Genomic DNA, 115,343 nt, shown 5'->3' with positions numbered 1-115,343 from the left:
CGAAGTAAGACTCCAGGGAAGAGAACGTGCGGTGGTATAAAAAGTGATCAAAAAAGCTGAAATGGCTGCAAGTAAAAATATAGACCTGAGGTTTCCATACCAAGATCTCAGGAAAAATCGAAGAGCGATCATACGAGAATAAATTATATTATTTACCCCTAAGTTAATTAAATTCGTACAAATTAGGTGTAACGCTTTTTTTACACACACAGTTTAACGAAATTCATTTTCCTGTTCGCCGACACAAAACTCACTTTAAACACATTTTAATCAACATTTTCAAGAAGTTCAACGGAGAATATGATGGATTCGTAGAAATTGCAGACACTTTGCTTCTCTTAATAGGAGATAGCTCATATATTCGTCATTCGATCGAATTAATAATTAACTGAATCAAGTCTCCTATGATCTAAAGCCATAAGCTGTAGCAAAGCATGCTATTACAGCTTATTTTTTTGATGACCGTGGTGAGCAAAATAAAGCTAAAATTGCAAATTGTAAAACACATGAAAAAATACCCATTTGATAGTCGAGGTGTCACACAATGGCTCGCTGAACTATACAGTGCTACGATCACGTACCAAATGATGGAACAAGAACATATCCTTCTTTCTCTTCGGAGCTGGCTGATATCCAAGTTTGATCTCAGTAAAGATCAAATAACCTACATCGCTACGTTATCGGAGGATTTTAAAAGCAATCTTGCGCGCGAGATCGTCTTTGCGATCAACAATCACTCGCCGATCACTTTGGATAAACAGACTGACGAAAACCGTACAGGTCTATTGGACGGTGATTCGGTCAAGGTAACCGAATACGAATCGAAAAAGAAACAAGCAGATGTCTCGCATGTCCCATCCATAACGGATGTAGGTAAGCAGTTCAACCGCCATGCGGATGGACAATTGATGATTCGGATTTATTATAAACGTCTATAATACCCCCTCTACTCCAATCCATGCCATGGGCCAATACCTTTCCCATGGCATTTGTTATTTCTTAAACCGATCATTTCAAATACTCCCTTCTTCCTAGCAGAAAGTAATCATCAAACGATTGCTAAAAATCTGTATGAACAAGATTATAATGTGGTCAAAAAGTCTGGATACACATATTCGATCTTTTTTTCTGGATTTTCTGCACAAACGGTTAACAATTTATCCGTAAATTCTTTCATTTTAGTAAAACCTCTATCCTTCATTACTGCAACTGTTGCTGTAAATGCTTTTTGAAAATCAGCTTCTTTATAGTGATGTTTGCAATACAACAAGTACACAGCATAGGTCATATATTCATCAAAGATATATCTTGGTGACGTATAGGCATCTATCCCCTCTACGGTTTCATCAACCCAGTATGTACGGTCTTTAAATGCTTCATCAATTTGGGCTTTATGCTCTTTTGTAGGTTTAGCGACATAATTATGATCAATTTCTGTAAACATCACCCTGGTATTAAACAATTCGTTTTCAATTGGACTCATGTACGAGTTGCTGGATAACGGTGGCAAACTCATATAAATCAATCGAAAATTGTTATTGTTGAATTCAGACGTATAATTCAGTCCATTGATGAGCGGCGAACAGTAGATCGTATAAGCATTGATACGCGTATCAAAATTCTGTTCCAGCCATTTCCATTGTTTTCCAACATGGGCTTCTTTTTCGTATTGAGCGATGATCTCAGCATAATACTTTTTGTGTTTTTTGTAAAACGAGCGAAAGTTGGACTTTTTCGCAAAATCTTCCAGTTCCTGCTTATATTGTGTGATTGGATTTTCAACAACTTTCACCCCGTTTACCCCTCCCGCAGGGAAAATATAGACATCACTTTTCACAAGTTTGTCGCCTTTGAAATAGTAAGAAATACCATTGCCCGTTAAAAATACATTATTGATCAGGGTTTGTACCAATAAGGAATCAAAGGTGTGAATAATGGGCTCATTTTCATAAACCTTGAACTGTTTCAGTACAGCTTGATAATAGGGTCCTTCTTGCTGCATCATATCCTCATTTTCCAAGCCCGTTTTGGTAATGGCGATCATAATCTGAAGCAGCTCTTTCACTTCGTTGACCTCTACTTTATATTTGCCTTGATTCTCTTTTTTAAACTTTTCTGTAAAATTTACTTTCTCCTGTGCTTGCGCAAAGAAAGAGATAAATAGAAGTACTAAGGTTAACTTTTTCACTGGTATTGATTTATAGGTTTTATTAATATGATATTCTTCTGGATGCAAATATAAAAATAACACGTTAATTCCTGTTTAAAGCGACTTTATTTTTTTAAACTTATCTTAAACAGAGCACAGGGACAGAAAATCAGTACGAGCAAAATTGATAAACCCGATCAAACATGCTGCATGAATTGCTGTTGAGCAGCGTATTATAAATAGGCTTATCCGATGACAGATAAGCCTATTTATTGGATTATTTACGCTTAATATTTCCCAATAGCCTACTCGTCACAAAACTGACCACCGTACCTACGGCAGCCATCAATACCGTCTGCGCGAGATCGCCAAAAGAGAATGAAGCCCAGATCGAGCAGAGCGTACCGCCCATCGCCCCCAATCGCATATCATTCCATTTCATCGGGCACCTCCTTTTCTTTCTGCTGCACAATAGACTCATCCGGCGGAGGCTCCATCTTTCCTTTTTTGTCTGGATCATCCAGCACCGTCTCCACTATACCAAGACCCAGCGCGATATATTTGATGATATGCAGTGCCTTGCCCGGCAATTTGACAGGTGCTAGCAGGATCACCTGCAAGACCTGACCGATTTTAATGATTATTTTTTTCATTTGTATAAAAGTTAAAAGGTTAGATGGTTAGAAAATCACACTGCTTCACTATGTTACTGATTACTTCGTTACTCCATCACTCGATCACTGCGGCACTAGTTACTTTGTTACTCCGTCACTACTTAACTTCGTCACTTCCATAACAACCTCCCCGTTCATCATAAGCTCCACCAGTAAGGGATACAACTTTTTGTAAGCCATGACGGACTGCAGCAAGCGATAGTCTCCTTTTTCAAAGACATACTTTGTGCCCACGAGCAGGCAGCCCGCAGTTTGCTTATGCGTATTTCCGATGTGGATGTAGACATAACTAAAACCAGGGATATCCTGGATCTCGATCATACCCCGATGCATCTGAGGATAACGGTCATAGTAATTACCATTCATACCCCCATCTCGGTTGAAGCCCAATGTATAGGTACCCAAAGGGATACAGGTACTCCCCGGGATCTTCTGCTCACGGGGGATATCCTCCAGACCATAGCAGATAAACAAGTGGTTCAGATAGATTTCAGACAGGGTACTGTCCTTCCCCTGTTTGATACGGATAACTTGTAGCAGCATACGATTTTTGTTTAGAATTGCATTAAAAACTACCCAGATACAGACTGTTGGAGACCATCCGTTTATCCCGATCGTGCAGCATCAGGTACAGGTGTACGGGTCTATCCTGTAAGACAGAAGGCAACTGCAGCTTCATATAGGCATCTTTTCTGATCACCTGCTGCTCATTGACCGCCGCATTTCCGGCCTCGATATCATAGACACACAGGATCACTTGATCGTCCCAGTGGCTATAGTCTGCGATAAATTGATTTGGTAATGCCCACTTCACCGTCATACAATCGCCCACACGTTCGGCTTGAGGGGACAGCAACGGAGCTAGGGTTCCTTCACTTATTTTTGCTTTGGCCGGATCGATCTTCATATCCGGATACTCTCCGGTGACCGCATTGCGTAAATGATGCGACATGGCCCTGCCGAGCGCTGTTTTTCCTTTTTTACGGGTCGCAAAGCCAATCTGGATCAACAGATTGAGGGGATTGAGGAAATAGCGGACCAACTTAAATCCAAGCTGGGTCGATTTGGCCTTGTTGGGCTCCTGCTTTGTTTTTTCTTTATTGGATATTATTAACATATTTGATTTATTGATCACATCGAAAGCAGGAGAAGCCCGACGCTTCTCCCGATTCGACATGCTGTACAACAGTTTACAGTAAGTCCACTTCTCCCAGGTAGGTACTTCTGGATACCTTGGTCCCTTTACGGTCGGCAAAGAAGATCCATACATGCCCCTTTGACCCCAGCAGATGTGGTGGTACCGTAATATCGATGGTCCCATTGGCACGTGTGGCCGGCGTAGGGGTCGTCATAAATTCATCTGCCTTGGGCTGATAAAGTAAGATAATGACCTGATCATCTGCCTTGGAATCATATAGACTGTTGAGCGAAAAATCCCAGTCGACCGACAGTACCCCAAGCGATGCCGATACGGCCATCGCACCGCCACCGATATAGGATCCTGAACTGATCATGATCTTACTGTAGTCCAGTTCAAAATTTGGATAAGAGCCCACCACTGCCTGACTGATATTCTGCTGCAGGGCCGCATTGGTCGGCGTCATCCGATTGGCATTGACCTGACCAAAACCCAGGCGCAGAATTGGGGCTATAGGCATCAAGAATTTTGACATCACATAAAATCGTGCCTGCACGATAAGCTGCTCTTCTGTAGCTCCTTTTGTCCGCTTTTTGGGCAGCCCTTTGATGTAGTCGATACCCTTCCAGCTTGAACCTATCACACTGCCGGCTTTACCTCGAAAACTCCCATTGGCACCTTGTCTAATTGTTCCCATTTTGTTGATTTTTTTAAAGATTTGACCATACGTAAAGGCTTCATGCATACCGGTATATTCTGCTTTACGATGACAAACATAGCACCTGGACATAGGGCTTGTCAAGAGCCAAAATGATCTTGTCGGTGTATGTCGGTGTACCGGTAACATATTGTCGGTGTTTGTCGGTTTAGTATTAAACAGGTTCTAAAAATCCTGATGCTCAGACCGAGAAAAACAACACCTCTTCCTAGCCAAGAGGCTACCAGCTACGCACCTCGTTTTAACCAAAGGCCTCTATACACCGTCTTTGCACCGCTCCTATACCGTCCCTGTACCGGGAAAAGGACGGTCCAGGGACTTTGCAGGGACGGTGCACCTATGGGATACCTTAAAACAAGGTTAAAAGCAGGTACGAACAAGGTTAAAAGCAAGTACCGATCTCAGCTTGATCTGCCTAAGGCAATTGCGCGGGCTGATAGCCCCGATAAGCGATAAAAAACTCGAGGACAGCCTGCTTTGAAAATTGATTCTTCTTCTTATGCTTAGCGATCGGACTGATCAGGCCCTGCTGTACTTTACGTTCAAAAGTGCGTTTGGAAATGGCAACAAAATCCGCAGCCTCCTGCGTGCTCATGGTGCCGACGAGCTTGCTCCCTTCGTCCTGCTGCCGTCCTTCAAGCAGCCTGAGCATCCGATCCACTTTGGTATGCAGATCGGAGTCTGATGAGGTGGATTGTGTTGTAAAATGATAGGATACTGCTTGAGCCATAGAGGTTGCATTGGATCCAAAGCAGTGGCCTGACTCCTGAGTGGAAGCCGTGTTTTGATAAAAAAACATATGTAGGTAAGATAAGGGCGACCTACCGCCGAGATCCTGACTGATATAGCACCATGAAGGCCTATTGATCAGCTCAATCGGTCTAGTTTATAATTGGAAATATAGGACTTTAATTCAACGGTACACAGGTATTCCAACCTCTATAACGCAGTTCAAATCTCGATTTCAAAAACTCCTCTATATATTTATTCTTCACTTTACTTCCTAAAGTACACATCTTTAATACTTCACTCTTCGTTAGGTTTGTACTTAATGCTTGCATCGTCTGGCTCTGAATCTTGACAAATTGGCCATTTTTATAATCCATAAAACAGACATGCATCATATTGATATAATGATCTTTATTAACTTTCACCAACCAGATTAAGAGACCAAGATTTTTCAATGTCTCTAAAATTTTAGGCGAGTCAATCCGGGTTCCATCAGTCAAGATCACAACAGCATGCTTTGTGTGCGACTCAATAGCAAAAATATGGAATAATACCACAGCTGCCAGCTCATTAAAAGAGGGCATAAGTTTGGTCGGACTCTTTGCATACAAACTGGCGTACAGATTTTCGAGCAATACCTCATCAGGCAGATCATCGCGCTCACTTTGCCATTCCTCGATCGCCTCCTTAACGATGTCTTTCATCGGAAGATGACTTACTATCTGCTCATCTTTATCTTGCTGCACTTGATGATCAGTTACAAACTCGATTAGTGCCTTCTTGACCAGGCTCATTTGTTCTTCATTTCGATCTTCCCACTTATGGTCCAGTACAGATGTCAGCTTATCTTCGACCACTTGAGAAAATTTTTCAATAACAGTATCCAGCTGAGCATCCCGCTGTTCCTCGATGGGACGATCAATAACGTCAACAGCATAAGTTTTTTGCTCTTCACCTGCTGTTGCAGGGTATTCATGCTGAAAATAAGTAATAAACAAATTGCGCTTTGGATCTGTGTCCAACCAGATCGAGAAAGCGATCATCATCACCAGATACAACAAAAACCGGGATTTAGCATGCTCCCACAAGATCGCGTACATCTGCTCCCCATCATACCACATATATTTAAATACGATCAAAATGCATAGCCCAAGTCCTGTTGGCAGCACATAAAACAAAATCCGAGCACTTCTTTTCTTCCAGAGGATATTTTGTTTATCATGGTCATAAGTGAACAGCAGCTGGATAACAAGCGAAATAGCCGTTATAAAAACAACCACAAACATCGTAAGCAAAAAAAGAGATGCAAATCTATAAGAGAAAACCGATAAGTCTGTCCAGGTATAATTATAGGTAATCTTATTATACAGTAAGGGTAACAAAACAAACATCAGATAATAAAAATAATATGCCCTAAAATGTCCAGATAAGGCATTTATATTTAAAAAGCGATTTTCAAATAGGTGGATCATTCGTATATAAAAAAGTAATAATTAATTAGGTTAAAATGCAAATTAACAATATTTCATTATAAAACAAAACTGCAGATTGGTCTAAAAACTCAAAAAACAAGCTTTAAAGAGGTATTTTGCCGGTACTTTTAAAGTTTAAAGGTACTTTCTAGATACCCTTAAACTAGAAAAATCAGTTTAACGACTCTTCTTATTATGCCTTAGCCTATTAATGGCCACCATCTCTTTTCTCAAAAAGATAGATTTGCCAAATTTGGAATTCACCAATAAACAGTAAATCATGAACACGTTAAACTTTGACCAAGAGGGTGTCAATAGTATGCAAGCCATTGTCCTTGGGCGGTCACCTGAACTATTAGAGATTGAACTGACCGAAATCCGAAACGATTTTGATAGCTGGGTCAATAAGTTTTTTAGCTTCACGACCACTCAACTCGTTCAGCTGCAATCCATGGATCTCATCTTTAAGCAAGAGTTAGCTTACGCCATCGCCAACAGTTATGCTGCGGGCGTCATGGTCGTTTTTAGTAAAGACGACAAAGAGGATGACGAAGTGCCCGACAAGAAAAGTATCGTTGTGCATGGACTGGATAAGTGGCAAGCCCCATTAGCAAGCTCTTCAGCAAATAGGATCGTGACGCCATTAATGATCCGCATCCACTACAGTTGATCCATTAAAATCCACAAATCTCCTTGAGGGCTGGCAGCGAGATCCCCAGCCCCTTGTGTATTTCAAATACTCCTATATATAACCTCTAAGTAAACCTCGAGTCTTTTATAAACCTAAATAAAACTCAATGAAAAGAACCACGCCAAAATTTAGCTTAAATAAAACAGCTGTCTATAGAAATCAAGCTGATTACTCCAACTTACTAAACATACGACCTTAAATTATGGAAAGAATGCAAGATTTTTTCAGTAAATACCATCAGCTCAGCGCATCAGCAAAAACTTATATCAAAGAACATGGAAAGCTCCATTTTTATAAAAAAGGAAGTTACTACAAGATCGCTGGTATTCCGATGTCGACCTGGTGCTTTATAATTGATGGTGTAGTCGCCAAAGAAGTGCTCGAAGCAGACACATTCATTCGCATCGAACGCATCAATGGGAAGAACGAATATTTTACGGGTAGCAATCACCCCTATAGTGATCGGGCAACATCCGTCGCTATCAAATTTTTGCAACCCACTATATTATATGAGATCAGCAACAGCCATTTCAAACACGCACTCAAACAGTACCCTGAGCTGAGTACGATATTCCATATCCTGAAACAGCATAAGGTCAATAGACTGCAGGACATAGTACATATCCTAAAACTTCCCCCCTTACATCGCGTACATGAGCTTTCTCTCAAGATGCCTCATCTTATGCCTTTACTTACCATCAAAGAACGTCGCTCCTTTTTAAACATTTCCTGTGATCGTGATTATTATAAATCTTTACGCTATCATCTTGGAAAGAGCTAAGATATATCGCATTGCTATTATCAGAGCGTACCGAAGGATTATATTTTTACGAAAAGCAAGTATCAAAAAATAATAAGAGCTGTCGAAGATCAAAATCAATATGGTCTGACAAATATGAAAAAAATGCAATCTATAGCATTGCTATATGAAGCTGAGGAAGAAGGGATCTAATTTTACAGTAAGCACCTTAAATAAGATCATGTTTGCTGGATAAACGAATAAACTATGACCATGAAAAACATAAATATAAACAACTTAGGTATCAAAGTATACCGTCGCAAATTTGCGACATTCCCCGGTGGCCGGGGCAGGAAATAAAGTCCACTTTAATAATAAAAGCCTCCGACGTATGGAAGCTTTTATGTGGCCATCAATGAAAACATATGATGTTCGATTATAAACATAAGTAATATAAACATTTTTTTACAATTAAAATCATCTATTATGGCCTGGTTCCAATTAGTTGCCAATGGGGATGCTACAGATCCTAACGATTACAATGCTGTAGGTGGACCTTCATGTCTAGGTTCTAATCATATTTGTGCTATTCAGACAAGTCCTGACGCAAGTAATAAACCGATCATTACAACTCCACTGAGAAATGAAATGATTACTGCGTTAAACACAAACTCCAGTAGTACAAATGTTCAATTGAGAACAAATCCGTAAATAAGGTCACAAGCCTTATGGTAGAGGGCGCTCCAAAGGCGCTCTTTTTTAACAAAATTTAATTTTAATAATCTTAAAACAAATAACTATGCCGTGGTTTCAATTAATTGCTAATGGGGATGCTACAGATCCTAACGATTACAATGCTGTAGGTGGTCCATCATGTTCAGGTATCAATCATATTTGTGCTATTCAAACTAGTGCTGATCCGAGTAATAAGCCCGCAATAACACAATCACTCAAGGATGAGATGATTAAAGCATTAAACTGTGGTAGCAGTTCTACAAATGTTCAATTGAGAACAAATCCGTAAATAAGGCTACAAGCCTTATGCTAGAGGGCGCTCCAAAGACGCCCTTTTTTAACAAAATTTATTTTTAATAATTTTAAAACAAATAATTATGGCCTGGTTTGATTTGGTTCCGGAAAGTGATCCGAGAGATACAAATGACAATAATGCACCACAATATACAGTCTTAATCAAGTCTGTGCGATCGAAAAAAAAAGTGCATACTCAAATAATAATCCATGATTACAGCAGTAAGAAACGAAAGAATTACAGCAGTAAGAAACGAAAGAATTACTGCACTCAGAATAAAAAACAATGGTGAATTTACAACCAATCCATAAATGTCACCCAGAAGAACATAAAAGGCGTCCGTAGACGCCTTTTATGAATTCTCTCCTATCTAAACTTTTGAGGTCAGGTGGACATTTTTAATTTTTGTTTAATTCTCTTATTACCATCACATCAATAACCCTTTTTGCCAATACAGCTTCCAAGCCATAATAAAGTATTTGTTGATTGAGTTTTTCTAATGAAGAAAAATCAGGGACATCAATGATTTCGGTAAATCCAGATTCATCTAAGGTTGGTGGATACATTTTAGTATAATCCATTAGAAAGGCCAGATTTTCCATTCCTTCAACCCGACGGTTACTCTCCGGTTTTGCAATACCTACTCTCGATTTCGTCGTTTTCCTGATCACGATAACTTCTTTTTCCTTTTTCTCGATCGTTACGCTAACGCCTAAAAATGAAACCAGATCTTGCATCACCAATTTAGCCATCTCCTTCTTGGAAACGGTATCCTGACTAAAACGCTGATAGCAGATCGCATTTTTCGTGTCCCATATTCTTGGACCTATGGAATTCGGTTTATACTGATAGTCATTCTGATCTTTTACATACCACTCCATCCTTCCCGGTATCCAAAGATAGTACGACGGACTGATCATAGCATGTAACCGTGTGAATGCATCCAAAATTCCTGTATTGATCATACTGGTCACAAACATACCCGTTACCGAATCTTGCTCGATCGGTAGCCCACCTTTAAACTCCAACCCATCCTGATAACCGGTGATCAATACTTTTCCTTTTAAATTTAAGTTTTCCTGATCTGGAATCACGTCTTTCGTACTAAAGTCATCTTTCACCGGAATATCCAATCTGTCTTCAGCGATCAGTTTCTCAATATACTCCGGTTTGATATAATCAAAATACGTGATGGCTTTGACTTTACCTTTATAAATAAAGACTGTATGCGGTACCCCTTGATGAGGAAAATAACTTTTGAGCAAAGAATCTGCAATAATTGTAGGTAAATAGGCCTGATACTCCTTCAGGTATTTATTACCTTTAAAAAATTGATCAATGACTTCCTTAGACTGCCAGGTCACCGTAATGATCTGCGCTTTGTCCCCTACTGTTTTCTGTACTTCTTTGACATGAGGCATCAACTCAATACAGGTACTGCAGTAGGTATCCCAAAAATCAAGGATTAACACCTTTTCCTTATAATCATCCAGATCTATGGTACTGGATGGGAAATTCAAAATATCCATAACCGGCAGATCGGGAACTGACGATCCTATAGTCAATCTTTTGGTGAGATCAACTTTTTTGTTTTGTTGAGCATATAAGGGCATAATGCCAAGTAATATGTATATAATAATGTAGCTTTTCATCTGTAATAAGTTTTTTTAATGTTGAAGTCTTCAAGTCTAGTAGATCCATATGGCACCCGATCTAAACTTGGCGATTCCTTATATTATCTTTTATTCTGTGCTATGGTTGGATTTAGTTGAATCACCAACTGCGGGATCAATGCCGCAAATTTTAAACTCCCCGGCACCAACTGATAGGTCTGTTCATCAACACCTCGCGTCAATGTATGCTGGGTAGCGACATCTTGATTGAGCCGTTTGATATCTGCCCATCTTCTTCCCCGGAAAACCAGCTCTTTCCTTCTTTCTTTTAAAATTTCTTCTAATAAAATGTCATTTCCCCAATTTACTTCTTGATAATCCTCTGGAGCAAAGCGATGCTTGCGAAGCAAATTAATGCCTGCTAAAGCGATGGCCGACTTACCGATTCGTGCCGCCGCTTCTGAACGGATCAGCAGCATTTCACTGGTCGTCAGCCCGATGAAAGTACCGATATAGCTTTGATCATAATTGGTTTTGTAGCCATAGGTTCCGGGATCAAAGTAATTGTATTGAAAGTAAATGGACATCCGTAGATCATTTGGTTCGTAGAGATCGATCAGATCCGGATTTATCCGATTGTAGAACGGACCTATCGATCCGGAATTACCGGTCAATGCTGTAAAATAGATCTCCTGATTATTTTTAGGAATAGCCATTTCATCATATGGGTCAAGGATATTGTAGTCAATCAATGTCGGTTGCATATTCCATGCAGAGTCAGCATATAGATAAGCATTTTCATAATCGCGCATATCCAGATATAAACGACTCAATCCTGCCTGCGCCGCTCCTTTCGTAGGTCTACTTTTAGCTATCGATGTTGGCTCTAACAGACTGATCGCCTGTTTATAATCCTGTACAACATGATCATAAGTAGCCGCTAAACTTGCTCTACCTTGTGCAGGAACGACATCAGGTGTTAACTTGAGTGGCAATCCCAATTCGTTCGATGCTGTAACGGGGTCATAAGGTAATGTATAAAGTTCCAACAATTGCTGATAGGCAAATGCTCTAAAGAAATGCGCATTGCCCAATATCTGCTTGCCTTGCTCCGAAGATTTATCCTGCTCGGAGAGCTTATCGTATATTGCTAAGATCTGATTGGACACATATATGGTTTTATAAGGTCCCTGCCAGTTTCTACTCCCGGTAACAGGTTCGTCCGTCCAGATATAGCCCATTCGTTCATCCATATCGACTATTGTCTGCCAATCTTCGGTATGAATATAGAATTCTTCACCCATCACGATAGACATCACGGCAAACGACGTATTCATCGCTGTAAAATCATTCAAAAGCAATTCGCAATCCGCGAGCGTACTCGGAATTTCCATATTTTGATCAGGCTTTAGTTCCAAAAACTTAGAACAAGAGGTCAGGCTTATGGATAATAAAAAAATAATATAATATTTCATAATAATCGATCTAAAAGTTAAAACTGATACCTAGAGAACCTGCAAAAGGATCGGGCGGATTATTACCGAATTCAGGATCCAACCCCCACATATTTTCACGCCATAGGGTCATGATATTGGCAGCATAAGCATAGATCCTCAAATCTTTTAAGTATCTATTTTTAAGACTATATCCAACCTGTAAATCGCGCAGTTTAATCTGCCCTGCCGGTTCTACCAGTGCTGAGGAATAATTGTAAAAATCAGACTCGTTCTTATTGACAGGATAAGTAAAAACAGGCACATCGGTTTTCAGTTCATCCCCCGGATTCTGCCAGCGAAGCGCATAATCACTGTGTCCTACTCCACCTGTGACCAGATTGGAGTAATGAATAGATTTGCGGACAAACTTATGCCCCAATTGATAACTGATATTAAATGAAAAGTCTATATTTTTATAACGAAACGTATTGCGTAGCGAACCGAAGTAAAGCGGTAAAGCAGAACCTGCTATATCCATGTCTGTCAACGGGGTACTGTTCACAATATTCGTGTAATCTGTTGACAGTTCACCATCCATATACCCCCTCGGTTTTCCAGTCAGAGGATCAAGTCCTGCCCACTTATAGGTCACCACACCTGTCAAATCTGAACCAACGATAGGTGTATTGCGGGCGGAATATGCACCTGTGCGATAAACCTTACCAAATGGGGCATCAAGATAGGACTTCGTCACTTTTGTTCGGCTATAGGCAAATACCAGATCGGTATTCCATTCAAAGTTGGTGCTCTGTATATTTTTTGAATTCAAGGAAATATCCACTCCCTTTCCCTTCAGATCTGCACTGTTCTGTAACAGCACGCCAAATCCGGTTGTCGGATCTACCTGTGCTTCTAGGATCAGATCCTTTGGTGTTTTGATATAGTATTCTACCGCTCCACCAAACCTGCCTCCTTTTGTGCGAAAATCCATACCAACATTGAACATGCCGACAGATTCCCATCTGAGATAAGGATTTTCAGGACTTCACATGCTGGCATAAGGGAGTCCGGTTAGGAAATTTGTTTGATTGGATTTTTGCATGATGGCATAGGCAGAAGTGGTATTGTTGACATTACCATTTTTACCGTAAGTAGCCCTGAATTTCAAGTATTCAAAGGGACCGTCTTTCATAAATCCCTCTTCCGATGCGATCCATGCACCTCCCATAGACCAAAATGGCTGTCCCTTATCATTGGTATTCACACCAAAAAGATTGGAAGCATCCTTGCGAGCACTGGCATTGATGATGTATCTTTTTTTATAGGTATAACCTACATTGGCAAAAAAAGAAGTAAAGCGATTGGTAAATTCCGCAAACTTGCTGTAGTCGGAGATTCTACCTACTCCAACACGGCCATTCAGGTAAGGAAGATCATTAACCAGATCTACGGGTTGAAAAGCATGCGTTTTTGAATCATAACCAAAAAATTGCGATGTATATTGCACCTCCTTCTGCTGTCTAATCTCGACACCTGCCAGTAGGTTGAGACTATGATCTATGCCCCATGTACCTTGATAGTCGATCTGGAAACGACCCTGATGCGCATTATTTCGTTGATTAAAAACAAGCAATCGCCCTCCTAGTGGATAGTTCCATTTCACGGTATGGTCATCCCAGACTGCAAAATAATTGTTTGCTGAACGCTGCTCAATACTTCCTTGATCGCGCTGTTCGCTAGTTTTCCCATCAGCAGCCCTAAAATTATATAATAAAGAAAGATTAAGACCTTTCATTACCGTATATTTAGTCTGCAAGCCGAGCATAGTTTCCCGATTATCCGTTTTTATAGACGATTCGTATAGTTCGGCCAGTGGTCTATAGCTCCAATCTAATAACCGCCCCTGTGCCACGGTATCCCGAAATTCGCGATTCATAGCAGTTGCTTCCACGATCAAAGGATTTCCAAATTCGTCGGCCATTTCCATATAAGGGAAATTTCCAGAACCTTTCCCTAATTGGTTGTACAGAACAGGATCCAGAGATTCTCCGGTGTTGTAACTGGAAAACTGGGTACTGAGATTGAATTCCAAACGTTGTGTTGGTTTAAAATTAGATTGACTTCTAAATGTAAATCGGTCTGCTGACGATGTGACCACACCTTTAAGCTGCTTATCATACCCTATAGAAAAAATACTCGATAGCTTTGCAGATCCTGCCGACAGCTGTACATTGTACTGTTGTTTAACCGCTTTTCTATAAATGTATTTCAGAAAATCATCTCGCATGTCGATACCGCGAAGTCTATCTATACTGCTATTCAGCTGTTGTTCCGAGATTTTGCCATCCCGCTTATCTTTTAGTAACTGCACCACTGGCGTTACTGCATAAGTGAAATCAGACATACGGCTATTGTAATATCCTTTTTCATACAGAGACAACTCAACGTCAATATAGTCTGAGGTATTCATCTGCGGAAAATAATACAGATCGGGTTTGTTCTCAAAAGTCAGGTTTCCATTAAACGAAACTTTAAGGCTTTCATTTAGCTTGCCTTTCTTGGTCGTAATGACGACCACCCCGTTCCCTGACTGTGCTCCCCAGATCGAAGAAGCCGAAGCATCTTTTAAGATGGATATATTTTCGATATCATTGGGGTTGATATTATTAAAATTACCATGATATGGAAATCCGTCTACGACGATCAATGGCCAGACATTGGAGCGGAGAGAACTCTGTCCGCGGACATTGAAATTGGGGAATACTCCCCTATTTTCATCGTATGTTTTCGTGGAAGAAATACTCGGTACCACATCTTCCAGACGGCTGATAAAATCAAGTGATACTTTACGATTTAGTAATCTGTTGTCCACAAATTCAAAACTACCTGCCGACCGTTCTTTAGGGATATTTTGATAGCCTGTATTGACGATATTGACCACTTCTACTTCATCCAATTGATTTTCCGAAGGAATCATGGCCACATTGAGTGTTATGCCTACCGCATAATCAACTTCAGCCGTTTTATAGCCGACATGGGTAAACTTGACTTTCCCTTTTCTAGCCGTTATGGTCAACCGAAATGTACCATCATCTTTAGTCGATACCTTTTTGTATTCGGCATCCACAAGCACGGAAACACCCTGTAGCGCTTTGCCATCCATGGAGGACACCACACGTCCTAATAATTCGTGCTGCCCGTTCACCCCGCTGTCCTTGCGGGGTGTCTGAGCTGATAAACATAAACTATAAAACACTGCAATAACCATGATGCATGGTATCGCAATTACTTTAAGTGCCTTTAATAAGCAGAAGATCAGATTAAAGGCATGTAACATTGGAGCAATTAAATAGCATAGTACTACTTGGTTCCAAGATGCTTTTAGAGCTGAAACCGTAAGTTGATGATCCTCTTGTTGAGAAGAACCCTTCCTGAGGTTTCCTATTTTTAGTATAGAACTTTTCAATGTGTTTATTTTTTGGTCAGTTTTAGATGGAAGACCAAAAAATAACGCTCGACTTAGGACAGTACTTTTCCTTCGGGATAGTGCATAGCTCTCCCTATTGCAAGTTTTCTGCATTTTTTTAAGTTTACATTGAAGGTAAAGCAAGTGCTAGAACTTACGCCATAAGCTCCCTGCTCAACCATTCAATAGTTAAAAAATAAGATTTGAAAAATGCAATTATACTGTTATCATCAAGGTTATATTTGGTCTTCGTGATTTCATTTTGAATGGATAGTCAGCATAGTGACTTTGCGCAACAGATCTAATCTGCCGGTTTGATGATGTTTTTGGTGGTTTGTTTTTTGTTCATAGCTCTAATTTGTTAGAGCCTCAAGGTCAAAAATCAATTAGGCCGAGGCTACTGAAAGTTCGAGCTCCCGGTGGTAATCGGGGGTAGTAAAACTACCAGACACAATCAGTAAGACCTCGGCCCAATAATTAATATCATTGTTCCGAGGTGTCTACTTACTACTCGTGTCCTAATCAATTACCACATTGCTCGAACGAGATCATACAAGTAAACACCTTCTATTTTTCCTAATGGAATAGAAAAGTGAAAATACAGTTTATTTACGTTTTAATCATACACAATTAAATTTCTATAGTTATTACTATAGACAAATATAGTAATAACTATAGAAATTGCAAAAATTATTTTTTGCTATGTCTAAGAAATCACAATATGAACTTGAAATTATAAAAAACAGTATCCAGATTAGAAACAACTTTAACAAACCACAATCGTATATTGCAATGTTGTTAGAAGTGACAGAAGGTTATATTGGTCACTTAGAAAACCCTAATAGACCTGAAATGTATACGCACGATCAAATAAATGCCATTGCTCTTGATCTCGGAATATCACCTCGTAAATTTTATCCAGACATTGCAACAGACCAGCCCCTACCTAAGAAAAATTTACAAGCAGAATTAGAAAGAATTAAACAGATTAAATTCGGTGTGGATAGTTTAATTAGTTCTAATTTTTTCGACACAAAAAAATCTATTAAAGATATCATTGAAAGACTAAATCAACAAGAATTATACTTAAGAATTAATCTCACAAATAAAGATTTAACAGATATTCTACGCCCTATTGTCAAACAAAATTCTTTAAAAAGCATGCGAATCGGTACTAAAAACTATTACCTTTCAATCAAATAATGGAATTACCCAAATTATAATAAGAATTCGAGTATTAAGATCCGATAGCTAAATATTATTACTTTATAAGTAGACTAATCTGACAACCTATTAAAAGTAAACTGTTATATCTTAAGAGTGATTTTCACGTCCAATCTGATGGAAAGTATTTCACCCATGTTATGAAAAATACCAAGACCAAAGGTACATTAAGTTCAGAGCAGGCACTGATGAAATTAATGTACCCGATCATAAAAGATATATCAGAAAAGTGGACGATGCCAATGCAAAATTGGGGCTTGACCATATCACAACTTTATATTAAATTTGGAAGGCTAAAGCTAGATAGAATCTTTTAAAGAGAGACTAATGACATAGTTGGTGGTACACTCCCACCAATTGAGAAAATATTCTCTGGAAGTTGCGTATTTTTATTATATATTATCTTGTGGATGAAATTGCATCAACTTTCCATCTGGTGCAATCTTGAGCGAATAATAATTTCCATTATAATAGTAACCTTTATCTTTTTGAATTTGAAATCCCAAATTCTGATCTAGACGTTTTTCAATTACCTCCTTATTACTGTCCAAAACAATGGAAATAATTCTTCTTATATCTTTTAAGGAGTATTGAAAACCTGTCCCCTGTCCCTTTGAAGATTCATTAATTAAAAAATTTTTATAATGTCTAAGATATATATGAATAAATCGTTCAAAATCCCAATAAATATGGTGCCTCCATCCCCACAAAGTTAATGTCTCTGCTTCAAAACCATATACTAATCTCATCAATTCAATCCAGGCCTGTTCATTCTCGACCTTAAGTTTATCTATATGTTTTTGAGCAATACCCAAATGATTACAAATAAATTTAGTTCGTTCTATTCTTCGATTTGCTAGTGATCGATTCAGTAAAAACCTAATAGTACTTCCTTTATCATCATATTCAGCGATAGATTTAAGTGCTGTAATAATAACATCATCATAAAATTGATTAGTTGCAGGATTAGTCAAAATATTTTTCCTCTCTACCTCAGTTATTTGATCATGTTCCAATAATAATTTCAGCCCATAATATTGTCTTTTCTCTTCAAGAATCAATGGAATACCTATTTTAATTCGATTTTTAAATAACATCAGTTGCATCCGTTCTGCATCAAACATTATAGAACTAAAATTAACATTTATAGTATTTGGAATAACTTTGATATCAGTGTTGTCATATTGGTTCCTAATTGGCTTTAAATCAAGTGTGCTTACCCAATGAATATCTTTTACATAAAAACCGTCACTCTTCAACAATTGATTGATGATATCATCCTTTAAAGCACCATCTAGAAAAATCAGACCATCATCATATCCAATCTGATCGGAGTTAATTTCAGTTTTCAAATCAGCTCTTTCAGAAGGAGTATAAATAATATATCCATATACAGTTGCCCCATATTTTTTATATGCATTTGAACCAAATTTAAAGTCAAATATTGCATAACGATCATATTGACCAACTAAGATGAAGATAGTTTGTAAAGAATATTTTAGATCGTTTTCCATAATTAGCCTAATGTAAGATTTATACGGTGATAACAGTCCAATTTTCAATTGCTCGGATTGCACTTAAAGCATTGGCTCCAATAACAGCTGTTCCTGAAATGGGATCAAAATATCGTTTGACTTCTCTCCCCTCAATGGTATTGGTAATGGTAACGATAATGATCTATGATGAATACTATTTTAAAAGCCCGAAAATAAAGGATCGCTTTGATTAAAAAATACGGGAAGCCGTATTTATATACAGATTAATTGCAATAATTTTGATGTAACCTTAAAGGTTTTATAGATCATCTTATGAAATACAGTATTCTTTATTTATTTCCTCTAGTAGCAATGTTATACACTAATTGTACCACCTCAGGACCTGAGGTAAATACAAGCTCATCAATAGATAATATTAAAAATGACCAAATAAAACTTCTTGGATATGAAATTTTGCCACCAACAATTTCTACAAGTTCAAATAGGACTCTATACAGGGCGAATATTATTTTAAAAGGCGACGATGGTTTAAATGAAGAAAGGAATAGGCAACTTCTACTCCATATATACGATTCAATAAGAAATACCAGCTATCGTCCCAATGCTATCAATCTATTTTTGTTTCAGACCTTAGAACATAGCGAGAGTGGTATGGGACAATGGATTGCCCGGATTTCGAAAGCTAAAATTGAAAACGGGCCTACTATATCCGTACAGAATTTTAAAACTAACATCGAAAACGACCTTGCACAAGACGAAGGCAAATCATTTTCTCTTAATGATAGAAAGATGATATTCAAAAAAATTATCGAGGCTGAAGATAAATCAATGCAATTGGCAGACAAAAAGTATCCGAGAACGAGTACTATTAATTTTGACAGGAATGACGATTATCAAAAAAAATTAGTAAAAAAACTCAAATTCACAATCCAAAAAAAATATAATATTGATGAGAAAATATTAAAAGCAATAGCTCTCGAAGGGTTAGAATATAATTGGCCGATGCCTCCTATGTTGTAGCAGTAGTATAAGGCATATTCCAATAACTATATTTACTATTAAAGCATCTTATTTAAAGTATAGTACTTTAAATAAGATGTTTTCATTAACTTAGTTCAGTTTTACTAATTAAAACCTATTTAAGATTCTTCCAATCTATGAAAAGTAAATTATCTGATGTATTAAAAAAGCTATTTTTTAGTTCTCTAGCAGGTATAGCAGCAAATAGTACAGTGCAAGCAGAAGCTGTAATTGATGCAACTACTGCAAAATATAAAGAAAATGAATTTTCTTTAGTTAAAGAGAAAGATTTAAGCCCAAAGTTGTTATTAAAATTAAATAGCAATTCTGGATGGTCGCTTATATCTCATCGCAGCCATAGATCACATTCGTCACACAGATCACATTATTCGGGATCTACGAGCAGTAGTTCAAGTTACTCGGGATCGACAAGCTCAAGTTCTAAAGCCTCATCCTCAAATAGCTCTAACAGTGGTTCTTCAACGACACGTCCTGTGGGATTTAGTAGTAGTGGATCATCGAATAGTTCAAGTAGCTCAAAAGAATCTTCCACATCTCGTAATACAAATTCATCCAGTAAAAATATAGCAGGACTAAGTGCTACTGTTTTAAGATTGGGTGATCGTAATCTAAAGCGAGACATGAGCGGTAGCGATGTCACAGAGCTTATTAATATTTTGATAAAAAAGGGATATTTGAGGCTTGAAAATGGGCTAACACAGGTATATGGAACATATACATATGATGAAACGATTGAGGCTACAGTAAAAAAATACCAAAAAGACAATAATTTGAATGGAAGTGGTAATTGTGATGCATCAACTGCTTACCACTTACTAAATAAATAGAATGAAGGTAGAATTTAATGACAATAATAAGATCGTTTTAAAGATCCAAAGTACTTTTTATAGTATATCAGTTCTACATAAGTGTTTTTACTGGTATTTGGGTAAGTTTGATGTCGATATCGAAAAGAGAAACGAAGATTTTATAATTAAGATGTCAAATATTCCTGATGATCTAGATAAAAATAATCTAATATCTAGTATAAAAAAAGATCTTATAGATTTTAACACAAGGGAAATAATAGCTCTTGAAACTAAGGATATAAGGACTTTATTGATTGCAAAAGCATTTGCAAACGATGATGAATATAACGAATCTCCTCCAGGAAGTTTAGATGATCCTATTGGATTTAATCCATTTGATTTTAAAAAATAAGATATGGATGCAGGAACAATTAAAGAATTTCGGAAATTTAAACCGATCGATAAATATAGCAGAGGTGCGAATACTTACTTCCTTCTTCCATTTCGTTTTCATCAGATCAATAATGAAAAGGAAGTATTGGTAAATGAGGTTGGAGATTTTTTAATTGTACCAATAGGAACATCTGTTAGGATTGTAAATCGTCAGATTCAGGAGAAGGAAGAGATCTATCCTGATCTTATTGCTAATTTTTTTATTTCAGAAAAACCAATTCCTGATTTAATAGACATTTTAGCAACGCGGTACCGAACCAAAAAGTCTTTTCTAGATGAGTTCACCGCTTTGCACATATTTGTGGTATCCTTACGTTGCAATCATTCTTGCCATTATTGTCAAGTATCACGAGTTTCTGAAAATAAACAGGATTTTGATATATCAATCACAGATTTAAAAGCTGGTATTGAACATATGTTCAGAACACCTTCTTCGTCAATCACGATGGAGTTTCAAGGTGGTGAGCCTTTATTGGCTTTTGATAAAGTAAAATACGGTATTCAATATGCAAATCTCTTAAACGAAGTACACCAAAAAGAAATTACATTTGTTATTTGTACAAATGCAACTGTTTTCTCAGACGAAATATTGGAGTTTTGTAAACAAAACAATGTAGTAATATCTACATCACTAGATGGACCAGCGTTTTTACATAATGCGAATAGACCAAAGACAGGAACTAAAAGTTATGAAATGGTTATGCAGGGTATTGAGCTCGCAAGAGAGAAGCTTGGACACGATAAAGTATCTGCACTGATGACAACAACAGCTTTAAGTTTAGACTATCCTATTGAAATCATTGATAATTATATTGAGAACGGTTTTACTAATATATTTTTACGTCCGATAAGTCCTTATGGATTTGCATTGAAAAATATAAAGAAAAATCATTATCAAACACAGCGATACCTTGATTTTTATAAAAAAGGTTTAGAGTATATTATTCATCTAAATAAAAACGGTCATTTTATAGTTGAAGATTATACAACTGTAGTTCTAAAAAAAATTCTTACCCCGTTTCCTGTTAGTTATGTTGACTTACAATCTCCTGCAGGAATGATCAACAATGTTGTGGTTTTTAATTATGATGGTAGTGTATATGCTACTGATGAATCTAGAATGCTAGCAGAAAATCAAGATTTTACTTTTAAGCTGGGGCATGTTCAAGATAGTTATCATTCTCTTTTCTATGGGGCGAAAGCTCAATATTTTTCACAATTCTGGTCTAATGAAACGTTGGCTGGTTGTTCTGATTGTAGTTTTCAAGCTTATTGTGGAGCCGATCCTGTATTTCACTACGCTTCACAGGGGGATTTAGAAGGATTCAGACCAACTTCAGATTTTTGTGCAAAAAATATGGAAATTATTCGTCATATTTTTGACTTAATAGACAGAGAAGGAAAAGATATCATTAAAATTTTCAATTCCTGGATTAATAATACTCCTCAAAATTAGTTCGATATTATGATTCAACTTAAAACGAGAGGTATCCCAATAAATCTTCATAGTGCAACTTTAGCTACTGTAATATCTCAGACATGGAGTAAGGATCTAGTTGCATATACTCCATCTGGGCAAACTATATTTTTGCATAAAGAAGTTCCTCCTATACAGGATAAAATTATGGTCGTTGGAATAACGACTTTAGATTATCTTACAGAAGGAGATATAATTTATATAGATACAAATGGTAATATACAAACACTGTATCGGATAAAGTCGCCCCACAATACACTTTTTGTAACTGATAGATGTAATAGTAATTGTCTAATGTGTTCGCAGCCTCCTAAAAATGTGGATGATCTGGAACATTTCTTCAATATTAATACATCTCTTATTTCATTAATGCCTAAAGATACATTAGAACTAGGAATTACTGGTGGTGAACCGACTTTATTAGGTCAAAGGTTCATTACACTTTTGAAACAAATAAAGGACGAATTGCCCAACACGGATATCCATATTCTGACAAATGGAAGAAGCTTAGCTTGGAAGCACATTCCTCAGGCTCTAAGTAGCATTAACAACGAACGTATGGTATATGGTATTCCACTATACTCGGATTATTATAGACAACATGATTATATTGTTCAAGCTAAAGATGCATTTAATCAAACTATATTAGGGTTACATAATATGGCAAGATTTAATCAAAGATTGGAACTACGCATAGTCCTGCATAAGGAATCTTTTAAAAGGCTTCCACAACTAGCAAAATACATCTACATGAACTTGCCTTTCGTTGAACATATAGCATTTATGGGATTGGAATATACTGGTTATACTGTTGCAAACAAAGATTTATTATGGATGGAGCCAACCGAATATTCAGATGAACTGGAAGATGCTGTATTGTATCTTCATACAATGGGAATGAATGTTTCAATTTATAATTTGCAATTATGTTTATTGCGACCTTCGCTGTGGCAATTTGCTCAAAAATCGATATCTGACTGGAAGCAAAATTATTTAAATGAATGTGAGTCCTGTTCTCAGACAGAAAGGTGCGGTGGAGTTTTTGAAACATCAAAAAAACATAGCCAGTTGATTCAAGCAATTAAGTAGATGGAAGAAAATAAAGAGATTAAAATCCATAAAAGATTATTTTTAATTGTAGGTATATTACTATTGATTAATCCAGTAATCATTTATCTAGTTTCTAGCTCCATATGGCTAAGTCTTACCATCCCTATTTTGGCTATTCTGTTTACTGCTTATATTAATCAAAGTAAACGTTTTAACTTGTTATCAACAATATCATTGAACGTTATACTAGTACTGTCGTTTCTGTTGCATGCAGAAGTGATATTTACTTATAAATTTTCTGATTATATAATTGAAGATCTATATAATGTAAAACAAAATTATTACTTCAATAGACCTTATTTAAACAAGACATTTCAAGACAAAGAATTTCTGGTAAGATATAAAACAAATGCACAAGGTTTCAGAATTGGAGAAGAAGATGATCCGGAGACTAGAGTTGAAAAGTGTGATTGGCTATTTATTGGAGATTCATATACTCAAGGTGCGCAGGTTGAGTACGAAGAATTATATACTAGTGAACTCTTCAATCATTATCCCAATAAAATAATCGTTAACGCTGGAATAAGTGGCTTAGGAATAATAGATGAATACTATTACTATATCAATGAAGGTAAAAATCTTAAGGCCGACAAAGTATTCTTGCAGATATGCAATTTTAATGACTTCATGAAAGTCGATAAAAGGACTTCTGGTTTCTCAGATTATTTCATGCATTACTCTAATTTTGCAAGATTCATACTTTATGATTTTAAGTATGCTAATCCTGCAGAATTGCCTTTAGGAAGATGGACAGAACCTTTTTACCCAGACCAAAAATCAAATAGAGATTTCAATATCTTCTACAAAGAACAATCGGATAAAAAGTTGAAAGACCTCGAAAATTTTCATCTTTACCTGAATAAATTTGCAAAAGCAGTTAAAGATAATGGTGCAGAATTAGTTATACTGCAAATTCCAACTAAAGAACAGGTATCATTTAAATATCTTAACGAGGTTTTAAATGGTTTTGATATTGACATAGATGATCTAGACATGCAATTTCCAAATAGTTGGTTATCTAGCCTTTGTAAACAAAATAAAATTGAACATATTGATCTACTGGATGATTTTGCAAATTCGGGAATATCTTTATTCTTTGATTTTGACGAACACCTCAATATAGCTGGCCACCAGCAAGTATCGACTAGTATTTCCAAATTCCTTAATGAAGATACTCCTAAAATGAGTATTGAAGTATTAAGTAAATTAAATGTTGGTGATAGGTATCCTATTTTTGGAATAAATGATAATAACATTTTCTTTCAATCTTGGAGAGATGGAAATATGGAGCTTTTCGTAGCAGATAGTAATTTACTAGAAAATAGAAGAATTACTTGGAATAAGACAGAGGAGTTACATCCGTGGCCGTCACCTAATGGTGATCAAATTGTATTCACTGAAGGAGATCAGTCCCTTAATAACACAAAAATTGTCATCATGAATAGTGATGGAAGTAATAGGAAATACCTGACAGATGATATTTCATCTTTCGGAGCAATACCAAGTTATAACCATAATGGTGATAAAATTGCATATGCAGCATGGTATCATATAGATGGGAAATATACCAACCCATATATAATTATCCACAACTTATTGAATAACGAAAAAACTATTATAACATCAGATGAATTCGAAAATTGGCGACCCATCTTTTCACCAGATGAAAAAAAACTATACTATATCGCGAAGGACAAAAATGATCAGTTTGATATCTATCAGTACTCATTTGAAAATAAAAAAACAACAAATCTTACCAAATCTGATTATGATGAATGGGATCCATGCATCTCTAGAGATGGAACTAAAATGGTCTTTGCAGCTCGGAAAAAAGATAATTGGGATCTCTTTCTCTTAGATTTACAAAGCGGTAAAACAAATCAATTAACAGATTCAAAAGGAAATGAATGGGATCCAAATTTCTCACCTACAGGCGATCATATTTATTATGCTGCTACTTATGGATTGAGAAATGGTATTTTTAAAATATTTTTAAATTAAATAACATGCCTTTTGCGTCTTTACATTTTTTGATATTTTTTTGTCTTGTTAATGTGATCATATTGTTCACAAAAGATGACTATAGATCATTTCTAATGCTTTGTGCCAGTTACTATTTTTATGCCTGGGCAGGCTTATCAAGTTTAATTTATCTATTTGTGATATCACTTATTACCTACTTTGCCGCAAAGGGTATGGAGAAATATGACAAAAACAAAATCTGTTATTTTGCAATACTAGTTATTTTAATTTTACTTTTATCATCCAAATATTCATACTTTCCAGAATACATTAATAGACTTACTCCGTACACATTTGAGCAAGCTTCCTATATTATCCCTATTGGTATATCTTTCTATTCATTACAGGCTATTGCACTATTAGTTGATATAAAAAACAATAATTTTATTTCAAAAGTATCATTCAAAGAGATGGCACTGTTTATCAGTTTTTTTCCGCAGTCATTAGCTGGACCGATACATCGTGGATCAGAGCTTATACCTCAATTTAATAAGAATAGTCCAATTGAGATAACTTTACTTGCTATTGGATTTAAAACATTATTATTTGGCCTCTTTTGTAAGCTTATTGTAGCTGATAAGTTAGCATTACTTATTGAGCCTATATTTAGCAATCAGCATAATCATGATGGTTTACTTATTTATACTTCGATAATATTATATTCTATTCAAATTTACTTTGATTTCTGGGGATATTCACTAATGGCAATCGGTATCGGGAAATGCCTCGGATATGATATAAAAATTAATTTTAGAAATCCATATATGGCATCATCAATTAAAGATTTTTGGCATAGGTGGCACATCTCTCTTTCTCAATGGATGAGAGATTATGTTTATATCCCATTAGGCGGTAACAGAAAAGGTTATTTATACTTTTTGTTAGCACTTTTTGCTACATTTCTACTGAGTGGAATTTGGCATGGATTATCTTTTAACTTCATAATATGGGGTTTAATCCATATGTTACTATTTCTTATTGACGATATTTTAAAAAAGCTATTGGGAGCATCTAAAAATAATCATTTTAGGAGATTATTTTTCCTAGCAACAATCCCTTTTACATGGTTAATCTTTCGAACTAGTAATTTTGAAGAGTTATGTCATATATTAAAAAAGATCTTTTTCTTCAGTGAAAACTGGTCATTATTATCCTCAACTTTATATTTCACATCTGGCGTAAATTTATACTACTTAATCACCTCTCTTTTAATAGTATTAATCGCCCATTCTAAATTTGTAAAAAACTGGATGAATATGATGCCCATTACAAATATAGAAAAGATATTGGATTCTGCCTTTTTAATTACATGCTTACTGTTTATCATTCTATTTGGAGATATAGGACAACAACAATTCTTATATTTTAATTTTTAATTGCTATGTCGTATATCTTAGGAATTTCTGCTTTTTATCATGATTCATCAGCATGCTTAGTAATAAATGGAAAAATTAGAGCTGCTGCTCAAGAAGAACGTTTTACTCGAGTAAAACATTGTGCGTCATTTCCCATTAATGCGATAAAATACTGTCTTAGTGAAGAAAATCTGACTATTGATGATATTGATGCAGTAGTTTTTTATGAAAAACCATTTTTAAAATTTGAAAGATTATTACAGACATATTATTCTTTTGCTCCAATTGGAATTGCATCATTTTTTAAAGCTATACCTATTTGGTTAGATGAAAAGCTATTTTTGAAGCAAAAGTTAAAAAAAGGCCTTCACGAAATTGGACCATACGATCAAAAAAAACTGAAACTATTATTTTCTGGCCATCACCTTTCTCATGCTGCAAGTGCTTACTACCCATCTCCTTTTTTTGATGCTGCAATTTTAACAATTGATGGTGTTGGAGAATGGACTACTACCTCAATATTTCATGCTAAAGAAGGGATAATAGATGTAATTAAAGAAATGCCATTTCCTCATTCTGTTGGCTTATTGTATAGCGCATTTACTTATTTTCTAGGTTTTACTGTAAACTCGGGGGAGTATAAAGTAATGGGTCTTTCTCCTTTTGGAAATATAGACGATGAAGAAACAAAGGTTTTTATAGATAAAATTAAACAGGAGATAATTTCTATAAACGAAGATGGCTCAATATGGTTGAATCAAAGTTATTTTCATTATGCTACTGGACTTAAAATGATCCGAGAACATAAATGGAAAGATCTTTTTGGAATGGATAGAAGAAAACCTGAAAGTGATATTAGTCAACATCATTGTAATTTCGCATGTGCAGTACAACAAGTTTTGGAAGAAATTGTTCTAAAAATGGTTAAGGAGGCAAAAAGATTAACAAATTCTGAAAACCTTTGCTTAGCTGGCGGAGTAGCATTAAATTGTGTTTGCAATACAAAAATCAAACAGTCTGGTCTTTTTAATCAAATTTATATTCAACCCGCCGCAGGTGATTGTGGTGGTTCTGTAGGTGCAGCTATGGCTGTTTACCACATGTATTTTTGTAATAATAAAATAGTGATTCCTGAAAACTCAAATATTTATTTGGGACCAAAAATAAATGAGGATGACATTTTGAAGCTAAATCGTAAATTAAAAACAGTATATACTAGATATGAAGATTTCAACGATCTATCCGATAAAATAGCAGCGCTAATTAGTGAAGGAAATGTTGTCGGCTGGTTTCAAGATAATATGGAGTTTGGACCACGGGCACTAGGCAACAGAAGTATACTGGCGGATCCTAGAAATCCGGAGATGCAAGAGTTAATAAATCAAAAAATAAAACTGAGAGAACAATTTAGACCCTTTGCCCCTGCTATAATTCAAGAGGAGTTACAAGATTTTTTCGAAATGGAAGATCCATCACCATACATGCTTTACACAAGTAAAATTAGATCAGAATTCAGAGTTCCGCTTCCTCAAAACTTTCATGATTTATCAATAAATCAAAAACTTAAAGTAAGAACGAGTATATTTCCAGCAATTACACATGTAGATTATAGTTCGCGCGTCCAAACTGTGTCAAAGAAATTAAATCCAAAATTTTGGAAATTGTTGCAAAATATTAAAAAATATACTGGATGTGCAATAGTATTAAACACTAGCTTTAATGTTCGTGGAGAACCTATCGTATGTTCTGCAGAGGATGCATATAACTGTTTTATGACTACAGATATGGATATATTGGTAATACAAAATTATGTTTACTTTAGAGATAAACAACGTAACAGCTCGCATAAAACGAATTCAAAATTTAAACTTGATTGATATTATGGAATTTTTAAAAGATTTATTTGATTATATTAAGGGAAGAAAAAAATACTGGCTTTTACCAATGATCATTATATTACTAATAATTGGATTGATTATTATTGTTGGTGGAAATAGTGCATTAGCTCCTTTCATTTACACTATATTTTAATTAGTAATGAGTAAAAACAAGAAAGATTCGGTTATTGTAATGATAGCAATGTTAATTTTAATCTTTTTATTTAACGAACATTTCATATTTTTGTGGATTGCTCTAATTATTTCTTTAATAAGCTTAATATCTACCAAATTTACTGCCATAATACATTTGGTTTTATTAAAAATTACTCATATAATTGGACAAATCGTACAGAAGGCCATTCTCATTAGTGTATTCTTTATTATTCTTACTCCAATAGCATTACTTTCAAGACTACTAGGAAAAAAAGATATCATGATGTTAAAAAAGGGATACAAAAGTACTTTTCTAGATAGTTCTGAAAAAATCGACAAAACCTATTTTAATAAATTATGGTAGTTAAATACTTAAAATATTACTCAAACCAACTATACCAAAAATTAGAAAATGAGTTAGTTACTTGAAATTCTTAATTTGCATCAATTTAAACTTAATGAGTAGTACTCAATATTTAGAAATTTTAGATTATAAAGAAAACCTATTCAAATATATCTTTATTATTTTGTATTTTCAAAGTTATTTTTTTCCGAATTTTTGAAAAAATTTATGCCTACCTTCTTTATCATAAACGTACGGATCTGAAAATAATTCATCCCAATTCTTTAAGATAGTTTCAAAATCTTTTCCAATAAATTTTTCTAATTCAGATTTGACAACAAAAATTTCATAAACCTCATTCTTATATGGTAAAACTATACTTACCTCATTAACAAAATTAAGTTTCTTCATAATTCTAACAGCACCATCAATAAGTGCTTTTTGAATTGCATCTCCTGATTCCCAATACGTACTTAAGTCGGTTTCAGTGAGAATTGATTGAGGATTTAATCTTTTATATTCTTCATAACTTGAAACGTAAATAATGTTCACTGTCTCGCCTACGAGTTCAATACTCTTTATAGATCCTCCCCCTCTTAATCTTGAAGCTGCAATTTTCAATTCATCCATTTTAGAGCTCTGTTTTACAACTGTTTCAATTGAATTTTTAGATTTCTGAGTTTCATTACCACAACTAAAAAGTAGAAACGAAATCGCACTAAGGATACTTAATTTCATAATTTATGCAGTATTTTTAAATTTGATAATATTCGATTACTTCTTTAGCTTTAAATATAATCAAATAATGTATTTATCGTTCCGATTATCAATAATTTTAATCTGAATCGATATAATAATGCGCAATTTAATTCTTATTTGGCTTAGCCAATGGAAAGATTTAATGGAAGAACAAGAATTAAACAAAAAGATCGTAATAATAATGAACCTAATAACAGATCCATTGATATCTCCACCTACCGCTTGTGATTGTATATGTTTAATTTGATTGATCAATACAGGAGTACAGATAGCGGTGATCATAAACGATTGGAGTTCCTTTGCCCGAGAGCTCATCGATATAGACGCTGAAACCTATTACGGCATCTGTTAGAAGCTATATGCATTTTGCTTTAAAGACTCGACTACGCTCTTAGATAGCTACTGTTTTTGTTTTCGTAATTGCGGGATCACCCACCGAAGAGATTTACAAAGCTGGCTCCTATTTAACTCAAAGCATTGGCTTCAATAACAGCTGTTGCTGAAATGGTTATAGAATGAATAATCTTTTTTTTATAACTTTTGTTCTCATTGTTTCAGAGGTTATTAATAACTGAGAATTTTTCGAATACTTTTATGGAGATGATGATTGTCCTATTATAGGTTTAACCACTAAGTCAGCTGAAGAGAAGCAAAATTAGCAATAAGGTTTATGATCAATATATTAGTGCCTTATGCGCAGACAAGTCATGGGTTATAAAGGATGGAATCTACTGAAAACCAAAGCTAAAAGCAACTCAAAAATCATTACTATTGGAATTCATGAAAAATCATAAAGCATCATATATTTTTTTTGAACAAAAATATAGATAATAATAAAGTGACTACTTCTTTTTTACCTCTAAAATAGAATTGAAAAATTCAAAAAATGGACTTCCAACAAAGTAGCCGATTGATATACATGTACCAATGAAAAATAATGCAACGATAATCCAATGATATCCTTGAATTTTTTTAATATTGTCTCGAGTAATTATCCAAATTAGTAACACAAATAATGATAACGAGTACCCAAAAGACATAATAAATTTGTAATAGACATGTGGATCCTTATTTACGCTATTAACAGAAAATATTTGTATACTCCCAACAGAAAATAATGCAACGGCCGAGAAAATTGCTAAGATCTCGATTGACCTTCTTTCTTGTTTTCTCATTTTTTCAGAAACATCAGCAACTTCTCCAAAAACGTCCTGCAATCTATCGTAAACAGATAGGAGTTCCTTGTAACTATTTTTTTTGGAAACAACCAAGTTTTTATCCTTTGTAATTTTATTATAGTCCAATGGTAATACAAAAGATGAAAAGAAAAACAAATTGACAGGTTTAAAATCTTCGATCGAAATTTTATAAGATGACTGACATTCTATGTTTGGCATCTGAATAGGTATAAATTTTTTATATAGACTCCAATTAAATGCTTCTTCTAACTTTTCAACAACCTTAGAAAATAATTCTAATAATTCTTTAAATATCTTGTACTTATTTGGGTCTGATAAATCCACTGATACCTTATCAATTTGAATAGTCATCCTCTCAGCCAATTTTAACCATGGAAAATAGTTTCTAACCTCATCACGATTCTGTCTATTTTTAATTGCAAAAAGTAATTCTCTAAATTCGTCGCTTGAAATTGATTTTTTATCACATGTTAATGAAATACAATTGTTAAAAAGATAAGCACTAGTACAAATTCGGCTATAGCTATTGAGCTTTAAATCGTCATTGTCACGGTCGTCAAATAATTCTAACAAACTCTCAGCCTGATTCAAAATCTTTGTGTCATCTTTAAAAATTTTAATAAGTCCGTGGTAATCTTTATAATTATACTCTGAATGAACTTTAGCTTCGATTTCACGTCTTCTCTTTCTTTGTTCTGATTTAAAATTATCTATAACACCATAGTGAATCTTTATTAAATCATCCCATTCAACTAAAGTAGAATCAATGTCTATCTTTTCTAAACTTAGTATTGCATCATCTTCTTGATCAAATGAATAAATATATTCAGGTATAGTAGCATCTACGTTCGATAACTTTCGACGATAAAGTATTTTTTTTAACAAAAATGAAACCTTAACATAAATTGCTTTCTTCAAACTCTCATTTATTGAGAAATAATCAGACTCTTTACGTATAACTAGCAGATCTCTTAACAGTTCATTATCTAAACAATTTCGGAAATGCTCATATCTAATAACTGTTATTAAACGTTTAAAACTACTAATATAACCTAATACACTTTCGTCTATATCAACACTATTATTCGCAACTTTATCTCCACGAAAAATTCCTTGCTTATATTCGAAGTTCAGCTGAATATTTAAATCTCTCAAGAAATAAATTATGATAGGTTTGATATGCATTCGAAAAGGATAAATGATATTATCATGGAACTTACTTTGAAGTTCTAATTTCAAATTTTCATCTCTCAAATTATCAATTTCACTTCTTTTCCCTATAAGGTAGTTCTCTATTATTGCAAACTCTTCGTCGCTTTTATTCAATAATATATACTCGCCACTGAGAAATAGCAAATGATAATATTTTAAAATTTCATTAGCGGCAGAAATGATGTCTAACACGATCATATCTTTAGCTTCCTCGAAATATGCTTCAGCCGGAGGTATTTGTAGCCAATTGGTTTGAAAAAACTTATTTTTCAAACAATTTATTAAATCAGATGCATCTAATGATCTATCCATATAGCATTATATTACGCTATAAAATTTCTCTTCTTTAATGATTAAATCACGATTTATAGGTCTTGAATAGCTCCCGCTTTGTCTTGCCTTTTGAAAATTATATCTCCAGGAGAACCACTTATGGCTAAGTTCTACTAATTCAAATGGATCTATTGAAATTAATGAAAAATTTTCATTTCTTAATCTTGATGTAGAAATATCAATAACTTCATGATTCTCGGGTAAGTAATTATTGAAATTAACCCAATTATTAATAATCATTTTATTATTTGTAACGCTACAAAATTGTAATTCGTCTAGATGATTATATATTTCACTTTCAACATGGCCGTATGGCATAGCATGGAAGTCATCAAAAATATCCAAAGCATTTTCATTAGTACTACACGCGAAAAAATGTAACTTAATTACCTTTAATTTACTCAAATTGTTGTACTCATGATCATTAAAATCCACAATATTTAGCTTGTAATAATCACAGTGCCATTCTACCAATTTCTTCAAAAAGTATTCAAATAATAAAATCTTGTTCATAGAGATAGAAAAGTTATATAACACATAAACGTAGAAATCACAAAATTAGTTACTTAAATATAATACTTTTTATTCAATTATCAGCGAAACTATAAAAAAAATATAAATAAATACTAAAATTTTTATTATATTTTTTCGTCTATCTATTAATTCAAATAGATAGAATCTATTTTACAGATATGGAGATTGCAGTAGATTAGGGTGACCCTAAGCCAAAAGCAAATAAGTCGACTTTTCTTTAGAACACGCAGATAAATACTAACCAAATTATTGATTTAATTTTCCATAGAGTTGCCTAAATAAAACCAACTAGCCTCTTGAACGTCTTTACCTTGGTTAATTCAAAAATCAATTCTTCAATCTTATCGTCACTTTTGCCCACTGTGGAAAGTTTTACATTTAAAATAAACGTGTTGGCATTCTCCAAAGACACATTGCGTAATACAGATCGCAGCAAATATCTATGTCTATTCTCTATTTGGCCAACAATATGACTGCGAATATCCGTTTAATCTACAATTTTACAAGCTGCTTCGTTCAGAGAAAATGCTTCCTGTACTTTTCTACTTGTGTATGATTTTAATGCTCCTAACCAATCACTGAACGAACCCATCGGCATATCGTATTTATGGCCGCGCTGTTGTGTTTAGCCTTCAAAATTAGACCATCTACAACCAATTAATATTGATCCCATTTTAGCCAAGGTTGTGTTTAGCCTTCAAAATTAGACCATCTACAACACGGGACTTACGGAGGAGGCTGTTGATCGTGTTGTGTTTAGCCTTCAAAATTAGACTATCTACAACAGTATGGCTAATCTTTATGGAGCAACAGGAGTTGTGTTTAGCCTTCAAAATTAGACCACCTACCGATCCAGATCAATACAAAAATTGCGGGCAGATGTGAGTCGACAATTATCCCTTATGACCTTGAACATCCACTCCTTTTTGCTGGAAAACCATTAATTGGAAGACATTATTTATACCACAAGCTTGTAGCTAATGTTGGAATCGGCGTGATGTATAACTAAAAAGACGTATTGATTCATTAACAATCTATAGATACACAATTTTATCACCCTATCATACTGTAAAAATATACCACCTCAAAAAAATCCATATCGTGCTAGATGTGGATTTATAATTTACTCTATTGACTGTTACTCACTTGATCGATCTGACGCCAATTTTAAATTACACTGAGCTTTTAATTCATTTACTAATGTTAATGCTGTGGACAAATTGAGCAATATATCACTGATTACGTGTTTAAACTTAATCGAACAGATATAGCGACAATTATTGGAGTCAACAGAGTCTTTATTACAAATGTTGAGAATCCATCTAATAGAGCAGTTAATTTTAAAACAAAATGGTAAACCTTTTCCTTCAATAGGAATTCCAAGAAAATTTAAGACATTCAAATTATCAAAGGCAAATGAAAAAGATCTTAATCCTGATTTTTTTTACGCTCCTTAATTAAAAAATCACGCTGATCTATATTGTCACTTAATAAAACTATCTTCTGACGCTTGACTTCAGGTAAATTTAAAAATTGACATCATTACATCTATGCAACTATTGCAATCCAAGTGAGAAAATCTTATAAATAATCAGTAGCGTCCTTTATTTGAAACGATAAGAGATTGAAACATTCTTCAAACATCCAAAACGAAGACTAAAGGTCACCAGTTTTGTGGGAACATCCCAAAATGCAGTGTACATCCAGATATAGACGGCATTGATCGGAATATTGCTCTTTAAATATAGTCAGAAGCGGGCGAAATACAGCTGGAATCTGTCCATTATGGTCAACTTTATTAAACATAATATCTTCGTCAAGATTGATTTCTGGAAATGGGCTGAAGACCCCTTTATTTCAGGTAAATCGCTCGATAAAAAAGGTCAGTTTACGCTATTCTAAACCGAACAGAGAGGTACATTTAGTGTTAAGAAATAAAATCTTTCCTGAAATAGCGATGAAGACGGTTTTTTTCGTGCCCAAAAAATTATTTAAGACGCTACTGATATATATGTCAATTTTATTTGAAAAAATATTTATTTATATTTAATAATATATTTATTTTTATAAAACAACAACTTACATGACCAATATTTCCATAATACCATGCTTTCATGCGTAAAGAATCCAGGAAAAGAAAAGGTTTCACATCTGAAACTGAATGGAAACGATTTCATTATTCTGACCAACGCATTAATAGCTAAAAAAGAAGATTAATAACCCTTTAAATATTTAATTATGAGAACAAACAAAATGTGGCTATTTCTGGCCTTTCTACTAACCATTTTTTTCGGATGCTCCCGGATGGAAGAAAAAACTCTACTGGAAGAATCCGAAAGAATCCTGAGAGTCAACACCAACAACGATGCTTCTGCATTGGCGGTGACACCACCCCTGCATGTCGGCGGCAGGCACCTCAAAGACCCCTGCGGCAATAACGTTGTCTTACATGGGGTTGCCATAACACCCAGTCCCTGGTTCAATGGCTGTCAATATGGTGCGAATTCAGGCTACTGTACTTGGGACAATTATAATGTGCAGGGGGCTCTGAACTATAACAAAGCTGTCATGGACAAGCTCAGCAGCACTGCTGATGGCTGGCACCTCAATTACATCCGCCTTCACATTGACCCATATTGGACCAATAACCCCGGCTCGCCTATCCCTGAGAACGATATCTCAAGATTCAATTACAACCGTTTGGTTACCTACACTGATCAAGTTATTATTCCTTTGATCAACCATGCACGAAGCCGAGGTATGTATGTAATCCTACGTCCTCCAGGTGTATGCCCACATCGTATCGCAGTCGATGATGCGTACCATAACTACCTCAAGACCGTATGGACTTTTCTCTCGCAACACCCCGGACTGAAGAATGCTGACAACGTAATGTTTGAACTGGCCAACGAACCTGTTGAGATCCTGGGAACAAACGGCACATGGGGAACAACGGGGAATGCGCACTTTGCAGCACTCAAAAACTTCTTTCAGCCATTAGTCAACATCATTCGCAACAACGGAGCCAACAATATTTGCTGGATTCCAGGTACAGGTTGGCAATCGCATTATCAAGGCTATGTCAATAACCAGATCACCGGTGGTAATATTGGTTATGCTGTTCACATATACCCTGGTTACTGGGGTGGTGTCAACAACTATCAATCCTTCCAAAATGCATGGAATATTAATGTTAAGCCAATTGCTGACATTGCACCGATCGCTATTACCGAGACCGACTGGGCACCGCAGGGATATGAAACCTTCGGCATCGGCACAACCGGCACAGCAGGCGGAAACGGCTTTGGTGCCAATTTAAAATATATTGTGGATCAATCCGGCAATGTAAGCTGGAACCTCCTTGCACCAGATAATCTGCTACACAAGGGTGATCCTAATGCAGGAACAGCCTATAACAACGATTGGGAAGCCTGCGCAGCTCCAAGCAAGCAATGGTTTCAGCAATATGCTGCCTCTAACTATCCTGTTGCAAACTGTAACGAAACCAGCAGTCTGGTCAATAATGGTATTTATGAAATCGAATTTCAGACCGACCCCAACAAAGTACTTGATTTAAAATCCGGAGAGGACGTCAATGGTGCAGTATTAAGACCATGGACGAGGAATGGTGCTTCTGCACAGCGGTGGGTTGCCATTAACGCCGGCAATGGCTACTGGCGTTTTGTGTCTAAAGCCAGTGCAACAAATCGCTGTATCGATCTGGCTAGTAACAGCAATACGCTGGGAACTTCAATTCGGCTTTGGGAGAACTATAGCAATGATGCACAGTCCTGGCAGGTAGTCTCCATCTCCAATGGTTATTACAAAATCCTATCCAAAGTGGATGCTACCCGTGGCTGGGATATCCCCAACTGTAGCATGGACGGTAATTCAACCTTACACCTTTGGGATTATTACGGAACATCCTGTCAATTGTTCAAGTTCAAATTTATTGGAATGAACTAGATGACATAAAGTGTCTATCACTAATTCTGAAAACAAAAAAATAGGATGCATTTTTCAGCATCCTATTTTTTTACAGTAGCGTCCTTTAGATTTGCTATTATTAAAAATGCTTATATTACTAATAAAAGATTAACTATCGACGGTGGCTCATTTTAGTTGCGTCAAGGTTTTTAATACCTATTTTAGGATCGAATCCATCGCCGATTTTTTTTTCTTAATTTTCATATAACAATTCGGATTCATTACCCACTATTAAGGACTTGAAGTATAGGAGAAAAAAAGTTAGAGCATTGACATACTAATTTAATTAAAAATGGAAGACTTCAAAGCCATTCTGCTCAGAATGGCTTTGTTATGTTATTTTAAGAAAAAACTATCCCTGTTCCAGCTTAATTCTGAGTAATATGTATAAAAAGGATCATCAGGTAATGGACAGGAAATGGTAATACCTGAGAATTTATAAATTTTGTTACCCAAAAATTCCTTGGTATTATTTTTATAAAGGATGGCTTCATCCATTAATTTGCGGATGGCATCAGCTTCCTCTTGTTTAAAATTTTTGGTTATAAAGTCACTAAAGTCATACAGCTTAACAGGAAATCCAGGTGTAAAATCCAATCTCTGTACATCGTCTGTTACATATACTCGATCATGATCGGATTTTAATTTAAGGTATGACGCTAACTTACTTAATTTGGATAAATCCGTAACGGACACCGAAGCTGACCTATAAAGTCCTTGTTGAATATCGTAATAATTGAAAAATGAGTTGGCAATACGAATTAAAGAATTTCGATCGGGATATGAAAGTGCTGAAACAAAAGCTTTATAAGGAAACCCATCAGATAAGATATCAGTCGGCGAAGCTATTATAAAGTCTGCCTTGTCTCTAAATTCATATAACACTTCAATACTTGCCATCGAACAGGCATCAAAAACGATAAAATTAAAATGCATGGGAAGCGCATCTTTCAATGCTATAATATCAATTTGTTGCCCCCTATCTTCTCCAAAAGATTTAGATTTTGGTGGTGATAAATAGTCTGCGCCTGGAGACCATGCGGTACCGTGCGACCACAGCACAAGATTATAAGTTTCACTGTTATATCTTTTATCAACATAAGTCAAAACTTCTCGAATCTGATTTGCATCTGACTTACGGTAAAAAGGAAATGACATGATCGTATCGCTCACTATTCGATATGGATCTGCATTTGCAACTATTCGCAGAAGATAGCCGATATCATCATTATCCTTTATATAAACCAGAATATTACTTTTAGCCTTGGTATTCAATAATCCTTCCTCCAGTTCATGGATGGCTTTGCGAGCTTCTCCTCTCAGATTATTATTGGCTTCCATATAGATGATCGTTGTGATGTCAGAATTAATTTTTGGCAGCTTATCATCCTTCTTACATGAAGCAAATATCTGAAGAATACCCACACAAAGAAATGTGATCAGATATCTTTTTTTATACTTATTTAATATCATTTAGCATTACATTTTCTCACAGGAACATGGATTTATTGAAATGGTTCAGTCAAAAATGAAGCTTGTACCAAAATACTGTCTTTATGATTCTTCACATTAAACAGATAACCTTTCATACTTCCTTGTACCGCAGGAACTTTAGATTGTAATTCACTAATTTTTTCAATTTGAACGTTAAAAGTTTCTCGATCTTGCAAAGTGCTATATATTTTTGCATTCTCGTTTCCAATATTACCATCCTTCGTTATTAGAGTAATCCAATTTTCATTTACTCCGTTATCACCGACGTAGGGCAAAAACCTTTTATATGTGGTCTCAGCCTTCATATCTTTTAAATTGACAATAAGTTGATTATAGATGATAAATTGATCAAAACTGTTATCTAATTCAAATTCGAATTTGATGGATTGTGCATCGCCATCTAAAGTTTTAATCACTTTTCTTGATTTATCATTTTCTAAATAAAAACCATGCCTTCCTATTTCACCTCTAAAAGTACCTGGAATATAGGGCTTGACCTCAACATGATCTTTTGAACAACTTAATAATCCAATCATCATAAACCCTGCTACTATTATATTTTTTTTCATATATCTTTAATTTCGATATCGCTATAGAAGAATTTCCTCTATAGCGATAGCTTTGATTCAACCTTATATAGGTCTTGGTAATAACATAATATCGATAGAACCTGTACCTACTGAATAACCATCATAAATTCGAACTGCTGGTTTGTCTTTCCAATAATCAACTTTTAAAATTGGATCAGAAAAATAGAATGTAGCATTTCCAAGTGCGTCACTCGTATGGGTCGTAGTCCATTTAGTGCGTTGTACTTTGGTTTCCTCTTTCTGACTAGACATACCAAATGATAAGTCCAACTTCACAAGTTTCTTAGGTAGACCACCTAAACCTAGATCTAATTTAAAATTTGCTGAACTTGAATATTTGTTTGATACTGTGATTTCTTTTTCCTCAATCTCTCCTGGATCAAATTCTTCTACAAAAATAGTCATGGTCATCGACTCCTCGGCAATATCCCACTGTTCTAGCTGTATTCCTGTACCATTAGGAGTAAACCATTTACCTTCGAGATCATTAATGGACTCGATCGAATAGGTATGTTTATCTCGATGAAAGATACCCCCCCCTTTAATGGTATGCTTAACTTTTTTGACTGTAAATAAATCCCTTGGAGATATACTCAGATTCTTGATATCAGGTTTTTCGGCATTACTACCTGCAGATCTCTTACCTTTGTAGACATAGAATCTGAATTCAAAATTTCCGTCAGTCCACACTCTTCTCACAACATCCGCCCATGGAACTGGATCTTTTAAGTCGCTACTATGCTGAAAAGATGTTAATTTCGGATCACTAGGCTGATCTGAAATGGTATAAAAAATATTGGGATTGACTCTAACTTTATGGATAAATTCTCTTACCTGTGGGTTGAAACTTCCATTTTTTGGTTTTGTTTTTGACAGTCCCCAATAAATATAATCTCTTTGCCAGTAAATAGGATCAATACCAAATTCAGCAAAAGCCTGCTGAACAATTTGCGCTGGCGCAACAATATTATCATCTCTGTAGCCATGCGCGACTCCATCAACAATAACGGCTCCCTTGGTATTTAATTTTTTATTAAAAACATCATCGAGAAACTCATAATTAGTTGAACTCATACCCTTAACTTTGATATTCTGTTTCAACCTCTCATTATCTTTCACAATTAAACATGGAAAACCTGGTATCTCATTTTTAGCAAGACTAAATAATTTATTCCCATCTCCATAAAATGTTTGTTCAGATTCGTAGTTTAATGCAGTTACAACAATATCGTTGTCATTTGTATCCCACTTCTCTGCATTAAAGTCGTTGAACATCGTTAGATCTGGAACGTATATATTCAGTAATGGCAAAGAGGCTTCGATACTTTTAAGCGTATTTTCGTTATCCGTATACTGCAAGAGTATTTCTCGAAATGACATTCCATCTTTAACTATTTTATCTTTAATAAAAGGATAAAATACATCATAATCATTATCGAATTGTTCAATGGCTATTTCTTTTATAAAATTCCTTAAATCTTTGCTGTCATAAACAGCCTTTGAAAGTATTTTAGAAAACTCAATTCTAGCCAAATTAGACTGAGATAATGCGTTGACCGCAACTGTACTTTCAATTCCAGGCCCGACCGGTAAATTATCTTTTTGACAAGATAATAATGAAATCCCAGCTACGAGTGGATAAATAAAATGTTTATTCATTTCTTTCTTTTGTAAATAATTTTTCAAATTATTCCTGATATTTATTAAGATTTCTAAATTATTATAATAAAAACTTATAATTCTATATTATTTCTCAAAAGAATAATTAACCCCTAAATATTTCTACAAACATACTAATATTTTTTTTCTTAACTCAGGGAATTTTAAACGAAACACTTACAAAACGATAAAATATTGATTATCTGAATGAAAAAAATTTCATTCAATGACATTTTATGATTTTAAATAATTTTTGGTTAAAAAAAATACATACACTAATATCTTCAGCCAAGACGCGTGCAGCAAAAACCAAGAGCCCATAAGAGAACAACCAATTGATGAATTCACCTACGAATTGGAATTTAGGAGTTGTGAAATCACCTACACCGATAAATCCAATGCCATAAAACAGTAAAACATACAGAAGGAAAGTGGGAATATGGATTTGATCAGAAGATCAGCTTTGAGCTAAAGCTATCATCAAGACATTGCTAGCATCTAAACAGACAATAAATGCGTATATACTAAAAACATAGAGACTGTATATGGTGATGTGGGATACAACCAAACTGATATAACCTATAATGCATAAAGAGGTATGGATATGGAGTCTATGGCGCCTATAAAAATGCAGACTCGGGCAATGGAGGAAGTAATGGCGGTAGTACCAAGCCAACATCGTCTGTATGTGGAGCCAAAAACAAATCGGGAGGCTCCTGTAAACGTATCTTGGTAGGTGGAGATTGATTTATCTGTTGTAATCCGAGAATAATAACGTTTCTAAGTCAATGCGAAATATGATAATGAAATAACCATCAAATAATTTGCAGCTGATTTAGAAGACGTTATGTCTAAAAACATTCCTATCATCAAATAACCATCAAATAAAGATCTGCTGATTTGCATTTTATTGCTGTTATACTTGATTATTCTCAAACAGCTCTTGCAATTTTTGCTGTAGTAATTTTTTATCAGGTAATTGCATTTGGTATTCGGCAACCATTGTGGGTGAAAGGCTTCTACTTAAAGCATATTCTACTACTTCGCTATCTTTGTCTTTACACAGTAAAACGCCAATACTAGGATTTTCATTAGCTTTTATTACATCACGGTCTAGAGCTTCGAAATAGAAATTCAATTGCCCTAAATGTTTGGGTTTAAACTTGTCGGCTTTCAACTCAAAAGCGACCAGACATTGTAATCCTCGATGATAAAATAATAAATCAACATAAAAATCACTATTCCCAACTTGTACTTTATATTCTTCGGCAATAAACAAAAATTCTTTTCCTAGTTCTAAAATGAAATTTTTCATTTGATGAATTAAGCCTCTTTGTAGATCACTTTCGTTATATGGCTCTGGAAGGTTCAGAAAATCAAAAATATAACTATCTATAAATGCATTTGTTATACCAAAATTAAATTCTCTCAACAATGTTGAGAGTTTTGTATTTCCGATCATGGTACGTTCAAAATAACCTATTGATATTTGACGTTCTAACTCAGAGCATTGGATACAATAAAAGCTGTTGCTGAAACGGGATTTTTGTGTTGATCGGTTTGATTAAAAAATACGGCAAGTCGTAAGGAGGGTAAACAAACAAAGCCATTCTTCGGAGAATGGCTTTGTTTGTTTTTATTTATATGATCTAAGATCGTTTATTTCAGCTTTTCGATTTCGTCAATACTAAGACCAGTACCTTTTGCAATATCTGCAATAGGTAAACCCATTTTCTTGAACTCTAATGCTGCCTCAATAGCTTTTTTGCGCTCGCCTTCGGCTTTAGCAATTACAACAGCTTTTTTAGCTTCTTGCAATTGATTTTCAAGTCCTTCCAATTGATTTTCAAGTCCTTCTTGGTACATGCGCACTGCTTCGGCATCCCATTTACGTTTTAAACTAATATCATACATAGTTCGTTCCTCCTTTGTCAATTTTGCGTAGCTGGCCAACTGAAAGAAGCGTTGAAATACGGTCGAATTCATAATTCGTGGCAAGGTCTTTAACGTTGACATATTCTTGAGCATATAAAATACTTTATCCAGTTCGTCTTCAACCTCAGCTTCGCTTTTAACAAAGTTAATAATTTCTAAATAGATAAACCCCAAACCCTCGTAAAAAATTTTCCCTGAATCTCTATTACACAGGCAAGTATCATGAAAATATGTACTCCGATCACCTCCTGGCATATGAAAACCATCCATCAGGACAATGGTGTAAACCTCGGGAATGGCATAACCCCAGGCTTTGCGGTTTCCTTTGGGTGCTGTGTCTGAAATAACCTTGCTGGCATAATAGAGCATGCGTTGCTTTAGATTAGCCTGACTGCTGGTCTGCATCTCGATGATGATCTCTTCTCCTGTACTGATCTGGACTACCAAATCAAAGATAACTTTGCCGATCTCTTCGGTTGCACCAATACGCTCGGTATCCCGATAAGTAAGGTCTGTGATGGTCTTTCGACCACGAAAGATAATATTGAGAAAATTAATTAGGTTGATCTTGTCTCCGAATAACCGTTTGAAGCCCTCATCGGTAGTCGGATCAATAAAAACGGGTTGAACGTGATTTTTCATAATTTTAGCATTTGCTGAAATAATTAACTATTGCTAAGCAAACATCAGAAAAACTAAAATTATTAGCCGGTTATTAAACGTTTGTAGTCGTTTGTAAACGTTTGTTGTCGGCTAGCAGTCAAAAAAAAGCATCAACTTGTTAACCTAGTCTTGCTTGCCGGACACAAAAAAAGCCACATCTAGCGACATGACCTTAACTAAACATATGATTAAACAGTAAATTACTTATAAGAATTGATCGATTTGGATATTTTCCAGTTAATTACGACCATTGTTCATGTTTACTCTATAAAATTCATATTCGTTTCCTTCTTCTTTATATTCGGTCAACAGCCCAAAATAAAGAGTAGAATCGTCTGACCAAAATTCCTGCTCTATTACGCAAAGCCATTTGCCGATTTTCTTTTCAAAGAAATCATTGAGCTCGGCGATCTTTTTAAATTTACCATTCTCCCTTACCTGGATAAAATGGCTGTAGCACTCCTGCCCTTCGAATACCTTGTTCAATCTGTATTTTCCAGATGGTGATATGGTCACCAAGTTGAGGTTTCCTATCTCATAGGTAGTCTGTCCCGTACACAGATCAAAACTTACATCCATGGTGTGGCCGCATTCCAATAGCAAAACGTCCTCGGAAGGAAAGTATGAAACAAAAGCACATTCACTGAGGTCAACCTCATTTTGGACAAAATCACCATTCCTGAAATTGATTTTTTTTATACCCAGGTAATTTCCCTGATCTTCAAATTCTACGATTCCTGTCAATTTTTCCTGAACGATCTTTAAATCTGTAATCTTCTCCAAAGGGATATTTACTTTAGCACGTTGTTTTGCAGAAAGGAATTCTGCGCTACTTATTTTTTCTATTGCCAATTCAATAGTTTGTGGTCTGGACTTAAGAGGTGCCGGCCCTTCATTTGCGACAGATACTTGCCTTGCTTTGGATGGGAAACCACGGTTTGTTGTTCCTTTCTGATCACAGGATAGCACCACTATGGACAGAAAAACAATTACTGATATTTTTTTCAAAAACTTAATTTTCATGTGCATTGAAATTTTAATAGCTGGTTCCTTTTAACTATCCATCGGTCATTTCATGTGCCATCCTTACATTCTAGCAAGGAAACCACCAGTGCATAAAATATACCCTTCCATTCTTAAAAAATATTTTGATATGCCCATCGGAGCTGCCATTTACATCCTCTTTTAACTGTATGACCCACAGTTTTCCTTCTTTGTCCATACCCAACCTACCTTTTACGGCTGTCGGAAACAGACGTTGCATATCATCCAGGGTAGTGCCTGCATAGTTAGTTTTAAATGTAAAATAACTAGCGTATTTAAATACACAAAAATTACGATATGGATTTTAAAAACATTGTTTCTTTTTGAACCTTTTTTAAGAATAGATGTTTTATAAAAAACATTTAGAAATTATTTAAACATCTATTTATGAAAAAGAATTTACATGTATTAGTTTTTCTATTCTCACTAATATTGAGCATTTCTAGCCTAATTGCCCAACAGAAAGAAGATACTGTATATCTTTTAGATGGTGGTCAAAAAAAAGGCAAAGTACTTACAATCGGAGATGAAATCGTCAAGTTTAATTATACAGGAGAAGAACTTCAATATGAACTTAAAAAGTCATTAATCGAAAAGATTGTTTTTGGCAATGGAAGAGTAGAATTATTTAAAGAAACGAACACAGCTTCCAATGCAGGCAATACAACTACTGGTCAGATGAACAGCGTGTCAAACGGAAATAAACTTGCTATTGTCCCATTTGAAATTGCGAGCAACGATCAGGGACTGACAACGGATGTCATGAGACGAGAAATACAACAGGCCTGCGCTGAGGCATTGCGATCAAGATCTCTTTCTTTCCAAATCCAAGATCCTAGAACGACAAACGCTACCCTTGCTAAATCAAATATTAATATTGCCGATATCGCAAATCACACTCCTGAGGAACTTGCCAAACTACTTGGAGTAGACTATATTATCTTAGGAGTTTATGAGATATTGAGAATAAAGGAACATCCAGTTTCGGATCAGGATCTGCTACATATAACGATAAGAAGAAAGATGATAAAAGCAAGGGCAGCGTATACCAGTCCAATAATTCCTACACAACTACAATTTATGACACAAAGGTCTTGATGACGATTTACGATGCTAATGGAAGACAGCTATTTTCGGATTCAAGAAAACCATTTATGGGTGGTGTAGATTCTTATAAAGGGGCATTGAAAACATTGGCCAAACGAATTCCTTTAAAATAGAATGTAAGAATAAGCTAGAAGTCTTTCTATAACATTTTCAGGATGAAATTCAACTAAAAAAACCACCATTTGTTTTAAATGGTGGTTTTTTTATGGGATATGCTTGTTAATTACAATTTGTAGAAATGCAGATTATCCATAAATTTCTGTCCATATAGTAATGAAAACTACCAAATACGATAATTGACCGCAGCCGTTACAAACATATTTTGCAGATCATAACTAACTCTCTTGAAAGAAACTGGAAATATTGGTACAAAACCCATCTGTCCTTTCAGGTTTACTTACCACCTTTCTGTTAGCTCTCGCTCTGCTACGATTTGTGTTTGTGTGCTACAGGACAAAAATGTCAATGTTATGAAAAGTAAAAGAATATGGTTCGTTTCAATTGATTTAAGATGAAAAATGAGGTTAGCTTTCTAAACTAACCTCATGCTGGAGTGCTCTAGTTTTTGATGAACTTTAATAATTCGCCATTAAATTTATCTAGCTCTTCAATAAACAGTGCATGACCACTTTTTTCGAAAGGAACTAAAGTTGAGTTTTTTAGTAAGGCATTCATTTGTTCTGCAAGGTCATAAGAACAGATTTTATCTAACTTACCATGCAAGATTAAAGCAGGAATTGTTATATTTTTCAGATCATCACGTAAATCACTATCTCTCAAAGTTTTCAATCCTTCAGCCATTGCATAAGGTGATGCTTGAGCCTGGATGAGTCCCAACCAAGCGCCGTGACCTTCGGATACACTAGTTTCATTGGCTGGAAAAATCTTACCGAAAGTGGCAAATAGTTCAGGACGGTTAGTATTGTTCAAATTGATCAATCCATTAACATCTTCCTTAGTCCATAGGCCATAATTAAAGTCTGCTCGTTTTGTCCAGATCGGTGCTGCAGCCCCAAATAATGCCATTTTGGAAACGTGGGCTGCATTGTATTTGGCGACATAGTGAATCACTGTAGCACCACCCATGGAAAATCCACCAATTGTAGCATTTTTAACATTCAACTTGTCTAAAACAACCTTGATATCATCGGCAAATACATCATAATTATATTTCCCGCCCGGTTTATCAGATAATCCGAATCCTCTTAAAGTGATACCAATAACCCGATAGCCTTTTTGAATGAAATCGGTATACTGATATTCGTACATGGCGTCACTCAATGGCCATCCATGAATTAAAACGATAGGCTCTCCCTCACCAAGATCGGTTACATGAAGCTTCACATTCCTCTCTACTTCAATATATTCCTCTCTTCCAAAAGATGCCGGTGGTCTTTTAATTTGTGCAAAAATGGCATTTGAAATCAGTGTTGTAAATAATATGATTGCTAAAGTTAAATTTTTCATGTTCTTTAAATATTTATTATTATTGTTATTTTTTGATAAGACAAAATTCCTTTTATTCTGTGGGGTCTAACATGGAAGGCTTTTGCCTTGAATTGCGCTTTTTGCCCAACATGATTTTTACCCTCTTATAAATGATAAAATATCCTCATTGATTACATCAGCATTAATGGTGGGCATACCATGAGAGAATCCGGGATAAATGATCAGTTTGCTGTTTTTTAAAAGTTCTGCAGCTTTAACGGCAGTGGTTGCATAGGGTACAATTTGATCATCATCTCCATGAAGAACCAAAACGGGTATTTCAACACCTTTGAGATCTTCAGTGAAATCGGTCTCCGAAAAGACTTTGATACAATCATATTGTGCTTTAATACCACCCATCATTCCCTGTCTCCACCAGTTGTCCTGAATACCTTTTTTAATGACGGCACCTTCTCTGTTGTAACCGTAAAAAGGTACTGTAAGATCATGATAAAATTGCTGTCTATTATGACGCGTATTATAGCGGATATCATCAAAAACTGCTAGCGGAACTCCTTCTGGATTATTGACATCAGCAATCATATAAGGCGTAATTGCACTTATTAAAACAACTTTTGATACCCGATCCTTTCCATATTGCGCAGCATATCTTATCGCTTCACCTCCACCTGTTGAATGGCCCACATGGATGGTATCCTTCAGCTCCAGAAAATCTACTAATTCTGCTACGTCGGAAGCATAAGTATCCATGTCATTACCCTGATACGTTTGAGCAGATCTTCCGTGACCTCTTCTATCATGGGAGATCACTCTAAATCCTTTCTCTAGGAAGAACATAATCTGAGCATCCCAATCATCTGATGACAATGGCCATCCATGGTGAAAAAATATCGGTTGGCCTACCCCCAAATCCTTGAAATAAATTTCTGTTCCGTCTTTTACTGTAAACTTGTTCATGTCTTTACTATTTAATTGTTATTGTTCTCTTTTGTTATTACAAAGTTGGGGTAATTTCGAAGGTGCATCAATGGATGCTTTTCGCTTTGAATTGCACTTTTTGCCCAAATGAATCTTAATGGAAGAAGAATAGCCTGTTTTTTAGAAATAGGAAGGTGCAAACATGAAAAAAGCACAGCCTTATAGATTGCGCTTTATTGGGAATAAATGAAATAGCGTATTAAAACTGTTTCCTAAAGTTTGTTGGTGAAATACCTGCATGTTTTGTGAAAAAACGGACAAAATAGGCGTCGTCTTCATAATTCAATGTGTAAGCAATTTCTTTCACATTCATTATGGTATGTGCTAAAAGGCGCTTACTTTCTAGAATTATACGTTTTTTTATAATATCATTTGGAGTTTCTTTACTTACTAAGCTAATTTTTTTACTTAAATTTTTTGGCGTAATACAAAGCAGATCCGCATAGTCGGCGACGGTATGAAGTTTCTTGAAATGTTGTTCAACCAATTTACTGAATTTACGCAGGAATTGGACATCGCCCTGCTGTATATTCTCAGCTAATTGATGCTGTTGCTTCCAGATACGTGTAGATTTTAGAATAATCAGTTTCAATAATGTCCTCAACATTTCTTCCGTACCCGAATCTTCATTTTTCAATTCAGCCTGAATATCGCCGATTATTTTTTGGATCTCAGCAGACTGTTCTTCATTCAGACTTATAAATGGAATTTCAAACACATTGTTATAAAGAATACCATCACAGGCAACTTCATGATCATGAATTTCTACGCAATAAAAGTCCTTGTTAAAATGAATTAATTGCCCACCAATGGTTTCACAAGGTTTTAAAATAACATGGGGATTAATGAACAGTAAGGTATCTGTTTTCATTGCTATCTCCTGAAAATCTACTTGAATGGTCGCATTTTTAGGAATAAACAGAACTTTAATATGTTCGGTTATTTTAGTAAGGGAATCGCTTTGGACGGAGGTTTTACTGAATTCTAAGTTGCCAAATTTTTTGAATGAAAATTCCTTGATCATGATGTGATTTAAAAGATTGCTATGTAGATATCTTTAAAAAAAAATTCTATGTAAAAATAGGGAATAAAATGGCAGTAATGCGTGCAGGATTTCTTTTTATTTGATGACTCATCATATTTACTTAAAATCCAACAATGTCATAAAGGCTAAAATTATCATATAAAAATTGAATAACAAATTATGTTGATGACAGATTAGATAATTTTCATCCATGCTAACCATGGGTCATTCAAAATTACAAAACAAACGAGCTATTCTTCGCTTCAATAAGTTAAGAATGGCTCATTTGTTCTCATATTACTATTTTTTAATACCTTTTTCTAAATAATCACCTTACGTTATCAAAATAGGTCGCATTTAACAGTATAGTAGCTTAAAAGATTAACTAAATCAGATTATTTTTTGAATACAAGCAGCGGCTTGTCCTTTTTGACGATGTATGTAGCAAGTTCGGAAGCCCTGAATTTACCGATATTCTTCGCAGAGTGATTTTTTCCTGCCGGCACAAAGAGGACTTCACCTGCTTTCAGGACAACGGGCTTCTCCCCTTCCAACTGATATTCAAATATTCCTTCAAGCACATAAATCACCTCTTCTCCGGGATGCGAATGCATGGCGACAGCTGCACCAGGTTCTAGGTCGATTCTGGCCTGAATGGTTTCATATCCCAAAACCCCAAGATTATGTCGCTGTAGATCTGTACGCTTGATTGGCGATTGTTGCGCCAGTACGTTACTGGATATTAATGCTGTAATCAGTCCGATTGTTAAAAGTAAATTTTTCATGATCTCCAAATTTGTTATTGTTGTTATTTTTAATATTACAAAGATGGGCTGATTTTAAACGCATATCAATGGATTCTTTTCGCTTTGTACTGCACTTCTTGCCTATTTGAAGTAATTTATCAAATAACTTCTGATTATTGGTACCGCATCTATATGGGGGACTATACTCATTATTCAACGCGGTATGCGTCTTCCTATTTGTTATTTATAATATGCTTGTTATTGTGATTACAGGATATGGTGGTACTTTGACTTTGCAACTGAGTGAGGGCAAAATACCGGTATGGATTAACATTATTTTTTGGTCCATGTGTGTAAGGCTAATTTTCAACGTGTTTTCGGCTGATTTAAAGTACTATGTATCTGAAGAATAATATTCTTTGCGCAAAAACGTTATTTTTAGAAGAATAAAGTCATTAGAAATTTATTTTATTTTCCAGTTTCTTGTGTCGATTTGTTATAATCTTCTTTTGCTTCTCTTACTAATTCATCAACATTTGATACACCCATAGAGTCAAAATGAGAACACTACCTGCTCCAATAATATGAATTATCTCCAATGATAACGCGGGCAATACGGTTACATTTCCACCGAACCAGACATTATTATCTACCCTGATCTATGTGATGGATATCCATATTTTTGCACTACGATCGCTGGATATTTAAAAAAGAGAGAGTCTATTCCGATGTAACACGTGCTTTATCCTAGTTTTTCTTTATACTTACAAATAAAAATAAACTATGACTGGTGATCAGAATTTTAAAATAGAAGTATGTACTCCGGAAAATGCCCAAAGAATTGTAGATGGAATTAATGAATATAATTTTTTAAAGGTGCCTGCCCTATCGGAAAATTGGAAACCGCTTGAATTTATTGTAAAAAATGAGCATGGATTAGAAATTGCCGGAGTATTGGGCGGAATAGATTGTTACTTGGGTCTAGAAATAAATATCCTTTGGGTAAAAGAAGAATATAGAACAAAAGGATTAGGTTCCACATTATTAAAACATATGGAAACAGTCGCAATAGAAAATGGCGCCACCATTGCAGTCTTGGACACATTCGACTTCCAAGCCGAAGAATTTTATCTAAAAAATGGCTATAAAATCATCGGTGAAATAAAAGACTATCCTAAAAACTATAGACGTATTTACTTAACAAAAAAATTGATTTGAGGTATTATTGATCTCAATTGCTATCGGAAATAATATAATTTTATTATTTATTAGGTTGAGATCATCGCCGCACGTACAAACTTTTTTATGGATCATCAAATCATGGTTTTATAAAGTAGCTACTAAATATTTACCAACCCCTTTCGTTAGATTGCTTTGATTTTGTTGTTAAACATGGATAAAAGCACGATATTGAAATTTAAACTAATTATTGAGTAACAGTTTTAATATTTTACAAAAAATAAAAATTGATTCTTTTTGAAAAAATATTTTGATTATAAATAATTTTAACTTACCTTTGTGATAGAATCAAGCATGATTGCGGCAAGTTAAAAAAAGTAGGTATTTCCTATCTGCCTTTTCTTCACCTATCAATTGCTAATTTTTGTTATTCATAAAAAGTGCGCAGTACTCTTAGAGCTTGACTCCAATCAACCTTCAAATTACACACCTCCTTTTTCTTTCTAGCAGATCGATTAACTTCTGTAAGTCATATTGGATGACTTTACAAAAGTTCAGATTTAAATAATTTTCAATAAAAACAATAATATAATGCAACAAGGAACAGTAAAATTCTTCAACGTTACCAAAGGTTTCGGTTTTATTACACCAGCAAACGGTGGTCAGGACGTATTTGTACATTCAACAGGTTTAATGGATGACATTCGCGAAAACGAAAGTGTTACTTACGAAGTAGAAAACGGTCAAAAAGGTGTTAACGCATTCAATGTGCGCGTAGCAAGATAAAAGAATTCGAGAATTATTCTAATTCTCGGTATTTTTGATGTAGTAATTAGCTAAATGCTAATTAACTACATTTTTTTTTGCATTTAAAAATCATTTCATGATCGACGAATGGCTGTAAAAAAAGACTTTGAATCTACTAAGGACAATCTTCAATTAGATTAATCGTATCAATAACCTTTGGATCTGACCCTGGTATTCAACATAAGTAATCCTTCAAATAACTTCATGACTTAACTGACTATACTTTTTGGGCTTAACTCCAATTACCGCTTCAAAAACTTTGGTGAAATGACCCAAATTGGAAAAACCAAGCTGATATCCCACTTCCGAAACAGACAGCCGTTCTTCTCTCAGCAAGCGGGCAGCTTCCTGCATTCTGAAATTTTGGAAATACTGAAAGATGCTCTTACCAAATACCTGGTGAAACAATCTTTTTAATTTAGTTTCGCTCATACCGCTAAATTTTGATAGTTCGGCAATTGAAGGTGCTTCTTGGAGATTATCTAATAACCGTTCTTTTACTTGATACAGCATCTTGATATCGGCAATATTCAAAGCGTGCACTTTCTTGTCATCCCGGCTGACAAGCGAAATCAGTAATTGACAAATGAGTTCCTGCGTTTTTAGCTTATAGTAAAAATCATGAAGCAGTGTCGGCACCTTACTGGTCACAATATCATCGACAACCTCCAGCAGCGGAATACATACCAACTCCTCAAACAATAAGGGTTGCTTATTTTCCAAAATGGTATTTACCAAAGGATGATCTATGCGCAGTCCTATCAATTCTCGTAGGTAACTGGCATCAATACTCAATGAGATCGAATTTTGAACGGTGTTTTTTGGAACAAAAAGTTCCACATTTAATCCTTGGGTCGTAATTTGAACCGAAGGTTGGAATTTGGCTCCTGCTTGCGATAGAGGGGAATTGATAATATGTTGAAAGTTAAATAGGAGCATATGAGTCGGCTGATTGCTCCGGCTAATAGCAAAGTCTTCATGGAGCTGATAGTTCAATATCATCATCCGCAATCGCTCATCAAAACTATAGCCCTGTATAAAGCCTCCTCCAACCTCTTCGGGCACTTCTACCCTTCCATTTTCGATGGTGCTACCTACTTTTTGGGCAAAAGCGGCGAGCATTCCTAATCCATCTTTTGATTTAATGTCAATTTTCATGATACCGCTTACGAGTATTTCTAGACTAAAATAAGCTATTTTACATCATTATACAACAATATTTTTGCAGTGCAACAGTTCTCCAACAGCATTGGTGCGGCAGCTATCAACTCGGTATTTGCTACTGCACGATGATCAGGATCAATTAATTTTCCAGTTAACCGTAGTTGATTTGTAATTGCTATTGTACTGTCCCTGACATGGGGCGTTTGCTGCCTAAAAAGACGGGAATGCCGAAAATAAGCTTAGGTCATTTGACTGTCTAAAAAGCCGTTTACGACTATTTTTAAGCCTTATTCAATTATTATATTCGGTACAGTCTAGATAATTTTGTGTTATCAAAATGAAAAAATGATGTCATTGAAAAATAAAATAATAGCCGTTGTTGGAGGTGGTCCTGGTGGACTGATCCTTGCCAGATTGTTACAGATGAAGGGGTATAAGGTAAAAGTGTATGAAAGGGATAAAGACCAATATGTGCGACAGCAAGGTGCCACCTTGGACTTACATGAGGAATCGGGACTGAAGGCCTTGATTGCCGCTGATTTGTTAAATGAATTTAAAAAACACTATCGTCCCCATGCCGATAAACTGCGTTTAACCGACCACAATGCGGTGATACATGTTGACGATCATACGAGTGGAACACCGGTAGAGACAAGCGGAGCTTCTTTCCGTCCGGAAATTGACAGGGGACCATTCCGCGATCTGCTTATTGCTGCTCTTGAAAAAGATACCATGGTCTGGAATTCGAAATTTGTATCGATGCAGCCCCTCAATAATGGGTGGAATATCTGCTTCGATAATGGCAGTGCAGTGTACGCTGATCTGGTCATTGCTGCAGATGGTGCAAATTCAAAACTTAGAAAATACCTCACCAATATTGATCCAATTTATTCAGGCTTAACCATTGTAGAGGGAAATATTTATCATGCAGCCACCCATGCGCCGGAACTCTGGAAACTGGTTAAAGGGGGAAAAATATTTGCGCTGGGAATGGAAAAAAGCATTATTCTAAGTGCAAAAGGCGATGGATCACTATCCTTTTACACCGGAACTAAGGAAAGAGAAGACTGGGTAAAAACTTCGGGTATCAACTTTGAAAACAAGCAGGAAATATACGATTGGTTTAAAGAGCGTTTTGCCGATTGGGGGAGTGAATGGCATGAACTATTTGAAAGTGATGACAGTTATTTTGTCCCACGTCCGCAATATCACTTTCCTCCCGACCAGCAATGGGAAAGTTTGTCGAACCTAACGATGTTGGGTGATGCAGCACATCGTATGCCTCCCTACGCTGGTGAAGGGGTAAATATGGCTATGTTGGATGCACTGGAACTCGTAGAACAACTTACAGCACCAGATGTCAGCGACACCAAAACGGCTATTTCAAAATATGAAAGGGCGATGTGCCAGCGTGCTGCCGAAATCACTGAGGTGACGCTGCAATCTATGGAAAATATGCATTCTAAAGAAGGTCTGAAATTTTTGGTAGATATGTTTCGCCTGATCCACTAATCAAAACTCCTTCACAATTTCATCCAATTTTAAAATATGAACATTAAAATTTTTGTACTGCATATGGCTATTGTGATAAGCAGCGGATTACTGTTTGTGAACCTGTATCATTCTTTCGTTGATGCGCCCAATTGGGGTCACCAGCTTCCGCAATCTATTGATGTTGCCAGAAACTATTTTGCTTTTAAAAGTCCGGCTGATTTTTTCAAATTCAATGCGCCATTGGTACACATTATCGGTATCAACTGCGTTATTCGATTTTGGAAAACCGACAAGAAAATACGTTGGTATCATGTGACCGCATTAGTCGCAATCCTATTGAACGACTTACTTACCTTCGTATTTTTCTTACCCCTAAATGAGATTCTTTTTGGGGATATGCAAGATATAACATTAATTCAAAAAGCCTTCCATCAATGGAGTGTACTCAATTGGTTTCGGTCATTTGTTTTAGCAGTAATGCCTGTAATGTATAGTTTATCACTGAATAGGTATTTGCAAATGCTTTTGAAGGGTATATAGCTGGAAGAGTAATCTCTTTATCGTCATTCTAGCTCTTGGCAACGAAACCCTAACTTGGAGAGTAAACTTATCATATATTCACTGCTGGGAATATTCCCCTCTACCCGAAGTACCTGATCGCAATCCTCCAGGTCAACGGTCACGATACTGTGAGGAAATAGCGAGCAGATGGCTACACGGATATGATTGACCTGAGTTACATTTTCTATATCTGTACTGAAAATCTTTACGTTTCGCATTTTAAATTATTTAATATATGATTTGGCTAACATTTTCTTTGCAAAAGGATTGAAGGAAATTCCTAAATTAAAATAAGCGGTGGGCTTCGCAGCGATTTCTAACCACTCTTTACTAAACGTTTTCTCTTTTTCAAACAACCGGCTGATAGCTATCCATTTTGCTCCTGTTCGGGCGGTCAATATGAGATAATCTCCAATCAGGTGTTCATATATCAACCCATTATCAAGTTCAATCTGTCTGTATTCATATCTCTGCGAAGGCATCTGCTCATTTATATTGTATGGATAAAAACCGTTTCGGTCAAGTTCTGTTCCCAGCGAAATTCTGCCCCGACTCAAGACCTGCTTTCGAACAAGCAACTGCTTAGGCATCATCAAATCAATCATCATCCCGTTAGTCAATTTACGTTCATACGTAATCATTGGAAGCAAAGGTAGTTCCGTACTCGGATCCACATTCACCAAGATACCGGCCATTAATTTCGTTTGCTTATCCGCTTTAAGCACAATAGTACCAATGGCTAATCCTTTTAGCCTTTCAAAATGTTTCGCGCTTCCGTCAACAACGAGACTGGTATTTAAAACGAAGGGTTTATTGAATATCTTGGAAACATAGGTGAAGTTGAGAGAAGTGGAATGGTACGTAAAATCATCCTTCACGGTTCTCATAAGCCCGCTAGATGGTATTGTAAAGTTATTTTCAGCAGTGATATACCGATATGAAAAAGTTGCTCCTAGTATCAACTTCTTCTTTGCTAAAAAATACAAATTGGCATTGGCTTTTATCTGATGATAGGTAGAAACCTTGTTCTCGGAAAGGGTGACGCCATCTCTTTGAGGTGTGTATCTATAAGGAGCGACTTGACTGAATTCAACATGGAAAGGTCGAACCATAGCGAATTGCCGAGAGGCATAAGCCAAAGCATTACGCCTCATATTGGTCGTATCCTGAAGTTTTTGCTTTTGCGATAGTGTATCCGCAGTTTGTGATTGTGCCTTTGAGGATAAAAAACACAGCACAGCCAACAATATCATTTTTTTTATTATTTCCATATACTCAAGGTGCTTTTGAAATGGAGGAGAATTTCAATTTTACCACCTCCAAAAATCCTTTATTACGATAATATTCTACAAAGAAACTAATAAGGAGGACTGGGACTTTTTTAATTATACCAAGCCTGCCAGAAATTATACAAAAAACTCCTGCACACAATTTTCGTATAAAAACGAGGTTATTTTGTATAATAATAGATGTATAGCGCAAGGTTTGAGCGTATATTTGTTATACAAACACAATAATCCATCATGTTTTGATATGAATAGTAAGCCTAAAATGAAGGTCATAAAAGTAAGCCACTTTATGGTGGAAAACCGATACAGGTTGGCAAGACATCTGTGTCTATTGACAGGCGTTTTGATATTGCTGGCATTTTCCTATTGGATAAGGGATATTCCAAGTCCATATCAATATTATAATCTCGCCACCGTGTATACAGGTATGATGATGATGAGCTACGCAAATATTTACATACTTGTACCTCGATTATTTTTCAGGGGACATTATATTGGTTATTTCATCCTGTTGTTCTTATTGGTATTTGTTTTTTTGCTTTCAATCTCTTGGCTACTTCGGCAAATTCCATCCGACATAAATTTCGAAAAGTCAACAGATTCTTATCGTACGGGATTTTATGACGCACTGATGTCCTTAATCCCTATTATCTTGGTGACCACGATGATTAAGCTTTTTCAGCGATGGACGTTGGATAATGCGGAAATCAACGAGTTAAAAGATAACTCTGTCGCCATCGAGATGGATATACTCCGAAATCAGATATCACCGCATTTCCTTTTTAATATGCTCAATGGGATCAAAGTCACGATGCGGACCGACACGCAAAAGGCCGAGAGTATGATTTTCAAATTATCCGATTTTTTACGCTACCAGTTGTACGAGAACACGGCGGATAAAACTTTTTTCAAGTCAGAATTAAATTTTCTCACCAATTTGATCGAGCTCGAAAAAACCAGACGTGAAAATTTTAATACCTCCATTACTACAGATATCCCTCAAGAGGAAATCAATACCCTATTAATACCGCCCAATTTATTTACTATTTTTGTAGAAAATGCGGTTAAACATAGTGTATCTATCGGGCTGGAAGAGTCCTATATCAACATTCACTTTGAAAAAATAGACAACAGGCTATGCATCACTTGTGCCAATTCAAAAGATCCTGTATACAGCAATAGAATGAACAAAAAGCCAGGGGGCATCGGACTAGCAAACATACGGCGGCGGCTGGAACTCCTCTACGGAGATGACTGCCGACTTCAAACCATAGACGATGATTATAATCATACCGTCAAACTAAGTATACCCTTATGAATTATATAGTCATAGAAGACGAGCCTTTGGCAAGAGCTGAAATGGAAACCTTGATACTGGAGGTGTCGGACCTGGAGCTATCGGGTAGCTTCTCCAATGTGCCTGCAGCACAATTATACCTGAAAGACCAAAAAGTTGATCTGATATTTTTGGATATCGAAATGCCTCTGATATCAGGGATAGAATTTGCAGAAAACCTGCCTAAGGAAACACTGGTGATTTTCACCACCTCTTATCCGCAATATGCTTTAAAAAGCTACGAATTGGATGCGATTGATTATTTGTTGAAGCCGATTATAAAGACCAGATTAGCTAAAGCCATAGAGAAGGCAAAATTATACCATCAACTACTCGCAAACGATCAACAAAAAAACGTAATAGCATCTAGCACTTCCGAATTTATATTAATCAAAGCGGATAGAAAATTCCATAAGGTGATGTATGCCGATATTAAATTTATTGAAGGGCTAAAGGATTATGTCGTGTTGCATACCACATGTCAGAAACTGATCACTGCAATGAACCTAAAGACCATCCATCTAAAAATCCCCGAAAGCATTTTCCACCGAGTGGGTAAATCTTATGTGGTCAACGTGAATCATATCGCCTCTTTCGATCATCACACTATCTATCTGGGAGAAGATGAAATTCCACTGGGTGAAGTATATAAAGAATCTTTTTTTGAAAGATTTGGGGTTAATCTTAGGAATTGATCTCTATGTTACACGCCCTTAAAAAATTGATTTTATTTTCCAGTTTATTGAGCCGATTTATTGTAATTTGCTTTTCTTACTAATTCATCAACATTTGATAAGTCAATAAAGTCAAAATGAACATTAGGATTCCTTATTATTCGTTGCAATATTTGACATCATCCCATATTGGAGTCAATGTCATGGAAATTAGGACTCATTATAATTTGCTATATCTACAGCTATTATTTTAGGGAAATCGAATTAATCCAATACTATTGGTAGATTTCCCACTACTTAAAGGTATTGTTCTGCAGGTGAATGCTGGAGTCGGTACTGCATTTGCTCGTGGAACTGCGAAGCAATCATGAATGCCATTCAAGTTAAACTTATCATATGTTAAAGAACGGGAATATTCCCTTCTTCACGAAGGAATCTGATCACAATCCGCTAGGTCAAGGGGCACGATACTTTGCGGTAATAGCAAGCAGATGCGTGTGCTCATCATATTTCTTGCTGTCTTGCAATCAAAACGATAAAGTTGTTGAATAATAAATGGAAACAGCAATTTGGATCATCATGTTTTTATCAAAAAATCGATAAAACGAATTGCAAATCTGTTTGTTTGTTCATTGCGATGAGCAATGACAAACCAAGCTATTTAAATTTCAGATCTGCAGATTATGTATGAAAGCCAGACATTAATTATCGGTTACACCCAGAAAAATATCAAGTTGGAAAAGCGGAACTGGGCGTATTGATCTGTGAACCCTACAAAACGAAGATCGGAAAGTTTTGGCGATTTAAAAACTCAGAAATTGCCATGGAAAGTTCAAATAAGATTTTTGCAATGTTTATTAATTATCTAGAACATGGTGATTTTGTGGGTGCAGATATGGCAAGGAAACATCTGCAGATGGGTTTTACTAGGGCTAGAAGGTATTTTAATTATAAAGGCAGTAAAAAATATGATAAAGAAAAGAACTAACAGCAACTGGCACGCGGAACCAGAGATCCTGAGAAAAAAATGGCCGCTGATATATTTTATAAAAAATGGAAAGAGGCAGAAGCCAATCAGAAGTATACCAATCTAAAGGTCAATTGGAAAAGACAGTTTGGATAGGCTAAAAACAAAATAAGAGTATCTCAAAATTTTGAATTGCTGATGTATCTGAAAAAATATATAATATGCTATGATTGTATTTTGGTTGATTATATAATAATCAAACTTGGCACAAAAAATGTAGCATAACAAATTCATAAATTAGGTTAATAATTGGTTAGATTAAAAACGCTTGAATTTCTCAGATTCAAGCGTTTTTTTGTTATGTAATTATTTAACTTGTCTTAACACTCCTTGGTTAAAAAGCACCTACTAACCTTTCCGTATTTTTAGGACTATAGGTTCGAGCCCATTGCCACCACTAACACAGAAGAAATGAAGAAGTTCATAAATACAAAGATAAAATAGACGCAAAGGTATAGATAGATATAGGTAAACTACTTTTATATAAATTTTTTATCTCTTACTTCGTTTTTCTATTAAATTTATGGACATAGCTATCCATTAAGGGGAATGTAGAAAAGAAGATGATTTATAGCTATGCTCTTTGTTTTTCTGCCGTTACTTTACGGATTTGGCTACTAATATTTATAACTTTTTTCCAAAACTTTATAATTGCTTATATGATTGTTTCATGGTTATGTTGGGTTCCAAATTTATTGGTAGCATATTTTATAACTGCCCGATTTGCTAAATCCATTCATTCGCGGAATGTTTAATCTTCCTCCTTTTTAAAATTAATGCTATTTGAAGCTGTACAACCGTTAATGCAAATCTTTCAGAAACAGTGACTCTGCCTATCTATTTCATAACTCTGGATCTAATACCAAAACAAGAAAATATGAAACAGGCAAAAACAGATCAATACAGCAGAAGAGGATCCATATACTGATCCTCTTCTGCTGCATACATCTTAGTTAATGGTGTATTGTACACGTGCTGATTTTAACCAAGGTGCGGTAAATCTTACGTCAATCTGATCTCCTGATTTTCCGGATGCTTGAATGTAGACAATCATTTTGCCATGATAAACTCGTTGTTTATTATCTGTATAATCTCCCATGTCAGCATTGTTTCCTGCTTCCATACCCAATAGTTTTCCATTTCCAACGATATCACATGTGATCTCATCTTCGGAAAGCACCACCGGGATACCCTGCTCATCAACAATCTGTAAAGCAATTTGAATAACGCCATCATGGTGTACCTTAGGATCTCCAACTCGGGTGGATTGGATAGCTGCTGGACGCTGACTTGACTGGATAGCATGTCGCACGATTTCTTTGTGATCTTGATCTAATCCAACAACTTCAAGCCTTCCTGCTGCATAAGGGATATCCCAAAAGATAATTCCCGATCGATCATCATAGGTCTTTTCTTGGCCTACAAGTTGTCCATTTAATTCCAGTCGTGCATGTGCACTATTGGTATAGCAGACCACTCTTATCTGTTGTCCTTCTTGATAATTCCAAATTGGCCAAGCATCCATCGAAGGTGCTTCATTTTTGCGTTTTCCTTCTTCTGCCTCTAAAGCGGACCAGACATCTGTCGCTCCTGCGCGACCGCTCAATGGATATGTTCCTAGATAAGCGGTGGGTGTATCTGACCATAAAGCTTTACGAAAGTAACCGCGAGGCTTGATAAATCCGGCAAAATCCAACAAACCTGAATAAAACCCGCGTGAAGGCCACCTTCCTGACTCTCCTAAATAATCTATGCCTGTCCATAAAAACTGTCCAAATATATACTCTTGGTCGCGCACAGCCTGCCATGCTGCCATATCATGCCTATTTTCACTACCGAAAATAATACGTTTTGGATAGCGCTGGTGATCTTCCTGATATTTGCTTTCGGTGTAATTGTACCCTGCAATATCAAGTGCTGTTGGATATGCTGTTTAATTAGACATCGCGACTCCTGCCAAGCCCGCTGTAACCGGTCTACTGCTGTCATATTTTTTGACGACTGCTACCAGTTTTTTAGCGATATCACCTAAGCGCATGGCGTCTGGAGCATCTTTTTTATATCCTCCATAAGAGGCCTGGGTAAAGCCGCCCTCCGTTTTCTCTCCTCCAAGAATGGGATGTGAATAGGGATCGTTGGGATAATCGACTTCATTGCCTATACTCCAGGCAAAGATCGAAAGGTGATTTCGATCTCGTTTGACCATATCGGCCAGATCTCTTTCTCCCCACTCTTCAAAAAAATCGTAGGTTCCCTGAAAACCGGGTGTGCCAAAATTCCAACCTTGCAACCATTTTCTTTTAGGAAACTCCCATTCGTCAAATGCTTCATTCATGACGAGTAAACCCAGTTCGTCACATAAGGTATAAAGGGAAGTGGCCTGCGGATTATGACTGGTCCGAATGGCGTTGACACCAAGTGATTTTAAGGTGAGCAATCGTTGTCTCCACACCTCTGGATATACTTCTGCGCCTAAGACTCCGGCATCATGATGAATACAGACTCCTTTTACTTTCATCCACTCTCCATTTAAAGCGAAACCTTTGTTGGGATCGAATGTGAAGGTACGGAAACCGGTCTTGACTTCGGACTGGTCGATCAACTGACCGTTTTGCCAGATCGTGGTCTTCAACGTGTACTGTACCGGATTGGCCAAGCTCCATAGTTGTGGATTTGCAACAGAAAGCTGTTGCTGAATGGTGGCTCTATCAGATGCAGCTAATGTTAGCTTATGCGATTTCTGTGCTACGATTTTGCTATTGAGATCGATCAACTCTTGTTTTATAAAAATGGGACTACTCGTATTTTGACTGTTGACCACGGTGACTTCGCTATGTAAGCTACCTTTTCCTGATTTCAACTCCGGATAGGCGTATACACCCCACTGATCGATATGGATGGGATTGGATTTTACGATCCAGACATCACGATAAATACCTGATCCGGTATACCAGCGCGAATCTGCACTTTGGCTATGGTCTACGCGGACTGAAACTGTATTGGTTTTTCCAAACTCGATATAGGGTGTAATGTCGTACGAAAATGAAATGTATCCATTTGGTCGTTTGCCGATTGATTTTCCGTTTATGAAAACTTCACTTCTGTTGTAAACGCCTTCAAAGTAAAGAAAGATTTTTTTACCTTGATCTTCCACCGGTACTGATAATTGTTTTTGATACCAGCCAATACCTCCTGGCAAATAGCCTGTTGCACTTGCTAAGCTTGGGCTCAATGGATATTTGACGCTCCAATCATGCGGCAACTGGACCTTGCTCCAAGCACGATCATGTTGGTCTTTTGAAAGCTGACCGTCGGTATCTCCCAGGTGAAACCGCCACTCTGTATTGATACGTTGTGCGACACCAAATCCTGGCTGGGCATACCCTAAACTGCATCCTATACTTAAGGAAGCCAGTAAAAGGGTGATATTTTTGAATGATTTTATCATGGTACTTTTTTATGCTAAGTAATGTACTAATGTGTGGGAATAACTGGTATAACGGCGCCCCGTGCATCAAAATATAAACGATCCATACACACTTCACGGTTGTAGCCTGCAGCATCGCCCATATTGATACCATCAGGGTAGTTAAACCGGTGATAGAGGATATACCATTCGTCAGTTCCGGGTATCTGTAATACCGAATTATGCCCTGTACCGTAAATACCCTGAGCTGCATCTTTTTGTAATATCAAATTATGTTGTGGAATCGTTATGGGACCATCAGGTGAATTGGATGTTCCATAACGTACACGGTAATTTTCGCTACGGGTATCTTCCTCCGACCACATAAAGTAATAAATTCCATGACGATAAAATACATATATGCCTTCGCGAAAGGTTTTATCAGGTGTAAGTACCTTGACGGTATTTTTCTTAATGGAGATCATATCTTTATTAAGTTCTGCTACGGCAAGATATCCATTTCCCCAGTACAGATAACTTTTGCCCGACTTGGGGTCATTGAATACTGCTGGATCTATCTCTTGCCCTCCTTTTATTCCTGCGGGTTTGAAATCAATCAGAGGTTTGCCTGAATCTTTGAATGGTCCTGTCGGAAGATCGGATACTGCAACTCCTATTTTTTGCGCAGCAGTGAAGTAATAGTAATACTTGTAGTCTCCCTTGATCTTTTTTTCGGTAATGGTAGGTGCCCATGCATGACGGGGTCCCCAAGGCACATCTTTTTTTAGATCTAAAATGACGCCCTCATCCTTCCAGTTTTTGAGGTCTGAAGATGAAAAAGTTTTGAAATAATGACCGCCCCAACCATCAAAGCCATCGCTAGTGGGATAGATATAATATGCGTTGGTTTTATTGGAATATAACACATCAGGGTCAGCATAAAAACCATCTAATATGGGATTTTTCTTAAATGTTAGATTTATTCCTTTTGGTGTCCCCCACTTCGCCGTCAGATTTAATAGTTCTTGTCTTGAAACGGGTATGATGGATCCATGTCTTGGATGGAAATCCATATCGATCTCATGGTCTATAACTTTAAAATGATCAAGGTCTTCGGATACGCAAAACTGATATTTGCCTACTCCATATACATCATACATTAAGATGTACTGATCGGAATGATTTAATTTAAAAACGCTCGATCCTTCTACCGCATCTTTGGTCTGCTGTTTGTAACCGGGCTGTTCTATCCACTTTCCTGAAGTCAGGGAATCTGTTATTGCTAGTTTTATGCCATTGCCATGGCCTTCGGTTTTATAAAAGAGATAGAATAGTCCATTTTTCAATATTATATCTCCATCGATACATGATTTGCCATTTTTGGGAAGATAAAGTACTTTTGGTTCTGCTTCGAAATCTGTAAATTCCTTATTTGCATACGCATAGTAGATAATATCAGCTCCTGCACCATGCTGCATAGACCAATAAACCATATATTTTCCAACTGCCGGATCGAATATGGTCTGTGGTGCCCATACTCTTTTGAGATCTTCTTGACCTTTAAAGCGCTCTTGTATGTCAATGCGCGAATGGCTCCAGTTTGTCAGGTCCTGGGATGTTAAGAGGATCATCCCCCTATTGGAATCCCAACCAGTAGATGAGGTCATATCGGTAATGACCATGTAAAAAGTTTTACCATCCTCTCCACGAAGGATATGTGGATCGCGCACTCCACCTGTTTTGCTGATTTTCTTTGAATCTAGGACTGGCTGATTGTTGTTTAATGCCCGATAAGTATAACCGTCGGTACTGATAGCAAAACATACTGCTTCGTCTTCTACCGCATTTCCTTTGAAATACGCAAATAAATAACCAGCAAAATCTTTGTCTGCAGGACCGTACTTATATCCTTGTGCAAAGACACTTGCTGCAATGTTGATCAATAAGAATGTTATAATTGTAAACCGCATGTATATGATCTGTTTTTCTTTATAAAATAAAATTTAAAGAGATAGGTATGCATGCCTGAAATGTATCATTTCTCAAACATGCATACCTATCTACCTTCAACTAAATGGACTAATAGGATGGATTTTGTTCCAACTGCCCATTTGAAGATAAGATTTCGGAACGTGGTATCGGAAGCCAATAATGTTTTTCCTCAAATGAACGTCCGGAGATGGCTTCTTTGCGTTTATAGACAAAGCCATTTGCATCTTTTGTGATCGTCACACCGTATGCTGGAACATTTTCAGTGACCATCGCAATTTTCCATCGTCTGACATCATAGAAGCGATGTTCTTCAAATGCTAATTCTACACGGCGTTCATAGCGTACATGCTTTCTAAATTCGTCTTTTGATGTTCCGCCGGTTATCGCCGGCATTTCAACTGATGGTCTAGCACGCACTTGATTTAATGCCTGTCTTGCAGTCAGCGTACCTCCAGCTGGAAGAACATCTGGTCCATAGGCTTCATTTGCTGCTTCTGCATAATTCAATAAAATCTCGGCATACCTGAAATAATTCCAAGGCTGGAATCCTGCATTTCCCCAAGGATTTTGCAATGGATATGCGTCATTCATAAATTTACGCAGGTAATATCCTGTTTTGGATGTGTTCCAGTTGTCATTACCCTCTTGACTGTCTTGACCTTTTGGTGTAAAAGTTTCAACAGCGCGTCCTCTGTAAATGGATCCATTGTATAAAATGGTCGCATCAAAACGAGGATCACGATCGACATAAGGATTGTTTGGATTATAGCCGGAAGCGGTGTTTACTGTGCCATCTTCATTGAATGGAACTTGTCCATTTTTCATGGCATACGCATCGACTAAATTTTGAAATGGTGTGTTGCCTCCCCAACCGCCATAACCATTGGGGCCATTGGCGATTTCTAAATGCACATGGTTGGCATTTTTGGTATAATAGCGTGCAAAAATAGTTTCGGGGTTACGATCTGTTAAAAATAATTCTCGATAACCACCTGTAAACAGGCTATATTTATTGAGCGAAATCAAATCCTGCGCTGCTTTTGCGGCGTCTGCCCATGTTCCTGCATTATAAAGTGGACTTGCTGCGTACAGTAGTAATCTGGACTTTAATGCCATCGCTGCTCCTTTGGTCGCTCGACCAGCTACCCAAGTTGCTTGATGATTGTCTGCTGGCAATTTTTCAATTGCTTCATTTAATTCTTTAATGACATAATCCATGCTTTCTTGGATCGATTTTCTTTCAAACAGACTTGCTTTGGTTAGATCATCATTTAAACCGTATACGGTATCTCCCATCAAAACAACACGTCCAAAATTGCGAATCAAATCATGGTATCTGAAGGCGCGTATAAATTGAAGTTCACCTTCGAGATGACGTTTATGTGTTGCGCTCATGGTGATATTGGCCAACACTTTTTTGGCATAATTGCATTCTCTGATACTGCGGTAGCTACGTGCCCAAATTGATCCTGTAGCACCGGTATTTTCAGGGGATAGCTGTCCACGTAGTACAACCCAAGTTGCGTCATCATTGGTGTATATCGATTCGTCTGTGACGGATGACCATAATGAATATTCAAATCCACGTCCAAAACCTGGATTTGTGCCGTCTGCTTCATTGGATATAATTTTCTCCCCCAGATACCTATTCATGATAAAAGCTTCGAGGACTGCAGTATCGCTTTCGATGGCATCTGTAGAGATTCGATCCGTAGCGGTCACTTCCAGCAGATTTTTATTACAGGCGGACAAAATAATAGCTCCTAAGCCTAATAATGCGATATATTTATGTAATGATTTCATTGTTAAACCTTTTTAGAATTTTAAATTTGCACCAAAATTAATTATGCGCTGTTGCGGATAAAACTGACCGCTTCCACTGTTTCCCTCGGGATCGTAATCTTTTACTTTTGTAAAGGTCAATAGATTGAATCCGTTGACATAAAAGCGTAGACCTCCCAATTTTAATCTTGATAATACATCACTTGAAAGTGAATATCCGATCTCAACATTCTTCAATCGTAAAAAAGAGGCATCATTTAACCAAAAGGTATTATTGTACTGTCCGCCACTGACAGCCGAAGATGCTCGGTCAGATACTTTTGGATATGTTCCTTGCGGATTGCCGATGGCATGAAAACGATTGTCTGCCCATGTGCTGTAAAAATTTCCTACGGTACCGGACTCGGGAAGTACATATTGGCTAACCTTGGCTTGACCTGCAAATAAAATGGAAGCATCGAAATTTTTATAGGCCGCATTTAGATTGAACCCATAAGTGATCTGTGGAATGTTACCATATTTTGAACGGTACATATCATCTGCACTGATCTTACCGTCATTATTGAAATCTTCGTAGATCAAATCTCCGATCTGAGCACCTTTTGCTTGAGGTGATCCAGCAAGATCTTCTGTTGATCTGTTGAGTCCTATTGCATTGTAGAGCAAATATGTCCCTAGTGGTCTCCCTGTTTGACGTTGATAGTCAAGGGTACCGCTGGCTTCATCGATGAATATAATTTTGCTTTTTGCGTAAGTAATATTACCTGATGCACCCCAGCTAAAGTCTCCTGATTTTTGATAAGTCAAGGTTCCTTCAACACCTGAACTGTTGACCTTACCGATATTTTCTGAAGGTACAAGAGGTGTGGAACTACTTTCTTTATATGGATTGACGATACCTGATATTGCTGGAATCGATGCATTTCTTTCTGTTAAGATATCTGATCTTTTCTGTTGAAAATAAATCGCTTCAATAGTAAAGTTTTTTAAGAACTGTGCATTCAAACCGATGTCCAGTTTTTTAGATACTTCCCAAGTGATGGCTGGATTTGCTAATTTTGCCAGTTTCACATTGGGCTCGATTTGACTTTTATCGTCCAGCAGTGCAACAAAGCCATTTCCTACTAAGGTATAGTTATCATAGTATTGAAATCCTTTTACATTGTCATTTCCTAAAGTACCATAAGAAGCTCTGATCTTGAGATCATCAAAGAAACCTATTTGATCAGCAAACCAGTCTTCTTTACTTACACGCCAACCTGCTGAGACGGATGGGAAATATCCCCATTTTTTTCCTTCTGGAAATATGGATGATCCATCTGCCCGAAGCTGTCCTTCAAATAAATACTTTTCGCTAAAGTTGTAGGCGACACGGCTAATGATACTTCTACGGGTATAATTTGTACTATAACCCGAATTTAGGTAATCTGTAGCAGCAGATCCTCCTTGTGACAGTTCTGGCAATTTGGTCGACAGATAATTGAAACGCTGCGCATCAAAATATTCTAAATGCCCTTTACTTTGCTCATACCCAACAAACGCACTGATTGAATGTGATCCAAATTTTCGTTCAAAATTCAATTTAATGTTGTTGGTAATCAACGATTCATTTGTGTGGGACTCAGTCAAGGTCGCTTTATTGTTATTTCCTCCTACAATGGATTCTTTATACTTATCTTCTGATTGAATGTAATCATATAAAACATAAGGTACACTGAAGTTTTTGCTAAAATTCATCGATTTATCCACCGAGAGGAAACCGTCTACAGATAGACCTTCTACCCAAGGTAATTTATAACTTGCTCGTAAGATCCCGTTGAACACTTGCTTTGGATTATCTACTGTACCGCCTTTGTCTGTTGCGATTACGGCTGGATTTGTTCCTTCAATACCTCTTGATGGTAATCCATTGGGGTAAAATGCATTTACTGTAGGATATGCACGATAGATGGATCTAAAAATATCTCCAGCCGATGCCGTTGGAAATTTTCTACTTTCCTGTCTTCCGGCGAGGGATAAACCAACTTTTAAACGTTCTGTAACATCTGCTTCTAGATTGGAACGGAAGTTATACTGCTTATATTTTGTCACTCCTTCTTTGAACAAACCATCTTGATATACTGATCCTAGAGACATGAAATAACGAACGTCTTCTTTGCCTCCTGAAACCGATAGATTATGTTGACTTTGAAGGGCGGTATTTTTCAATGTGACATCTGCCCAATTTGTATTGGGATACAAGAGTGGATTGGAACCATCTTTAAACCATTTGATCTGATCTTCGGAATAAATTTGATTCATGCCTCCTGCTTCATTGGTGCCTTGAGCTATCTCATTTCTCAATAGGGCATAAGTGGCCGCATCTGCCATCTTTGGCAATCGGGTTGGGGAACTTAAGCCCAAATTTCCACTATAGGATATGGATGGTTTACCGCTTTTTCCTTTTTTTGTTGTGACTAGAATAACCCCATTGGCGGCACGGTTACCATAGATTGCTGCTGAAGCATCTTTGAGTACGGAGATACTCTCAATATCATTTGGATCTAACCGTTCTAACCCTCCTACTTGCCCGGGTACTCCATCTACGACAACTAGGACATCATTATTTCCTGTTGTTGCTTGTCCACGTACTGTAATTGAAGATCCGTCATATCCGGGTTCACCGCTACGGTTGTTGATGACCACTCCTGAAAAGCGTCCTGCTAGGGAATTAGATAAATTGGGTTGGGGACTTTTAACAAGATCTTTACCTTTCACTTCGGAAATAGATCCGGTTAACGTCGCTTTGCGCTGTGTTCCGTAACCGACAACAACGACATCTTCTAAGACATGGTCATCATTGTCCAGCTGAATCTTGAGATTTGTCGTACCATCTAATGGTATTCTCTGCGTTTTGTACCCAATATAAGATACGACGAGAACACCTTTATTGGCATTCAGTTCAAATTTACCCGACTTGTCTGTGGTGGTTCCATTCGTTCCGCCTTCAACAATAACACTCGCTCCTAGAATAGGCTCATTTGATTTGTTTGTAACCTGCCCCGTAATCTTTCCTTGAGCATATACCAAAGCTGGCGCAACGCTCAACATGGCATAAACAGAAACAATTTTTAGGTTGTTCATAAATAGTTATACTAATTAAACAGTAAATAAATGAATCTAGTCAGCAAATACATCAGGATGGTTAATCATAATTTATATGGGTTATATAAATTGCATCGCTGCGGCTCTTAACTAGATTTATAATTGAATTATAAGGTCAAACTTAGCCCATTTTGAGCAGTCTGACCATATATAAATCCGTCAATTAACATATGTTTTTCGGTCAAAATATACGTTTTTAGAACATCTGAGACAGATTTTCTAATTTTAAGCTTTTTTGCTATTGATCGTTGATTTTTGGTATTCGGAAGGGAGCTTTCCAAATTCTTCTTTGAAGCATTGCCGGAAATAAATGGCACTATTGATGCCTACCATAAAAGAGACCTCAGTGACATTGTAATGTCCCGAAAGGAGCAATTCGGCGGCTTTATGAATTCGTATCTTACGCACAAGCTGATTGATATTTTTACCTGTTATCCCTTTGAGTTTTCGATACAAGGTGGATTGACTCATGTTCATTCTCTCTGCTAATGTAGTGGCATCAAGCACCTCATCTTGCATATGCTGCTCCACGATCTTTGCAAAGTCTTGCACAAAAATATTTTCCCGCCAAAGATCTTCTTTAGGCATCGCTTGTTCTGAAGGCTGGCTTTCGAACGTATCGGCTTTTATCTTTTGTAAAATAGTTGCATACATATTCTTCTGCTTACGTAATAAATTGTCTATACGTTTAAACAGTAATGTTCGTCCGATCGGTTTGGTCAGGTAGGAATCTATTCCTAAGTCATAGCCGCGCTGTCGATCTAAATCGGTGTCTTTAGCGGTCAACAGAATTAAGGGGATATGACTCGTGACCCGATCTTCTTTTAATTTTTCAGCCAATTGAAAGCCATCCATATCGGGCATCATAATATCGCTTATGAGCAAATCTGGAACTTGCTCTTTTGCGATTTTAAATCCGCTCAAGCCGTTTTCTGCTCGTAAGACTTCATAATGTGTCTGTAGGATATCACCTAGATAATCCCGTAGATCAGGGTCATCTTCGACCAATAGAAGTAGCGGACGTACGCTTTCTATTTCAACATTTTCCTGATCCCAGTTGGCAGTTGGCTCTTCTTCTTTTTCGACAATAACATGGTTTGCTAAAAATCGTACTGTAAAGGTCGTGCCTACGCCTTCGGTGCTGTCTACATTAATTTTGCCCTGATGAATCGCAATCAATTCTTTGACCATGGCCAGACCGATACCAGTACCTTGCACTCCAGGTCTTGATACCTGATAAAACTTATCAAAGATTGAATCGATATTTTTTGCTGAAATTCCACATCCTGTATCGGAGACTGTCAATACTGCCCAGTTGACTAATTGATTTTTTTCATAATAAAGACTGACTTCAATATTTCCCTTTTCACTATACTTATAGGCATTTGACAATAAGTTCTCTACAATAAGCTGAACAATCTCGGCGTCAAATAAAGTTCGGATATCGGGATCTGGCAATCTGGAGATCACTTGGAGATCTTTTTTACTGTTCAACAGTTTATACTTCTCGACGAGTTCATGGAGCATCTCTGCCAAATACCCTTCTCCGAGTACTAACGGTTTATATTGAGATTCTATTTTTCTAAATTCTAAAAGCTGATTAACTAAAGTAAAAAGCCTGTTGGCACTTTTCTGAACAGCAAGTACTAATCCTTTATTTTTTGCTGAAAGCTGCTTTTCATCGGCTAAATCATCAAGCGGTCCTAAAATTAATGTTAAAGGGGTGCGCAGTTCATGGGTGATATGGGTATAAAAGTTGATCCGCTCGGTATATAGTTTTTGATCCTGTTCGTGTTGCCTCTCCTTGAGCTTAAGCTCGGACTCTGCTTTCAGCTTTTTATTGTAAAAGAAAATCAAGACATACAGTATACTTGCGAGAATGCCGAAATACAAGATCTTAGCCGGTAAACTCAAATAAATTGGCGGTGCAATCTTAACCAACAAACGCTGATAATCATTGGACCACTGGCCATTTCTCATGCGAGTACGAATGATCAGCTCATGCTCGCCATAAGGAATATTACGAAAATCCAAATTAGTCTCATTTCCTAAAAAAATCCAATCATTGTTCAGGCCTTGCAACTGATAACTAAATTCAACCAATCCATGCAAAGCAAAATCCATCACGGCCAGTTCTACTCGGAAACTATTTTCTTCGTGGCTTAAATTGATCTCTTGCTGCTGAGAGGGATATTTATCTACTGTAGTATTGGATTCACCTGACCTAAAGACAATAAATCGACTTATGCGGACTGGCGATGTCGGAAGGCTCAATGGAATATCTTTGGGATCAAAATAAGAAATGCCTTCTTGCATCCCGAAATATAAATGTCCATTGTGATCTTGACCGACACTTCCATTGATAAAACCTCCGAGAGGCAAACCAAACGCCTGATCATACTGTAGAAACTGTTTTTCTAATGGTAAATAACGCATCAAACCCGACTTAGTCGAACACCATATATTTCCATGTTGGTCTTCTGCTATTGCATTGATAAATAACCAAGCATCTGCTCCTGGTGGAGTGAGTATATCCAGTTTTCCGATTTCCTTTTGTGCATGCTGAAAAACAATCCCGCTATTTGTTGCGACCCAAATATTATGATGCTTGTCACGCAATAAATCGTTAACCGTATTGCTTCGGAGCCCAGTATGGTTTGTTATATTTTGAAGTAATTTTCGATTGGAATCAAAGATATACAGTCCCTGTCCGTATGTGCCTACCCACATGTTTCCACGGTCGTCTTCTACCAGGGCGCGAGGTGCATAATCTCCCATCATGGGTTTATTGATGAGTAATTTCTCTACGGTACTACGATGGGGGTTGTAAATAAAGATGCCTTGCAGGGCTGCAATCCAGATGTGTCCGTGATGATCTTCTAAAATCGCACGAACATCGGTTGCTTGTTCCCCCAAGTCAATGTCATGCCAAGTATTTGTATTTGGCCGTTGGACAGCCACACCGCCCCTGCGTATACCTATCCAAATATTTTGATTATGATCTTTGAATGAGGTCAATATATAATCATCTGGATCGCCATTTTTCTGTCCAATATGGCTTAATAGTTTTCCCTTTTTGTCCATCTGAACTAGTCCTGTCCCTTCTGTAGAAAGAAACATCGTTTGTTCATTCCTTTCTACAATACTGCTGACTGTTGCGATAGGAGTGGATGTTGATGGATCTGGAAAAACATAGAAGAATGGAGCTAGATGGCTCACAAAACCTAACCCGCCACCATACAAGCCTAGCCAGATATTGCCAAAGCGATCGGAAGAAATATGCTGTATCATGACATTATTTCCTTTGCCTACATCAAATAGCTGAAGGTGCTTCATACCCGCTACTTGCTTGTCAACTCGGTATGTGGGCTGCACAATAAAAAGCTGAGAAGATTCGCTTCCGATCCAAATCTCATCTCCAATTTCTTTAATCGTATAAATGAATGGCTCTCTTCCATTTTTCGCTAATTTGGCTAGCGGAATATGCTGTATGTGACCTGTTAAAGGATGATAAATGGACAGTCCTTTTCTTGTTCCAATCCATATATTATCATATCGATCACAATACAGTATTTTGACTTCATTGTCAGCCAATTGATTCGCTGTGTTTTGACTTGTCAGATGCTTAAGTACACCAGTTGTGGGGTCTAAGATAGAGAGCCCTTTATTGACATGACCGATATAAAGTGTATTTTTTTTATCTTCTACGAGTGACCAGATGCTATTTTCAGGAAGCTTAGGGAAATTTTTTCTATTATAGCGTCTAAATTCTTTTTTAATGGGATCAAAATGCTGTAGACCTTGATGATAGGTCGCTATCCATAAATTACCATTTTTACTTTTGATAATGTCTGTTATATCATTTGTAGCAATAGATTTTGGATCGGCCGGATCATGCAAATAATAGGAAAATTTGTTGGTATGGAGGTCCAATACGTTTAAACCATTGGATCGTGTCCCGATATATATTTTTTGATCGTCGTATAAGAGCGTATTGATCTCGTTACTGTTGATTGAACGGCCATCTTGGTTATCTGAAGTATAATACGATTTGAAAGCCTTACCGGCAAACCGATTTAAGCCCAATTCTGTTGCTACCCATAAATAGCCATCCTCATCGTGGACGACATCTAAAACTTGTTGATTGGTCAGTCCATCTTGAAGGGAGAAAAAACGAACATGATTGGGCTGCCCAAGAGCTAGGCTAAATTGCCACAATGAAAAAATGACAATCAACAAATTCTTCATAACCTCCCCTCCTCTTGCAATAAGTTTATAAAATTTCGACTATCCAAACAGTAAAGCTCCACCGTGGGGATGTAATGTCAATTCAATTGTTTTCTCTTTTTTTAGTGCCACTGGCTGCTTACATTCCAATAGTTTGGTATCATTAATATCTTCTAACGTCTCCGCTCCTCCTATTGTACATCGATAAAACAGACCCTTATTTGCACTACTTGAGTTGACCACTAGTTTCCGATCTGAACTCGATAAAGAGAGATCTTGTCCAAAAGTAATGGAATAAGATGTGAAAAATAGAACGCCAACAAGACTGCATCTGATGATTGTGCAAATTAAATAATTAAAATTACAAGTGTATAAACGCAACATAGGATTATTCAAGTAATGGTTATTTGAATGTTAAAGGTAATACTTTATTTATAAATGTAGAAGAAACATTTATAAATAAAGTGGTGTTTACTGAAAGCTTTAATATAAATTGATTAAATTAGTAGATCAAATACTAATCATATAAGTGCGCCCCAGAAAAATTATAACCCATGACAAAAGCAGATATTTTAAGTCAGGAAAACAAGCTATATGGCGCGATCAAAGATCGTGATATAAATGTGCTTGAGGAACTATTGCACGATGATTTACTTTTTGTCATTCCAAGTGGAGCCGTTATCACAAAGGAAATGGATCTACAAAGCTATCGTGATGGTAATCTAATGATCAGGAACCTTATTCCTCATGTTGAACATCTAAATATCATCGATGATACGGCCGTGATTACCTTGACCCTAGAATTGACAGGCAATTACGGTGGAGATGATTTTGAAAGCAAGTTTCGTTACATCCGGGTTTGGAAAGCATTCTCCTCTGGAATAAAAGTAATTGGTGGAAGCGGAATGATTGTTAATGTGTAAACTGGTTATACCATATAAAAGCGCTGCAAAAAGTTAATTGCTTTTTGCAACGCTCTACATTAAAACGGTGCTGCTGCACCCGATTATTTCTTATACCACACCGGACCTGGTTTGTTTCCCATTTCGAATACCAACGTCACTCCCGACATTATTTGCTGATGCGTAATATAACTGGTTTCAAGTGGTTTGCCATCTATTGAAACCGATTGGATATAAATGTTCTGTTTACTGACGTGATTGGCTTTGACTGTAAATTTCTTACCGTTAGCAAGTGTAATTTCACTATGCTCAAAAAGCGGCGTACCAATCTCATATCTGCCACTGACAGGATCTACTGGATAAAAACCTAATGCACTGAATACATACCAAGCAGACATCTGCCCACAATCTTCATTGCCACTGAGACCAGAAGGATTATTCATATATAGCTTTTCCATTACCTCGGCTGCGTACTGCTGTGTTTTCCAAGGCTGCCCGGCAGCGTTGAATAGATATAAAGCATGATGGCTCGGCTCATTGCCATGTGCATACTGTCCAATCATGCCTGTACTAAAAATAGGCAGCTTGGTCGTATCTGAAGGGTGGAAAGTAAACATGCTATCAAGCTTTTGCGCAAAGCGTTCTTGGCCACCTACCAAATTGATCAAGCCTGGAATATCATGCTGTACCGACCAAAAATATTGCCATGCGTTACTTTCACAAATATGTTCGCTATAATCTTCGGGATCAAATGGTCTTATGAACTGACCATGACTATGGCGGGGCTGCATAAACGACGTTGCCGGATTATAGACATTTTTATAATTTTTTGATCTGGTCAAAAATGTTGCTGCAATATCCTCTTTTCCCATCTTACTTGCCATTACTGCAATACAATGATCATCGAAAGCATATTCCAATGTGCGGGATAAGGACCAGTTTTCTGCATTATATTGATCTGCAACATCATAGGGAACATAGCCCAGTTTTTTATACAGACCTACTCCCCTATAAGCATCGGTATTTGCCGAAGCGACACCAGCTTCAAGTGCTTTATTGACGTCAAAGTCGCCGATACCTTTTAAATAGGCATCTACGATAACGGGTATGGCATGGTGTCCGATCATCATATCGGTTTCGCTTCCATAGATATTCCATACCGGTAAACGACCATGTTGCTCGTAAAAGGCAAGAAAGGACTTAATCATGTCATTGACACGATGAGGATCGGTTATCGTAAATAATGGATGTGATGCCCTATAAGTATCCCACAATGAAAATGTGCTGTAGTTGGTCCAATTTTCAGCTTTATGCGTTTTTTGATCAGCACCAAAGTAAGATCCATCCACATCTCCAAATATGGTAGGTGCTAACATACTATGGTATAGTGCGGTATAAAATTTCACACGAGAATCTTGATCTGTCGTCTGTATAGCAATCTTCCCAAGTTCATCATTCCAATTTTTTTCGGCCTGCGCAAGATAATACTCAAAATCATCCTTTGGCACCTCTGCTTTTAAGTTGTTAGACGCTCCTTCCATACTCACTCCGGAAAGCGCTGTACTCAATGTGATCTGGTCTCCTTCAGCTGTTTTAAAATCAAATCGAGCTTTAAAAGCTGTACCGATCCGTTTAGTCACTTTTGTGATGGTATCTGTCACGGATAATATCCCAGTACTATCAAGGTGTACGGCAGAAAATGGTCTTGAAAAGCGTGTTTCGAAATAGACACGTTGTCCTCTCGCCCAGCCTTCAGAAAATCGATAACCGCGGATCGTGACTGAATCGACTACTTCAATATGGGAATCGACTGTTGCGTCCCAGTTCATGGCTTTCCTGAGATCTAAAAATACAGCAGCCTCTGCTTCTGGGAAAGTATAGCGTTGAATACCGCAACGAGGGGTTGCTGTCAATTCAACGTTGATATCGTAATCTGTAAGTTTTACTTGATAATAACCAGCATGCGCCTGTTCAGCCTTATGGGTGAATTTGGAATGAATACCTAATGGAGCCTCTGCCTCCTTATAAGGAAGGGTAACGGGCATAAAGGAGATATCATAGAGATCTCCTGCTCCTGTACCACTCAGGTGTGTATGACTAAAACCGGCGATGGTGCTATCCGGATAGAAATAACCCGAGATACGGTCCCAGCCTGGTAAACCATTGTCAGGACTTAACTGCACCATACCAAAAGGAACCTGCGCTCCGGGATAGGTATTTCCTGTAAAATCTGTGCCAATAAATGGATTAACAAATTTTGCATAAGAATCATTTTGGATATCTTTTTTGGAAGCACAGCCTAAAAACACGAGTAGACTTGCACAGACCATATACTTCATATATTTCATCGTATATATCGCTTTTTAAATTTTATTTACAAATACTTCCCTCACTAAACGGTAGATCATCAGGAATATTGACGGGTCTATTTTCTAACTAATTTTCAGATCATTAACTTTAAGATTTTATAGGTCTGCCTAAAAGTGAATAAACCTAAGAACTGTATTGATCAAGAAAAACAAGATGCCAAATATAAGATAAATGGGGCGATCCGAAAAAATTACCATAAAATACATCACTAAAACCACACCCTCCTGTTAAGAATGCAAACTATCCTATAATTTAAACTAAGAAATAATAGATATTTATTCTTTTCTCTCCATAAATAGTGTATTCGCGCAGCTCAGCATCACGATTGGTATAAAAAAAGGATATGATCATCTTCTTTTTTGATTCTCCATGAATAGTACTATTTAAGGTCTCGATTGTACCTTGATAAAAATTGCTATGCCCGATAGCTTTGCATAGAAATTTAAAAAGATCAATATGATGGATACTAAAAGCACAAATGATGAACAATTTAAACCTTATGGAACCATTGCATTTATGGTCGTCCTATTCATTTTGACGGCCCTTGCATGGTTTAGTGTTTATTATATTCAGATAGACCGCACTTAATTATTTTAATAATGGATAAATACGAATTACGAGCAATTATTCTAAGTGGAATACTCTTATCGGTTTTCTTTTTTGCTGTATTGTACAATTCATATAGTCGATTTCCCTTCTTTAATATTTTCGCTAGTGGTCAAATGCTAAAACTGCAGAAAAATAGCCGCCCTAAAGCCGTTACTATTTTTGAAGAAATTTTAAAAGAATGGGATAATCATTTAGATTTTACGTCTGTAGCTATTACAGCAAATATGCTTAAACTATTTGTCTTATCCAGTAGAGAGGTAAATTCTGAATCACCAATTTTGACTAAAACAAGTTATAACTCTGTCTTAATGAAACAATTTCTGAATCTGATCGAGGAGAACTTTAAAGATGTTAGACTTCCTAAAGATTATGCAGCCCTGCTTTACATCACTTCGAATCATTTGAATTTTATCTGCAAAGACCAGATTAATATGTCAGCTGGAGAAATCATACGTAATAGAGTATTGCTCGAGGCAAAAAGGATGTTAGTAAATTTTGAACTTTCTGTAGCAACAATAGGAATGAAACTCAATTTTTTTGACACATCATATTTTATCAAATTTATCAAAAAATACACGTTATTTACTCCTGAAGCTTTTAGGAAACAGTACTATAATAAATCTTAATGGCAATCTGCGAAGACTCTATATAAGCATGACTAATATTGATTTCTATGGATCAGCTTCTAAGTATAAAGGAAAACAAAATTTTAAAACAGGCGGTATTGTTTTTTTTATAAAATCGGACTACAACCAGATAGATCTTCGTATAGAAGGCAACTAGAGCACGCAAAAAATATCTTATTCATAAACAGCATGATCTGCATTTAATCTATAGAATGCAAAGAAAACACTTGCAAAATATAAATTTCGATTTTATCTTTACGTCATCATAAAAAATCCTAATGCGGAAGTGGCGTAATTGGTAGCCGCACCAGACTTAGGATCTGGCGCCGCAAGGCGTGGGGGTTCGAGTCCCTTCTTCCGCACTGGACAACCTCCCGAATGTTAACGTTCGGGAGGTTTTTTTTACACCTATCTTAATATCATGTTTTTTAAAATAATATGCGAATAAAAAGCCATGTGAGAGCACGATAAAAAAGTTGATGATATTAGTAAAATGAGATCTCACCCTTATTAAAATTGAGAGTGGTCTTTTGCTGATTCAAAAATGGGGTTTTTATATGAAGCGCTAAGAATCTTGAATAAAAAATACAATACACCATGTTGGATAAAAATTCATTGATACTTAAGATCTTCAATCTTAGACCCGCTTTTTTAGATCCCAAGTTGATTGCCAAATCCACGAAAGTTTTTGATTCCATGCAGCAATCCACTTACAGCTATAACAACTGCCGTTGTAATTGCTGTGGTATAAATAGTATAACTGCCTGCTGAATTTGCTACAGCAACAGCTATAAGGGCCCAAGAGCCGACCAATGCATATTCTCTCATGTTACGTTTCCAGGTCATATAAATATAAAGCAAGCCTGCGATAATAATCATGATGACTGTCCAGGTGACCTGAGATAACTGCCATCCATCCCAATGAATTTTGGTTAGATAAGCGGCAACATTGGCAATCAATGCTACTGATATCCATCCAGAATATAACGAAAATGGCCACCATACCAAAGCAACAATACGAAAGGGAGGGTCAGTCAGTTGCGCTTTGATATTGACAATAATCCTAAGTAAGGTGATTAATAATAGGATCATGATCAGTACTGAAAAACCAATATAATCATTTAACCAAGCTACTATCCAAAAGCTATTGAGCACACATGACGTGATAAACCATAACCCTACTCTATGGATGATATGACTTTCTTTTGGTTTTTTTAAGATGACAAATGAATAGATGACAAAACCGATCAAGAACAGATAGATCAACCCCCAAATAGAAAAGGCATAACCTGCAGGTGTAAATAAATTGTGGTAGGTATCGGATACTATTTTCATTGTATTACCGTTTATTGCTCCGGTATTAGCGCGATAATTTACAAATAGCGTCGCAATAAGACAGACGGCATTCAGTATAGCCAAAGTTATTTTGTTCATCTCTTTATCACTTTAGTAAAATCAGTTTATAGTAACAATTTTAGCACGGTAGTAGTTTTAGTAAATTTGCTCTCCTATGTAGATAGATCACTATATGAGTAATTAGATATCAAAATAGAAGCCAATCTTTTTATAGAGGATATTTTATCCAAACAAAGTGTATAAAGGACTGTGAAATACGAGACTAATATATAATTTTGTGAACGCAGATCAAGGTAATTTTTTTTTAAAATCTTACTATGCACTAATGCAAAGAGTTTTTATATTAGCAGTTCTTTGGAAACTATGCGTTCAAAAAATCCTAAAATTTTGTTCGTAGTAAAACCTATTAAAGCATACTCTTATATATAATGAAATTAATTAATGAAATTAAAAAAGTAAACTGGTTCCTTATTTTATCTTTTTATGGACTCATACTGATTTTAACTTATTTTTCCAGAAAACTTCCAAATGTATTGCAATCGGTTATCCATGCATTCACCAATTTAGAGGTCAATTGGAATTATAATCACGGCATTGCGATCCTTCTAGTTTCCTTTTTATTTTACAAGTTCAGTCCAGTAAAGTCCACGTATTCGCTATTTGGAGATAACAAGCTAAAAAGCGCACTCTTCCCGCTACTATTATTTATCGGATATTCAGTTTATGGATTTAGCAACAACAATGGTATAAATGAACATGTATGGGCATTTATATTTTGTCTATTTACTATCGTTTATGATATCATGGAGGAATATACTTGGAGGGGGTATTTAATTGAAGGTCTAGGGAAAATTAATCTCATTGTTAAAAGCGTTATTTCTGGAATATTTTGGGGATTTTGGCATCTTCTTATATTCAATGATTTCGATCAATATGGTGGATTTGGAGTTTTCCTTCTTTTTAGTATTATTTTTTCATTTATTTTAACTGTTTCTGTTTCAAAAACCAAAGCTATCCTTGTTCCTGCTACCATACATGCCTTATTGATTAGAACAAACATCGTAACCTTGATCTGTTTTATTATTTTTGTAATCATGCTATTAACCTGGGACAAAAAGCTATTCAAGAAAAGAGGTAAATCACGTTTTACTAACAATGGGAATAGCTAAAATAACCCTCACATCTATTCAAGATACAGAAATACCTGCTGTTGCTGCATCTTGAATAGGTGATACAGGTGCTATTTAAATAATTGCGGAACAAAATCTGTCAGATAGGTTCGCCAATTGCTCCAGGTGTGACCGCCGTCAGATTCTACATAGGTATATTTAAAACCACTTCTATCCAATTTATTTCGGAAATCCGTTACACTTTTATACAAAAAATCAGTCTTTCCTATGGCGATCCAATACAACTGATATCCCTGTTTTCTTTGAATATCCAATTTAGTATCTAGATTCATGTAAATCGGGCTCTGTTTATTTTGTGGGGGCAGAATTGCTGGTGAAAATAATCCGACATAGCCAAACATCTTTGGTTGGTTTGCTGAAATATATAGGGAATGAAAGCCACCCATGGAAAGTCCTGCAATCGCCCGGTCTTTAGCATCTGATTTTACTCGGTAATTTTGCTCCGTAAAATTTATGATTTCATTAAAATAAGTTTCCATATCACCCGTAAAAATATCAGGAGTCATCATATCGATTTTATAAAAACCTTTTGCCGACTCACCTGGGGCTGCAGCATTGCTGGTGTGTCCATTTGGCATCACAACGATCATTGGCTTTGCCTTACCAGCGGCAATCAGATTATCTAAGATCTGAGAAGCTCTACCTAGTGTCATCCATGCTTCTTCATCCCCACCCATACCATGTAAAAGATAGAGAACAGGGTATTTCCCCTTATTAGATTCATAACCTGGGGGTGTATACACCGTGAGTCTTCGATCTTCTTGAAGTCCTTTGGAGGCATACCATCGTTTAGTAACACTTCCATGCGGAACGCGTTGTACTTCGTAGGATAATGACTGTGGCCCCGCCACTAAAAACATACTCATCACAGAGGAAACATCACGAACTTGATAGGGATTGTTTGGATCATTGGCCTTAACACCATCAACTAAATAAGAATAGGTGTAAATATCTGGTTTGAAATCGGCTTGTGACAATGACCAGACTCCGTCGGCACCTTTTTGCAGTTCAACAGGACTTGATTCCATCCAATTCCCCTGTAGCTTTACAGTTTTGGCTTGCGGAGCTAAAAGTCGGAAGGTCACTCTTTTTTCATTGACCTCTGGCGAGATGATATTCTTTTTAGCATTAAAATCTAGGTTTTCCTGTGCATAAGCAAATGAATGGAACAGGATAAGAAAATAAAGGATATGTTTCAATTTCATAACAAATGATATCTATAAGGTGATCGGTTTAACAATAAAAATGCGACAAACTCATTGTAAGCAAAATTTGTCAACTATAAATATAACGATACTTATGCTATAAACTAGCATTCAGCACCATGAAACTGCATGGTAGATCAACGGGTAAAAAAATACCTATTCGCTCCGTTTTTTTACGGATAATACGGGTTATGCTACGGGTTATGCATCAAAAACTACGTTTATGCATGTCTAAGGGAATGTTGGGTACAGCTTTTGTTTTAACAAACGAAAAGATAATTACATTTTAAAAATAGCATACACATGGAAAATATAGATCAAAAAGCAGAAAAAATAGGATTAGATAGAGGATACTATTTGTTATTGATGGCTATTTTGGATATTCCTGTTGATAACGAAGAACATAACATCGAAACGGTATAATTCGTATGAAAAAAATTGTAATCATAAGTACCTGCCCGCCTCAACAATGTGGATTAGCAACTTTTACAAAGGACCTGAAGAAAGGGATGGAATTGGATCCTAATGTGACCATCGATGTGATTGCCGTATCTAAAATTGGTCAAGACCAATTTGATCATTCGGTACGGTTTGTTATTGATAAGGATCGATTGGACAGTTATATTCAAGCTTCTTATATTATCAATGAAGAATATGACTATTGCATTTTGCAACATGAATATGGTATTTTTGGGGGTGTTGATGGTATTTTCATCAACAACTTGGTCAACAAGTTAAATATTCCTTTGTTGACTATTTTCCACACCATATTAGCATCTCCGTCTTTACAAAAAAAGGAAATCATGGAGACGCTTATTACAAAATCTCATGCTGTGGTGAGTCTATCGCCAAAAGGATGTGAAATCTTGAAGGAGCTATTTCCAAATTGTGACCAGTATAAATTCAAGATGATACCGCACGGGGTGCCGCAATTTGATTACAACCAACAGGCAGCAAAAGAAAAGTTAGGTATGCACGCCAATTTTGTGATGATGACTTTTGGTCTGATAGGAAGAGGAAAAGGCTTAGAATATGCGATCAAATCTTTGTCTGGACTGGATTTGCCCGATTTTAAATATTTGATCGTTGGAAAAACACATCCCAACGTACTGGCACGTGAAGGTGAATCTTATCGTTATGAGTTACAGGACTTGGTTAAACAATTGCAATTGCAGGAAAAAGTTATTTTCGTGGATGAATTCTTGTCTGATGAGCAACTGAAAGATTATTTAACGGCATGTGATATCTACCTATCTCCTTATCAACATGAAGAACAGATCAGTAGTGGAACACTTTCGTTTGCAATAGGCGCTGGAGCGGCTGTTATTGCTACTCCATATTGGCACGCTCAAGATCTACTGAGAGATGACCGTGGTATCCTCACTCCTTTTAACGACATCGATGCTATGCGTGAAAACATCAGCCAATTGTATCACTCACAACGACTACTGGCTTGGCACCGATTTAAGGCACGCAATTTTGGAGAACAAACTACTTGGGCCTTAATATCCAAAATATACTTAGAACTTTTGTACAACTTCACCAGTCCAGTGAGATCGCTCGAATATTACGAAAATTACATTTCTTTTGATATCAGAAGAGAAGCATAAATAACAAAAGCCTTGGCATGATCATGCCAAGGCTTTTTAATGACGTGATAGATTACTTGATTCTTTAACCTACTTGTAGGAATTGATTGATTTCGTAATTTTCCACTGACCGTCTTCATTGACTAAAGTAACTACATCCATTTTTATGAAATCTTCAAAATGCATAAATACTTTAGCGACCATATAATCTCCAGAATCCTCTAAGACAACCGTGTTGATTTAACAATTCAGCTGCATTTCTTTTTGCTTCTTCAAAAATGATAAGTCATATATTGTTCACTAACTTATTTTTTCCGCTCAGTTTTAAGTACGATCCCTGTAGATATTGATGATGCGGTTGCTCAGGTTGGAGTCAATAAAACGAACACGATCATAAAAGAAATCACATTTTTAAAAGGAAATAAAAATCATTCTTAAGTCTTCACTATTTCATAGAAAAATACTATCTTGCCGCTGTCTTAGGATCAAAAGGGGTATTAGCTCATTTGGTAGAGCGCTTCGCTGGCAGTGAAGAGGTGATCGGTTCGATTCCGATATGCTCCACAAATACAAGAGTCCCATACATTTAAATGTATGGGACTCTTGTATTAATTATCCTTACCAAAGGATAATAGTCCTAAAACTTAGGTTCCCAGATCAGACGGGTCATAAAATCCATTTGAAATTCTTGGGATTTTATTGGAACACCGCATACAAGTCCTACTGCGATGCTTGGTGATAAGGCAAGCTTGACTTGGGGTCTCATAATGTATTCCAATTGACCGCGTTCTATGCGCATATCATTTTCAATACCGATATAATGACTTGAATTAGGAACCATATAATGTATGTTGGCATTTAGAACAAAATTGGTTTGCATTGCTCTATTTTTAAATCGATATTCAAACTCTGGTCCTGTATAAATCAATGTACTGATGTGGTTAAAGTTTTTAGCTGCTATAAAAAATGGTGACGATATGAATCCTCCGAAAAGAGGTGTATTTCTGATAGCTGGATTAGATTTGCCAAATTCCATTTCATGCACATAACCAATAGCCAAGGAAGTCTGACGTTTCTCATCAACTAAAAACGTATATTGAGTTCCAAATTTTAATCCCTCTACCCGATTGGTTCTATGTCCTAGATCATCTTTTGCAAAAAGTACAGGGATTTCGATTTCTACTCCCAAACGGTTGGCAACTGCCCATTCATATTCAACAAAAGCATGGTGCTCGATTTTATTTTTGAAACGTCCTGTCCCATAACCAACATTCACTTCGGCCTCACCTTTTCGAGCTCCAAGATCACGCATCAGATCGAGATAAAGAGGTTCTGCATGTTTTACTTTAGGTAGTTTTGGTCGCGTATTGACTTGAGCAAATGAAAAAGTATAAGCGAATATTGAAAGTAAAATTGTATATAAAATTTTCATGATTTTATTGTTTGAAACAAACCTATAGCCATATTTAGGAAAAACTTAGGAATTTTAAATCCCGATTCTGAAAATGTACTTATGAAACCTAATCGTTACACTACTACATCCAAATTCTTTATACTTTTAAATTTTAAATCTAAAAACGAATAATACAGTAATACATGGATAATAGAAGAGATTTCTTAAAGAAAGCCTCACTTTTAACTGGAGCGATGGGTTTGGAATGGGGACTGCCTGCCGCCATACAGCAAGCCATGGCAATTGAACCTCTTTCTGGATCTAGTTTTCTCGATGCGGAGCATATTGTTATGCTGATGCAAGAAAACCGCTCTTTTGACCATAGCTTTGGTACGCTATCTGGTGTACGCGGATATGGAGATCCTAGAGCTATACAATTGCCTAATGGAAATCCGGTATGGTTACAATCTGGAAAAGACGGTAAAACATTTTCTCCTTTTCGCCTCGATATCAAAAGATCTAAAGCTGCCTGGACAAGCTATCTACCTCATTCTTGGGAAAATCAATCAGTTACACGTAACCAAGGAAAACATGATAATTGGATAGATGCCAAACGGTCTGGCCACAAACATTACGAAGATATCCCATTGACAATGGGTTACTACACCCGTGAAGACAATCCTTTTTACTATGCATTTGCCGATGCTTTTACCATTTGTGATCAAAACTTCTGTTCATCGATAACGGGTACAACGACCAATCGTCACTTTTTTTGGACAGGTACCTGCGTACCAGCTAAAGGAGAGAAACCTCTGGTTCGCAACTCGGATATCTATTTCAATCGATGGGCTAACTGGAAGACCTTTCCAGAAAAATTGGAGGCAGCAGATATTTCCTGGAAGGTATATCAAAATGAGGTGAGCATACAATCTGGTCTGCAGGATGAAGGATTATTGGGTAACTATACGGACAATAATCTGGAATGGTTTTCACAATATCATATTGAATTTAAAGAGAGTCATCTCGCTTTTTTAAGAAAGCGTATCGCAGAGCTACCTGATGAAATCAGGAAAATAGAAAAACTCTTGGAAGACGGTAAAGCGGAAAGTGCACAAAAGGAAAAAAATAAATTAAAACAAAAGCGGGAACAGTTGACAAGTTTTGAAAAAAAACTTCAAACTTTTACTCCAGAGGCCTTTAACAAACTACCGCCCTTGGAGCAAGCTCTTTTTAAGCGTGCCTTCCAGACGAATGAACAAGACCCATCGTATCGTGAAGCCATCAATACCGAAGAGCATGAAGCAGAAATTCGAGTTCCGAAAGGCGATATACTGCATCAATTTAGACAGGATGTAAGGTCTGGAAAACTTCCAACAGTTTCTTGGTTAGTAGCACCTGAATATTTTTCTGATCATCCTAGCGCACCGATGTATGGGGCCTGGTATACCTCTGAGATTTTGAATATTTTAACAGAAAATCCTGATCTGTGGCGCAAAACAATTTTCATCTTAAATTACGATGAAAATGATGGTTATTTTGATCATATTCCACCCTTCGTAGCCCCCAACCCAGCCGATCCAACATCAGGTAAGGTTTCTCCAGGAATGGATATCTCTGGTGAGTATGTCAGTCTACAGCAGGAGCTAGATGCTGGAGAGAATCAAGAAAATGCAACTGAGGGTCCTGTCGGACTCGGATACCGCGTTCCGCTGATCGTTGCTTCGCCATGGTCAAAAGGTGGATGGGTCAATTCTGAGGTTTTCGACATCACTTCTACTATACAGTTTTTGGAATATTTCCTGAATAAAAAATATGGAAAACATATTTATGAAAATAACATCAGTTCATGGCGCAGAGCAATTACTGGCGATCTAACTTCAGTATTTCGTACTCCAGAATCTAATCCTGATCGCAAATTGCCTTTTTTAGACCGCAACGCACAGATTTGGGCTATTGACCAATCTAAAAAATTGCCCTTACCTCATAATTATCATCAATGGTCTTTAGGCGATATCGCAAATCTAAAGAAACAACGAAACATATCTCCATGGTTGGCCAAACAAGAAAAGGGACAACGTCCTTCAAGTGCGTTGGCTTATGAACTATATATCGATGAAGAGATCAGTAAGAAAGAGGATAAGATCTCTATACATATGAAGGTTGGAAATACTTTTTTTGGTGAGGCATCTTTGAATAGTCCATTTAATATCTATACCGGCGATTCTTATCACGATGGTGTTCAATTTTGGCCATTTGCGGTATTTGCAGGTCAGTCACTGGATTTCAGCTGGAATTTATCAGATTTTAAAGATAATATTTATGCATTTACTGCTTATGGACCAAATGGATTTATGCGAGGATTTAAGGGACAAGATGAAGCACTACGTATTAGCGCATCTTATGAACTAGGATCAACTAAAAAACCTACTGGCAATCTAGTATTACACCTCAAGAATGAAGGGCAAGAAACCTTGGACATAAGTATAAAAGACAATGCATATCGTCTTTGGAATAAGGAAATTACCTTGAAAGCAGGTCAATCAGCGACTTCAATAATCGACACTCAACAAGAGTACGGTTGGTACGATATCAGTGTTACGCTACTAAATAGTCCATTTGAGCGTCATTTTGCGGGACGGGTGGAAACTGGAAAACATTCAAAAACGGATCCACAGCTGAGTTAACGCACGATATGATGGGCTAGTTTGAAACTTATCAGCCGATCGTCTCCAGCATATAATTGATGTTTAGAGACGATCGTATTTATTTTTCAACATCCGGTTAACAGATACTTGATGTGTTTAAAATGCTATTTTAAATATTTAGATACTATTTTTTCAAGATCGACCAAATCAAAAGGTTTCGCCAGGAAATCATCTGCTCCAGCATCCTTAGCAAGTTCGGCGATGTCACTATTTGCGGTTATATAAATAACTGGTATCTGATTAAAATTAGGATCTCTTTTTAGTAGTTTTGTCGCTTCTTTTCCACCAATATTGGGAATCCAATTGTCCATCAAAATTAAATCTGGTTTTATTGCAGCAACTTTTTCAATTATATCATGAGATGTTTGTGATGTTTCAACTCCATAGCCTGCGTCTTCGAGAATAATAGTGACGATCTCTAAAATGGATATATCATCTTCGAAGATTAAAATTTTTTTATTGGTTTCCATGGCTCTTTATTTAAAATTGTATAGTTAACATGATCTTATTCTTTATAATTAATCGCATCTTGTGCGCAGTATTTTTCTATTACCGAAGCCATTATAAAAGCCATTCTCTTAAGTTTATAATCATAAATGTGCTGTATTCAATGGTAAAGTAAAATAAAAAGTCGATCCCTCACCAAATTTACTCGCCATACCATACTGCCCTTGATGCTGTCTAATAATTTCCGCGCAAATATATAGTCCTAAACCTAATCCTTGAAATCGGACAGAGGTTTCCTCGACCCTATAAAATTTATCAAATATCGGCGGTTGATTTTTTGCAGGAACACCTATTCCAAAATCTTGCACACTTACTTTCACTTCGTGGCCGTTCATTTCAGTATGGATAATAATACGATCAGAATCAGGACCATATTTGATTGCATTGGTCACAAAATTGACCAGTACCTGTTCGATACGCAACTCATCTCCCAAGATTAAGCGATCTAATCGAGCACCCTCGCGTTCGATATGCAACATCTTATTATCATGGGTCTGCCGCATAGTTTCAATGACAGTATCTATTAAAACATCTAAATCAAACAAATGATGGTTAATCTTTAATTTGCCATTGTCAATTTTTGAAATATCCAGTAGATCAGCAACCAATGTACTTAATTTGTCCAATTGGCCTTGGACACGATCCATATATTTCTGTACCTTAACATTTTGCTCACCACGCAAAGCACGAGCCAGTAATTGGACATACCCACGCATACTGGTCAATGGCGTTTTTAATTCGTGCGAAGCAATACTTATAAATTCATCCTTCTTTTGTTCAATCTGTTTTTGATCATCGATATCCGTAAAGGTTCCGACCCAATGAGCAATCACATGATTTTCTTCAATGGGGACAATGCGCAGTAAATGATAGCGATAAAGTTGGGAATTTAATGGTTTTATCCGAACTTCCATTTCCACAGCCTTACCTTTTTGAATATGGGAGTTTACAACGTCCTTTATAGCGGGATCATCCGGATGGCATTCCGGAAATTGATTTTCGGATGCTGAAAATAGAAACCAATTGTAATTTACAAAATCAATTTTACCTTGTGGATCTACCGAAAAAGCAATTTGAGGAAGAGATTCTAATATAGAGCGCAAATGATTTGCTTTTTCTAACAAGGAGGATTGTGCCCGCTTACGTCGTTCAATTTCACTAAGTAAATCGTGCTGTACCGCATTTAAAGCCAAAGTCTTCTCATGTAACTGATAGAAATTTTTGACTTTCATTAATAAAATCTCCATATCTACAGGTTTTGTAACATAGTCAATCCCTCCAGAGGCATAACCTTGTTCAATAAATCGCTTATCGCGATTAGCTGCAGATAAAAATATGATAGAAATATCTTTAGTTTTACTATAGTTTGCTAAATACCTCGCGACTTCAAAGCCATCCATATCTGGCATTTGAACGTCCAAAATAATAAGTGCATATTGGTTTTTAAATGCTTTTTTCAAAGCTTCTTCTCCGGACAATGCCGTATCCACACTAAAACCTCTAGACTCTAACAGTTGTTGAAGGGAATAGATATTCTCAGGTTTATCATCAACGATTAAAATCATATTTTCAACTTAGTTTTGCTAATTACAATTATTTTATACTGGATAGTAAACAATATACAATTGTTATTAAAATAATTTTTGTAGATGTCATTTATTTAAATATTTAAAATCAAAAATCAATCCAAAAAGACAAACTAACTCATAAAGAGTCAAAATGAAAAAAAATAGATTTAATTTTAGAAACATAAATCTCTGATATTAAAATCAACTGTTGATTTTATTACCTAATTTTACACTAAAATATTTAGCGAAACAATATGAAACGTTCGGGAACTGCCGATCTACCCTTACATTATGGGAAAGTACCTGCCTGGCTCTATGAACGTATGTCTGCCTTAGGACTTTCTATCGTAGAGGCCATTTTAGCAGACTACGGTAAAGATGAGGTATTGCGCCGCTTATCGGATCCTTTTTGGTTTCAAAGTTTAGGTGCTGTATTGGGTATGGACTGGCATTCGTCTGGGATCACAACCTCTGTCATGGGTGCTTTAAAACGTGCTATTAATCCACAATCGGCCTCTTTAGGACTCTATATTTGTGGAGGCAAAGGAAAGTTTTCGAGAGAAACACCCGCAGAATTATTACGGATAGCGGACCATACGGGACTTTCGGGGGATGCGCTGGTACGTGCAAGTAAATTGACTGCAAAAGTCGATAATACAGCTATACAAGATGGATATCAACTTTATCTCCATAATTTCATTGTTTCAGACAAAGGTAATTGGACTGTTGTGCAACAGGGTATGCATGAAAATGATGGTACAGCAAGACGTTATCACTGGCATTCTCAGCATCTAAAATCTTTTATAGATGAACCACATACGGGTATTAATGGCGTCTCTCGCGGAAAGATATTAAACTTAACAGCAGCAGCGGCAGCATCTAATAGGCAAGGAATCTTAGCTATTGCGCAAAATGATCCTGCTCGGATCATGCAGGAATTTGCCCATCTAGTAATGCCTAACAGACATGATATCCGTGCATCGGATGTGGATCTAAAAAGGCTAGGAGCACTCTTATATGTGACAAGGGAATTGCAGACCGATAATTTTGAAGAATTATTACTGCTGAAAGGGGTCGGTCCTCGTACTATGCAATCTCTTGCGTTAGTAAGTGAGGTCATTCACGGTGGTCCGTCTAGATTTAAAGACCCTGCACGATTTGGTTTTGCTCATGGAGGTAAAGACGGTCATCCATTTCCTGTACCTTTAACGATTTATGATGAGAGTATTACTGTACTTAGAAAAGGAATAGAAAAATCAAAATTGGGACATCTGGATAAATTAAAAACAATCAATAAACTACATCAGATCGTACTACAGGCAGAGGCAAATTTTACTCCACAGTTTGACATACAGGAAGTCTTGGAGCAAGAACGCAGAGACTCATGGAAATATAATGGTCAAACCGTAATGGGAAAAGCGCAAAAACCCAATAAAAATCGTCCCGGCATTCAATTATCGATGTTTTAATAGCATGTGGCGTCAATTAACATAATTATAGGGTGCATGCACCTGATAGCATTGGCTATAAAATGATCAATAGTTTGTTTTACTTGTTTTTAATCTTAGTACAATATAAGCTGTTATAAAATAGTATTTAACACAATATCGAAAATAGATGATTCTTATATTCAATCTGTTTTTTAATCTTTTTATTCCTAAATTTAGGATTGACAACTTACACCTACATACCGAACAAAGATGTACAACAACGATCAACATTTAATTTTAAGCTATTCCTATGACCAGAAATGATATTGACTTTGGAACACTGGCCATTCATCAGGAGCATACGGATGGTCATCATGCCCATTTAGCACCTATATATGCTAGTTCTACCTTCACTTTTGATAGCGTGGAACAGGGAATGCGTAGATTTTCTGGTGAAGATGCAGGATATATTTACTCTCGATTTGGCAATCCAACCACTGATGCGACAGCACAAGCTATAGCCGACCTAGAAACCTGGAAGATCCTAAATCCTGATGGAACTCCTTTGCGTGCTCGTGCTCTATTGACATCGAGTGGACAGTCGGCGATGTCCACGCTATTTATATCCTGCCTTAATGCTGGCGATGGGATACTTGCTACTCCATCTTTATATGGTGGAACCCACGAGTTTATTACGAAGATGCTTCCTAAATTTGGTATCAAAGCCTATTTTTCGAATATGACTGATGCGGAAGAATTGGAAACTATTTTAAAAGAAAAACCGGAAATTAAGCTGATTCACTTTGAATCTCCTGCAAATCCAACAATGCAGTGTATTGATATCGAACGTGTGGTGGAGCTTGCAAAAAAATACAATAAATTGATTTCTGTTGATAATACCTTTTCTACTCCTTATCTCCAGCAACCTTTTAAATACGGAGTGGATTATGTGTTTCATTCTACGACAAAATTTTTAAATGGACATGGTAATGCTATTGGAGGAGTATTGATCGGTCGAGATCTAAGCGCTATGGATACGTATGTGCATCAAACACATAAATTACTGGGAGTCAACAGTAACCCTTTTGATGCTTTTCTTGTTTTACAGGGTATTAAAACTTTACCCTTACGAATGGAACAACATTGTCGCAATGCCATGGATGTGGCCACATTTCTAGATCACCATCCGGAGATCTCGCAAGTGCATTATAATGGACTTACAACTCATCCCGATTATACTATTAGCAAAAAGCAAATGCGACATGCCGGATCTGTGATGAGCATAGAGCTGAAAGGCGGATATGAAAAAGCAATTGATTTTGTCAATAAACTTCAGATATGTACGCGAGCAGTTTCAATCGGCACTGTCGATACATTAGTCTCCCACCCTGCTTCCATGTCCCATGCTGGAATACCTAGAGAGATCCGATTAAAAACAGGTATTACCGATGGTCTTATTCGTATTAGCGTTGGGCTAGAATCAATTGATGATTTAATCTCCGATTTAAAGCAAGCGCTCGGATAGCTATCATCAGGAAAAAGCTGCGCAACGGTTTTACATTCCTGACCATCCTCCCAGAATTTGAACAATTCTGGGGGGTACTTTACATCTTAATCTAAAATGACAACCCACTTATTTATTTTTTCTCTTCTGGCGGTAAAAAAAATGATTTTGGGTTTATTTTAAAATAGATCCATACGGCTTTGGCCATTTTAATCAATTCTCCAAAGGAAAGGTTTCGAGATCGAAATGCCAATATCAATGAAAGGGAAAAACTAACTACAAAATTAAAAAAACCTATAATACCAATACCAAGTATACCCCATATCCACATTTCTGTGCTCAGATAACTATCGTGACCAAACCAGGCTAATGCCAGATTACCACTGGCAAAGGTGATGTGCCTAATATCTAGATTTAGCCCTAAAAACATACCAACAGAAGCTGTTGTTCCCATAAAAACGCCAAACCAAATATTGGAGACTATTCCTGCCCATTTTTTTTCATAAAATCGAGCGACTTTGGCTGTTTTTTCTTTACCAAACACTTTCTTTAAGACGGGTTGTTCCTCAATTCGATAATAGACCGAATTATGTTTGTCCCTATTGGATATACTACCGGCAATAATTCCAGACAAAAATAAAAAGACTCCCGCAATGCAAGCATGCACTATCATCGGTGTCTCTGTAGGATTTAATTCATTAACCAGTTTTAACCACTTAGCGGCCGCTGCATTGTAGTGGAAAACCTCCTGAATACCCCATATCAAAATTAAACTGACTGGAAAAGCCATCATCACATTGCCAACAAATGCAATAAATTGTGAACGGAATAGTCGGGCAAAGAAAATAGCAAAACTCCAATACTTATGTCGAATTTGATCCTGTCCAGAGGGACCATTTTCAATAGCAGCAATTAACGCTGAGGCTGTCATCGCGGGTTGTTTTGTTGCTAATGTTGCTCCAAAAAGATAAATAGCAGTAAATCCTATGGCATAATTCATACTGTAAAGTAACGCATGTCCAAATTCACTCGTCTCTACTTTTCCTAGAAACAATTTTATGATACACATAATGCCCACGATGATCCCTCCGCCACAAGCCGAACGAAACATACGCCAATATTCTTTTTTAGTGGAAGTAATATAATGCTCTCCCGTTTGTGCAGTATGATGCGTGATCTCATAAGCTAACAATTGTGTGCTTTGCCCCACCAGTTTTCGAATATTGCTTTTACGACAATTATAATCAATTAAGGTCTGTGCAAAGGCAATACTTTTGGTCACTTTTTCGCGATTATCGTTGATCACCAAAAAAGATAAAATTGCTTTGATCCTTTCCAATTGCTGCCTGATTCGTAATAATGACTGATTGACTTTGATCGAGATACCAAAACGATGGGAATTGGAAAATGCAGTATCAATATAATTTTCACATTGCCTATGCAAAACCAATATTTGCTTGTAGGCAAGATCATCGGAAGTCATAAAATGCAGATCGTCACGTAAGAAGCGATCATTCAACTCATTGAACTCACGCATAATAGCAATAAATGGACTATCAAAATTTTGAAACTCTGGAACCATCTTATTTACATCTGTTTCCATAGCTCTTCCTGTAATACGTTGCACGAGTACCTCTAATCCATATAAAATTTCTTTTATTTCAAAATTGTGGTCGTTTTCATAAAGTGAATGGAATTGACAAATCGTATATAACTGATGCAACTGTTCTTGTGGGATCGAAGCAACCCAATCCGCATCTTTTGAGTGGTAAAAAATTTGATTGAGTACGTACTGTAAGGTCGATTTGGGCGGTTGCGAAGGTAAATACTTTTCGGTAAATCTTTTTTTAATCTCATACCTAAAATCGGCATAACTAATAATGCCCGTATCCGTTATCAATTGATCAAAATCTTTCTGGTCAAGAACACGATGCACATATTGAACAAACAGATCCTTATGCTGGGTAAATTGTTGTAAATAACTCAATAAAGGATCGATATCGACCTGATAATATAGTGATTTTCGTTTTGGTCTGAATATAGCTATTAAAGACGACAAGAAATCCAGTTCGATGTATGATATATCACCTAGTTGCAAATAGTATTTATCAAACAAGTACGTGACTTCCTGACTAGCATTTAACTTTTCTTTCATTTGGAAATGGCTCAAATTGCGAAATCGCAACATTTCTTTTTTATTATTTAATGTATGCCGCCCATGATCGCAAAAAACGATCATGATGGATAATATATTGAAAATTTTGATTTCGGATGTTGTAAATTTCGAAAATGATAAAACAAAATAGGGTATCTCGCAAATTCTTCTACTTTCAAGTGTACTTTTCTTCAAGGATAATGCCAATTGGAGTCTATCCACTTAAATGAATGAGCATATGCCAAATGGAAATACGCCAATGAAAACAAAGTTATACCGATCAAGATCCAGTTTGTGCGCTTTAAAGAGGTCCTTGCATCTTTATTTGAAGGAGTATAATAATTGATTAATAAGTTTATAAATGCTTCAAAAAGTTAAAATCTGTTAAAAAAGAATACGATAAGTAACAATACCACAAATTGTGGCGTTTATAAAGTATTCATAATTTAGGTTAATAATTGGTTAGTTAAAACGCCTGAGGTTCCCCACTTCAGGCGTTTTTTGATGTTATGGAATTGAAATTAATATTTTTGATTATACCGGATACAATTACCCATTACAATCGTTAAAATGTGTTAAAATAAAAATTCAAATACAACAATTGCTTAAAACAAAACGTTTAATAGGTATTCATAATTTAGGTTAATAATTGGTTAGTTAAAACGCCTGAGGTTCCCCGCTTCAGGCGTTTTTTTACAAAAAAAGACAGCTTTGATTATATACCAGACAATCAAGGTTAAATAAAAATCCGCTAAAAGGGTATAGCATACCCAAATTTCGTCTAAAAATATTTATATTGCACGTAAACAATATCAATTTAAATACACTCGGATTTTCCTGTATTAACAAAGTATAAATTATGAACCAACTTTATTCGCTTAAACTACGTATTTGCGTTGTTTTTTTCTTAGGATTATTTCTTTTAACCCGCAAAGAAGCTGCTGCTGCAGGTAAGGAAGATCAACCTATGTTCTGGACTTGGTTAGATTACAGGCCTACCAGTAATTTTGATTCCCTATGTCGTGAAATGCAATACTTAGGTATCGATGGTGTCATGCTCAATGCTCCTACACCTGATGATTATAGAGTAGCCATTCCGATTGCGCATAAATATGGGATTAAAGTAGTTGCCTGGTTATGGACGTTAAATCTTGAACATGATCGGGAACAGATTTTGAAAAAACATCCAGAGTGGTTTAGTGTGAATAGAAATGGTAAAAGTTTAGCTGATACAACGGCATATGTGGGTTATTATAAATTCTTATCTCCTGTTCTTCCAGAAGTCAAAAATTATATCAAAGAAAAAATTCAAACCTATTGCGATGTAGAGGGTTTGGATGGGATTTCTATCGACTATAACCGCTACGTCGATGTGGTACTTCCTACCACACTTTGGCCCAAATATCATATCGTGCAAGATCGCGAATATGCCGCTTGGGATTATGGATATCATCCCGTAGCGATCCAAAAATTCAAAGATCAATATGGTTATGATCCACGTACACAGAAAGATCCCTCTAGCGATCTCAAATGGAGACAGTTTCGTTGTGATCAAATTACAGATATAGCCAATATGATTGCAGATGTCGTGCATGCTAGTGGTAAAATAATGGCTGCATCCCCCTTTCCAACACCTAAAATGGCTTCTCGAATGGTTAGGCAAGATTGGGGGAAATGGAAATTGGATATGGTATTTCCGATGGTATACAGTAATTTCTACACAGAAGATCCAAGTTTTATTAGAGATTGTACAATCGAAAATGTAAACGACAAAAATAAGATGACGACTTTATTCTGCGGACTAATGGCGAGTGATAGTGATGTCATGTTTACAGAAATGGATGAGGCGTTGAATCATGGAGCACAGGGAATAGCCATATTTACAATTAATAGCATCCGTGATCCTAAAATTAAAGAGAAATTTAAAAGCTATACTGCAGAGGCAAAGGCGAAAAAACGAGCAAATAATGGTGTAATGCCTATTATTGGTAAAAATCGAATTGTACGTAATCCATTCAAGAAAGAAGGAATTATGAATTTAATTACCGCTAAAATACAGCATATGGTTGCGGGATCAGCAACAACCGACAATCTTCCTGAGGTAAAATTATCAAGTTTCAAAAAGGTGGCATCTTATGATGTTACGGAACGCTATCTGGTTTCAGATGAATTAAGTAATAAAAAATTTCATGTCACTTTCTATTTTTATGGAGGAATATTATCAGGATGGAATGTAGACACCACAACTTAGTCAAATTATAATGAATAGAATACAGTTATAGGCATGGATCCTATCCTGCTTATCTAAAGATTAAAAGGCGGGTGCAGTCGAAATATTGCTGTACCCGCTTTTTTTAGCTCAGATGATAACTTTGATTTTTGAATTCCATAGAGGTATAATATTTATACTTTTCATTATCTAGCGGATAATCCCAACACCCCATACGATGAAAAATTTCACCACCAAAACCGGTTTTGAATCTGTAGAGTCCATATAATGGATGGGAAGCATCTGCTTGGGGAGCTACGCCAAAAAAATCATATTCGGTACAGCCTTTTTCTTTAGCAATCTGCATGGCGCGCCATTGTAACGCATAAGTAGCCATATAATTTCTATTTTCTGTAGCCGATGCTCCGTACAAATATGTTCCTCGATTTGCCGATACGACCAAAAACATTGCTGCTAATGGCTTATCTTCAATCTCTGCAACTAATAAATAGACATCTGCTGGAGAGAGTGTGTCATTGGCTCGCGCAGAAAGTACAACTCTAAAATAGCTGATATCATGTAAAAAGAAATGATTTCGTGCAGCCGTTTGTCGATAGAGATCATACCAAATTGCTAAACTATCCAGACCTAATGAACGAATTTTGACTCCTTTTCTCTGAGAAAGATTGACATTATAGCGAGTTTTGGTTTTCATAGCGCCTAATAGAGCTTCCTCATCTTTCTTTAAATCCACAAAAATAGTATTTGAGGGTAAGATATCTGTATTCGCTTTTCTTAAATTCCAATTAGTTGTATTGAAGTTAAAACGGATTTCCTGAATTTTTTTATCTGGAACTCCCAACCAGTTCCCATTTATGTCGTAACAGTCGTCTTCTTTTGCCCAATGTGATTCCCAAGATAAGTCATAACGGATCATGATGCAGTTTGTGGGTAAGCAGGATCTTAGGCTTTCGGATAATTGTTCTAAAAAATAGCCTTGATTTTCTACTGATGGCTCCACTTCTGGCCCATAGGGAACATAAGCGATGCTGTGATCTTGATCTAAAGTTTGAATCAAAATCAGCAAATCTCCGATAAAATAAGTGCTGTCATCTGAGTCTACGTAAAGGTCTGCTGTTTTTGTTTTAAAATTAAATGCTTTTGAGGTTACTCCTTGTAATCGTTTCACTTCAGACCAATAGGCTGTTTGTTGAATAATAGATGTTTGATAAATTTGTTTAATTTCTTTGTCTTCTATGTCGGCAATCATGATGTTTTTAACATTAAATCAATGGGCATTGAAATTTGAATGTGATGTTTCAAATTTCAATGCCCAAAACGACAAACATAACCATAAAGATTAATCTCACCAAGTCCATTTGTCAGGTACTTGTTAAAAAGCCATATTTAAGTTATATTTTAGAACTTAATCTTTGTGTTAATTTAAGAACTGCCGGAAAACCTCATAAAAAACATGAGTTTATGTGACTGTAAACCTTTAAAATTGGTTAAATCAGAAATCTTTTAGGTTTATAAAAGGTTATTATTTAAACAGCTCTAATAATTCTGATGTGCTGACTTTACCAAAATATGCTGTTAGATCTTGCTGATCCAACCACGTCGTGAGATGAGCAATGTCGTGCTTTTGCCCGATTAGTGCTGATTCTAGCTCCTCAATCGGTTTGGATGCAAAGAAGTCTCCAAATATTTTGGCTTTTTCAATATAGCCTTTATGCACGTCTAAATGAATTTCAATAAAGCCCGCTGGTATTTTCAGCGCTTTTTTAAAATTATATTGTGGCGAAAACCCAAAATTCCACTCCCATGTACTGTACTTTTCTATTATTAATTTTTCAATACCCAAAATATCATCTTCTGTAAATGTATGGCGGACTGCTTGCGGATTATTTTTCATCATTTCTGCGATCAGCAATTCTTTGAAAGGTAATGCCGTAATTTCTTTAGGTAGATATTCACTTAGATTGATCACACGGGCGCGGTTCGATTTTACTGCCTTATCCACAAATTTTAAAGGATTGACTTTCAAAGCCGACCCGAGAACCTCCATTTGAGAGTTAATCAAAAGCGTACCGTGTTGGATCATCTTCCCATTTTTGGCAAGTTTTGCATTTCCACTAAATTTCTTTCCCTCTACCAACAGATCGTTTCTACCTTCTAATTTTGCAGGGATCCCCAAATAATTTAATAAAGATAAGACAGGCTGTGTGAAGGTTGAAAAATCCATAAAGTCATTTGTACCTAAAAGCGTATGAAAAGAGAAATTTAAATTTCCAAGGTCATGATAAACTGCTCCTCCTCCAGACATACGCCTAACTACTTTTATTTCTTGACTTTGAACATAATCCAAGTTAATCTCCGCCAGTGTATTTTGAAATTTTCCGATAATAATCGATGGTGCATTGCTATACAATAAGAAAATGTCTTCTTTTGGATATTTATACAGTAAATATTCTTCAGAAGCTATATTAAAATAAGCGTTGTTGGAGGGAGAATCAATGATGAGCATAAAACTATAATTTAAACAAAAATAATAAGTTTTTAATAGAAAAGCGAGTGCTCATCTGGATCAGAATATCACTTTTAAATGAAGGATCCGATCATAACAAGGGAGCGGTCGGCGCAACTTATTTGAAAAACAACTGTTGTATAATAGAAAATCATATTTAATATTTATTTCAAAGACAATTTGTGTAGACAAAAAGTAGATAAGCCATTCGGAATTAGATACAATGTATAGAAAAAAACGTCGAGTACAGCAATATTCACACTAAAAGCGAATCCTGTTCTTCTTGAGAATAAAATAAATCATACCAATATCTTGATCATGGATCACTTCAAATATATTGCGTATCTAATCAAATTTATCTAAGTTTACAAGAGTAGAGTTGTTAAACTTAACATATTCAATACAAACTATATCATCTGAATGTTCAGATTGTTCTAGTGCGTTAAAATCAAATTAAGGTGAATAAATAACTTATCATTTCAGGAGAATTCAATTTATAGCGCATATTAAAAACACAAGGGATGCCAGAAGAAACAGAAAAAAAAATAGCGATCTTGATTGATGCTGATAATATCTCATATAAAAAAATAGAAGAGATATTGAATGAAGTAAAACGATATGGAATCCCTACGATCAAGCGTATCTACGGTGACTGGACCAGTCCTTATGTAGAAAATTGGAAAGATAGCCTCTTAACCCATGCAATCACCCCTATTCAACAATATAGCTACACCCAGGGTAAAAATTCAACAGATTCGGCTTTAATTATCGATGCGATGGATATTTTACACTCGGATCGTGTAGATGGATTTTGTATTGTATCCAGTGACAGTGATTTCACCCGTTTAGCGACTAGGCTTCGCGAATCAGGTAAATTAGTGATCGGTATTGGCGAACGGAAAACACCTAAACCTTTTATTTCTTCTTGCGACAAATTTATATATGTCGAAATATTAGAAAAAGAAGTTTCTAAAAAAGCTGTGAAAAAGAAAAATAATAATTCCGGTTCAACTCCCAATCCCGTTATTGACCGAAATAAAATTTCTGCCTTGGATGAAGAGACATTGGAGCTATTAAAAGATACGGTAGATGATACTGCTGATGAAAGCGGATGGGCGTTTTTAGGTGAAATAGGTAGCCTATTTAATAAAAGAAAACCAGATTTTGATGCTAGAAACTACGGTTATGAGAAAATATCACATCTTTTTAAGGCTTACAAAGAAGATTTTGAAATTGAGGAGCGTAATACGGAAAAATCAAGAATAAAAAATTACTACATCAGAAATATCATCAATAAACCCCTACAAGCAAATCCTGCTCTTACGACAGCAGCAAGCGCAACTAGTACTCAAGCTGCTCCAACAAATAATACTTCTCATCATTCAAAACCTCATGTTGCGCCCAACCAACCTATAAATCCAACAACTCAACAAGCCAAATCTATACCGCTGCCCGTACCTGCACCGACTGAACGAAATAACCTGTCGCCAAAGCAAGGAAAATCAAAAGGAAAATCAAAAAATACAAATCCTACTATAACTGCGTCCGAGGTCAATATAGCTAATCAACAGGCAAAACTTTCAATTCCTACTGTCCAACCATCTACTGAACGACCTAACACCATTCAAAAAGAAGTAAAGAAAACAAATAGTCAGACAAAAACAAACTTACCTTCACAAACTGAGGATTTAGGAACACAAACAGCAAGTGCTAGTACCCCTACAACGACAGGAAAAGGACATGTGACAGAGGTGGATCATGCAATTATTCCTTCAAAAGGAAATCAAATTACAGCAGAAGATGTGACTAAAAATCAAATTAGAATCACGAAGGATCTAAAACCTTTATTTCCAAATAAGACTAAAAAGATTAGAATACTGATTAAAAATGAATACGAGTGTGCTTTTTCTTACAGAAGAGATCGTTCTCATGTCCTCAGTTTGGGACAACATGCTGCGGAAGAACTTGAACTTGAAGCTGGCACAAAGATTAAATTGGTAAAATTGGGAGATAACTCCTATCAGTTAGAGAAAATAAGCAAAGAAAGTAACTAAAATTATTATAAGCTTTGTAATTTTATTAATGCAATATCACAAAATAACGATAAGTTTATTTCTTGGCACAACATTTGAAATAACTTTTATTCATAATTTAGATTAATAATTGGTTAGAAAATGCCTGAAGTTCCCAGCTTTAGGCATTTTCATTATGACAACATGCCCAACATATCAATAAAGATATACAGCTTATTATTCGATATAACTTAGAGAAATAATTACCATAATTTTTAAAATTAAAAATCCTCGAAATAAGGTATGTATTCATTTACCAAGACCAGACAAAGTAAATCAATCTCGCTTTTTGATTGTTATATCGTATATCGGAAATATTATGGATAATCAACCTCAGAAAAAAACAAGTGACCATTTGGCCAATGAACGTACATTCTTAGCATGGATACGCACGAGTATCGGAATCATGGGATTTGGGTTTGTAGTCGTAAAATTTTCATTATTTGTAAAACAAGTGAGCTTAATACTACATAACAACCAACATATTCTACAAAAGGGGTATTCTGGCGCAATTGGTGTCACACTGGTTGCACTTGGAGCTATGACAGCACTGTTTGCTTACCTCAATTATAAAAAAATAGAAAAAGAGATCGATGCCGATACGTATGGAAGCTCCAATCCGCTTATCATGCTGTCTACTTTTGGGCTTATATTCGTCAGCGCATTATTGATATGGTACCTCATAGATAGTATTTAAAAAAGTTTTATCTATCTAAAATAGATAGGATCTACACCTCGGTCCGCAATGTTTGTTTTTTTAAAAAAAGTGTAACGAAAGGAGTACCACTTGTACTTACTAATTAAAACAACAAAAAAGGAATGTATTTTTAAGCATTAAACGTTGAAAATGCTGTCCAGACCACTAAAATTTTTGCAATAATATAAGATGTTAGTAGATTATTCAAGTGAAAAAACATTTCTGAATCTGATGGAGGTTCACAAAGGTATCCTACATAAAGTAGCTCGTCTCTATATGGACAGCCCAGAAGACCGAGAAGACTTACAGCAGGAAATCATAATTCAATTATGGAAATCTTACCAAAACTTTAAAGGAGATAGTGCTTTTTCTTCTTGGATGTATCGAGTAGCGATTAATACAGTTATTTCTTACTTTAAAAAGGAAAAGCGCAGAAGTGATATTTATGATTATGCAAGTGCTAAAGAACCAGAAAATGAAGCCTACAACCCAGAAAAGGATCGACAACTCGAGGTATTCTATCAGGCTGTACAGCAGTTAAATCCCGTAGAAAAGGCTTTGATATTTTACTTTATGGAAGGACTTTCGCATCGTGAAACGGGATTTCAGCTAGGAATAAGTGAAGGAAATGTACGCGTAAAACTCAATAGAACTAAAGAAAAATTACAACAAATCATAAAAAAAACAGGTTATGAATCTTGATAAATTAAAATCGGCGTGGAATACTGAAAACACGGACGATGTCCATATTCCAGCACAAATAAAACAATTGAGACAAGCTAAACATCCTTTAGATAAACTCAAGCAAAATATGAAGAAGGAATGGTATATACAGATTGTAGCAATCCTATTTTTGGGATTTTTCCCACCACTGTTTCATATCCATCCTTCATTGCATGTTATCTATTATGCTTCTTATGCCTTATTAGTTGTTATTTCAGCATATTATTTGAACTTATTCCGATTATTTTATAATAGGATTAACCATTACACTGCTGATACAAAAGATAGCTTGACCGAAATATACTACGATTTTAAATTAAATATAGAGCGCTATCACGCTTTTGGTTTTCTTCTACTCCCTACAGCGCTGATTGCTATAGCTTTATATGTATACAGTACTTTATTGGAAAAAGGAAAAGATTTTTCGTCCATCTCTCCTCAATTCAAAGTAACACTTATTATTCTTACGCTGGTGGTCAGTTTAAGTTTTATCTTATCTATACTGGCATGGACACGGTATTTTTATGGCCCATATGTCAACCAATTGAAAAAAGTATTGGATGAGCTAAAAGCTGAAGAACTGAAGGACGGCCAAACCGCTAAAAAAAAGATGACCTAACTAGAGAAGAATAAGAAATAGCATCAATTATTATAAAAAAAGCATTTGTGGTTTTTCTCACAAATGCTTTTTCATATATATATCTTTACATGGGATAACTAATCAAATCAATTGCTTTAGGGCAATTTCATATGCTTTGGATGATAGATGTGTTTTGGAATCGGATACTGCTCTTATTTGATCGATCGCTTGTCCGATAATACGCGATACATCTGAGAATAATGCATCATCACTGATCTCTACATTGGGCTGCATCAGATATGCAAAAACACGTGCCATACCACAATTTGCTATAAAATCGGGAATGACGGATACCTGCGTATCGGCATATTCCATGACGGGTCCATAAAAAATTTCACGATCTGAAAAAGGAACATTGGCTCCTGAAGCAATCAGTTCAAGTCCATGCGCGACCAATTCACTGACCTGCTCTTTAGAAACCAGCCGTGAAGCGGCAGCAGGAATAAAAATAGCTGCGCCCATATGCCAGATCTGCTGGTTCACTTCTTCAAAAGAAAGTAATTCAGGGCTATACAATTCGTTTCCTTTACGATTGAGAAACAAGGTCGTGATTTCTGCTTCGGTAAAACCTAGAGGATTAATCAATCCGCCAGCACGGTCAATAATTCCGACAATCTTTACCCCTATCTTACTGAGATAAAATGCTGCTGCTGCTGCAACATTTCCCCAACCTTGAATGATTGCACTCTTACCCGCACAATTACTCTCATAGCATCTGTAAAAATGTTTAACAGCTTCTGCCACGCCATAGCCTGTAATCATATCCGCTATCTTATATTTTCTTTTCATATCAGGACTATATGCTGGGTCTTCTAAAACTTTAGAAACGCCATACCTAAGTTGACCGATCTGATGGATGCGTTCATTTTCACGCACCTTGAAATGACCATTCAACACACCTTCTTGGGGATGCCAGAGACCATATTGTTCTGTTAACGGAATGACGTCGTGAATTTCATCGACATTGAGATCACCGCCTGTACCGTAGTAATTTTTAAGCAAAGGAGTGACAACTTTAAACCACCTATCCAATACACCTATTTTTCTCGGATCAGATGGATCAAAATTAATTCCTGATTTGGCTCCTCCTATAGGAGGTCCCGAAACGGTAAACTTCACCTCCATGGTCTTGGCTAATGATTCTACTTCGTTCTTATCCAATCCCAACCGCATCCTTGTACCTCCTCCAGCTGCTCCACCACGCAACGAATTAATAACAACCCATCCTTCTGCCTCAGTTTCTGTATCTTTCCATTCAAAAATGATCTCAGGTCTTTTTTGTTCAAAAGCTTGCAGAAGCTCTTTCATATTTTCCATAGTATCTACATTCTATTTTTAACTTATACAAGCTATTGGTATACTGATTATAAATTCCCTCTTTTCTCCTGTTCACGTTCGATAGCTTCAAATAAAGCTTTAAAATTACCTGCACCAAAACTTTGAGCTCCTTTGCGTTGTATAATTTCAAAGAATAACGTGGGACGATCTTCTACTGGTTTTGTGAAGATCTGTAAAAGGTAACCTTCATCGTCACGATCAACTAAAATACCGAGATCTTGAATAATTTTTATTTCTTCATCAATCTGACCTACTCGTTCGGGTAACATGTCGTAATAGGCTTCTGGCGGCGCACCTAAAAACTCTACACCGCGAGCTTTCAAGGCTTTGACTGTCTTTACAATATCATGTGTTGCCAAAGCAGCATGCTGTACACCCTCTCCTTCATAAAATTCGAGGTACTCTTCGATCTGGGATTTCTTCTGCCCCTCTGCTGGTTCATTGATTGGAAATTTAACATAACCATTCCCATTGCTCATCACCTTACTCATTAATGCCGAATACTCCGTATTGATCTGCTTATCATCAAAAGAAAGCACATTAACAAATCCCATGACGCGCTGGTACCAATCTACTGTTTCATTCATTTTGTTCCAACCCACATTACCAACACAATGATCAATATATAATAACCCAACTTCTTCGGGTTGATAGTCACTGCTCCATGCTTGATATCCGGGCAAGAACACACCATTATAATGCTTACGTTCGACAAAGAGGTGTACTGTTTCGCCATAGGTATATATCCCCGAAGTAACTGCTTCACCATATTCATCAGTGAGTACCTTCGGTTCTTGATACACACGAGCTCCTCTTTTAGTGGTTTCTTCAAAAGCTTTAGTCGCATCATCTACCCAAAGAGCAAGAATCTTGACTCCATCACCGTGCTGTTTCACATGTTCTGATATCGGATGATCCGATCGTAGAGCAGTAGTCAATACCAACCGGATCTTACCTTGTCTCAATACATAGGAAGCTCGATCTCGGATTCCTGTTTCTGGTCCAGCATAAGCTTCGGACTGAAATCCAAAAGCTGTTTTATAAAAGTGAGCTGCTTGCTTGGCATTGCCCACATAAAATTCAATATAATCTGTGCCATTGATGGGCAGAAAATCTTGCGCTAAAGCTATTTTCTCAGCAAAAGTCTGTTTCATTATCTTATATTTTAAGAGTATATTTAATATTATTCACTCAACCACGATTTGTAATAATCTGGATCTTCAATGGCTAGTGCTTCTTCTGTCAACATTAATGGTCTAAATGGGTCAATCATAACCGCCAATTCATCGGTCTGCTTCTGTCCGATACTTTTCTCCACGGTACCTGGATGTGGGCCGTGGGGAATGCCACCAGGATGTAACGTTATCTGCCCACGTTCTACACTTTTGCGGCTCATAAAATCGCCATCAACATAATATAAGACTTCATCAGAATCTACATTACTATGGCTGTAAGGGGCGGGAATGGACTCTGGATGATAATCATACAGACGAGGACAAAAGCTACACACAACAAAAGTATCGGTCTCAAAAGTTTGGTGTACAGGTGGTGGTTGATGCAGTTTTCCTGTGATAGGCATAAAATCGTGAATAGAGAATGCCCATGGATAATGATAACCATCCCAACCAATGAAATCAAAAGGATGACTATCATAAATATAGGGATAGATCAATCCTTGTTTTTTAATTTTAACTTCAAATTCTCCGATTTCATCAATAGTTTCTAATGCAGCAGGCCTTCTAATATCCCTTTCATAAAAAGGAGCGTGCTCCATCAATTGCCCAAATTCATTACGATAACGTTTGGGAGTACGAATTGGGGAAAATGATTCGATGATAAACAAGCGATTGTCAGGATGATCAAAATGAATCTGATAAATCACTCCTCTAGGAATAACAATATAGTCGCCATAAGCAAAAGGAATTTGCCCATATCCTGTTTTGATGATACCTGAGCCTTCATGAATAAAGATGATCTCATCAGCTTGACTATTCTTATAAAAATAATTGGTCATTGATGTCTGAGGTGCAGCGAGTGAAATATGGAGATCATCATTGACCAGAACGGGAATACGACTTTCTAAGTAATCGTCTTTTTTTTGTACCGCAAAACCTTTTAAGCTCGTGTGCTTGAGATGCTTGCTACGCGCTATTTTTGGGGAAACATCATAGGCTTCTCCAATCTGTTTGACCAGTGTTGGCGGATGGCAGTGATAAACTAATGAATAAGTACTCGAAAAACCATGTGTAGAAACCAATTCTTCGGAGTAGAGTGCACCATTAGGCTTCCGAAATACGGTATGTCTTTTAGGAGGAACTTTTCCCAATTGATGATAAAGTGGCATAAGTAACTAAATTAAAAAAGTGAAATGATATATGCTGCGGCAAGGGTTAGACAAGTAACTCTAGCACAAATAAATAACGAAGAGGGAAGATTATTTAATATTGAGCAAACACCACATCAGCGATCAATGCCTTCAAGAAAGCACTCATTCCTAAAATGACTCTCTTATTTATGAGTCTACTGGTGTTCATAATTGGATTTTTTATTTAATCAAATATAATATTTTATTTTTTAATATTTCAAATTAAATATATAAAATGATTAGCGAACTTCCTATATTTAACCCAATTGCGTTGCAGAGGACATGCGACTATAATCTTTTTTATTGCATTTAAGAGCATAAAGAACAGAAACCAATTTTAATATTATATACATCAGATTATGAAACTCATTACCTGTATTCTGGGAGAAAACGAGTGTTTGGCTTTTTTAATTGGCACACATATCTATCCTTGTGACAAGGTCGACAAATCCTTTCCGAATACCATGGATCGCTATTTACTTACAGACCATACGGTAAAGACAACTATGCGTGAGGCATACCTTTCACTTTGCACTGCAACTACTAATAGCACACCGTATACGATTGATAATACCATTATAAATGCACCTGTACCTCGTCCGGGTTCACTGCGTGATGCCTATGCCTTTCGTCAGCATGTTTACACCTCTCGTCGCAATCGTGGACTAGAAATGATTGCCGAGTTTGACCAATTTCCTGTCTTTTATTTTTCAAATCATAGAGCTATCTGTGGACCTGGAGCAGTGGCTTGCATGCCTAAACATTTTGATAAACTTGATTTTGAACTGGAAGTTGCTATTGTCATACAGAAGCAGGGGCGGAATATACCCGCTTCGGAAGCTGATGACTATATAGCTGGTTATATGATCATGAACGACATCAGTGCTCGAACACTTCAGATGGAAGAGATGAAGCTCAATTTGGGACCAGCCAAAGGAAAAGATTTTGCGACGGTCATAGGACCGTGCCTAGTAACAGCCGATGAATTGGAAAAATATAGAGTAGATCCTCCTAAAGGCCATGTTGGCGCCACTTATAATCTTGAAATGTCGTGCTCGGTAAATGGAAAACTGGTCTCCATGGGTAATCTTCGAGATATGGACTGGACGTTTGCCGAAATCATTGAACGCATTTCTTATGGTGTGGATATATTTCCGGGAGATGTAATTGGCTCAGGAACTGTAGGTACTGGCTGTTTCTTAGAGCTCAATGGAACTGGAAAATTAAATGATCCAGATTACAAAGAACAATGGTTGACAGAGGGTGATGAGATCACCATGAACGTAACTGGTCTTGGTCAGCTGGAGAATCACATTGTGCGAATAAATAATTAAGAATAATAAATTTAAATTAGCAATATAGCTTATGAAACCAGAAAAAACAACAGTAATAGATCCTGTAGCACAACAAGCTATCTTTGATGATCTCATCAAATATGCTGTAGCACCGCGTCCTATCTGTTTTGCCAGCACGATAGATGCTGCAGGTGAGGTCAACTTGAGCCCCTTCAGCTATTTTAATTTCATGTCTCAGCAACCACCTATATGTGTTTTTTCTCCCTTATTAAGGATGCGAGATGGCTCAACAAAACATACATTAGATAATATCGAAGAGGTACCAGAAGTAGTGATCAATATTGTAAATTATGCTATGGTACAGCAACAATCACTCGCGAGTACTGAATATGGAAAAGGTATAAATGAATTTGAAAAATCGGGTTTCACAGCAATTGCATCGGAACTGATCAAACCGCCTCGTGTTGCAGAATCACCCATACAGTTGGAATGTAAAGTTAAAGAAATCATCAGTCTTGGAGATGGCCCTGGAGGTGGCAATATGGTTATTGCAGAAGTTGTTAGAATGCATATTCACAAAACTTTATTGGATGATGACCATCAGATCACACAAGAGTCCCTCGATCTTGTTGCTCGCTTAGGTGGTAACTGGTACTGTCGCGTCACCAAAGAATCTTTATTTGAGGTTCCAAAACCCCTGAGAAATCTAGGAATTGGAGTTGATGCACTTCCTGAACATATTCGCTTTTCGGAAATCCTAACAGGTAATCATTTGGGAAGATTAGCTAATGTAGAGCAATTACCTGTATTGACTGATGAAAACAGATTAAGTTTAGATCCAAATGTCAAAGCGATATGGGATCAATCGCAAGAGCAGCTACCATTAAGACGGAAACTTCTCCAGATGTATGCCGCTAAGCTATTGGATGAAGATAAGTTGACTCTCGCTTGGCAGGTTCTTTTATTGGAGATCGAATAAATAAGATTTTTTTAACTAAAGTTGCCCATCGATATGGTTCAAGTTGAACCATATCGGTGGGCAACTAATTTTTTAAAATAACCACTATTTTCCTACTTCAATACGTTTTTGAACTTCATTCCAGTCATATATATGAAATACTTTACCATTACTCATGGCTACTAACATACCATTTGGAAATTCAGGACCTAGATTGACATGCGTTGCATCTGCACCGTCGCACTCTACAGCAGCAACGGGAATGTCTGCCAATAATTTGTAAGCGTGGGGATTGGAAGCTTCACCTTCTCTTGGATAAACTAAAAAAGAATTATTCTGTTGATTAGAAACTAGAATATAACCTGTTTTCTCCCCTGTTTTATAAATAGCAATACCTTCATGATCACGTTTAGCTTCTCCTTTAGCAAAGAGAGCTAATTCTTTATTATTATTTAGAGCGGGATCAGCAAAATACTTGCGCACTCCTACTGTTTCATCTGAATAATACACATAACCTAACTCATTGTCTACAGCAATCGCTTCGATTTCCTTTGCTCCGCTATAAGCACCAAACTTGCGTACAACTTCTGCCTGAATAGTGCCATCAGGTTTCCCACTTAACTTATACTGCCATAAATAGCTGCCTGAAGATCCAGTTTTTCTGCCAACAATAGCATAGATTTCATTCGTTAAAGAGTCGATCTTTTTGGTATATACTGCTATCCCCATACCATCTCGTTCATCTTCTCCTTTTTCACCGACAAACACCTCTATACCACCTCCATCTACTGGTTTCAGATCTGGAAGACTATATATTCTTATTTTATGAGATTTACGTTCGGTGGTAATAGCTATATCTATCTTTTTACCATTGATCATGATACCGTAAGCGATATCTACATTATTAGGGCGTTGCAATCCCGTTACTTTATTGACAATCTTTCCTTTTAGATCATACAGATATAAACCACCATTTATTTCTTTGTCTGTACCTACGATCATACTTTTGCTAGGGTCTCGTGGGTTAATCCAAATTGCGGGATCATCAGTATCGTATTCGGTCTGCTCAGTCACTACTGTCGGTCTCAGTGCATTGGATGCCACTGGGGCAAGCTGATCACTACATGACACCGTTAATGTCAACGCTAATAATCCGTATAAAATAGATATTGATTTCATTTTGCTTACGTTATAAGATATAATTATTTTGATTTAATCGTGATACTCTTTAATAATTTGGCGTTACCAGTTTTGGCTTGAATGGCTTGTATAAGCATAGTCTCTCCTACTATCGTAAATGCCATAAAACCTGGTTCTGCAGCTGCAAAAATCGTACCTTCACGCTCTCCTGTAGGTCTCACTTCACTTCCTGCCCCTGTCAGAAACTGCGTCGTAAAGCGATTTTTGGGACGAATGACCTGAAGGTCGTGCTCGTGTCCACATATGTAAGCCTGCACGCCATATTGATCAAAAAGAGTTGCAAATTTTGCTTCAAAAGACTTGGTATCTTTATTATCTTTTCGCTTACCACCACTATATAAAGGATGATGTCCTACTACGACCTTCCATCTGATAGCTGGATCGGTATCGGATAAAGTTTCAATTAACCACTTTTTTTGAGCAACTGTATCTTGTTGTGCTAAATCTGGATACTTACCATCATTATGATGATAACTTTCAATAAAAGGATTGGTATCCATAAACACCATCAATAGTGTACTACCATCCTCCAACTTGAATTTTTTCTTAAAATAAGGACTTGGCATATTCCATCTACGGCTAATCTGAGTGTAGTTAATCTGCGCACTGATATTTCCTCTATAATCATGATTGCCTAAAATAACATACCAATCCTGATATAGATTGGGATGTGTATAAATCTCTTCAAAAGAAGATTTCCAATGTTGATCTTGTGTACTTGCTACTCCAGAAGGGTAAAAATTATCGCCTACCGATACTATAAACTCGGCATCCAGAGTAATCGCAGTCCGCCCTAATTCTGCTGCCACATCTTTTTGATAATATTCGCCAACACGTCCAAAATCTCCTAATGCTAAGAAGGTAAATCCATCCTTTAGCAATGTGAGCTCAGGTGTGAACCCACCTTTATATCCAGATTGTCTTTCTTCTTGCTGTAGCACGGTTTGTGCAAAGATTTGTTGCAGCACCAACACTGTAAAAATGGTTAAGAATAATCTTTTTTTCATCAATTTTAATATATGTATATATTTTTGTTTTACTGAACTTCTATTAGTTCAGTTTGTTGATTTCGCTTTTGTACTGACAGATATTGGTTGCAGATGATCTTTAAAATTTTTAATTCATGAAATTAAATAAGATCCTAACAAACTCATTAACATAGATATACTTCAAGAAATTGAAATGGTCTTATCGAATTTTGTTAAAAATCCTGCATTGCGATCATGCGCCATGCAGGATGATATCTTTTAGATCATGCTTAACTTATAAGTCAAATTTAAGTCCTAAATTGTAACGAGCTTGGTAATATTCCATTTGACTCGTACGGGATGAGATGCCTTGATAATAACGCAAAGGTTGATTTGTTAGGTTATTGGCTTCGGCAAATATGCGTAGCTTCTTTGTTATTTTGAATGCTGCATTGGCATCTACAAAAAGTTGCTTTCCGTAAAATAAGTCCTCAAAATCACTCCCACCTAATCCATCAATGTAACCTGCAGTATAATTGAGCGATACTCGAGATGAAAATCTATTGTTTTCCCAAGATAATGATCCGTTAAACATATGTGGTGCAGTACCGGGTAACTTCACATCAGTGCGCTCCTCTCCGTCTTCATTGGTGATACCTTTAGCTTTTGAATTGGTGTGCGTATAATTGACATATACACCGAACCCTTTTAAAAATGCGCCTGGTAAGAAATCTAATTGACGTTGAAATGCGATTTCAAATCCATATACATCAACATTGTCGCCATTACGTTGTTGCACAAACTTCCAGTTTTGATCATGTGGAATTGGATTTTTCTGTCCCCGAAAATTTGATGAAAATTTGTCATTTGTAAATTGCTTGTCAACATAAGTGTAGATGAAATCATTTAAATTTTTATAAAATAGACCAGCAGATATCAAACCAATAGATTTGTAATATTTTTCAGCCATTAAATCAAAATTATAGGAGAAGGTCGCTTTCAAACTTGGATTACCCGCAAAAATTTCTGCATCTTCAGATAATGCACTTACATAAGGCGCTAAAGCATAATAATTGGGTCTAGCTAAAGCAGTGGTAAATGCAGTACGTAAAATGAATGAATCATCTACGTTATATTTGAAAGATAGACTTGGAAGTACATTGGTGTAATCATTTTTATGCTGAACACTCCCTTCTAAATCTTCCTCATCTACCACATAATTACCGGTATAATCGATTTTTGTATGTTCTACTCGAGCACCTACAATCATAGCTAATTTTGTACTGATATCTTGATCCCATCGCACATAGCCAGCAAAAATCTTCTCTTTCGCATTATAATTTTGAGTCAGATATTCACTTGGCTTGGCTTTTTCCTTAAAAAGAGCAGCATTTTTAAGGTCAAAGTCTCCCAAGTACTCACGGTTTACAAAATATCCTGGTACATATTTACTTCCTGCTTGATAATCTTCTCCCGAATAGAAGTTATTGGGTACAGCCTCCAGCTTGCCAAGCGCATTGATGGGTGTATACTCATAAAAGATATTATCACGAGACTTGTCCTTCAGACGCATGCGAAGTCCTGTTCTGATACGACCTTTCTGATCTTTGATCATCGTAAGAGGAAAACGAATATTAAGTTTTGCACCAAATTCACTTTCTTCTGTATAATTATCATTTTCAGAGATTGTACCAAGTTCAAAGTTTTCGGGCATATCTCCTGCAGAGGTCACTAAAGGAAATCGGCTGTTAGATAAGTCTTCTGTAATTAATACATCTTTTGCACGAAAGTCTATATAGCGTTCATGTGGTCTATCTTCACTTGCCGTTGCATAGTTTGCCGACCAATCAAGTGCGACTTTTGGATTTAATAGGTGTTCACCACCGATTGAATAATTCTGCACTTTTTGGGTTTCGAGGCGACTATTTTTATTTTTATTATCGTCTATGCCCCCTTTTGTTTCCCTGCGGATATTACCCTTATATCCTGTAATATTTTCTTGAGCATCATAAATAGCTTCGATATCACGGTATCGCACACGATAACGGTTCTCGCGATCATCACGCCAATTGTACATACCATTGGCATATAACATATGCTTATCATTAATCTTATAATCAAATGCTAATGCAGTGCTTCTGCGAATACGTTGAACATCGTACTTACGAATATCCATTTCTTTCATAAATACCTGATCTTTCTTTCCTTGGGTCCAAACTCCTTCGACATTATCAGATCCGAAGCGATTATTATTGTAAGACCCACTCAAGACGATTCCAAATTTATTACTTGCGAAACGATTACCATATACCAAACCAGCTGTATAATTTCCTTTTTCACGAATAGGACCATACCCTCCAGCTGCTGTTGCGGATAATCGCTGCCCATTTGGCGAAGCTCGTGTAATTAGATTTACTGATCCGCCAATCGCATCTGCATCCATATCTGGTGTCAAGGTTTTATTCACTTCAATTGTAGAAATCATATCCGATGGAATTAGATCCATCTGTACATTACGATTATCTCCTTCTGCAGAAGGGATACGGTCTCCGTTTAAGGTGACTGAATTAAGATGTGGAGCTAAACCTCTGATGATAATATTGCGAGCCTCTCCTTGATCATTCTGCATGGTAATCCCTGGAACACGCTTCAAAGCATCGCCAATATTTGCATCTGGGAATCGGCCAACTTGATCTGAAGAAATGATATTAGTAATGTTTTGATTGTTTTTCTGTTGATTCAATGCTTTAGCTTGCCCCCGAGCCATATCTCCAAGAACAACTGCTTCCGCTAGCGATAAAGAAGAGGATGAAAGTTGAATCGTTATATAATTTTTTTGGCCATTTTTTACTACTATATTTTTCCTGATTGGCTGATAACCAATGTAAACCACAGAAACAGTGTAATTACCTGTCGGTAAGTTCAGAAATTCAAAGTGACCATTTTGATCCGATACAGTATAACGATTGCCTTCAAGCAGTTTTATGGTTGCTCCTGGCAAGGATAGATTGTCCGTATCATCCATTACTTTGCCCGTTAATAACGTAGACTGTGCATAGGTGCTCACAGTAACGATCAACAAAATCATCGTGTAAAAAATTCTCATAGTTTGCGTTATTTATAATGTCGCAAAACTATAAGTCTGACATGATGATAATGCTAACCTAATGTTACATAATCGTTAATATATTAAAAAAAACAATTAAGTTCAATACTACTTAACAAAACAGCTTTAAAGTTTGAAAGTATA

94 protein-coding genes, 2 tRNA genes and 2 pseudogenes (1 of these 98 only partly in view) are annotated in these 115,343 nt (G+C 36.5%); 44 read left to right on the top strand and 54 right to left on the bottom strand.

Annotated elements, in window-relative coordinates; translation table 11 throughout:
- A protein-coding gene (locus B3P23_RS02870; protein ID WP_293924378.1) for a hypothetical protein crosses the window boundary here: on the bottom strand, positions 1-132 show its 5' portion. Its footprint begins 987 nt before the window's first position; 132 of the gene's 1,119 nt are visible here — the first part of the coding sequence; the start codon lies at positions 130-132; its stop codon lies off the left edge, out of view.
- Positions 133-506: 374 nt separating this feature from the next.
- Between B3P23_RS02870 and B3P23_RS02865 the strand changes: the two genes are divergently transcribed.
- Complete coding sequence (locus B3P23_RS02865) at positions 507-938, top strand: hypothetical protein (RefSeq protein ID WP_293924376.1); 432 nt, start codon at positions 507-509, stop codon at positions 936-938.
- Between the two features lie 143 nt (positions 939-1,081).
- Here the strand turns inward: B3P23_RS02865 and B3P23_RS02860 are convergent, their stop codons facing one another.
- From B3P23_RS02860 to B3P23_RS02825, 8 genes are all read right to left on the bottom strand, one after another.
- The gene (locus B3P23_RS02860) at positions 1,082-2,188 is read right to left on the bottom strand and encodes a DUF4932 domain-containing protein (RefSeq protein WP_293924374.1); all 1,107 of its coding nucleotides are present in this window, start codon (positions 2,186-2,188) and stop codon (positions 1,082-1,084) included.
- Positions 2,189-2,426: 238 nt separating this feature from the next.
- Positions 2,427-2,591, bottom strand: a complete 165-nt coding sequence (locus tag B3P23_RS02855) for a hypothetical protein (protein ID WP_293924372.1) — start codon at positions 2,589-2,591, stop codon at positions 2,427-2,429.
- Positions 2,578-2,802: a hypothetical protein gene (locus tag B3P23_RS02850; RefSeq protein ID WP_293924370.1), complete on the bottom strand. Its 225-nt coding sequence runs from the start codon at positions 2,800-2,802 to the stop codon at positions 2,578-2,580. Before B3P23_RS02850 ends, B3P23_RS02855 begins: the two co-directional genes overlap by 14 nt.
- A gap of 99 nt (positions 2,803-2,901) precedes the next feature.
- Positions 2,902-3,366, bottom strand: coding sequence for a DUF5675 family protein (locus tag B3P23_RS02845; protein ID WP_293924368.1), 465 nt, complete (start codon positions 3,364-3,366; stop codon positions 2,902-2,904).
- A gap of 22 nt (positions 3,367-3,388) precedes the next feature.
- Entirely contained in the window at positions 3,389-4,000 is a 612-nt protein-coding gene (locus B3P23_RS02840; protein WP_293924366.1) for a DUF6266 family protein, read from the bottom strand.
- 13 nt (positions 4,001-4,013) lie between these two features.
- Complete coding sequence (locus tag B3P23_RS02835; RefSeq protein ID WP_293924364.1) at positions 4,014-4,808, bottom strand: DUF6266 family protein; 795 nt, start codon at positions 4,806-4,808, stop codon at positions 4,014-4,016.
- 286 nt (positions 4,809-5,094) lie between these two features.
- Positions 5,095-5,409 (bottom strand): helix-turn-helix domain-containing protein, encoded by a 315-nt coding sequence (locus B3P23_RS02830; RefSeq protein ID WP_094772378.1) that lies wholly within the window; start codon positions 5,407-5,409, stop codon positions 5,095-5,097.
- A 178-nt stretch (positions 5,410-5,587) separates the two neighbouring features.
- On the bottom strand, positions 5,588-6,799 hold the full coding sequence (locus B3P23_RS02825) for a hypothetical protein (protein WP_293924361.1): 1,212 nt from the start codon (positions 6,797-6,799) through the stop codon (positions 5,588-5,590).
- Between the two features lie 361 nt (positions 6,800-7,160).
- Between B3P23_RS02825 and B3P23_RS02820 the strand changes: the two genes are divergently transcribed.
- The 4 genes from B3P23_RS02820 (at position 7,161) to B3P23_RS02805 (ending at position 9,334) form a co-directional block, all read left to right on the top strand.
- Positions 7,161-7,550, top strand: a complete 390-nt coding sequence (locus tag B3P23_RS02820) for a hypothetical protein (RefSeq protein WP_293924359.1) — start codon at positions 7,161-7,163, stop codon at positions 7,548-7,550.
- A gap of 223 nt (positions 7,551-7,773) precedes the next feature.
- Positions 7,774-8,352 (top strand): hypothetical protein, encoded by a 579-nt coding sequence (locus B3P23_RS02815; protein WP_293924357.1) that lies wholly within the window; start codon positions 7,774-7,776, stop codon positions 8,350-8,352.
- Between the two features lie 444 nt (positions 8,353-8,796).
- Complete coding sequence (locus tag B3P23_RS02810; protein ID WP_248753060.1) at positions 8,797-9,021, top strand: hypothetical protein; 225 nt, start codon at positions 8,797-8,799, stop codon at positions 9,019-9,021.
- 88 nt (positions 9,022-9,109) lie between these two features.
- Positions 9,110-9,334 carry a hypothetical protein gene (locus B3P23_RS02805; RefSeq protein WP_293924354.1) on the top strand — a complete coding sequence of 75 codons (225 nt, stop codon included), beginning with the start codon at positions 9,110-9,112 and terminating at the stop codon, positions 9,332-9,334.
- Between the two features lie 404 nt (positions 9,335-9,738).
- Here B3P23_RS02805 and B3P23_RS02800 read toward each other — a convergent pair whose 3' ends face one another.
- The 4 genes from B3P23_RS02800 to B3P23_RS02785 form a co-directional block, all read right to left on the bottom strand.
- On the bottom strand, positions 9,739-10,992 hold the full coding sequence (locus B3P23_RS02800) for a TlpA family protein disulfide reductase (protein ID WP_293924352.1): 1,254 nt from the start codon (positions 10,990-10,992) through the stop codon (positions 9,739-9,741).
- Between the two features lie 83 nt (positions 10,993-11,075).
- Positions 11,076-12,428: a RagB/SusD family nutrient uptake outer membrane protein gene (locus B3P23_RS02795; RefSeq protein WP_293924350.1), complete on the bottom strand. Its 1,353-nt coding sequence runs from the start codon at positions 12,426-12,428 to the stop codon at positions 11,076-11,078.
- Positions 12,429-12,438: 10 nt separating this feature from the next.
- Positions 12,439-13,380 (bottom strand): hypothetical protein, encoded by a 942-nt coding sequence (locus B3P23_RS02790; RefSeq protein ID WP_293924348.1) that lies wholly within the window; start codon positions 13,378-13,380, stop codon positions 12,439-12,441.
- A gap of 54 nt (positions 13,381-13,434) precedes the next feature.
- Entirely contained in the window at positions 13,435-15,969 is a 2,535-nt protein-coding gene (locus B3P23_RS02785) for a TonB-dependent receptor plug domain-containing protein (protein ID WP_293924346.1), read from the bottom strand.
- A gap of 588 nt (positions 15,970-16,557) precedes the next feature.
- Between B3P23_RS02785 and B3P23_RS02780 the strand changes: the two genes are divergently transcribed.
- Both B3P23_RS02780 and B3P23_RS21530 read left to right on the top strand, forming a co-directional pair.
- Complete coding sequence (locus B3P23_RS02780; protein ID WP_293924344.1) at positions 16,558-17,058, top strand: hypothetical protein; 501 nt, start codon at positions 16,558-16,560, stop codon at positions 17,056-17,058.
- A 164-nt stretch (positions 17,059-17,222) separates the two neighbouring features.
- Positions 17,223-17,396: pseudogene (locus tag B3P23_RS21530) on the top strand (IS256 family transposase); the annotation flags it as partial.
- A gap of 75 nt (positions 17,397-17,471) precedes the next feature.
- On the opposite strand, the gene B3P23_RS02775 reads toward B3P23_RS21530, so the two are convergent.
- Together B3P23_RS02775 and B3P23_RS21445 are read right to left on the bottom strand one after the other, a co-directional pair.
- Positions 17,472-18,641: a hypothetical protein gene (locus B3P23_RS02775; protein ID WP_293924342.1), complete on the bottom strand. Its 1,170-nt coding sequence runs from the start codon at positions 18,639-18,641 to the stop codon at positions 17,472-17,474.
- Positions 18,613-18,741, bottom strand: coding sequence for a hypothetical protein (locus B3P23_RS21445; protein WP_414713108.1), 129 nt, complete (start codon positions 18,739-18,741; stop codon positions 18,613-18,615). Before B3P23_RS21445 ends, B3P23_RS02775 begins: the two co-directional genes overlap by 29 nt.
- Before the next feature lie 146 nt (positions 18,742-18,887).
- On the opposite strand from B3P23_RS21445, the gene B3P23_RS02770 reads away from it, so the two are divergent.
- The 9 genes from B3P23_RS02770 to B3P23_RS21400 all read left to right on the top strand — a co-directional run bounded on the left by B3P23_RS02770 (position 18,888) and on the right by B3P23_RS21400 (position 28,852).
- Positions 18,888-19,595 carry a hypothetical protein gene (locus B3P23_RS02770; protein WP_293924340.1) on the top strand — a complete coding sequence of 236 codons (708 nt, stop codon included), beginning with the start codon at positions 18,888-18,890 and terminating at the stop codon, positions 19,593-19,595.
- 137 nt (positions 19,596-19,732) lie between these two features.
- Positions 19,733-20,443, top strand: coding sequence for a peptidoglycan-binding protein (locus tag B3P23_RS02765; protein WP_293924338.1), 711 nt, complete (start codon positions 19,733-19,735; stop codon positions 20,441-20,443).
- Position 20,444: 1 nt separating this feature from the next.
- The gene (hxsD, locus tag B3P23_RS02760; RefSeq protein ID WP_293924337.1) at positions 20,445-20,816 is read left to right on the top strand and encodes a His-Xaa-Ser system protein HxsD; all 372 of its coding nucleotides are present in this window, start codon (positions 20,445-20,447) and stop codon (positions 20,814-20,816) included.
- A gap of 3 nt (positions 20,817-20,819) precedes the next feature.
- Positions 20,820-22,313 carry a His-Xaa-Ser system radical SAM maturase HxsB gene (gene hxsB / locus B3P23_RS02755; protein WP_293924335.1) on the top strand — a complete coding sequence of 498 codons (1,494 nt, stop codon included), beginning with the start codon at positions 20,820-20,822 and terminating at the stop codon, positions 22,311-22,313.
- Between the two features lie 9 nt (positions 22,314-22,322).
- On the top strand, positions 22,323-23,423 hold the full coding sequence (gene hxsC / locus B3P23_RS02750; protein ID WP_349681552.1) for a His-Xaa-Ser system radical SAM maturase HxsC: 1,101 nt from the start codon (positions 22,323-22,325) through the stop codon (positions 23,421-23,423).
- A complete protein-coding gene (locus B3P23_RS02745; protein ID WP_293924334.1) occupies positions 23,424-25,445 on the top strand; it encodes a hypothetical protein in 2,022 nt (673 codons plus the stop codon).
- Between the two features lie 5 nt (positions 25,446-25,450).
- The gene (locus tag B3P23_RS02740) at positions 25,451-26,842 is read left to right on the top strand and encodes an MBOAT family O-acyltransferase (RefSeq protein ID WP_293924333.1); all 1,392 of its coding nucleotides are present in this window, start codon (positions 25,451-25,453) and stop codon (positions 26,840-26,842) included.
- A gap of 5 nt (positions 26,843-26,847) precedes the next feature.
- The gene (locus B3P23_RS02735) at positions 26,848-28,698 is read left to right on the top strand and encodes a carbamoyltransferase family protein (RefSeq protein WP_293924332.1); all 1,851 of its coding nucleotides are present in this window, start codon (positions 26,848-26,850) and stop codon (positions 28,696-28,698) included.
- A complete protein-coding gene (locus B3P23_RS21400) occupies positions 28,631-28,852 on the top strand; it encodes a DUF5989 family protein (protein WP_349681551.1) in 222 nt (73 codons plus the stop codon). The genes B3P23_RS02735 and B3P23_RS21400 overlap by 68 nt, the downstream gene beginning before the upstream one ends.
- A gap of 543 nt (positions 28,853-29,395) precedes the next feature.
- On the opposite strand, the gene B3P23_RS02730 is transcribed toward B3P23_RS21400, so the two are convergent.
- From B3P23_RS02730 to B3P23_RS02720, 3 genes are all read right to left on the bottom strand, one after another.
- Complete coding sequence (locus B3P23_RS02730) at positions 29,396-29,935, bottom strand: hypothetical protein (RefSeq protein ID WP_293924330.1); 540 nt, start codon at positions 29,933-29,935, stop codon at positions 29,396-29,398.
- An 863-nt stretch (positions 29,936-30,798) separates the two neighbouring features.
- Positions 30,799-32,679, bottom strand: coding sequence for a hypothetical protein (locus B3P23_RS02725; protein WP_293924328.1), 1,881 nt, complete (start codon positions 32,677-32,679; stop codon positions 30,799-30,801).
- A 6-nt stretch (positions 32,680-32,685) separates the two neighbouring features.
- On the bottom strand, positions 32,686-33,213 hold the full coding sequence (locus B3P23_RS02720) for a hypothetical protein (protein WP_293924327.1): 528 nt from the start codon (positions 33,211-33,213) through the stop codon (positions 32,686-32,688).
- A 2,259-nt stretch (positions 33,214-35,472) separates the two neighbouring features.
- Between B3P23_RS02720 and B3P23_RS02715 the strand changes: the two genes are divergently transcribed.
- A complete protein-coding gene (locus tag B3P23_RS02715; RefSeq protein ID WP_293924325.1) occupies positions 35,473-37,200 on the top strand; it encodes an RICIN domain-containing protein in 1,728 nt (575 codons plus the stop codon).
- A gap of 357 nt (positions 37,201-37,557) precedes the next feature.
- On the opposite strand, the gene B3P23_RS02710 is transcribed toward B3P23_RS02715, so the two are convergent.
- The 7 genes from B3P23_RS02710 to B3P23_RS02680 form a co-directional block, all read right to left on the bottom strand.
- Positions 37,558-38,694: a clostripain-related cysteine peptidase gene (locus tag B3P23_RS02710; protein WP_293924324.1), complete on the bottom strand. Its 1,137-nt coding sequence runs from the start codon at positions 38,692-38,694 to the stop codon at positions 37,558-37,560.
- A gap of 32 nt (positions 38,695-38,726) precedes the next feature.
- Positions 38,727-39,284 carry a DUF5025 domain-containing protein gene (locus tag B3P23_RS02705; protein WP_293924323.1) on the bottom strand — a complete coding sequence of 186 codons (558 nt, stop codon included), beginning with the start codon at positions 39,282-39,284 and terminating at the stop codon, positions 38,727-38,729.
- Between the two features lie 63 nt (positions 39,285-39,347).
- Positions 39,348-40,964 (bottom strand): hypothetical protein, encoded by a 1,617-nt coding sequence (locus B3P23_RS02700; RefSeq protein ID WP_293924322.1) that lies wholly within the window; start codon positions 40,962-40,964, stop codon positions 39,348-39,350.
- A gap of 916 nt (positions 40,965-41,880) precedes the next feature.
- Entirely contained in the window at positions 41,881-42,396 is a 516-nt protein-coding gene (locus tag B3P23_RS02695; protein WP_293924320.1) for a PDDEXK nuclease domain-containing protein, read from the bottom strand.
- A gap of 227 nt (positions 42,397-42,623) precedes the next feature.
- Positions 42,624-43,541 carry an Rpn family recombination-promoting nuclease/putative transposase gene (locus B3P23_RS02690; protein ID WP_293924319.1) on the bottom strand — a complete coding sequence of 306 codons (918 nt, stop codon included), beginning with the start codon at positions 43,539-43,541 and terminating at the stop codon, positions 42,624-42,626.
- 258 nt (positions 43,542-43,799) lie between these two features.
- Complete coding sequence (locus tag B3P23_RS02685) at positions 43,800-44,585, bottom strand: hypothetical protein (RefSeq protein ID WP_293924317.1); 786 nt, start codon at positions 44,583-44,585, stop codon at positions 43,800-43,802.
- A gap of 70 nt (positions 44,586-44,655) precedes the next feature.
- Positions 44,656-44,826, bottom strand: coding sequence for a hypothetical protein (locus B3P23_RS02680; RefSeq protein WP_293924315.1), 171 nt, complete (start codon positions 44,824-44,826; stop codon positions 44,656-44,658).
- Between the two features lie 167 nt (positions 44,827-44,993).
- Between B3P23_RS02680 and B3P23_RS02675 the strand changes: the two genes are divergently transcribed.
- Both B3P23_RS02675 and B3P23_RS02670 read left to right on the top strand, forming a co-directional pair.
- Positions 44,994-45,704, top strand: coding sequence for a hypothetical protein (locus B3P23_RS02675; RefSeq protein ID WP_293924313.1), 711 nt, complete (start codon positions 44,994-44,996; stop codon positions 45,702-45,704).
- Positions 45,704-45,826 (top strand): hypothetical protein, encoded by a 123-nt coding sequence (locus B3P23_RS02670; RefSeq protein WP_293924311.1) that lies wholly within the window; start codon positions 45,704-45,706, stop codon positions 45,824-45,826. The genes B3P23_RS02675 and B3P23_RS02670 overlap by 1 nt, the downstream gene beginning before the upstream one ends.
- Before the next feature lie 445 nt (positions 45,827-46,271).
- On the opposite strand, the gene B3P23_RS02665 is transcribed toward B3P23_RS02670, so the two are convergent.
- The 4 genes from B3P23_RS02665 to B3P23_RS02650 form a co-directional block, all read right to left on the bottom strand.
- The gene (locus B3P23_RS02665) at positions 46,272-47,180 is read right to left on the bottom strand and encodes an alpha/beta fold hydrolase (protein WP_293924310.1); all 909 of its coding nucleotides are present in this window, start codon (positions 47,178-47,180) and stop codon (positions 46,272-46,274) included.
- A 117-nt stretch (positions 47,181-47,297) separates the two neighbouring features.
- The gene (locus tag B3P23_RS02660; RefSeq protein ID WP_293924308.1) at positions 47,298-48,119 is read right to left on the bottom strand and encodes an alpha/beta fold hydrolase; all 822 of its coding nucleotides are present in this window, start codon (positions 48,117-48,119) and stop codon (positions 47,298-47,300) included.
- A gap of 220 nt (positions 48,120-48,339) precedes the next feature.
- A complete protein-coding gene (locus B3P23_RS02655) occupies positions 48,340-49,164 on the bottom strand; it encodes a helix-turn-helix domain-containing protein (RefSeq protein ID WP_248755899.1) in 825 nt (274 codons plus the stop codon).
- A gap of 395 nt (positions 49,165-49,559) precedes the next feature.
- Positions 49,560-49,949, bottom strand: coding sequence for a cupin domain-containing protein (locus B3P23_RS02650; protein ID WP_248755898.1), 390 nt, complete (start codon positions 49,947-49,949; stop codon positions 49,560-49,562).
- A 744-nt stretch (positions 49,950-50,693) separates the two neighbouring features.
- On the opposite strand from B3P23_RS02650, the gene B3P23_RS02645 reads away from it, so the two are divergent.
- Together B3P23_RS02645 and B3P23_RS02640 are read left to right on the top strand one after the other, a co-directional pair.
- A complete protein-coding gene (locus tag B3P23_RS02645; protein WP_248755897.1) occupies positions 50,694-51,128 on the top strand; it encodes a GNAT family N-acetyltransferase in 435 nt (144 codons plus the stop codon).
- 552 nt (positions 51,129-51,680) lie between these two features.
- A complete protein-coding gene (locus B3P23_RS02640) occupies positions 51,681-51,875 on the top strand; it encodes a cold-shock protein (protein WP_094772339.1) in 195 nt (64 codons plus the stop codon).
- A 213-nt stretch (positions 51,876-52,088) separates the two neighbouring features.
- Here the strand turns inward: B3P23_RS02640 and B3P23_RS02635 are convergent, their stop codons facing one another.
- Positions 52,089-53,054, bottom strand: coding sequence for a helix-turn-helix domain-containing protein (locus tag B3P23_RS02635; protein ID WP_293924304.1), 966 nt, complete (start codon positions 53,052-53,054; stop codon positions 52,089-52,091).
- Positions 53,055-53,405: 351 nt separating this feature from the next.
- On the opposite strand from B3P23_RS02635, the gene B3P23_RS02630 reads away from it, so the two are divergent.
- Complete coding sequence (locus tag B3P23_RS02630) at positions 53,406-54,572, top strand: FAD-dependent oxidoreductase (protein ID WP_293924302.1); 1,167 nt, start codon at positions 53,406-53,408, stop codon at positions 54,570-54,572.
- 36 nt (positions 54,573-54,608) lie between these two features.
- Positions 54,609-55,094 carry a hypothetical protein gene (locus B3P23_RS02625; RefSeq protein WP_293924300.1) on the top strand — a complete coding sequence of 162 codons (486 nt, stop codon included), beginning with the start codon at positions 54,609-54,611 and terminating at the stop codon, positions 55,092-55,094.
- Between the two features lie 23 nt (positions 55,095-55,117).
- Here the strand turns inward: B3P23_RS02625 and B3P23_RS02620 are convergent, their stop codons facing one another.
- Both B3P23_RS02620 and B3P23_RS02615 read right to left on the bottom strand, forming a co-directional pair.
- Positions 55,118-55,333, bottom strand: coding sequence for a hypothetical protein (locus B3P23_RS02620; protein ID WP_260948657.1), 216 nt, complete (start codon positions 55,331-55,333; stop codon positions 55,118-55,120).
- A gap of 6 nt (positions 55,334-55,339) precedes the next feature.
- Positions 55,340-56,368 carry a hypothetical protein gene (locus B3P23_RS02615; RefSeq protein WP_293924298.1) on the bottom strand — a complete coding sequence of 343 codons (1,029 nt, stop codon included), beginning with the start codon at positions 56,366-56,368 and terminating at the stop codon, positions 55,340-55,342.
- A gap of 280 nt (positions 56,369-56,648) precedes the next feature.
- Here B3P23_RS02615 and B3P23_RS02610 point away from each other — a divergent pair, with 280 nt between their 5' ends.
- The 4 genes and pseudogenes from B3P23_RS02610 (at position 56,649) to B3P23_RS02595 (ending at position 60,196) form a co-directional block, all read left to right on the top strand.
- A complete protein-coding gene (locus tag B3P23_RS02610) occupies positions 56,649-57,722 on the top strand; it encodes a sensor histidine kinase (RefSeq protein WP_293924297.1) in 1,074 nt (357 codons plus the stop codon).
- Positions 57,719-58,435: a LytR/AlgR family response regulator transcription factor gene (locus tag B3P23_RS02605; protein WP_293924295.1), complete on the top strand. Its 717-nt coding sequence runs from the start codon at positions 57,719-57,721 to the stop codon at positions 58,433-58,435. Before B3P23_RS02610 ends, B3P23_RS02605 begins: the two co-directional genes overlap by 4 nt.
- Before the next feature lie 679 nt (positions 58,436-59,114).
- Positions 59,115-59,537, top strand: a pseudogene (locus B3P23_RS02600) (DUF4385 family protein).
- 467 nt (positions 59,538-60,004) lie between these two features.
- Positions 60,005-60,196, top strand: coding sequence for a DUF2306 domain-containing protein (locus B3P23_RS02595; protein ID WP_293924294.1), 192 nt, complete (start codon positions 60,005-60,007; stop codon positions 60,194-60,196).
- Positions 60,197-60,390: 194 nt separating this feature from the next.
- On the opposite strand, the gene B3P23_RS02590 is transcribed toward B3P23_RS02595, so the two are convergent.
- From B3P23_RS02590 to B3P23_RS02560, 7 genes are all read right to left on the bottom strand, one after another.
- The gene (locus tag B3P23_RS02590) at positions 60,391-61,257 is read right to left on the bottom strand and encodes a DUF4982 domain-containing protein (protein ID WP_293924292.1); all 867 of its coding nucleotides are present in this window, start codon (positions 61,255-61,257) and stop codon (positions 60,391-60,393) included.
- A 117-nt stretch (positions 61,258-61,374) separates the two neighbouring features.
- Positions 61,375-62,889 (bottom strand): sugar-binding domain-containing protein, encoded by a 1,515-nt coding sequence (locus tag B3P23_RS02585; protein ID WP_293924291.1) that lies wholly within the window; start codon positions 62,887-62,889, stop codon positions 61,375-61,377.
- Positions 62,890-62,915: 26 nt separating this feature from the next.
- On the bottom strand, positions 62,916-64,817 hold the full coding sequence (locus B3P23_RS02580) for a family 43 glycosylhydrolase (protein ID WP_293924289.1): 1,902 nt from the start codon (positions 64,815-64,817) through the stop codon (positions 62,916-62,918).
- Positions 64,818-64,926: 109 nt separating this feature from the next.
- Positions 64,927-66,642 (bottom strand): RagB/SusD family nutrient uptake outer membrane protein, encoded by a 1,716-nt coding sequence (locus tag B3P23_RS02575; RefSeq protein WP_293924288.1) that lies wholly within the window; start codon positions 66,640-66,642, stop codon positions 64,927-64,929.
- Positions 66,643-66,654: 12 nt separating this feature from the next.
- On the bottom strand, positions 66,655-69,744 hold the full coding sequence (locus B3P23_RS02570; protein ID WP_293924287.1) for a SusC/RagA family TonB-linked outer membrane protein: 3,090 nt from the start codon (positions 69,742-69,744) through the stop codon (positions 66,655-66,657).
- Positions 69,745-69,990: 246 nt separating this feature from the next.
- Positions 69,991-74,013 carry a hybrid sensor histidine kinase/response regulator transcription factor gene (locus B3P23_RS02565; RefSeq protein WP_293924285.1) on the bottom strand — a complete coding sequence of 1,341 codons (4,023 nt, stop codon included), beginning with the start codon at positions 74,011-74,013 and terminating at the stop codon, positions 69,991-69,993.
- Positions 74,014-74,052: 39 nt separating this feature from the next.
- A complete protein-coding gene (locus B3P23_RS02560) occupies positions 74,053-74,376 on the bottom strand; it encodes a hypothetical protein (protein WP_248755885.1) in 324 nt (107 codons plus the stop codon).
- A 170-nt stretch (positions 74,377-74,546) separates the two neighbouring features.
- On the opposite strand from B3P23_RS02560, the gene B3P23_RS02555 reads away from it, so the two are divergent.
- Complete coding sequence (locus tag B3P23_RS02555) at positions 74,547-74,915, top strand: nuclear transport factor 2 family protein (RefSeq protein WP_045754563.1); 369 nt, start codon at positions 74,547-74,549, stop codon at positions 74,913-74,915.
- An 83-nt stretch (positions 74,916-74,998) separates the two neighbouring features.
- Here B3P23_RS02555 and B3P23_RS02550 read toward each other — a convergent pair whose 3' ends face one another.
- Positions 74,999-77,242 carry a GH92 family glycosyl hydrolase gene (locus B3P23_RS02550; protein WP_293924280.1) on the bottom strand — a complete coding sequence of 748 codons (2,244 nt, stop codon included), beginning with the start codon at positions 77,240-77,242 and terminating at the stop codon, positions 74,999-75,001.
- A gap of 478 nt (positions 77,243-77,720) precedes the next feature.
- On the opposite strand from B3P23_RS02550, the gene B3P23_RS02545 reads away from it, so the two are divergent.
- From B3P23_RS02545 to B3P23_RS02535, 3 genes are all read left to right on the top strand, one after another.
- Positions 77,721-77,852, top strand: coding sequence for a hypothetical protein (locus B3P23_RS02545; protein ID WP_293924278.1), 132 nt, complete (start codon positions 77,721-77,723; stop codon positions 77,850-77,852).
- Between the two features lie 11 nt (positions 77,853-77,863).
- A complete protein-coding gene (locus B3P23_RS02540; protein ID WP_293924276.1) occupies positions 77,864-78,499 on the top strand; it encodes a helix-turn-helix domain-containing protein in 636 nt (211 codons plus the stop codon).
- Positions 78,500-78,779: 280 nt separating this feature from the next.
- A tRNA-Leu gene (locus tag B3P23_RS02535) sits at positions 78,780-78,861 on the top strand.
- A 289-nt stretch (positions 78,862-79,150) separates the two neighbouring features.
- Here B3P23_RS02535 and B3P23_RS02530 read toward each other — a convergent pair.
- Positions 79,151-79,933, bottom strand: coding sequence for a hypothetical protein (locus B3P23_RS02530; protein WP_293924275.1), 783 nt, complete (start codon positions 79,931-79,933; stop codon positions 79,151-79,153).
- A gap of 350 nt (positions 79,934-80,283) precedes the next feature.
- Here B3P23_RS02530 and B3P23_RS02525 point away from each other — a divergent pair, with 350 nt between their 5' ends.
- A complete protein-coding gene (locus B3P23_RS02525; RefSeq protein ID WP_260948629.1) occupies positions 80,284-81,024 on the top strand; it encodes a CPBP family intramembrane glutamic endopeptidase in 741 nt (246 codons plus the stop codon).
- 71 nt (positions 81,025-81,095) lie between these two features.
- Here the strand turns inward: B3P23_RS02525 and B3P23_RS02520 are convergent, their stop codons facing one another.
- Complete coding sequence (locus B3P23_RS02520) at positions 81,096-82,250, bottom strand: esterase (protein WP_293924271.1); 1,155 nt, start codon at positions 82,248-82,250, stop codon at positions 81,096-81,098.
- 428 nt (positions 82,251-82,678) lie between these two features.
- On the opposite strand from B3P23_RS02520, the gene B3P23_RS02515 reads away from it, so the two are divergent.
- Both B3P23_RS02515 and B3P23_RS02510 read left to right on the top strand, forming a co-directional pair.
- Positions 82,679-83,860 carry a glycosyltransferase gene (locus B3P23_RS02515; RefSeq protein ID WP_094772315.1) on the top strand — a complete coding sequence of 394 codons (1,182 nt, stop codon included), beginning with the start codon at positions 82,679-82,681 and terminating at the stop codon, positions 83,858-83,860.
- Between the two features lie 470 nt (positions 83,861-84,330).
- A tRNA-Ala gene (locus tag B3P23_RS02510) sits at positions 84,331-84,403 on the top strand.
- Between the two features lie 73 nt (positions 84,404-84,476).
- Here the strand turns inward: B3P23_RS02510 and B3P23_RS02505 are convergent.
- The gene (locus B3P23_RS02505; protein WP_248755872.1) at positions 84,477-85,271 is read right to left on the bottom strand and encodes an HAEPLYID family protein; all 795 of its coding nucleotides are present in this window, start codon (positions 85,269-85,271) and stop codon (positions 84,477-84,479) included.
- Positions 85,272-85,435: 164 nt separating this feature from the next.
- On the opposite strand from B3P23_RS02505, the gene B3P23_RS02500 reads away from it, so the two are divergent.
- Entirely contained in the window at positions 85,436-87,916 is a 2,481-nt protein-coding gene (locus B3P23_RS02500; protein ID WP_293924268.1) for a phosphocholine-specific phospholipase C, read from the top strand.
- 125 nt (positions 87,917-88,041) lie between these two features.
- On the opposite strand, the gene B3P23_RS02495 is transcribed toward B3P23_RS02500, so the two are convergent.
- Together B3P23_RS02495 and B3P23_RS02490 are read right to left on the bottom strand one after the other, a co-directional pair.
- A complete protein-coding gene (locus tag B3P23_RS02495) occupies positions 88,042-88,407 on the bottom strand; it encodes a response regulator (RefSeq protein ID WP_045756557.1) in 366 nt (121 codons plus the stop codon).
- 120 nt (positions 88,408-88,527) lie between these two features.
- On the bottom strand, positions 88,528-90,009 hold the full coding sequence (locus B3P23_RS02490) for a hybrid sensor histidine kinase/response regulator (protein ID WP_293924264.1): 1,482 nt from the start codon (positions 90,007-90,009) through the stop codon (positions 88,528-88,530).
- Positions 90,010-90,266: 257 nt separating this feature from the next.
- On the opposite strand from B3P23_RS02490, the gene B3P23_RS02485 reads away from it, so the two are divergent.
- Both B3P23_RS02485 and B3P23_RS02480 read left to right on the top strand, forming a co-directional pair.
- On the top strand, positions 90,267-91,481 hold the full coding sequence (locus tag B3P23_RS02485; RefSeq protein WP_293924262.1) for a DUF763 domain-containing protein: 1,215 nt from the start codon (positions 90,267-90,269) through the stop codon (positions 91,479-91,481).
- Positions 91,482-91,752: 271 nt separating this feature from the next.
- Positions 91,753-92,967, top strand: coding sequence for a trans-sulfuration enzyme family protein (locus tag B3P23_RS02480; protein ID WP_293924260.1), 1,215 nt, complete (start codon positions 91,753-91,755; stop codon positions 92,965-92,967).
- 112 nt (positions 92,968-93,079) lie between these two features.
- On the opposite strand, the gene B3P23_RS02475 is transcribed toward B3P23_RS02480, so the two are convergent.
- Positions 93,080-95,101: a hypothetical protein gene (locus tag B3P23_RS02475; protein ID WP_293924259.1), complete on the bottom strand. Its 2,022-nt coding sequence runs from the start codon at positions 95,099-95,101 to the stop codon at positions 93,080-93,082.
- A gap of 859 nt (positions 95,102-95,960) precedes the next feature.
- Between B3P23_RS02475 and B3P23_RS02470 the strand changes: the two genes are divergently transcribed.
- Positions 95,961-97,352: a family 10 glycosylhydrolase gene (locus tag B3P23_RS02470; protein ID WP_293924257.1), complete on the top strand. Its 1,392-nt coding sequence runs from the start codon at positions 95,961-95,963 to the stop codon at positions 97,350-97,352.
- Positions 97,353-97,455: 103 nt separating this feature from the next.
- Here the strand turns inward: B3P23_RS02470 and B3P23_RS02465 are convergent, their stop codons facing one another.
- Complete coding sequence (locus B3P23_RS02465; protein ID WP_293924255.1) at positions 97,456-98,580, bottom strand: lipid II:glycine glycyltransferase FemX; 1,125 nt, start codon at positions 98,578-98,580, stop codon at positions 97,456-97,458.
- Between the two features lie 273 nt (positions 98,581-98,853).
- Positions 98,854-99,837 carry a lipoate--protein ligase gene (locus B3P23_RS02460; protein ID WP_293924253.1) on the bottom strand — a complete coding sequence of 328 codons (984 nt, stop codon included), beginning with the start codon at positions 99,835-99,837 and terminating at the stop codon, positions 98,854-98,856.
- Positions 99,838-100,358: 521 nt separating this feature from the next.
- Between B3P23_RS02460 and B3P23_RS02455 the strand changes: the two genes are divergently transcribed.
- From B3P23_RS02455 to B3P23_RS02440, 4 genes are all read left to right on the top strand, one after another.
- Complete coding sequence (locus B3P23_RS02455) at positions 100,359-101,891, top strand: NYN domain-containing protein (RefSeq protein ID WP_094772303.1); 1,533 nt, start codon at positions 100,359-100,361, stop codon at positions 101,889-101,891.
- 337 nt (positions 101,892-102,228) lie between these two features.
- Positions 102,229-102,606, top strand: a complete 378-nt coding sequence (locus B3P23_RS02450; RefSeq protein WP_045752708.1) for a YidH family protein — start codon at positions 102,229-102,231, stop codon at positions 102,604-102,606.
- Between the two features lie 189 nt (positions 102,607-102,795).
- Complete coding sequence (locus tag B3P23_RS02445; RefSeq protein WP_293924248.1) at positions 102,796-103,308, top strand: RNA polymerase sigma factor; 513 nt, start codon at positions 102,796-102,798, stop codon at positions 103,306-103,308.
- Positions 103,298-103,948, top strand: a complete 651-nt coding sequence (locus B3P23_RS02440) for a hypothetical protein (RefSeq protein WP_293924246.1) — start codon at positions 103,298-103,300, stop codon at positions 103,946-103,948. The genes B3P23_RS02445 and B3P23_RS02440 overlap by 11 nt, the downstream gene beginning before the upstream one ends.
- A 102-nt stretch (positions 103,949-104,050) precedes the next feature.
- Here the strand turns inward: B3P23_RS02440 and B3P23_RS02435 are convergent, their stop codons facing one another.
- The 3 genes from B3P23_RS02435 to B3P23_RS02425 are packed head-to-tail and all read right to left on the bottom strand — an operon-like array spanning position 104,051 to position 107,651.
- Positions 104,051-105,286, bottom strand: a complete 1,236-nt coding sequence (locus B3P23_RS02435; protein ID WP_248755862.1) for a Glu/Leu/Phe/Val dehydrogenase dimerization domain-containing protein — start codon at positions 105,284-105,286, stop codon at positions 104,051-104,053.
- A 47-nt stretch (positions 105,287-105,333) separates the two neighbouring features.
- On the bottom strand, positions 105,334-106,461 hold the full coding sequence (gene hppD / locus B3P23_RS02430; protein WP_293924245.1) for a 4-hydroxyphenylpyruvate dioxygenase: 1,128 nt from the start codon (positions 106,459-106,461) through the stop codon (positions 105,334-105,336).
- A gap of 29 nt (positions 106,462-106,490) precedes the next feature.
- Positions 106,491-107,651, bottom strand: coding sequence for a homogentisate 1,2-dioxygenase (locus tag B3P23_RS02425; protein WP_293924243.1), 1,161 nt, complete (start codon positions 107,649-107,651; stop codon positions 106,491-106,493).
- Between the two features lie 380 nt (positions 107,652-108,031).
- Between B3P23_RS02425 and B3P23_RS02420 the strand changes: the two genes are divergently transcribed.
- Together B3P23_RS02420 and B3P23_RS02415 are read left to right on the top strand one after the other, a co-directional pair.
- Positions 108,032-109,006 carry a fumarylacetoacetate hydrolase family protein gene (locus B3P23_RS02420; protein WP_293924241.1) on the top strand — a complete coding sequence of 325 codons (975 nt, stop codon included), beginning with the start codon at positions 108,032-108,034 and terminating at the stop codon, positions 109,004-109,006.
- 31 nt (positions 109,007-109,037) lie between these two features.
- Positions 109,038-109,946 carry a flavin reductase family protein gene (locus tag B3P23_RS02415; RefSeq protein ID WP_248755859.1) on the top strand — a complete coding sequence of 303 codons (909 nt, stop codon included), beginning with the start codon at positions 109,038-109,040 and terminating at the stop codon, positions 109,944-109,946.
- Between the two features lie 84 nt (positions 109,947-110,030).
- Here the strand turns inward: B3P23_RS02415 and B3P23_RS02410 are convergent, their stop codons facing one another.
- The 3 genes from B3P23_RS02410 to B3P23_RS02400 form a co-directional block, all read right to left on the bottom strand.
- The gene (locus B3P23_RS02410) at positions 110,031-111,104 is read right to left on the bottom strand and encodes a phytase (protein WP_293924238.1); all 1,074 of its coding nucleotides are present in this window, start codon (positions 111,102-111,104) and stop codon (positions 110,031-110,033) included.
- A 23-nt stretch (positions 111,105-111,127) separates the two neighbouring features.
- Positions 111,128-112,132 carry a metallophosphoesterase gene (locus B3P23_RS02405; RefSeq protein WP_293924236.1) on the bottom strand — a complete coding sequence of 335 codons (1,005 nt, stop codon included), beginning with the start codon at positions 112,130-112,132 and terminating at the stop codon, positions 111,128-111,130.
- Between the two features lie 256 nt (positions 112,133-112,388).
- The gene (locus B3P23_RS02400) at positions 112,389-115,199 is read right to left on the bottom strand and encodes a TonB-dependent receptor (protein WP_293924234.1); all 2,811 of its coding nucleotides are present in this window, start codon (positions 115,197-115,199) and stop codon (positions 112,389-112,391) included.
- Positions 115,200-115,343 lie beyond the last annotated feature (144 nt).

Origin of the sequence: Sphingobacterium sp. UBA6320 (genome assembly GCF_002440335.1) — a bacterium.
Classification (GTDB): domain Bacteria; phylum Bacteroidota; class Bacteroidia; order Sphingobacteriales; family Sphingobacteriaceae; genus Sphingobacterium.
Note: the sequence above shows the minus strand (reverse complement) of the source record. Positions and strands in the feature narration are given on the sequence as shown.

Bases quoted from the DNA above. Each gene is read 5' to 3' on its own strand.
- B3P23_RS02865 (WP_293924376.1), top strand. From the start codon at position 507: ATGAAAAAATACCCATTTGATAGTCGAGGTGTCACACAATGGCTCGCT.
- B3P23_RS02855 (WP_293924372.1), bottom strand. From the start codon at position 2,591: ATGAAATGGAATGATATGCGATTGGGGGCGATGGGCGGTACGCTCTGC.
- B3P23_RS02850 (WP_293924370.1), bottom strand. From the start codon at position 2,802: ATGAAAAAAATAATCATTAAAATCGGTCAGGTCTTGCAGGTGATCCTG.
- B3P23_RS02845 (WP_293924368.1), bottom strand. From the start codon at position 3,366: ATGCTGCTACAAGTTATCCGTATCAAACAGGGGAAGGACAGTACCCTG.
- B3P23_RS02840 (WP_293924366.1), bottom strand. From the start codon at position 4,000: ATGTCGAATCGGGAGAAGCGTCGGGCTTCTCCTGCTTTCGATGTGATC.
- B3P23_RS02835 (WP_293924364.1), bottom strand. From the start codon at position 4,808: ATGTTACCGGTACACCGACATACACCGACAAGATCATTTTGGCTCTTG.
- B3P23_RS02830 (WP_094772378.1), bottom strand. From the start codon at position 5,409: ATGGCTCAAGCAGTATCCTATCATTTTACAACACAATCCACCTCATCA.
- B3P23_RS02825 (WP_293924361.1), bottom strand. From the start codon at position 6,799: ATGTTTGTTTTGTTACCCTTACTGTATAATAAGATTACCTATAATTAT.
- B3P23_RS02820 (WP_293924359.1), top strand. From the start codon at position 7,161: ATGAACACGTTAAACTTTGACCAAGAGGGTGTCAATAGTATGCAAGCC.
- B3P23_RS02815 (WP_293924357.1), top strand. From the start codon at position 7,774: ATGGAAAGAATGCAAGATTTTTTCAGTAAATACCATCAGCTCAGCGCA.
- B3P23_RS02810 (WP_248753060.1), top strand. From the start codon at position 8,797: ATGGCCTGGTTCCAATTAGTTGCCAATGGGGATGCTACAGATCCTAAC.
- B3P23_RS02805 (WP_293924354.1), top strand. From the start codon at position 9,110: ATGCCGTGGTTTCAATTAATTGCTAATGGGGATGCTACAGATCCTAAC.
- B3P23_RS02800 (WP_293924352.1), bottom strand. From the start codon at position 10,992: ATGAAAAGCTACATTATTATATACATATTACTTGGCATTATGCCCTTA.
- B3P23_RS02795 (WP_293924350.1), bottom strand. From the start codon at position 12,428: ATGAAATATTATATTATTTTTTTATTATCCATAAGCCTGACCTCTTGT.
- B3P23_RS02790 (WP_293924348.1), bottom strand. From the start codon at position 13,380: ATGGATTTTCGCACAAAAGGAGGCAGGTTTGGTGGAGCGGTAGAATAC.
- B3P23_RS02785 (WP_293924346.1), bottom strand. From the start codon at position 15,969: ATGCAGAAAACTTGCAATAGGGAGAGCTATGCACTATCCCGAAGGAAA.
- B3P23_RS02780 (WP_293924344.1), top strand. From the start codon at position 16,558: ATGTCTAAGAAATCACAATATGAACTTGAAATTATAAAAAACAGTATC.
- B3P23_RS02770 (WP_293924340.1), top strand. From the start codon at position 18,888: ATGAAATACAGTATTCTTTATTTATTTCCTCTAGTAGCAATGTTATAC.
- B3P23_RS02765 (WP_293924338.1), top strand. From the start codon at position 19,733: ATGAAAAGTAAATTATCTGATGTATTAAAAAAGCTATTTTTTAGTTCT.
- hxsD (WP_293924337.1), top strand. From the start codon at position 20,445: ATGAAGGTAGAATTTAATGACAATAATAAGATCGTTTTAAAGATCCAA.
- hxsB (WP_293924335.1), top strand. From the start codon at position 20,820: ATGGATGCAGGAACAATTAAAGAATTTCGGAAATTTAAACCGATCGAT.
- hxsC (WP_349681552.1), top strand. From the start codon at position 22,323: ATGATTCAACTTAAAACGAGAGGTATCCCAATAAATCTTCATAGTGCA.
- B3P23_RS02745 (WP_293924334.1), top strand. From the start codon at position 23,424: ATGGAAGAAAATAAAGAGATTAAAATCCATAAAAGATTATTTTTAATT.
- B3P23_RS02740 (WP_293924333.1), top strand. From the start codon at position 25,451: ATGCCTTTTGCGTCTTTACATTTTTTGATATTTTTTTGTCTTGTTAAT.
- B3P23_RS02735 (WP_293924332.1), top strand. From the start codon at position 26,848: ATGTCGTATATCTTAGGAATTTCTGCTTTTTATCATGATTCATCAGCA.
- B3P23_RS21400 (WP_349681551.1), top strand. From the start codon at position 28,631: ATGTTTACTTTAGAGATAAACAACGTAACAGCTCGCATAAAACGAATT.
- B3P23_RS02730 (WP_293924330.1), bottom strand. From the start codon at position 29,935: ATGAAATTAAGTATCCTTAGTGCGATTTCGTTTCTACTTTTTAGTTGT.
- B3P23_RS02725 (WP_293924328.1), bottom strand. From the start codon at position 32,679: ATGGATAGATCATTAGATGCATCTGATTTAATAAATTGTTTGAAAAAT.
- B3P23_RS02720 (WP_293924327.1), bottom strand. From the start codon at position 33,213: ATGAACAAGATTTTATTATTTGAATACTTTTTGAAGAAATTGGTAGAA.
- B3P23_RS02715 (WP_293924325.1), top strand. From the start codon at position 35,473: ATGAGAACAAACAAAATGTGGCTATTTCTGGCCTTTCTACTAACCATT.
- B3P23_RS02710 (WP_293924324.1), bottom strand. From the start codon at position 38,694: ATGATATTAAATAAGTATAAAAAAAGATATCTGATCACATTTCTTTGT.
- B3P23_RS02705 (WP_293924323.1), bottom strand. From the start codon at position 39,284: ATGAAAAAAAATATAATAGTAGCAGGGTTTATGATGATTGGATTATTA.
- B3P23_RS02700 (WP_293924322.1), bottom strand. From the start codon at position 40,964: ATGAATAAACATTTTATTTATCCACTCGTAGCTGGGATTTCATTATTA.
- B3P23_RS02690 (WP_293924319.1), bottom strand. From the start codon at position 43,541: ATGAAAAATCACGTTCAACCCGTTTTTATTGATCCGACTACCGATGAG.
- B3P23_RS02685 (WP_293924317.1), bottom strand. From the start codon at position 44,585: ATGAAAATTAAGTTTTTGAAAAAAATATCAGTAATTGTTTTTCTGTCC.
- B3P23_RS02680 (WP_293924315.1), bottom strand. From the start codon at position 44,826: ATGCAACGTCTGTTTCCGACAGCCGTAAAAGGTAGGTTGGGTATGGAC.
- B3P23_RS02675 (WP_293924313.1), top strand. From the start codon at position 44,994: ATGAAAAAGAATTTACATGTATTAGTTTTTCTATTCTCACTAATATTG.
- B3P23_RS02670 (WP_293924311.1), top strand. From the start codon at position 45,704: ATGACGATTTACGATGCTAATGGAAGACAGCTATTTTCGGATTCAAGA.
- B3P23_RS02665 (WP_293924310.1), bottom strand. From the start codon at position 47,180: ATGAAAAATTTAACTTTAGCAATCATATTATTTACAACACTGATTTCA.
- B3P23_RS02660 (WP_293924308.1), bottom strand. From the start codon at position 48,119: ATGAACAAGTTTACAGTAAAAGACGGAACAGAAATTTATTTCAAGGAT.
- B3P23_RS02655 (WP_248755899.1), bottom strand. From the start codon at position 49,164: ATGATCAAGGAATTTTCATTCAAAAAATTTGGCAACTTAGAATTCAGT.
- B3P23_RS02650 (WP_248755898.1), bottom strand. From the start codon at position 49,949: ATGAAAAATTTACTTTTAACAATCGGACTGATTACAGCATTAATATCC.
- B3P23_RS02645 (WP_248755897.1), top strand. From the start codon at position 50,694: ATGACTGGTGATCAGAATTTTAAAATAGAAGTATGTACTCCGGAAAAT.
- B3P23_RS02640 (WP_094772339.1), top strand. From the start codon at position 51,681: ATGCAACAAGGAACAGTAAAATTCTTCAACGTTACCAAAGGTTTCGGT.
- B3P23_RS02635 (WP_293924304.1), bottom strand. From the start codon at position 53,054: ATGAAAATTGACATTAAATCAAAAGATGGATTAGGAATGCTCGCCGCT.
- B3P23_RS02630 (WP_293924302.1), top strand. From the start codon at position 53,406: ATGATGTCATTGAAAAATAAAATAATAGCCGTTGTTGGAGGTGGTCCT.
- B3P23_RS02625 (WP_293924300.1), top strand. From the start codon at position 54,609: ATGAACATTAAAATTTTTGTACTGCATATGGCTATTGTGATAAGCAGC.
- B3P23_RS02620 (WP_260948657.1), bottom strand. From the start codon at position 55,333: ATGCGAAACGTAAAGATTTTCAGTACAGATATAGAAAATGTAACTCAG.
- B3P23_RS02615 (WP_293924298.1), bottom strand. From the start codon at position 56,368: ATGATATTGTTGGCTGTGCTGTGTTTTTTATCCTCAAAGGCACAATCA.
- B3P23_RS02610 (WP_293924297.1), top strand. From the start codon at position 56,649: ATGAATAGTAAGCCTAAAATGAAGGTCATAAAAGTAAGCCACTTTATG.
- B3P23_RS02605 (WP_293924295.1), top strand. From the start codon at position 57,719: ATGAATTATATAGTCATAGAAGACGAGCCTTTGGCAAGAGCTGAAATG.
- B3P23_RS02595 (WP_293924294.1), top strand. From the start codon at position 60,005: ATGATTTATAGCTATGCTCTTTGTTTTTCTGCCGTTACTTTACGGATT.
- B3P23_RS02590 (WP_293924292.1), bottom strand. From the start codon at position 61,257: ATGGCAGCATGGCAGGCTGTGCGCGACCAAGAGTATATATTTGGACAG.
- B3P23_RS02585 (WP_293924291.1), bottom strand. From the start codon at position 62,889: ATGATAAAATCATTCAAAAATATCACCCTTTTACTGGCTTCCTTAAGT.
- B3P23_RS02580 (WP_293924289.1), bottom strand. From the start codon at position 64,817: ATGCGGTTTACAATTATAACATTCTTATTGATCAACATTGCAGCAAGT.
- B3P23_RS02575 (WP_293924288.1), bottom strand. From the start codon at position 66,642: ATGAAATCATTACATAAATATATCGCATTATTAGGCTTAGGAGCTATT.
- B3P23_RS02570 (WP_293924287.1), bottom strand. From the start codon at position 69,744: ATGAACAACCTAAAAATTGTTTCTGTTTATGCCATGTTGAGCGTTGCG.
- B3P23_RS02565 (WP_293924285.1), bottom strand. From the start codon at position 74,013: ATGAAGAATTTGTTGATTGTCATTTTTTCATTGTGGCAATTTAGCCTA.
- B3P23_RS02560 (WP_248755885.1), bottom strand. From the start codon at position 74,376: ATGTTGCGTTTATACACTTGTAATTTTAATTATTTAATTTGCACAATC.
- B3P23_RS02555 (WP_045754563.1), top strand. From the start codon at position 74,547: ATGACAAAAGCAGATATTTTAAGTCAGGAAAACAAGCTATATGGCGCG.
- B3P23_RS02550 (WP_293924280.1), bottom strand. From the start codon at position 77,242: ATGAAATATATGAAGTATATGGTCTGTGCAAGTCTACTCGTGTTTTTA.
- B3P23_RS02545 (WP_293924278.1), top strand. From the start codon at position 77,721: ATGATGGATACTAAAAGCACAAATGATGAACAATTTAAACCTTATGGA.
- B3P23_RS02540 (WP_293924276.1), top strand. From the start codon at position 77,864: ATGGATAAATACGAATTACGAGCAATTATTCTAAGTGGAATACTCTTA.
- B3P23_RS02530 (WP_293924275.1), bottom strand. From the start codon at position 79,933: ATGAACAAAATAACTTTGGCTATACTGAATGCCGTCTGTCTTATTGCG.
- B3P23_RS02525 (WP_260948629.1), top strand. From the start codon at position 80,284: ATGAAATTAATTAATGAAATTAAAAAAGTAAACTGGTTCCTTATTTTA.
- B3P23_RS02520 (WP_293924271.1), bottom strand. From the start codon at position 82,250: ATGAAATTGAAACATATCCTTTATTTTCTTATCCTGTTCCATTCATTT.
- B3P23_RS02515 (WP_094772315.1), top strand. From the start codon at position 82,679: ATGAAAAAAATTGTAATCATAAGTACCTGCCCGCCTCAACAATGTGGA.
- B3P23_RS02505 (WP_248755872.1), bottom strand. From the start codon at position 85,271: ATGAAAATTTTATATACAATTTTACTTTCAATATTCGCTTATACTTTT.
- B3P23_RS02500 (WP_293924268.1), top strand. From the start codon at position 85,436: ATGGATAATAGAAGAGATTTCTTAAAGAAAGCCTCACTTTTAACTGGA.
- B3P23_RS02495 (WP_045756557.1), bottom strand. From the start codon at position 88,407: ATGGAAACCAATAAAAAAATTTTAATCTTCGAAGATGATATATCCATT.
- B3P23_RS02490 (WP_293924264.1), bottom strand. From the start codon at position 90,009: ATGATTTTAATCGTTGATGATAAACCTGAGAATATCTATTCCCTTCAA.
- B3P23_RS02485 (WP_293924262.1), top strand. From the start codon at position 90,267: ATGAAACGTTCGGGAACTGCCGATCTACCCTTACATTATGGGAAAGTA.
- B3P23_RS02480 (WP_293924260.1), top strand. From the start codon at position 91,753: ATGACCAGAAATGATATTGACTTTGGAACACTGGCCATTCATCAGGAG.
- B3P23_RS02475 (WP_293924259.1), bottom strand. From the start codon at position 95,101: ATGAAAGAAAAGTTAAATGCTAGTCAGGAAGTCACGTACTTGTTTGAT.
- B3P23_RS02470 (WP_293924257.1), top strand. From the start codon at position 95,961: ATGAACCAACTTTATTCGCTTAAACTACGTATTTGCGTTGTTTTTTTC.
- B3P23_RS02465 (WP_293924255.1), bottom strand. From the start codon at position 98,580: ATGATTGCCGACATAGAAGACAAAGAAATTAAACAAATTTATCAAACA.
- B3P23_RS02460 (WP_293924253.1), bottom strand. From the start codon at position 99,837: ATGCTCATCATTGATTCTCCCTCCAACAACGCTTATTTTAATATAGCT.
- B3P23_RS02455 (WP_094772303.1), top strand. From the start codon at position 100,359: ATGCCAGAAGAAACAGAAAAAAAAATAGCGATCTTGATTGATGCTGAT.
- B3P23_RS02450 (WP_045752708.1), top strand. From the start codon at position 102,229: ATGGATAATCAACCTCAGAAAAAAACAAGTGACCATTTGGCCAATGAA.
- B3P23_RS02445 (WP_293924248.1), top strand. From the start codon at position 102,796: ATGTTAGTAGATTATTCAAGTGAAAAAACATTTCTGAATCTGATGGAG.
- B3P23_RS02440 (WP_293924246.1), top strand. From the start codon at position 103,298: ATGAATCTTGATAAATTAAAATCGGCGTGGAATACTGAAAACACGGAC.
- B3P23_RS02435 (WP_248755862.1), bottom strand. From the start codon at position 105,286: ATGGAAAATATGAAAGAGCTTCTGCAAGCTTTTGAACAAAAAAGACCT.
- hppD (WP_293924245.1), bottom strand. From the start codon at position 106,461: ATGAAACAGACTTTTGCTGAGAAAATAGCTTTAGCGCAAGATTTTCTG.
- B3P23_RS02425 (WP_293924243.1), bottom strand. From the start codon at position 107,651: ATGCCACTTTATCATCAATTGGGAAAAGTTCCTCCTAAAAGACATACC.
- B3P23_RS02420 (WP_293924241.1), top strand. From the start codon at position 108,032: ATGAAACTCATTACCTGTATTCTGGGAGAAAACGAGTGTTTGGCTTTT.
- B3P23_RS02415 (WP_248755859.1), top strand. From the start codon at position 109,038: ATGAAACCAGAAAAAACAACAGTAATAGATCCTGTAGCACAACAAGCT.
- B3P23_RS02410 (WP_293924238.1), bottom strand. From the start codon at position 111,104: ATGAAATCAATATCTATTTTATACGGATTATTAGCGTTGACATTAACG.
- B3P23_RS02405 (WP_293924236.1), bottom strand. From the start codon at position 112,132: ATGAAAAAAAGATTATTCTTAACCATTTTTACAGTGTTGGTGCTGCAA.
- B3P23_RS02400 (WP_293924234.1), bottom strand. From the start codon at position 115,199: ATGAGAATTTTTTACACGATGATTTTGTTGATCGTTACTGTGAGCACC.